General features: G+C 73.4%; 85 protein-coding genes and 1 riboswitch (1 of these 86 running past the window's edge). Of the genes, 33 read left to right on the top strand and 52 right to left on the bottom strand.

From position 1 onward, the window contains the following. From ABZS58_RS11840 to ABZS58_RS11825, 4 genes are all read right to left on the bottom strand, one after another. Nucleotides 1-161: the 5' portion of a M28 family metallopeptidase gene (locus ABZS58_RS11840; RefSeq protein WP_354780329.1), read on the bottom strand. It extends 1438 nt beyond the left edge of the window; the window shows 161 of its 1599 coding nt (coding positions 1-161); the start codon lies at nt 159-161; its stop codon lies off the left edge, out of view. A 111-nt stretch (nt 162-272) separates the two neighbouring features. Next, nucleotides 273-959 carry an FKBP-type peptidyl-prolyl cis-trans isomerase gene (locus ABZS58_RS11835; RefSeq protein WP_354780327.1) on the bottom strand — a complete coding sequence of 229 codons (687 nt, stop codon included), beginning with the start codon at nt 957-959 and terminating at the stop codon, nt 273-275. 63 nt (nt 960-1022) lie between these two features. After that, nucleotides 1023-1817 (bottom strand): LLM class flavin-dependent oxidoreductase, encoded by a 795-nt coding sequence (locus ABZS58_RS11830; protein WP_354780325.1) that lies wholly within the window; start codon nt 1815-1817, stop codon nt 1023-1025. Further along, a complete protein-coding gene (locus ABZS58_RS11825) occupies nt 1814-2494 on the bottom strand; it encodes an alpha/beta hydrolase (protein WP_354780323.1) in 681 nt (226 codons plus the stop codon). The genes ABZS58_RS11830 and ABZS58_RS11825 overlap by 4 nt, the downstream gene beginning before the upstream one ends. A gap of 83 nt (nt 2495-2577) precedes the next feature. On the opposite strand from ABZS58_RS11825, the gene ABZS58_RS11820 reads away from it, so the two are divergent. Further along, nucleotides 2578-3465 carry a LysR family transcriptional regulator gene (locus ABZS58_RS11820; RefSeq protein ID WP_354780321.1) on the top strand — a complete coding sequence of 296 codons (888 nt, stop codon included), beginning with the start codon at nt 2578-2580 and terminating at the stop codon, nt 3463-3465. A 56-nt stretch (nt 3466-3521) separates the two neighbouring features. Here the strand turns inward: ABZS58_RS11820 and ABZS58_RS11815 are convergent, their stop codons facing one another. Both ABZS58_RS11815 and ABZS58_RS11810 read right to left on the bottom strand, forming a co-directional pair. Continuing rightward, the gene (locus ABZS58_RS11815) at nt 3522-3704 is read right to left on the bottom strand and encodes a hypothetical protein (RefSeq protein WP_354780319.1); all 183 of its coding nucleotides are present in this window, start codon (nt 3702-3704) and stop codon (nt 3522-3524) included. 44 nt (nt 3705-3748) lie between these two features. Beyond that, nucleotides 3749-4210, bottom strand: a complete 462-nt coding sequence (locus ABZS58_RS11810) for a GtrA family protein (protein ID WP_354780317.1) — start codon at nt 4208-4210, stop codon at nt 3749-3751. Between the two features lie 70 nt (nt 4211-4280). On the opposite strand from ABZS58_RS11810, the gene ABZS58_RS11805 reads away from it, so the two are divergent. After that, nucleotides 4281-4634, top strand: a complete 354-nt coding sequence (locus ABZS58_RS11805; RefSeq protein ID WP_354780315.1) for a hypothetical protein — start codon at nt 4281-4283, stop codon at nt 4632-4634. On the opposite strand, the gene ABZS58_RS11800 is transcribed toward ABZS58_RS11805, so the two are convergent. Together ABZS58_RS11800 and ABZS58_RS11795 are read right to left on the bottom strand one after the other, a co-directional pair. After that, entirely contained in the window at nt 4624-5142 is a 519-nt protein-coding gene (locus ABZS58_RS11800) for a hypothetical protein (protein ID WP_354780313.1), read from the bottom strand. The genes ABZS58_RS11805 and ABZS58_RS11800 overlap by 11 nt on opposite strands. A gap of 358 nt (nt 5143-5500) precedes the next feature. After that, complete coding sequence (locus ABZS58_RS11795; RefSeq protein ID WP_354780311.1) at nt 5501-5671, bottom strand: hypothetical protein; 171 nt, start codon at nt 5669-5671, stop codon at nt 5501-5503. Nucleotides 5672-5744: 73 nt separating this feature from the next. On the opposite strand from ABZS58_RS11795, the gene ABZS58_RS11790 reads away from it, so the two are divergent. The 3 genes from ABZS58_RS11790 to deoC all read left to right on the top strand — a co-directional run bounded on the left by ABZS58_RS11790 (nt 5745) and on the right by deoC (nt 8780). Continuing rightward, nucleotides 5745-6965: a hypothetical protein gene (locus tag ABZS58_RS11790; protein ID WP_354780309.1), complete on the top strand. Its 1221-nt coding sequence runs from the start codon at nt 5745-5747 to the stop codon at nt 6963-6965. A gap of 385 nt (nt 6966-7350) precedes the next feature. After that, on the top strand, nt 7351-8076 hold the full coding sequence (locus ABZS58_RS11785) for a GntR family transcriptional regulator (protein ID WP_354780307.1): 726 nt from the start codon (nt 7351-7353) through the stop codon (nt 8074-8076). Beyond that, nucleotides 8073-8780 carry a deoxyribose-phosphate aldolase gene (gene deoC / locus ABZS58_RS11780; RefSeq protein ID WP_354780305.1) on the top strand — a complete coding sequence of 236 codons (708 nt, stop codon included), beginning with the start codon at nt 8073-8075 and terminating at the stop codon, nt 8778-8780. Before ABZS58_RS11785 ends, deoC begins: the two co-directional genes overlap by 4 nt. Before the next feature lie 6 nt (nt 8781-8786). Here deoC and ABZS58_RS11775 read toward each other — a convergent pair whose 3' ends face one another. Then, entirely contained in the window at nt 8787-9509 is a 723-nt protein-coding gene (locus tag ABZS58_RS11775) for a DUF899 family protein (RefSeq protein ID WP_354780304.1), read from the bottom strand. A gap of 50 nt (nt 9510-9559) precedes the next feature. Here ABZS58_RS11775 and ABZS58_RS11770 point away from each other — a divergent pair, with 50 nt between their 5' ends. Further along, the gene (locus tag ABZS58_RS11770) at nt 9560-10228 is read left to right on the top strand and encodes a helix-turn-helix domain-containing protein (RefSeq protein WP_354780302.1); all 669 of its coding nucleotides are present in this window, start codon (nt 9560-9562) and stop codon (nt 10226-10228) included. A 375-nt stretch (nt 10229-10603) separates the two neighbouring features. After that, nucleotides 10604-10749, top strand: a riboswitch (cyclic di-AMP (ydaO/yuaA leader). A 7-nt stretch (nt 10750-10756) separates the two neighbouring features. Continuing rightward, the gene (locus ABZS58_RS11765; protein ID WP_354780300.1) at nt 10757-11743 is read left to right on the top strand and encodes an NlpC/P60 family protein; all 987 of its coding nucleotides are present in this window, start codon (nt 10757-10759) and stop codon (nt 11741-11743) included. 86 nt (nt 11744-11829) lie between these two features. Here ABZS58_RS11765 and ABZS58_RS11760 read toward each other — a convergent pair whose 3' ends face one another. After that, a complete protein-coding gene (locus ABZS58_RS11760) occupies nt 11830-12378 on the bottom strand; it encodes a hypothetical protein (RefSeq protein WP_354780298.1) in 549 nt (182 codons plus the stop codon). 84 nt (nt 12379-12462) lie between these two features. Continuing rightward, a complete protein-coding gene (locus ABZS58_RS11755) occupies nt 12463-13614 on the bottom strand; it encodes a hypothetical protein (protein ID WP_354780296.1) in 1152 nt (383 codons plus the stop codon). Between the two features lie 208 nt (nt 13615-13822). Between ABZS58_RS11755 and ABZS58_RS11750 the strand changes: the two genes are divergently transcribed. Both ABZS58_RS11750 and ABZS58_RS11745 read left to right on the top strand, forming a co-directional pair. Next, entirely contained in the window at nt 13823-14851 is a 1029-nt protein-coding gene (locus ABZS58_RS11750; RefSeq protein WP_354780294.1) for a hypothetical protein, read from the top strand. After that, complete coding sequence (locus ABZS58_RS11745; protein ID WP_354780292.1) at nt 14851-16377, top strand: alkaline phosphatase D family protein; 1527 nt, start codon at nt 14851-14853, stop codon at nt 16375-16377. Before ABZS58_RS11750 ends, ABZS58_RS11745 begins: the two co-directional genes overlap by 1 nt. A gap of 38 nt (nt 16378-16415) precedes the next feature. Here the strand turns inward: ABZS58_RS11745 and ABZS58_RS11740 are convergent, their stop codons facing one another. Beyond that, nucleotides 16416-18647, bottom strand: a complete 2232-nt coding sequence (locus ABZS58_RS11740) for a glycoside hydrolase family 97 catalytic domain-containing protein (protein WP_354780290.1) — start codon at nt 18645-18647, stop codon at nt 16416-16418. A gap of 42 nt (nt 18648-18689) precedes the next feature. On the opposite strand from ABZS58_RS11740, the gene ABZS58_RS11735 reads away from it, so the two are divergent. Together ABZS58_RS11735 and ABZS58_RS11730 are read left to right on the top strand one after the other, a co-directional pair. Further along, on the top strand, nt 18690-18878 hold the full coding sequence (locus ABZS58_RS11735) for a hypothetical protein (protein WP_354780288.1): 189 nt from the start codon (nt 18690-18692) through the stop codon (nt 18876-18878). Nucleotides 18879-19042: 164 nt separating this feature from the next. Next, entirely contained in the window at nt 19043-19441 is a 399-nt protein-coding gene (locus tag ABZS58_RS11730) for a PPOX class F420-dependent oxidoreductase (protein ID WP_354780286.1), read from the top strand. Here the strand turns inward: ABZS58_RS11730 and ABZS58_RS11725 are convergent. After that, nucleotides 19431-20117, bottom strand: a complete 687-nt coding sequence (locus tag ABZS58_RS11725) for a TVP38/TMEM64 family protein (RefSeq protein WP_354780284.1) — start codon at nt 20115-20117, stop codon at nt 19431-19433. The two genes, ABZS58_RS11730 and ABZS58_RS11725, sit on opposite strands and share 11 nt — an antisense overlap. Nucleotides 20118-20227: 110 nt before the next feature. Between ABZS58_RS11725 and ABZS58_RS11720 the strand changes: the two genes are divergently transcribed. Both ABZS58_RS11720 and ABZS58_RS11715 read left to right on the top strand, forming a co-directional pair. Beyond that, the gene (locus ABZS58_RS11720) at nt 20228-20662 is read left to right on the top strand and encodes a VOC family protein (protein WP_354780282.1); all 435 of its coding nucleotides are present in this window, start codon (nt 20228-20230) and stop codon (nt 20660-20662) included. Between the two features lie 297 nt (nt 20663-20959). Then, the gene (locus ABZS58_RS11715) at nt 20960-22420 is read left to right on the top strand and encodes a glutamate synthase subunit beta (RefSeq protein WP_354780280.1); all 1461 of its coding nucleotides are present in this window, start codon (nt 20960-20962) and stop codon (nt 22418-22420) included. A gap of 288 nt (nt 22421-22708) precedes the next feature. On the opposite strand, the gene ABZS58_RS11710 is transcribed toward ABZS58_RS11715, so the two are convergent. Beyond that, a complete protein-coding gene (locus tag ABZS58_RS11710) occupies nt 22709-24241 on the bottom strand; it encodes a S8 family serine peptidase (protein ID WP_354780278.1) in 1533 nt (510 codons plus the stop codon). A gap of 281 nt (nt 24242-24522) precedes the next feature. On the opposite strand from ABZS58_RS11710, the gene ABZS58_RS11705 reads away from it, so the two are divergent. Together ABZS58_RS11705 and ABZS58_RS11700 are read left to right on the top strand one after the other, a co-directional pair. Further along, complete coding sequence (locus ABZS58_RS11705) at nt 24523-25404, top strand: TIGR04222 domain-containing membrane protein (protein ID WP_354780276.1); 882 nt, start codon at nt 24523-24525, stop codon at nt 25402-25404. Nucleotides 25405-25500: 96 nt separating this feature from the next. Continuing rightward, entirely contained in the window at nt 25501-27789 is a 2289-nt protein-coding gene (locus tag ABZS58_RS11700; protein WP_354780274.1) for an EAL domain-containing protein, read from the top strand. A 71-nt stretch (nt 27790-27860) separates the two neighbouring features. Here the strand turns inward: ABZS58_RS11700 and ABZS58_RS11695 are convergent, their stop codons facing one another. After that, nucleotides 27861-28775, bottom strand: a complete 915-nt coding sequence (locus tag ABZS58_RS11695; protein ID WP_354780272.1) for a bile acid:sodium symporter family protein — start codon at nt 28773-28775, stop codon at nt 27861-27863. A gap of 179 nt (nt 28776-28954) precedes the next feature. Here ABZS58_RS11695 and ABZS58_RS11690 point away from each other — a divergent pair, with 179 nt between their 5' ends. Further along, nucleotides 28955-29518, top strand: coding sequence for a DUF3515 family protein (locus ABZS58_RS11690; RefSeq protein ID WP_354780270.1), 564 nt, complete (start codon nt 28955-28957; stop codon nt 29516-29518). A gap of 166 nt (nt 29519-29684) precedes the next feature. Here ABZS58_RS11690 and ABZS58_RS11685 read toward each other — a convergent pair whose 3' ends face one another. Continuing rightward, nucleotides 29685-30020 (bottom strand): metalloregulator ArsR/SmtB family transcription factor, encoded by a 336-nt coding sequence (locus tag ABZS58_RS11685; protein ID WP_354780577.1) that lies wholly within the window; start codon nt 30018-30020, stop codon nt 29685-29687. Between the two features lie 379 nt (nt 30021-30399). Here ABZS58_RS11685 and ABZS58_RS11680 point away from each other — a divergent pair, with 379 nt between their 5' ends. Together ABZS58_RS11680 and ABZS58_RS11675 are read left to right on the top strand one after the other, a co-directional pair. Then, nucleotides 30400-34713, top strand: coding sequence for a PAS domain S-box protein (locus ABZS58_RS11680; protein ID WP_354780575.1), 4314 nt, complete (start codon nt 30400-30402; stop codon nt 34711-34713). Nucleotides 34714-34731: 18 nt separating this feature from the next. Then, nucleotides 34732-35118: a BlaI/MecI/CopY family transcriptional regulator gene (locus ABZS58_RS11675; protein ID WP_354780268.1), complete on the top strand. Its 387-nt coding sequence runs from the start codon at nt 34732-34734 to the stop codon at nt 35116-35118. Nucleotides 35119-35133: 15 nt separating this feature from the next. Here ABZS58_RS11675 and ABZS58_RS11670 read toward each other — a convergent pair whose 3' ends face one another. Genes ABZS58_RS11670 through ABZS58_RS11655 form a run of 4 tightly spaced genes read right to left on the bottom strand, consistent with a single transcriptional unit; the run spans nt 35134 to nt 38963 of the window. Next, nucleotides 35134-36072 (bottom strand): M56 family metallopeptidase, encoded by a 939-nt coding sequence (locus ABZS58_RS11670; protein ID WP_354780266.1) that lies wholly within the window; start codon nt 36070-36072, stop codon nt 35134-35136. Between the two features lie 25 nt (nt 36073-36097). Then, nucleotides 36098-36940 carry an ABC transporter ATP-binding protein gene (locus ABZS58_RS11665; protein WP_354780264.1) on the bottom strand — a complete coding sequence of 281 codons (843 nt, stop codon included), beginning with the start codon at nt 36938-36940 and terminating at the stop codon, nt 36098-36100. 14 nt (nt 36941-36954) lie between these two features. After that, complete coding sequence (locus ABZS58_RS11660; RefSeq protein ID WP_354780262.1) at nt 36955-38010, bottom strand: iron chelate uptake ABC transporter family permease subunit; 1056 nt, start codon at nt 38008-38010, stop codon at nt 36955-36957. Next, entirely contained in the window at nt 38007-38963 is a 957-nt protein-coding gene (locus ABZS58_RS11655) for an iron chelate uptake ABC transporter family permease subunit (protein ID WP_354780573.1), read from the bottom strand. The genes ABZS58_RS11660 and ABZS58_RS11655 overlap by 4 nt, the downstream gene beginning before the upstream one ends. A 201-nt stretch (nt 38964-39164) precedes the next feature. Here ABZS58_RS11655 and ABZS58_RS11650 point away from each other — a divergent pair, with 201 nt between their 5' ends. Beyond that, nucleotides 39165-40787 carry an ABC transporter ATP-binding protein gene (locus ABZS58_RS11650; protein WP_354780260.1) on the top strand — a complete coding sequence of 541 codons (1623 nt, stop codon included), beginning with the start codon at nt 39165-39167 and terminating at the stop codon, nt 40785-40787. Beyond that, nucleotides 40784-42583: an ABC transporter ATP-binding protein gene (locus ABZS58_RS11645; RefSeq protein WP_354780258.1), complete on the top strand. Its 1800-nt coding sequence runs from the start codon at nt 40784-40786 to the stop codon at nt 42581-42583. The genes ABZS58_RS11650 and ABZS58_RS11645 overlap by 4 nt, the downstream gene beginning before the upstream one ends. Nucleotides 42584-42590: 7 nt before the next feature. Here the strand turns inward: ABZS58_RS11645 and ABZS58_RS11640 are convergent, their stop codons facing one another. The 8 genes from ABZS58_RS11640 to ABZS58_RS11605 form a co-directional block, all read right to left on the bottom strand. Further along, nucleotides 42591-43529: a TauD/TfdA family dioxygenase gene (locus ABZS58_RS11640; protein ID WP_354780256.1), complete on the bottom strand. Its 939-nt coding sequence runs from the start codon at nt 43527-43529 to the stop codon at nt 42591-42593. 65 nt (nt 43530-43594) lie between these two features. After that, a complete protein-coding gene (locus ABZS58_RS11635) occupies nt 43595-44635 on the bottom strand; it encodes an ABC transporter substrate-binding protein (RefSeq protein WP_354780254.1) in 1041 nt (346 codons plus the stop codon). Beyond that, nucleotides 44636-48499 (bottom strand): amino acid adenylation domain-containing protein, encoded by a 3864-nt coding sequence (locus ABZS58_RS11630; protein WP_354780252.1) that lies wholly within the window; start codon nt 48497-48499, stop codon nt 44636-44638. Then, the gene (locus tag ABZS58_RS11625) at nt 48496-63951 is read right to left on the bottom strand and encodes an amino acid adenylation domain-containing protein (RefSeq protein ID WP_354780250.1); all 15456 of its coding nucleotides are present in this window, start codon (nt 63949-63951) and stop codon (nt 48496-48498) included. The genes ABZS58_RS11630 and ABZS58_RS11625 overlap by 4 nt, the downstream gene beginning before the upstream one ends. Further along, entirely contained in the window at nt 63948-68621 is a 4674-nt protein-coding gene (locus ABZS58_RS11620; protein ID WP_354780248.1) for an amino acid adenylation domain-containing protein, read from the bottom strand. Before ABZS58_RS11620 ends, ABZS58_RS11625 begins: the two co-directional genes overlap by 4 nt. Beyond that, nucleotides 68618-70267: an AMP-binding protein gene (locus tag ABZS58_RS11615; protein WP_354780246.1), complete on the bottom strand. Its 1650-nt coding sequence runs from the start codon at nt 70265-70267 to the stop codon at nt 68618-68620. The genes ABZS58_RS11620 and ABZS58_RS11615 overlap by 4 nt, the downstream gene beginning before the upstream one ends. Further along, nucleotides 70264-75024, bottom strand: a complete 4761-nt coding sequence (locus ABZS58_RS11610; RefSeq protein ID WP_354780244.1) for a salicylate synthase — start codon at nt 75022-75024, stop codon at nt 70264-70266. Before ABZS58_RS11610 ends, ABZS58_RS11615 begins: the two co-directional genes overlap by 4 nt. An 82-nt stretch (nt 75025-75106) precedes the next feature. Next, nucleotides 75107-75325: an MbtH family protein gene (locus ABZS58_RS11605; RefSeq protein WP_354780242.1), complete on the bottom strand. Its 219-nt coding sequence runs from the start codon at nt 75323-75325 to the stop codon at nt 75107-75109. 630 nt (nt 75326-75955) lie between these two features. Between ABZS58_RS11605 and ABZS58_RS11600 the strand changes: the two genes are divergently transcribed. From ABZS58_RS11600 to ABZS58_RS11590, 3 genes are read left to right on the top strand one after another with little or no spacing between them, the layout of a single operon-like run. Next, nucleotides 75956-76903 carry a methionyl-tRNA formyltransferase gene (locus ABZS58_RS11600; protein ID WP_354780240.1) on the top strand — a complete coding sequence of 316 codons (948 nt, stop codon included), beginning with the start codon at nt 75956-75958 and terminating at the stop codon, nt 76901-76903. 49 nt (nt 76904-76952) lie between these two features. After that, nucleotides 76953-78296, top strand: a complete 1344-nt coding sequence (locus ABZS58_RS11595) for a SidA/IucD/PvdA family monooxygenase (RefSeq protein ID WP_354780238.1) — start codon at nt 76953-76955, stop codon at nt 78294-78296. Between the two features lie 7 nt (nt 78297-78303). Beyond that, nucleotides 78304-78825: a hypothetical protein gene (locus ABZS58_RS11590; RefSeq protein WP_354780236.1), complete on the top strand. Its 522-nt coding sequence runs from the start codon at nt 78304-78306 to the stop codon at nt 78823-78825. A 53-nt stretch (nt 78826-78878) separates the two neighbouring features. Here the strand turns inward: ABZS58_RS11590 and ABZS58_RS11585 are convergent, their stop codons facing one another. Genes ABZS58_RS11585 through ABZS58_RS11570 form a run of 4 tightly spaced genes read right to left on the bottom strand, consistent with a single transcriptional unit; the run spans nt 78879 to nt 80876 of the window. After that, a complete protein-coding gene (locus ABZS58_RS11585) occupies nt 78879-79061 on the bottom strand; it encodes a hypothetical protein (RefSeq protein WP_354780234.1) in 183 nt (60 codons plus the stop codon). 3 nt (nt 79062-79064) lie between these two features. Then, a complete protein-coding gene (locus tag ABZS58_RS11580; protein ID WP_354780232.1) occupies nt 79065-79337 on the bottom strand; it encodes a hypothetical protein in 273 nt (90 codons plus the stop codon). Continuing rightward, nucleotides 79331-80074 carry a hypothetical protein gene (locus ABZS58_RS11575; RefSeq protein ID WP_354780230.1) on the bottom strand — a complete coding sequence of 248 codons (744 nt, stop codon included), beginning with the start codon at nt 80072-80074 and terminating at the stop codon, nt 79331-79333. Before ABZS58_RS11575 ends, ABZS58_RS11580 begins: the two co-directional genes overlap by 7 nt. A gap of 25 nt (nt 80075-80099) precedes the next feature. Then, nucleotides 80100-80876 carry a hypothetical protein gene (locus tag ABZS58_RS11570; RefSeq protein WP_354780228.1) on the bottom strand — a complete coding sequence of 259 codons (777 nt, stop codon included), beginning with the start codon at nt 80874-80876 and terminating at the stop codon, nt 80100-80102. 211 nt (nt 80877-81087) lie between these two features. Between ABZS58_RS11570 and ABZS58_RS11565 the strand changes: the two genes are divergently transcribed. Next, entirely contained in the window at nt 81088-82041 is a 954-nt protein-coding gene (locus ABZS58_RS11565; protein WP_354780226.1) for a DUF2690 domain-containing protein, read from the top strand. Here the strand turns inward: ABZS58_RS11565 and ABZS58_RS11560 are convergent. The 9 genes from ABZS58_RS11560 to ABZS58_RS11520 form a co-directional block, all read right to left on the bottom strand. Beyond that, nucleotides 82038-84851: a tetratricopeptide repeat protein gene (locus ABZS58_RS11560; protein ID WP_354780224.1), complete on the bottom strand. Its 2814-nt coding sequence runs from the start codon at nt 84849-84851 to the stop codon at nt 82038-82040. The two genes, ABZS58_RS11565 and ABZS58_RS11560, sit on opposite strands and share 4 nt — an antisense overlap. Next, entirely contained in the window at nt 84848-86803 is a 1956-nt protein-coding gene (locus ABZS58_RS11555) for a caspase family protein (protein ID WP_354780222.1), read from the bottom strand. Before ABZS58_RS11555 ends, ABZS58_RS11560 begins: the two co-directional genes overlap by 4 nt. Before the next feature lie 32 nt (nt 86804-86835). Beyond that, nucleotides 86836-88110: a CHAT domain-containing protein gene (locus ABZS58_RS11550; RefSeq protein ID WP_354780220.1), complete on the bottom strand. Its 1275-nt coding sequence runs from the start codon at nt 88108-88110 to the stop codon at nt 86836-86838. A 181-nt stretch (nt 88111-88291) separates the two neighbouring features. Beyond that, entirely contained in the window at nt 88292-88714 is a 423-nt protein-coding gene (locus ABZS58_RS11545) for a hypothetical protein (RefSeq protein WP_354780218.1), read from the bottom strand. An 11-nt stretch (nt 88715-88725) separates the two neighbouring features. Continuing rightward, entirely contained in the window at nt 88726-88983 is a 258-nt protein-coding gene (locus ABZS58_RS11540; RefSeq protein ID WP_354780216.1) for a hypothetical protein, read from the bottom strand. Then, a complete protein-coding gene (locus ABZS58_RS11535; protein WP_354780214.1) occupies nt 88983-89360 on the bottom strand; it encodes a DUF2089 domain-containing protein in 378 nt (125 codons plus the stop codon). The genes ABZS58_RS11540 and ABZS58_RS11535 overlap by 1 nt, the downstream gene beginning before the upstream one ends. A gap of 135 nt (nt 89361-89495) precedes the next feature. Next, nucleotides 89496-90398, bottom strand: coding sequence for an SRPBCC family protein (locus ABZS58_RS11530; protein WP_354780212.1), 903 nt, complete (start codon nt 90396-90398; stop codon nt 89496-89498). Beyond that, complete coding sequence (locus tag ABZS58_RS11525) at nt 90395-90973, bottom strand: helix-turn-helix domain-containing protein (protein WP_354780210.1); 579 nt, start codon at nt 90971-90973, stop codon at nt 90395-90397. The genes ABZS58_RS11530 and ABZS58_RS11525 overlap by 4 nt, the downstream gene beginning before the upstream one ends. A 75-nt stretch (nt 90974-91048) precedes the next feature. Then, the gene (locus ABZS58_RS11520) at nt 91049-91660 is read right to left on the bottom strand and encodes a helix-turn-helix domain-containing protein (protein WP_354780208.1); all 612 of its coding nucleotides are present in this window, start codon (nt 91658-91660) and stop codon (nt 91049-91051) included. Nucleotides 91661-91721: 61 nt separating this feature from the next. Between ABZS58_RS11520 and ABZS58_RS11515 the strand changes: the two genes are divergently transcribed. Next, entirely contained in the window at nt 91722-93149 is a 1428-nt protein-coding gene (locus ABZS58_RS11515) for an MFS transporter (protein ID WP_354780206.1), read from the top strand. 37 nt (nt 93150-93186) lie between these two features. Continuing rightward, a complete protein-coding gene (locus tag ABZS58_RS11510; RefSeq protein ID WP_354780204.1) occupies nt 93187-93402 on the top strand; it encodes a hypothetical protein in 216 nt (71 codons plus the stop codon). 33 nt (nt 93403-93435) lie between these two features. Here the strand turns inward: ABZS58_RS11510 and ABZS58_RS11505 are convergent, their stop codons facing one another. Beyond that, nucleotides 93436-93969, bottom strand: coding sequence for a helix-turn-helix domain-containing protein (locus ABZS58_RS11505; RefSeq protein ID WP_354780202.1), 534 nt, complete (start codon nt 93967-93969; stop codon nt 93436-93438). Between the two features lie 73 nt (nt 93970-94042). Between ABZS58_RS11505 and ABZS58_RS11500 the strand changes: the two genes are divergently transcribed. Beyond that, nucleotides 94043-94639 (top strand): dihydrofolate reductase family protein, encoded by a 597-nt coding sequence (locus tag ABZS58_RS11500; RefSeq protein ID WP_354780200.1) that lies wholly within the window; start codon nt 94043-94045, stop codon nt 94637-94639. Beyond that, nucleotides 94633-95457 (top strand): MBL fold metallo-hydrolase, encoded by an 825-nt coding sequence (locus tag ABZS58_RS11495; RefSeq protein ID WP_354780198.1) that lies wholly within the window; start codon nt 94633-94635, stop codon nt 95455-95457. The genes ABZS58_RS11500 and ABZS58_RS11495 overlap by 7 nt, the downstream gene beginning before the upstream one ends. Nucleotides 95458-95575: 118 nt before the next feature. Here ABZS58_RS11495 and ABZS58_RS11490 read toward each other — a convergent pair whose 3' ends face one another. Next, entirely contained in the window at nt 95576-96151 is a 576-nt protein-coding gene (locus ABZS58_RS11490; protein ID WP_354780196.1) for a TerD family protein, read from the bottom strand. Between the two features lie 425 nt (nt 96152-96576). Here ABZS58_RS11490 and ABZS58_RS11485 point away from each other — a divergent pair, with 425 nt between their 5' ends. Next, entirely contained in the window at nt 96577-97191 is a 615-nt protein-coding gene (locus ABZS58_RS11485; RefSeq protein WP_354780194.1) for an STAS domain-containing protein, read from the top strand. Between the two features lie 155 nt (nt 97192-97346). On the opposite strand, the gene ABZS58_RS11480 is transcribed toward ABZS58_RS11485, so the two are convergent. The 8 genes from ABZS58_RS11480 to ABZS58_RS11445 all read right to left on the bottom strand — a co-directional run bounded on the left by ABZS58_RS11480 (nt 97347) and on the right by ABZS58_RS11445 (nt 110201). After that, nucleotides 97347-102200: a DNA repair ATPase gene (locus ABZS58_RS11480; RefSeq protein WP_354780192.1), complete on the bottom strand. Its 4854-nt coding sequence runs from the start codon at nt 102198-102200 to the stop codon at nt 97347-97349. A gap of 2 nt (nt 102201-102202) precedes the next feature. Then, the gene (locus tag ABZS58_RS11475) at nt 102203-104266 is read right to left on the bottom strand and encodes a flotillin family protein (RefSeq protein WP_354780190.1); all 2064 of its coding nucleotides are present in this window, start codon (nt 104264-104266) and stop codon (nt 102203-102205) included. A 102-nt stretch (nt 104267-104368) separates the two neighbouring features. Further along, the gene (locus tag ABZS58_RS11470; protein WP_354780188.1) at nt 104369-104962 is read right to left on the bottom strand and encodes a hypothetical protein; all 594 of its coding nucleotides are present in this window, start codon (nt 104960-104962) and stop codon (nt 104369-104371) included. Nucleotides 104963-105325: 363 nt separating this feature from the next. Then, nucleotides 105326-106687 carry an aldehyde dehydrogenase (NADP(+)) gene (locus ABZS58_RS11465; RefSeq protein ID WP_354780186.1) on the bottom strand — a complete coding sequence of 454 codons (1362 nt, stop codon included), beginning with the start codon at nt 106685-106687 and terminating at the stop codon, nt 105326-105328. Further along, nucleotides 106684-107253: a DAK2 domain-containing protein gene (locus ABZS58_RS11460; protein WP_354780184.1), complete on the bottom strand. Its 570-nt coding sequence runs from the start codon at nt 107251-107253 to the stop codon at nt 106684-106686. The genes ABZS58_RS11465 and ABZS58_RS11460 overlap by 4 nt, the downstream gene beginning before the upstream one ends. Next, nucleotides 107250-108242 (bottom strand): dihydroxyacetone kinase subunit DhaK, encoded by a 993-nt coding sequence (locus ABZS58_RS11455; RefSeq protein WP_354780182.1) that lies wholly within the window; start codon nt 108240-108242, stop codon nt 107250-107252. The genes ABZS58_RS11460 and ABZS58_RS11455 overlap by 4 nt, the downstream gene beginning before the upstream one ends. Before the next feature lie 17 nt (nt 108243-108259). Next, nucleotides 108260-109264 carry a LacI family DNA-binding transcriptional regulator gene (locus ABZS58_RS11450; protein WP_354780180.1) on the bottom strand — a complete coding sequence of 335 codons (1005 nt, stop codon included), beginning with the start codon at nt 109262-109264 and terminating at the stop codon, nt 108260-108262. 34 nt (nt 109265-109298) lie between these two features. Next, a complete protein-coding gene (locus tag ABZS58_RS11445) occupies nt 109299-110201 on the bottom strand; it encodes a dihydrodipicolinate synthase family protein (RefSeq protein ID WP_354780178.1) in 903 nt (300 codons plus the stop codon). A 212-nt stretch (nt 110202-110413) separates the two neighbouring features. Here ABZS58_RS11445 and ABZS58_RS11440 point away from each other — a divergent pair, with 212 nt between their 5' ends. From ABZS58_RS11440 to ABZS58_RS11425, 4 genes are read left to right on the top strand one after another with little or no spacing between them, the layout of a single operon-like run. Further along, nucleotides 110414-111781, top strand: coding sequence for a sugar ABC transporter substrate-binding protein (locus ABZS58_RS11440; RefSeq protein ID WP_354780176.1), 1368 nt, complete (start codon nt 110414-110416; stop codon nt 111779-111781). Nucleotides 111782-111792: 11 nt separating this feature from the next. Beyond that, nucleotides 111793-112707 carry a sugar ABC transporter permease gene (locus ABZS58_RS11435; protein ID WP_354780174.1) on the top strand — a complete coding sequence of 305 codons (915 nt, stop codon included), beginning with the start codon at nt 111793-111795 and terminating at the stop codon, nt 112705-112707. Next, the gene (locus ABZS58_RS11430; RefSeq protein ID WP_354780172.1) at nt 112697-113542 is read left to right on the top strand and encodes a carbohydrate ABC transporter permease; all 846 of its coding nucleotides are present in this window, start codon (nt 112697-112699) and stop codon (nt 113540-113542) included. Before ABZS58_RS11435 ends, ABZS58_RS11430 begins: the two co-directional genes overlap by 11 nt. A gap of 5 nt (nt 113543-113547) precedes the next feature. Beyond that, nucleotides 113548-114867 carry an FAD-dependent oxidoreductase gene (locus ABZS58_RS11425; protein ID WP_354780170.1) on the top strand — a complete coding sequence of 440 codons (1320 nt, stop codon included), beginning with the start codon at nt 113548-113550 and terminating at the stop codon, nt 114865-114867. A gap of 366 nt (nt 114868-115233) precedes the next feature. Here ABZS58_RS11425 and ABZS58_RS11420 read toward each other — a convergent pair. After that, nucleotides 115234-115343: IS3 family transposase (locus tag ABZS58_RS11420; RefSeq protein WP_354780571.1), on the bottom strand; the 110-nt coding region annotated here is incomplete at its 5' end.

Below are 115343 nucleotides of genomic sequence, written 5' to 3'. Positions count from 1 at the left end.
AGCAGGTGCCGCAGGACGCCGGGCAGCGTCACGGCCTTGGTCAGCTGTTTCGGTGTACTGATACCGGGACCGCCGCCGGCGCTGGCGGGTGCCGGCGCGACGAGCCCGGCCGCCCCCACCAGAACCGCGACGGTCGCCGCGCCCACGAATCTGCGAAGCACGTTGTGCTCTCCCCTCCTCGTCGAGGTACAGGGGAGGACTGTATGCAGACTCGAAGATCGGCGGTAGTTGATGCATGTCCGATTTCGCGCCATGTGTAGGCGCGTCCGCGGCTACTTGGCGCCGAGCATGTCCACGACGAAGCGCAGGGTGCCGCCGGGGGCGCCGTTGCCCGGGTTGTCGCCGTACGCCAGCGAGGCCGGGATGTCGAGCTGGACCCGGCTGCCGATCTTGACGCCCTGCAGGCCCTGGTCCCAGCCCGGGATGACGCCGCCGGTGTCGAGCTGGAACTCCAGCGGCTGCGAGCGCTTCCAGGACGAGTCGAACTCCTTGCCGTCGGCGTAGGTGACACCGACGTAGTTCACGGTGACGGTCTGCCCCGACTTCGCGGCCGGGCCCTTGCCCTCGATCAGCGTGGTGACCACGAGCTTCGACACGGTGCCGGTCCCGGCCGTGGGGGTCGGCTTGGTGCCGAGCGCCGGGTCGGCGTCCACGGGCAGTGGCGGGAACGCGGCGACCTGCGACGGGGTGTCCGCCCCCGGCGCGGAGGCCTCGCTGTTCGTGCCGGCGGCGGGCGTCGACGGGTCGCCGGACCGCGCATACCAGGCGATCCCGACGATGATCAGCAGGACGGCGAGCGCGGAGCCGACGATGCCCAGCATCCGCTTGCGCTTCTCCGCCGCGGCCGCCTTCGCCCGGGCGGCCTTCGCCGCGGCACGCTTCTCGGCCTTGTCCAACTGGGTGCTGGCAGCGCGCTTGTTCGCTGCGCCGCGCTGCGAGGTCGCCACACGTTCGGTCACCGCAACACCATACGGCGGTGATCTGCGGCTGACCACTGTGTCCCGATCTGAACCTGCTGTGAGTCACGGCGGGCCGGCGCGGACCACCCCACGGACGCGGTCGGCGGTCAGGCCGACGGGATCGAGCTCCGACAGCAGCCAGGTGGCGCCCGCCCGCACGTACGGGCCGGGGTCGCCGCCGGGTGGGAGCTCGACCGCGACGTCGAACGGCCCTTCCGGCGCCGGCATCGTGGCGAGGGCTTCCGCCAGCTGGTCGGCGTGCCGCAGGTTGACCGGGAAGTACCCCTGATACCTGGCCGCCCGCCGCAGCGGCTGCACGCTGCCGGGCATGGCCGCCACCCATACCGGCACCCCTGGTCGCTGCACCGGCCGCGGCAGGAACGTCACGTCGTCGACGACGTAGTGCGCCCCATGGTGATGTACGGGGTCGCCGGACCACGCGGCGGTGAGGATCCCCAGGGCCTCGTCGAGCATCTGGCCGCGCGCCCGGTCGTCGGTCTGCTCGCCGAACTTCGAGAACTCGCCGCCGAACCGGTCACCGCCGATGCCGACGCCGAGGGTGAGCCTGCCGCCGCTGAGCCGGTCGAGGGTGGCGGTCTCCCGGGCGACCTTGGCCGGCCGGCGCCGCGGCAGCGGGGTGACCATCGGCCCGATCCGCAGCCGTTCGGTGCCGGCGGCGACCGCGGCGAGGGTGATCCACGGGTCGGCGAGCCGCTGGACGGGCGCGCCCCACCGGATGTGGTCCCAGACGAAGCATCCGTCCCAGCCGGCCTCCTCCGCCTGCGCCGCGAGGCTCGCGACGACCAGCGGGTCGGACAGCTCGTCGAACAGCGGCAGCCAGATCGCCTTCCTGGTCATGCCGTGTACCCGTCCAGGAGCTCCGCCAGCTCGACGGGGCGGCTGAGCGCCACGCAGTGCCCGGCGTCGATCTCGTCGGGGACGATGCCGAGCCGCTCCGGCGCCAGCTTCCGGAACAGGCCGGGCGGGAACCAGCGGTCCTGCGCACACAGCACGAATCGCGTCGGTACGTCCGGCCACCGGTCGAGGGGCCACGGCTTCGCCATCGCCGTCTCCGACGGGTGCGCGCGTTCCCGGCGCCGCATCTGCCCGGCCAGGTCGCGGGGTACGTCGTGGTAGAACATGACGTCCGGGTCGTCGCTGCCGGTCAGCCCGCCGTCGCGCGCGGCCTGCTCACGGACCGCGTCCTGGTAGCCGGCGCCGCTGCCCCAGTCGGCGGGCCGCTCGCCCGGCACGGGGATCATCCCGGCGACGAGCACGAGCGCGTCGGCGCCGAGCCGGTCCGCGACGAGCGGCGCGGTGAACGCGCCGAACGAGTGCCCGACGACGACCACGTGCGTCCGGTCCCCGACGGCCGCGACCACGGCGTCGGCGTAGGTGGTCAGGTCGGCGGTGTCGTCGTCGGCGGGCAGGTCCGGTGCGACGACGTCGTGGCCGCGGGCCCGCAGTCCGGCGGCGACGAGGTGCCAGGACCAGGCCGAGTCTCCCCCGCCGTGGATCAGTACGAACGTGCTCATGCGTCCACGCTATGCGCGGTGCTCCATGCCGGAAAGCGATCGTTTTCGATTGCGTCGATCGCTTTCGGCGATACTCTTGGACCATGTCCGATGTCGAGCTGCGCCATCTCGCCGCGATGGCCGCGGTCGTCGACCAGGGCTCGTTCAGCCGGGCCGCCGCCCGCCTCGGCTACACCCAGTCGACGGTCAGCCAGCAGATCGCAGGCCTGGAGAAGGCCGTCGGCGGCGCCGTGTTCGACCGTCCCGGCGGACCGAAGCCGGTGCGCCTCACCCCGCTCGGCCAGGTGGTCCTCGCCCACGCCCGTGACCTGCTCGCCCGGACGCGGGCGATGACCGACGCCCTCGACCGGTTCCGGGCCGGTGAGGGACGCGTCGACATCGGCACCTTCCAGAGCCTGTCGACCGCGGTCCTGCCGCTGCTCGTCCGCCGCCTGCGCGAGGAGTATCCGGCCTGCGACATCCGGCTGTTCGAGGAGGAGACCGACCCGCCGCGGCTCGACGCCGTCGACCTCATGTTCTTCGACGGCCGCGTCGACGGCGACGTCGAGCACCGCAAGCTCCTCGACGACCCGTATGTCCTGGTCGCCCGCCGCGGCGACTTCCCGCCGGGTCCCGTGCCGCTGACCGCGCTGCACCGGGCCCCGATGGTCGCCTGGCCGCCGGTCTGCGACCAGCCCCGCGTGGAGGACACCCTGGCCCGCGCCGGCGTCCAGCCCCGCATCGTGTTCCGCACGGCCGGCAACGATGCGGTCCTGTCGATGGTACGAGCGGGGATCGGCTCGGCGATCCTGCCGCGGCTGGTCCTCGACGGCCCTGTCCACGATGCGACGCTGTCGGTGCATGCGCTGCACCCGCCGTTCCCGCCACGGGAGATCTACCTGCTGTGGCAGGCGGGCCGCACGCATTCACCGCTCGCGGCCCGCGCCATCGAACTCGCCCTGGACATCACGTCCGCCTACCGCCCCGCCTGACATCGTGCCGCGCTCGCCCCACGTGACGTGTGGCCAGGGCTCGCCCCTTGCGCCGGTTACCAGGCGAGCCGGCGGCGCTTCCGGCGGCCGGTGAGCCGCTCGGCGGTGGACACGCCACGCCGCAGCAGCCGGCTGGCCCGCGTCGATCCGCGTCGCGCCTCGATCCGGTCGCTGACCTTCTTGGCCCCGGCGATCGCCAGCGGCACCGCGATCGCGGCAACCGCCCACCGAGCGATCATCTTCGGCAACATGGCCGGCCTCCCATATCCCAGTCGACGTCCGTTCAGTGTGGGGATACCCGCTCGTCGCCGGCGCCAACCACATCCGCCGGCGCCCCGGTCTCCCGCGCGGGGCGGCGGAACGTCCACCACCGGTACAGCACGTAGTTGAAGACGAGCGTGCACCCACCGGCGACGACCCGGGCGATCGCGAGATGCACACCGAGCTCCTGCAGTCCGAGCACCGCCCCGACGGTGAGCGCATAGTCCCCGAGCACCTGCACCACGAACCGCGCGACCTGCGGCCCCACCGCCCGATGACCCGCGTCGAAGGTGAAGTACCGGTTCAGCACGAAATTCACGGCATACGTCGCCCAGAACGCGATCGTCACACAGGCGAACGCCGGCAGTGGCGTCGAGTACTTCAACACCAGCAGCAGCCCGACGTCGAACCCGAACCCGAGCCCCGCGAACGCGAGGAACCGGACGACCGGATGCCGCCACACCACCAGCAATCTCCCCGCCACGGCGGTGACCATACAGCCACCGGCTGAACGGTTCGGTGAATTCGCTGCGTCCAGGCCTACGATCATCGGCGTGGCCGAGACCCTGATGCTGATGTTCAGCTACTTCGAGCATGACTGGGACGACGACATCGACGGCGCCGAGGCGACGGACGCCGAGCTGATGCGCCGGGTCACCGAGGGCGAGTGGCAGCCGCACACCGGCGCCGAGCCCGACCCGGGGGAGATCGCGACGGTCGAGGCACTCGAGGAACGCGCGCGTGAGTCGATCGAGGAGTGGGCCGTGCCCGACGACGCCGTGCGGATCCCGATCGAGAAGCTGCGCACGCTCATCGCCGCAGGCGGCTGGACCTTCGTGGCCGGGGACTTCATGGAGTTCGAGGGCCACCACAACGACACCGAATACATCGTCAAGCTCACCCGGTAACCGGCCAGCCGCGCGGGTCCGGCAGCGACAGGCGGGGCACCGCGCCCGCGTCGTTCAGCGCCGTCAGCAGGTCGTCAGGCGCCGAATGGGCCACCGCCTCGCACATGAGCGTGTACCCGCGCCTGCAGACAGCATTGACGTCGAGCCCCGCGGCGAGCAGGCGGGGCAGCAGGGTGGCGTGTTCGAGCCGGTGGATGTGGTGCAGCAGGGTCCGGCCCCGTCCGTCACGGATGTGTGGGTCCATGCCCGCGTCGAGCAGGGCCGTGACCACCCTGGCGCCGCCGTGCCCGATCCTGCGCCACAGGTCGCGCCGGTGCGCGCGCAGGCGGGAAGGCACGACGCCCTCGCCGCCGTGCCAGGCGGTCTCGGCCTTGAAGCAGCCGCCGATCGTCCCGCCGAACGCCCGCAGCGCGAGCTCCCGCCGCCGCTCGTCCTCGGTGTGGTGGGGCACCTCGAGGCGGTGCCCACCCCGCAACACGATCCAGTGCCAGCCCCCGCCGCACCGCACCCGGAACCGCTCCCCCGCGAACCCAGCCGGAAGCTCGCCTGCGACCCCGGCCGGGAACTCGGCTGCAACCCCGGCCGCGACACCGGATGCGAGCTCGGCCGTGAGCCTGACCGCCGGCCTGGTCGGAAGCGCGGGGCGCGAACCCGGCGAGGAGCCCCACGACCGGCCGGGCGTCGTCGAACGTCACCGTGACCCGGGCCGCCGAGCACGCCGCCCGCCAGTCGCCGCGCTCCCTCGCGTCGGTGCACTCCGCGATCATCCAGTCGGGCACCGCATACCGGCGGATCAGCCGCCAGCTGTCCAACGCCGCAAACGGTCCGCCCGTCACCGTGCACCCCCATCGCCCCGCCTGGCGGGATCATATGGAGACCCACCGACATTTTCCGGCGAGCTCGTGGAAGGCCGCCCGCACCGCCGACGGCTGCTCCACCCACGGGAAGTGCGCGGCGTCGGGGATCCGGCGGTGCAGCACGTGAGCGCCCTGGAAGCGGGGTTCGTCCCACAGCCGCTGCGCCTGTGTGCCACGCATTTCGGCGCCGCCCGCACGGAATCTTCACGACCGCGGTGGGTGGCGGTCCCGCGACACTTCTACGATTGCATGCATGCGGGAGCCGCAGGAGTTGCTGTACAGGGATTCGACGCCCGGCGCGAGCACCGTCGTGTCGCTGCTGACGCGGCATGGGCAGCTGGACGTGCTGCGCCGCATGGCGGACGCCGGTGACTGGGACTGCGCCGACGCGCTCGGGGCCGAGCTGCTGGCCCGCGGTGACGTGGACGGCGCGCTCGGCGTGTACCGGCCGTTCGTGGCGCCCGGCGCGTTCACGCCGGCGGTGGCGCGGATCGCGGCCGTGCAGGGCGAGGCGGGCGTCGACCTGGTCCGCCCGTTCGCCGTGGCGGGCGACCCGGACGCCGTGCGGTGCACGGGAGAGCTGCTGGCCCGGCTGGGGCGCGTCGACGACGTGATCGAGCTGCTGCGGCCGCGGCTGCACGACCCGTCGTCCGCCGCCGCCCTGGTGCGCCTCAGCGAGGGCCACGGGCGTGACGCCGAGGTGGCCGCCCTGCTCAGGGAGGCCGCTGACGCATCGGTGGCGCTGGCTGCGGTGCTGGAGCGGCAGGGTCACGTGAGCGAGGCGGCAGCGGTGCTGCGCGCGGCGGACCCGTCCGTGGACGCACTCGAGCACCTTGCCGATCTGCTGGCGCGGCACGACCAGGCGGGCCTCGTGCGGCTCGCCGCCGAGAGCGGCCACCCGGCCGCGGTCCATCGCCTCGCGGCGCTGCTGGACCGGCAGGGTCAGGTCGACGAGGCGGCGAAGGTGTTGTGGCCGCTGGTGACCGCCGGTGAGGCGTTCGCGGTGCACCAGCTGGCGGACCTGCTGACCCGCCACGACCGGGCCGGCGAGGCGGTCGAGCTGATGCGCCCGTTCGCGACGCAGGACCCGGAGCAGTATCTCGACGGTCTGGTGGCGCCGCTGGTCCGGGCGGGCCGCGCCGAGGAGGCCTTGTCGATCGTCGACAACCTTGTCACACGCCCTGACCTGGACCTGATGTCGCTGCGGACCTTTCTGCTGCACGCCCTCGGCCGCCTCGACGACGCCTATCTGCAGACCCTGCCCGAGCACCACCGCGGCTACGCCGCCGAGCTGCTCGCGGACGCCGGGCGCTGGGACGAGGCGATCGCGCTGCTGTGGCCGGGCCGCCGCGACCATGACGCCGGCACCACCGTCGCGGAGCTGCTGATCCGGCAGGGCCGCGTCGACGAGGCGATCGAGATCCTCGCCGGACGAGGGCAGGCCGGGTCGGGCGGTGGGGCGTCGCTCGTCTGACGACGCCCTCCGCCACGACGAGGTGGACGCTCCAGCCGACGGTCTGACCGGAAACGATCAGTGCGGGGAGGGGTCGCCGGCGACCGGCTCCGGCGAACGGGATGCGGACCGGCAGCGGCACGGGGACCAGCACGCGGGCGGTGACCGGCAGGGATGTCCCGGCGGGCGGCCGGCGGGCAGGGTGCCACTGACGGCCGGCGTGGCACCGCGAGCGTCCGGACGGGCTTCTGCCGCAGCCCGATGGCGACCAACGCCGGCCCGATTGTGACCAGCGCCGCGGCCGGGGCGATCGTGCCCTGCCCGGGCCGGCGAGCGCCGAAGGGCGGGCGCTTGCCGGCGGCCGCGGCAACATCTAGGTTGTCTAGGAGACCTGGAGGATACGCTGGTGAAGACGCCGCTGTACGTGCGGATCGAGCGGGAGCTGCGGGCGCGGCTGGACCGGGCGGCACCGGGCGACGCGCTGCCGGCGGAGTCGGTGCTCGCCGAGGAGTTCGGGGTCGCGCGGATGACCATGCGGGCCGCGCTCAACGCGCTCGAGGCGGACGGGCTGATCGAGCGCATCCAGGGCCGCGGCACGTACGTGCGGCAGCGGCCCGCGCAGCGCGCCGCCGGCACGCTGATGAGCTTCCAGGACCAGGTCCGCAGCTGGGGACGCACGCCGTCGTCGCGGGTCGTCGAGGCGGAGGTCCGGGCGGCGTCGGCGGACGAGGCCGCGGCGCTGCGGCTGACCGCGGCGGCGCCCCGCGTGGTCTCGATCGTGCGGGTGCGGATGGCCGACGGGACGCCCCTCGCGGTGGAGTACGCCGCCTTCCCGGCCCACCTGACCGCGTTGCTCGACGCCGACCTGGAGGGCGGGTCCCTGCACCGCGCGCTGAACGACCTCGGGCTGCGCCCCACGCTGGGCTCCTCGACCCTCACCGCCCAGCCGGCCGGACCCGACGGCGACCGTCTCAACGTGCCCGCGGCCGAGCCGTTGCTCGTCGAGACCCGGCTCATCGTCGACCAGCACTCGGCGCCGCTGGAGTACACCGTCAGCCGCTACGTCGGGTCCCGCTACGCGCTGCGGGTCACCTTCGACGTGCAACCTCCCCAGACCGGAGCACCGTCATGAACGTCGCCAAGATGATCGACCACTCCCTGCTGCGTCCCGAACTGACCACCGCGGACGTCGTGCGCGGCTGCGAGATCGCGGCCCGCCGCGACGTCGCCTCGGTCTGCGTCCGCCCGTCCGACGTGCCGCTCGCCGTGACCGCCCTCGCCGGCACGGGCGTCCTCGTCGGCACCGTGACCGGCTTCCCGCACGGCGACACGCTGAGCGCCGTCAAGGTGGCCGAGACCCGGGCGCTCGTCGAGGCCGGCGCCGACGAGATCGACATGGTCCTGCACATCGGCCGGCTCCGCGACGGCGACGACCGTTACGTCCACGACGACATCGCCTCCGTGGTCGCCGCCGCCCAGGGCCGCGTCGTGAAGGTGATCCTCGAGAACGCCTACCTCACCGACGCGGAGAAGATCACCGGCTGCCGGCTGGCCGAGGAGGCCGGCGCGCACTTCGTGAAGACCAGCACCGGCTTCGCCCCGGGCGGCGCCACCCTCGCCGACATCCAGCTGATGCGGGCCACCGTCTCCCCGGCCGTCCGGGTGAAGGCGGCAGGCGGGGTCCGGACCCTCGACACGCTGCTGACCCTGCACGAGGCGGGGGCCACCCGGTTCGGCGCCACCGCCACCGAGACGATCCTGGACGACCTCGCCGCCCGCGAACGCGGCGAACGCCCCGCTCCCGTCCCGGATCCAGCGCCCTCCGGCACCTACTGAACGTCGTCAGTGCGGCTGCTCCGCGCTCGCGACGGGTGTCACGCCCGGGCGGGTCCACTGGGGCACGGGGCGGCCGTCGCGGCGCCAGCGCGTGTACGTCGGTTCCCGCGGCCAGCCCTCGGGCGAGGACTCCCAGGTCTCCTGCCGGCCGTAGACCGTCATGTCCAGGAGCTTGTGCGACGCCATGATGGCCTCGACGCCGCGGTCGGTCGTCTCGTACGTGAGGAAGAACCGGTCGTCGCGGCGCAGGTAGCAGGCGATGATGCCGCCGCCGGCGTAGGCCGGGTCGCCGACGCCGTACGTGGAGTACCACGGGTGCGTGTAGCCCATGAACTCCCGGAACGGGGCCAGCTGGTAGTACGGCCCCTCAGCGAAGACGGCGAAGGAGATGCCGCGTTCGTTGAGGTACGCGGCGTTCTGGAAGTCCCAGATGGAGGCGGTGCAGCCCTCGCACTGCTCCTCGAACGGCTTGTCCAGGTGCCACATGTGCTTGTAGACGACGAGCTGGTCGCGGCCCTGGAAGATGTCCGCGAACGGCGTCGGGCCGCCCGCGCCGGCCAGGGAGATCGGGGTGACCTCCACCATCGGCAGGCGACGGCGGGCAGCGGCGATCGCGTCGCCCTCACGCGTGTGCGCCTTCTCGCGGGCCAGCAGCGCTTCCCGCGCACGCAGCCAGGTCTCGCGGTCGACGACGGCAGGGGCGGGCGGCACGGCACGCGAAGACGTCATGCTGCTATCTTTAACATAGTTGGTACTCGGTTGAACAGAGCGAGGCGACGGTGCCGATCCGGCAGAGCTACGGCGACCACGGCGACGCATGCCGGGCCGCGAACGCGCTCGACCTCGTCGGCGACCGGTGGTCGCTGATCGTCGTGCGGGAGCTGATCCTCGGCCCGAAACGCTTCGCCGACCTGCAGGAGTCCGTCCGCGGCATCACCCCGGCGGTGCTCACCGACCGGCTGCGGTCCCTGCGGCAGGCCGGGATCGTCGACCACGTCGTCCTGACGGACCTCGCCCGCACCCCCGCGTATGTCGCCACCGAGTGGGGCCGCGGGCTGGAGCAGGTCCTGGGGTCGCTCGGCCGCTGGTATTCCGCCGGCCCCGACCCGGGCACCAAGGGCGGCATGACCCCCGACGCGGTCGTCGTCGCCATGCGGACCATGGCGCCGCCGGTCCGGGCGACGGTCCCGCCGGTCGTGCTTCACCTGCACGACCGGCGCGACGCACGCCGGGCGGGCCCGCCGGTGCACAGCTTCCACACGGTCACCGACGGCGGCGCCGTACACGTGCGGACGGGCACGATCGCGAACCCCGCGGCGACCGTCACCGCGGACTCGACCACGTGGTGCGGGATCCTCTTCGAGGGCGTGGACCTGGACGCCGCGGACATCGACGGCGACCGCGCCGCCGTCGCCTCGATCGTGGCGCTCTACACCCCGCCGGTGTGACCACCGGCGGCGAGGATGGACCCGTGACCGTCGTCCTGTCCGTCCTGTACGTCACGCTGCTCATCACCGCCGTGACAGGGTGACGCCCGGCGACGCACCTGGTGGGTGCCGTCGGCGAACGTCACGTCGAGGAGCAGGATCGCCTGCCTCGGGCGGTTCCAGCGGAACCCGTACGGGCCAGAACCAGTACGGCATTTGCAAATGTGTCGAATTGCGAGGGGTCGTCCGCAGGGCCGCCTTGGGTCTGCGTTAAGTCCGCCTTAGATCGAGCCCCTTTGCTCTTCCGCGCCGTTACGTTTGTGCTGGCTGTCGGACGTCGTCGCCCCGCCGGGGCGGCCCGGGCAGCCGCCGCCGAGTCGTCGGCCGCGCCTGCTGTCCGGGCGTTCGCCGATGAGCCGGGGAACCATCCGGGGTTTGTCCCATGGGGTGAATCCGCGCCCGCCACACCGGGGCGCGGTAGGGCGCGCCTTCTTCTCGCCCGAATCCGTCAGCTAACCCGGTAGGCGGTCCGCGAAGAAGGACTGTCCCGTGTTCAACGGACGCACGACCATGCGCACCGCGGTCGTCGCGCTTGCGGTGGCGGCGCTCATCGCCCCCGCCAGTGCCGCACGCGCGGACCCGACCCCGGAAGAGCTCCAGGCCCAGATCGACAAGGGCAACAACGAGGTCGAGCTCGTCGTCGAGCAGTACAACAAGGTCAACGGCGACCTCGATGCCACCCAGGCGGCCATCGCCAAGCTGCAGGCCGACCTGGTGCCGCTGCAGGCCGACCTCGACGCCGCCCAGCACGACGCCGCCGCGTTCGCCGTCAACGCCTACAAGACCGGCGGCAACCTCGGCACCCTGTCGCTCATGCTCGGCGCGACCTCGACGGACGCCTTCACCGGCCGCGTCGGCACGCTGCAGGAGATCTCCCGCAGCCAGCAGCGCGACCTGGCCGCGTACAGCACGGCCAAGGGCACCTTCGACGCCGAGCAGCGCCGCCTCAACGACACCCTCGCCGCGCAAAGCCAGCAGAAGACCGAGCTGGCCACCCGCCGCAAGAAGATCGAGGGCGACATCAAGCGTCTCGACACCCTGCAGGCCAAGGCCGAGGCAGCCGCGGCAGCCGCCGCGAAACCCAAGACCACGGCCCCGGCGACGAACCCGGGCAAGCCCCCGGCCGTCTCCGGCAACGCGGGCAAGGCCGTCAACTACGCCTGGGCCCAGCTCGGCAAGAAGTACGTCTGGGGCGCCGCCGGCCCGAACACCTTCGACTGCTCCGGCCTGACCATGATGGCCTGGAAAGCCGCCGGGGTGTCCCTGCCGCACAACGCCGCCCAGCAATGGGGCAAGGTCCGCCACATCTCCCGCAGCCAGCTGGTCCCCGGCGACCTCGTCTTCTACAACGGCCTCGGCCACGTGGGCATCTACATCGGCAACAACCAGATCATCCACGCCCCCAACAGCCGCACCGTCGTGAAGGTTGCCCCGATCGACATCGACAGCCTCTACGGCTACGGCCGCCCGGGCTGACCCTCGATCGGCACAGACGGCGCCCCACCTCTCCCCCGTTGAGGTGGGGCGCCCGCCGTTCCGCCGCCCCGCAGCTCGACGCTGTCCTACGCCGCGTCGAGGCCAGGGCAGTACGTGGACGCTTCGGCCGTCGCCGCGTCCAGCTTCTTCTCGAAGTCCGGGTCGGCAACGCCCTCCGGGGTGAGCATCTTGCCGAGGGTCGCGACGAGCGCCTGCAACGCGGCCTTCGCCTTCGGGTCGGCGGCGGTCGCGGTCTCCTTGTCGACGACCGTCTTGAGCCTCCCGACGAGCGCCGCCGCGTCGGCCTTGGCCTTGTCCTTGGTGGCCTGGTCCTCCGCGGTCGCCATCTTGAGCAGCACCTCGAGCAGCTGCATCTTCTCGGCCTCGAAGGCCGCGATGACGTTCTTGCAGATCCGCTCCGTGTCCGCCTTCGCGCCGACCGGCGAGCTCGCCGCCGCACTGGTCGCACCGCCGGTCGCACCGCTGGCCGCACCGCTGGCCGCAGCACTGGGCGCGGCGGTGCCGCTCGCCGGTGCCGCACTCTTCGCCGTGTCGTCGGCGTCGGTGCCGCACGCCGCGCTCAGCCCGGCCGCGAACGCCAGGACCAGCGCCGACATCATCCTGCGCATGCGCATCGCGCTCTGCCTCCCCGTTCGGTCACACAAGTGCAGGGATCATAGACGCCACGCGCCGTCCGGTGGTCTGCGTGGCCGCTCCGGTCAGAGCCAGGCGACGACCCGGGCGGAGGCGTCGAGGTTGTCGGCGGGGACCAGGGCCGCGGTGGCGGCCTTGAGGTCGATGATGACGATCTGCTTGTCGATGACGGCGGCGAGCACCTCGCTGTCCGGCGCCGGCTGCCAGGTCTCCGGGTCGTCGTACAGGCGGACGTCGATGCCGCCGGAGGGCAGGGTGAGGATCGGGTCCTTGCCGATGGCGCGCGTGGCCGGGTCGACGGTCTGGAAGGTCCGGGTCTCGGTGGTGTACAGGATCGGGCGGCAGGTGCCGGGGGTGAAGAGGAGGCTGTTGCCGCCGACGGTCGTGCCGGCGAGCGTGGTGTCGGCGCCGTTGAACGTGCCGTCCTTGGTCAGCTCGGCGTCGCCGGTGCGCTCCCGGAAGTGCAGGGCCTCCTTCGACGAGCCGAGCGAGACCGCGACCCGCTTGCCGCACATGGCGGTGGGTTGCCACATCTTCGGCGAGTCCAGCAGCTTCGGGGTCTTGCCGCCGAGCACCGCGACGGTCGTGGTGTCGGCCTTCACGACGGTGGTGGAGTCGGTGATCTCGACCGAGACCTGCTGCGGCATCTGCTTGCGCCGGTCGAACTTCACGTGGGTGTCGTCCAGCCACTCGCCGCAGGTCAGCTCGGACGTGGCGCTCACCGGCGTGATCCCACCCAGGGTGTACTGCTCTTTCTTGACCTTGTCGAGCACGGTCGCCTTGCCGGCGAGGTCGGCGACGACGAGGTCCTCGGCGCGGCGGAACGAGACGTGCCTGCCGTCCGGCGAGACGCGCAGGCACAGGCTTCTCGCCAAGGCATCGGCGGCGATCTGGCGTTCCTTGCCGTCGGCGACGGTCCGCGCGGTCACGACCTTGCCGCTGCGGTAGACGAACGTCTTGTGGTCGGCGGAGAGCTCGTAGTCGAAGTCGTCGGAGCGCGGCACGTCGAAGGGCGCGATCGTCATGTGCCCGTCGGCTTCCTGGGTGAGCAGCTTCAGCCCGTTGACGGTGGTGACGAGCAGCTTCCCGGCGACCTTCGGCGGTGGCGGCTTCGACGGGGACGACGCCTTGGACGGCGAGCCCTTCGAGTCGCTGCCCGATCCGCACCCGGCCACCCCGATGACCAGCGCTGTGAGCACCACGAAATACCGACGCATAGCGATTCCTCCCCCCGTGTTCGGTGGGTTTGTAGCACATCGCCGTGCGGTTGTCAGACCGGTGGCCGCTTCGGGTGACGGTCGATGCGCGCCGGCCGCCGCGTGTTCAGGCGCGCGCAACGCCGGGGCCTTCTGTTCGATCTTGTTCGATGCTAGATTCACGCACGACGATTTAGGCCACCTTCTTTACAGTAGCGGTGGGGTGCGCGTGCAGACTCCGAACCTGATCGCCAACGGCGGTTTCGAGACCGGCCTCACCGGCTGGAGCACGATCGAGGGCGCGGCGGCGGTGATCGCGTACGGCACCGCCGGCTACCCGACCCAGACAGGTCCCGGCCCGGCCGATCGCGGTGCGAACTTCGCCGGTGGCGGCAATGTGGCGAGGACCCGGCTCCGGCAGCAGGCGACCCTGCCGTGGACGGCGCAGATCGACGCCGGGTCGGCGACGTTCGACTTCACCGGCTGGCTCGGCGGCTACGCCGACCAGGACGACGGCGCGCGGCTCTCGGTGGAGTTCCTGTCCGCCACCGGTCTGCCGCTCGGCGTGTGCGTGCTGGGGCCGGTCACCGCCGCCGACCGCGGCAGCACCACCGGCCTGCTGCGCCGCGCCCAGTCCGGCGTCGTCCCGCCCGGCAGCCGCACCGCCCGCACCGTGCTGCTGTTCACCCGCGACGGCGGCACCTCCAACGACGGCTACGCCGACAGCGTGTCCCTCGTCCTGACCACGCAGCCCACGAACCTGCTGACCAACCCGGGAGCGGAGGCCGGCCTCTCCGGCTGGACGGTCGCCGAGGGCGGCCCCGCCGTCATCGCCTACGGCACCGCCGGCTACCCGACGCAGACGGGCCCGGGACCGGCGAACCGCGGCGCGAACTTCTTCGGCGGCGGCACCAGCGCGCGCAGCCGCATGACCCAGGCGGTGCCGCTGCCGGGCGGAGCGGGCCAGTACGAGTTCGGCGCGTACCTCGGCGGCTACGCCGACCAGAACGACACGGCGTCGTGCACCGCCACGTTCCTCGACAGCGCCGGCGGCTCTCTGGGCGTGGTCGGTCTCGCGGCGGTGACCGCGGCCGACCGGGGCAACGTGACCGGGCTGCTGCGCCGCGCCACCGCCGGTGCGGTGCCCGCCGGGGCGCGGACCGTCCGCGTGGAAGTGGTGTTCACCCGTGCCGGCGGCACCTCGAACGACGGCTACGCCGACGCGATCTCCTTCGGCGTGGTCACGGGAGGATCCTGATGCGACTCGATCGACGGACACTGCTGCGGGCGGCGGCCGGCGCCGGCGCGATGAGCGCCGCCTGGCCGCTGATGCAGGGGCTCGGGCCGCAGGCGGCACACGCCGCGGCGGCCGCGCTCGGCGCGAGCTGGGACCCGGCGCCGTTCACCGTCGGCGTCGGCTCCGGCGATCCGCTGCCGACCAGCGTCCTGCTGTGGACGAGACTCGCACCGGACCCGCTCGCCGACACCCAGCCCCTCGCCGACATCGTGCAGGTCGACTGGGCCGTCGCCACGGACGCGGCGATGAGCACCGTCGTGGCGTCCGGGAGTGTCGCGGCGTCGGTACTGCTCGGGCACAGCGTCCACGTGGTCGCCGAAGGGCTGCAGCCGGGCCGGCGCTACTACTACCGGTTCACGGCGCTCGGCAAGGCCAGCCGGGTGGGCCGCACGAAGACCGCGCCCGTCGGGCCGACGAGCCTGGTCCGGTTCGCGTCGCTCAACTGCCAGGACTACCGCGCCGGCGAATATCCGGGGATGCGTGACCTGGCCGCGGACAGCGCCCTGGACTTCGTCGTGCACCTCGGTGACTACATCTACGAAGGCTCGGAGCTCGGCACGGCGTACACGCTGAACGACTATCGCAAGCTGCACGCGCTCTACAAGGGCGACCCCCTGCTCCGCGACGTGCACGCCGCGCATCCCTTCTATCTCACCTGGGACGATCACGACGTCTTCAACGACTACTCGGGATCGCGGGGCGCCGCCACGTTCGTCGCCAGGCGCGCCGCCGCCTATCAGGGCTGGTACGAGCACATGCCGCTGCGCCTGGAGGGCGACGACACGGCGCTGCCGGACCCGCGGATCTACCGCAGCCGGCAGTGGGGCGACCTGCTCGAGCTCGTGGTGCTCGACCTGCGACAGCACCGTTCGGAGCAGAACCTGGCCGACGGGACCATCCTGGGCGCCAAGCAGAAGGCGTGGCTGAAGGACCGGATCGCGCAGCGCGGCGGCGGCTGGCAGTGCTGGATCAACTCGATCTTCCTGAGCCAGCAGCGGGCGCCGGGCGGCGGCTTCATGTTCACCGACCAGTGGGACGGGTTCCGGGCCGAGCGCGCCGAGCTGCTCGGTCACGTCCAGAACGCCGGCGGGCCGGACTTCGTGACCGTCACCGGCGACTGGCACAGCGCGTTCGTCCAGGACATCAGGCCGGACTTCGACAACGCCGGCGCGCCGGTCATCGGCACCGAGTTCGTGGCGCACTCCGCCACGTCCAGCGCCTATTCGGCGAGCTGGAACGCCACGAACGGCCCGCTGCTCGGCGCGGCCAACCCGCACCTGCAGTACTTCGAGGGCAACCGCTACGGCCATGACGTGTACGAGGTGACGCCGCAGCGGTGGACGACCCGGCTGCGGGTGGTGGCCAACCGCACCGACCCTGCGTCCGCGGTCAGCACCCTCACCAGCTGGCACGTCGACCGGGGCCGGGCCGGCGCCTACGAGGACCCGGCCACGAAGGGCTCGGCCGCGCAGTACCGGCGCGGATGAGGATGCGGCCCCGCCCGCGAACGGGGCCGCATCGAGCATCAGCTACGTGTCCACTGCTGGTTGGTGCCGCCGCCGCAGGGCCAGATGATCAGCTTGGTCCCGTTGGCGGTGCCGTTGTCGTAGGCGTCCAGGCATTTGCCGGAGCCGGTGCCGACGACCGTGCCGTTGGCGTTGATCGTCCACTGCTGGTTGGTCTGGCCGTTGCAGTCCCAGATCTGCACGGCCGCGCCGTCCGCGGTGGACGCGCCGGCGACGTCCAGGCACTTGTTGCCGTACACCTGCAGCTGCTTCGAAGCGGTCGCGTTCCAGCGCTGGTTGGCCCCGCCGTTGCAGTCCCAGAGGGCGACGGCGGTGCCGCTGGTGGTGACGTTGCCGGGCACGTCGACGCAGCGCCCGGACTGCACGCCGCGCAGGGGCGCTCCGACGAGCGGGGTGCCGCAGGTGGTGAGGCCGCTGGTGTACGGGCAGACGACGGACGCGAACCCACCGCGCTCGGCGAGGGCGACGGAGAGCGTGTCGGCGTTGGTGACGGTCCGCGTCTCGCGCAGCAGGTTGCCGCCGTTGTCCCGGACGGTCTCCAGGAGCCACTGCCCGGAGCCGAGGAACGACAGCGGCGTGCTGTAGGTCTTCGCGCCGAGGGCGGAGATGCCGGCGACGTACCACCTGCCGCCGTTGCGGCGGGCGAAGTACGCCTCCTGGCCGGGGCGTCCGCCGAGGAGCCGGGTCTCGTCCCAGGCGGTCGGGATCTGGTTGAGGATGCGCATCGCCTCGGGCTGCGACTCGTAGCTCTCGGGGTTGTCCGCGAGGTGCTGCCAGCCGGACTCGAAGACGATCGAGGTGGCGAGCTCGTGGGCGCGGGTGGTGTCGCGGTTGTACGGGCTGAAGATGACCGGAGTGAAGTCCATGCTGCTGATGGCGTTGCGGGTGAAGGGCAGGATCGTGTTGAGCCCGGCCCGCAGGTACTGCTCGGCGCCGTGCACGGCTTCGGCGGTCATGACGTGCGGCCAGGTGCGCTGCATGCCACGCGGCGTGGCCGAGCCATGGAAGTTGATCATCAGTTGGAGCTCGGCGGTGCGGGCCAGGATGGCGTCGTACCACTGCAGGGTCGGCTGGGTGAACTCGTAGGAGAAGTCGACCTTCACCCCGGCGACGCCCCAGCTCTTGATCAGCGGCAGCCACTGCTCACGCTGCGCGGAGGTCCAGAGCTGGTTGGAGTTGAACCACAGGATGACCTGCACGCCGCGGTCCCTGGCGTACTGCACCACGCTCGGCGCCCAGCTGGACTGCCAGCCCTCGTCGATCAGGACGTAACCCCAGCCGTTGCGGGCGGCGAAGTCGATGTACTGCCGCTGCCGGTTCTGGTCCGACGGGCTGGCGTGCTCGGTCAGCCAGGACCAGGTGACGGTGTCGGGTTTGACCCACGAGGTGTCGCCGACCCGCGACGGCCCGGACAGGTCGTCGACGATGGTGGAGGTCGTGACGCTGCTCAGCGAGCCGACGGCGGCGGTGCGCCACGGCGTGGACAGCGGCCGGCTCGCGGTGACCGAGCCGCTGTCCAGGACGGCGGTGAACGTGCCGGAGCCGCTCTGGTGCTGCAGGCTCATGCCGGCGTACCGGCCGTCGAGGTCGGCCTCGGCGACGAGCGCGAAGGTGCCGGCGACGTCGAAGAGCGCCGGGTTGCGGAAGGTGCCGGTGGCGGCGGCGCCGGCGGTGGTCTGCTGCCAGTAGCCCTGGTCCTCGCGGTGCGACGGCACCAGCCAGCTGTTGGTGTTCGCCGGCACCGACCAGGACGACGTCTCCCGCTGGACGGTCACCGACCCGCTGCCGGGCAGCACGTAGCGGTAGGCGGCGCCGGCGTCCGAGGCGCGGACGACGACGTCGAGCCGGGCGCCGCCGGTGCCGGTGAAGGACAGCGTCGACTCGTTGTAGGTCGTCGACCGGTTGCGCTGCTTGCCGGTGGTCATCGAGTAGGCCTCGGTGACGGTCCGGTTGGTGCGGGTCGTGAACGCCAGGCTCCTGCTGAGGTCGGCGGCGCTGGTCACGATGCCGATCGCCGACGGCGACAGGATCGTGCGGCCCTGGTTGAGCACGGCGAAGCTCAGCGTCCCGTTGTCGTTGAGCGTGACCTGGGCGGAGGTCGGGGAGCCGGCCGACGGCCCGGTCACCGTCCAGGTGGTGGCGGCGGACGCCGGCGTGGCGGCGACCGTGAGGCCGGTGGCCAGCAACGCGAGCACGAACGTGCCGCGAAGCAGGGACTTGTGATATCGCATTGGGGGACGTCCTCCGGACTTGGTTGGCGGACCACGGACGGGGTGTCGTTTGTCGGCTGCACGCAGCGGCTGGACGCCACCTCAGATGTCAACGTTGTCAACGACGGCGGCGTTGGATTACGTTGGTACGTGCGCGACTATGCGGCCATTGAACATCTTGACTATTACTGTGTCAAGGATCGGCCGTTCTGTGCGAAGTCCCCCGAAACCGCGAGCGGCCTGCCGCTTTGACCACGACGAGATCCATCGATCCGCCGTGGTGCCTTTTGAGCATCCACGTTGAAACTTGTTGACTATGCCATTTCACCCGTCCGCACGGCCCGTCCTGGCCTGACGGTGACACCGGGCTGCGTCGATTCGCATCAGCCGTGGGTGTACGGGGTAGCGGCACGATCATGAACCACACCTCCACGACCGTCGCACTCGGCAGGCAGCGCTACGTCTCCCTCACCACGTTCAAGCGCGACGGGTCACCGGTCGCCACGCCGGTCTGGATCACGCCGGACGGCGACGCCCTCGTCGTGACCACCCCCGCCTGGAGCTACAAGGTCGGGCGCCTCCGCCACGACCCCCGCGTACTGCTCGTGCCGTGCAGCCGCACCGGCAGGACCGACCCGGACCACGAGCCGGTCCCGGGCACCGCCGAGATCGTCACCGACCCGGCCCCGGTCGCCAGGATGACGGACCTGGTGCGGCACAAGTACGGCCTGGAGTACCGCCTGTTCATGCTCGTCGAACGCCTCGCCACCCGTGGCCGGCGCAGGGATCGGGTGATGCTGCGGATCACCCTGTAGCCCTGCCCGCCTTGTCCATGCGCGAGCCACCGGCTGCGGCCTTGCGCCGACGGTGACGTTCCAGGCCCAGGCCGCCGACGGTGAGCACCACCAGCGCGCTCAGCGCCGCCCACAGCGGCCAGTGACCGGGCTGCGAGCCGTACGCGCCGACGGTCACGTACGCGGTCGTCGCCGGCAGCATCCCCACCACCGTGCCGGCGAGGAAGTCCCGCAACCGCACGGACGTGAGCCCGGCGACGTAGTTGACCGCGGTGAACGGCACCACCGGGATCAGCCTGGCCAGCACGATCGTGCGCAGCCCGTTGTCGGCCAGCATGGCGTCGAGCCGGTCCAACCGCCCCCCGGTCAGCCACCGCACGGTGTCCCGCCCCAGCAGCCGCCCCAGGTAGAACGCCATCACCGCCCCGAGCATCGCCCCGGCGACGACGATCACGACCCCGGCCGCGACCCCGAACAGCGCCCCGGCCGCGAGCGTGAACACCGTCTTCGGCAGCGGCGACAACGACACGAGGGCGTACAGCGCACTGAACGCCACCGGCGCCCACCACCCGAGCGCCTCGACACTGCCGCGCAGCCGCTGCTGGTCCGGCACGCCGATGAGCACCGCCGCCCCGACCACCACCGCCGCGAGCACGACAATCCCGGCGATGTGCAGGATCCCGGCGCGAACGGTCATGATCCCATCATGCCGCCCCGCGCCGGGCTGTGCCCTTCCAGGCCCTTCCAGGCCCTTCCCCCCATACGGAGCCGCGTTCAGCGGTGGCGGTGATCGGGTACAGCAGGCGCATGACTGTCGCGTGGGGCGTCACGGTGGACTGCGCCGAGCCGGTGCGGCTGGCCGCGTTCTGGCGGGAGGCCCTCGGCTATGTGGATGCGCCGGTGCCGGAGGGCTTCGCGAGCCGGGAGGAGTGGCTGATCCGGTGGGAGGTGCCGCCGCAGGAGTGGGACGCCGCGGCCTACCTGCACGACCCCGGCGGGGCCCGGCCGACGCTCACGTTCCTGAAGGTGCCGGAGCCGAAGACCGTCAAGAACCGGCTGCACCTCGACGTCAAGGCCGGCGGCCGCGACCGGCCGCAGGACGAGCGGTGGCCGAGCATCGCCGAGACGGTGCGACGGCTGATCGTGGCCGGCGCGACGGTCGTCGAGGAGGTCGCCGTCGCCGGCGTGCCGAGCCACGTCGTCATGGCCGATCCCGAGGGCAACGAGTTCTGCGTCGTCTGACCCCGCCGCCCGGCGTCGCGCCGTACGCGACCTGCGCCCCGCGCCGCGGCGACGTCCTCGACATCGCCGCCACCAGCTGAGACGACCTGATCGACCGTTCACCGGCGCCGCACTCAGGGCAAAGGGACCGCGCGGGCACGGTGTGGCGGATTTGGCAACGGCAGGGCTTGTGACAGGCCAGGGCCCAACCGCTATGGTGCGATATCCGCGGCTCGTGCACGGCCGCGTCGTCACAGGCCGGGCCAACGCTGTCCCACCGCATTCCGATGCACCGCCAGGTAACGGTGGAGGTCAGCTGTGCCCGATCCTATGGGCTTCATGAAGTACGGTCGTCAACTGCCGCTGCTGCGCCCGGTGCCCGAGCGGGTCGCCGACTGGCGGGACGTGTATCAGCGCGCCGACGGCCAGCTGATCCACGAGCAGGCCAGCCGGTGCATGAACTGCGGCGTCCCGTACTGCCACAACGGCTGCCCGCTGGGGAACCTGATCCCCGACTGGAACGACCTGGTGCGCACCGGCGACTGGGACCGCGCCGCCGACACGTTGCACGCGACGAACAACTTCCCCGAGTTCACGGGCCGGTTGTGCCCGGCGCCGTGCGAGGCGGCCTGCGTCCTCGGCATCGGTGACGACCCGGTCACGATCAAGCAGGTCGAGGTCGAGATCATCAACCGGGCCACCGACGACGGGCCGCTGAAGCCGTTCCCGGTGGTGACGCTGTCGGGCAAGAGCGTGGCCGTGGTCGGCTCCGGACCGGCAGGTCTGGCCGCGGCGCAGCAGCTGGCCCGCGCCGGCCACGCGACCACCGTGTACGAACGCAGCGACGCCCCCGGCGGCCTGCTGCGCTACGGCATCCCGGACTTCAAGTTCGAGAAGCACCACATCGACCAGCGGCTGACCCAGATGACCGCCGAGGGCGTGACGTTTGTCACCAACTGCCATGTCGGCGTGGACGTCTCCCTCGCCGAGCTCCGCCGCCGGCACGACGCCGTCGTCCTCGCCTGCGGCGCGCTCGACGCCCGTGACGTGCCGGAGACCCCGGGCCGTGAGCTGACCGGGATTCACCAGGCGATGGTGTACCTGGAAGGCGCCAACAAGGTCGTCGCCGGCAAGCTGGACGCGCCGCCGATCACCGCGGCCGGCCGGCACGTCATCGTCGTCGGTGGTGGCGACACCGCCGCGGACTGCCTCGGCACCGCCCACCGGCAGGGCGCGACGAGCGTGCAGCTCGTCGAGGTCGCCCCGCTGCCGCCGCCGCAGCGCGACGGCACCCGCAACCCGTGGCCGACGTGGCCGATCATGCTGCGCAGCGGCTCCGCGCACGAGGAGGGCGGCGAGCGCAACTACGGCTGCGCGATCCGCCGCTTCGTCGGCGACGACGACGGCGCGCTGAAGGCCGTCGAGCTCGTCGACGTCGTCCTCGGCCCGGGCTTCACGCTGACCGAGGTGGAGGGCACCATCCGGGAGATCCCGGCCGACCTGGCGCTGCTGGCGATCGGGTTCGCGGGCACGCAGGACGGCCCGCACCTGGAGCAGGTCGAGCTGACCCGCAACGGCCGGGGCACCATCGACACGGACGCCGAGTGGCAGACGTCGGTGCCCGGCATCTTCGTGGCCGGCGACGCCCGCCGCGGACCGTCGCTGATCGTGTGGGCGATCGCGGAGGGCCGCTCGGCGGCGGCGGCCGTCCACCAGTACCTCAAGGGCGGCGGCAACCTCCCCGCCCCGATCACCCCGGCGTCGCGGCCGCTCGCCTGATCGGCTCAGCCCATCGCCGCCCACGCGGCGGCGATGGGCCCGAACGCCCGCATGTCGGCAAGGCCGCCGCCCATCTTGTTCATGGCGTAGGCGTAGGTCGCGTGCGCGTCCAGGTCGACGATGGTCAGTCCGGCGGGATCAGCTCGGCGACCCGCGGCTCCTCCGACTCGGGCAGGCCGATGTGGATGTCGGCGCCGAGCGGTCCGGCGATCTCCTCGCGGCGCCCTTCTGACAAAAACGCGGCCGCGCCGGGCCATTTCGGTGGCCCGGCGCAGCGCTGCTCGTTCGTTATGACCAGGAGCCCGTGGCCCAGCCGTCGCTGGACCAGTAGTGGCCGGACCAGTAGTGCCCGGACCAGTAGTGACCCGACCAGTAGTGGCCTGCCCAGTCCGGGTCGGTCCACGTCGAGGCACCGGTCCACGGCTTGGTGGTCCACGTCGCGGCGGCCCAGGTCTTCGAGGCCCACGAGGTGCCCGTCCAGCCGTCGCCGGCGATGCGGGAGCCCATCCAGGTGCCGCCGGACCAGCTCGTCGCCGCGGCGCTGCGCGGAGCCCACGCGGCCGGGCTGAACGGGCCCCAGACGGAGTTGTCGCCGCTGAGCGGGACGTTGTCGCGGACCACGCGGCTGGAGCCGCGGGCGTCGTCGAGCTTGCCGTTGCCGGTGGACCTGTTCCAGCCGGTCGCGTAGGTGTTCTGCGACGCCAGGGCCGCGTTGACGTTCAGGGCGCGGATGTTGCGGGTCATCGCCAGGCCGGAGACGAAGCTGGCCGACGTGTTCAGCACGGTCTTGACCTGGTCCGGGGTCAGGGTCGGGCGGGCCTGCAGCACCAGCGCGACCGACGCCGAGGTGACCGCGGCGGCCTGGGAGCTGCCGCTGCCGCGCAGCAGGGTCGTGCCGACCTTCGCCGACGGGTAGGACAGGTCGACGTTGGAGCCCGGGTCGGCGAGCGACACGATCGACTCGCCGGGAGCGACGAAGTCGACGCTGCGGTTGCTGCCGCCGATCGTCGTGAACGAGGCGAAGTCGTCGTCGGTGACGGTCGCCGTGCCCTTGGTGGAGCTGGCGGCGACCGCGATGACGGCCGGGTCGCTGGCGGGGTCGCTGACGACGATGTCGTTGTTGCCCTCGTTGCCGGCGGCGGCCACGACGACGATGCCCTTCAGCCACGCCTGCTCGACCGCGAACTGCACCGGGTCGGTCCACGAGTTCGGGGTGCCGCCGGTGCCGTACGACAGGTTGATGACGCGGATCGGGTTCGCCGGGTCGTCGTTGCGGTGCGCGACGACCCAGTCGATCGCCGCGATGATCTGCGACACGTCGACGGCGCCGTTGGCCGTGCCGACCTTGATGGACGTCAGCTTCGCCTTCGGTGCGATGCCGACCGTGCCGGTGCTCGGGTCGTTGCCGACGATGATGCCGGCCATGTGGGTGCCGTGCCCGTAGGTGTCGAGGTAGCGCAGGTTTGGGTCCTGCGACTCGAACGACAGGTCGGGCCCGTTGACGATCTGCGACGCCGGCAGGCCCGCGACCGGGGCGACACCCGTGTCGATGAGCGCGATTCCGACGCCGGCGCCGGTCAGCGAGGCCGCCGCGCCGGTGGAGGCGTTGATGGACTGGCGCACCGAGGCGAGCGTCGTGCCGCCGCTGCCGGTGCTGCCGCCGAGCCAGGCCCCGGCGGCCCAGCCGCCGTCACCGACCTGGTGTCGTGTCGTGGGCCCTGCGGCCGCACCGAGCCCGGCGGTCACCGCAGCCGCGGCCGCGACGGCCGCCACGATCCGGCGTCCTGCCGCAGCCCGCCGCCGCGAAGCGAATCTAGGCATGGGATCTCCGTTCCCGCCGCTGATGTGGTCGCGGCGCAAGATCTACGATGACCCGCGGCGCCCGGGAAGTCACTGCCCGTGACCCACCTTGGGCCGCCGGTCCGCCCGTTCCACCCGATGACCCGACGCGATGTCAACCGGTGCCCGCTCCGCCGCACCCGGACCGCACCCGACCCGGCAACCGACCGGCTCCTCGAGCCCGGCAGGGACCCGGCCCTGCCGTTCGCCAGCGCCTGCGAGCGTCGGCCGCGCAGTGGCGACGCGGGCCTACGCTCAGCGGCATGGTGGGTCTGGATCCCCGCGATCTCGGCGGTGCGCGGGACCTGATCACGTACGTGGTCGTCGTGCTGCTCGCGTGGCTCGTCGCGGTGGCGCTACGGGCGATGCTCCGCGGCGGGGGCGGTCCCGCCCTGGATCGCGAGCCGGGCCCAGAGCACGTCGCCTACCTGACCGGAGGCCCGCTGCAGGCCCTGTACGCGTCGGTCGCGGCGCTGCGCAGTACCGGCAGCGTCCAGGCAGCCGGCGATGCGATCCACACCGGTGGCCCGGCGCCGCGCGGCGGGGGTGAGCTCGCCGCGGCCGTCCACCACGCGGCCCGGGGCGGAATGGCGGTCCGCGGGCTGCCGTCCGACCCCGCCGTCCGTGCCGTGCTCGACCGCACCGGCGAACAGCTCCGGGGGCAGGGTGCGCTGCTGTCGCCGGGACGGCGCCTGGCGATGCGGTTGACCTCGGTGCCGTTGTTCGTCCTGGCGGTGTTCGGCGTGGCACGCTTCGCGCTGAACCTGCCCACCGGCGACACTCCGGACCTGTCCGCCTTCGTGGTAGCCCTGCTGACCGTGTTCTGTGCGCTGGCCGCGCTGTTCGCGGGCATCGTCCTGGCCGCCATGACGCCGATCCGCACCCGCCGCGCCGACCGGGTGGTCCACGACCTGCGCCGCCGGCACGACGCCCTCGCGCCCCGGCACAACCCTTCCCTGACCGGCAACGGCCCGGCCGCCGCCACACTCGCCGTCGGCCTGTTCGGCATCGCCGTCCTGTGGACCGCCGACCCGGCCTTCGCCCGGGCCGCGAACGTGTTCCAGCAACGCACCACGGGCAGCGGCGGCTACCGGGGCGACCGTGGGGTCCCGTACAGCGACGAGTCCAGCTGCAGCAGCGGCTGACCCTCTTTCCCCACCGCCGGTCGCAGCGGGTTGCCGTTCGGTGGCGGCGCGGTTCGCTTCTTCATCCGCCCGCCCGGCCGGCCGATCGTGCCCTTCGTGACCGCTGATCGCCGTGCCCCGAAGCGCTACGTCGTGGCCACGCTCGGCATCACGGCCGCCGGCGCCCTGTGGTACGTGCTCTGGCTGGCCACCGGCATCGGCCCGGCGACCGTGGCGTACCTCCCGCTGCCGCTCGCGTCCGCGGCGGCCGCGGCGGCCGTCCTCGACCTGCTGCGGCGTGCCCCGCTCACCCGCCCGGCCCGCCAGTTCTGGCGGCTGCTGCTCGTCGCGTTCGGCAGCATCGGCCTCGGCTTCGCCGGACTCGCGGTCGCCGGGTTCCGCGACACGTCCGTCCTGCCGTCGCTGCCGATCGCGGCGGCCGTCCTGGCAGGGATCGGCTTCCTCGCCGCGATGTGGGCGATGGCGCGGGTCCCGCTCGGCATCACCAGTGCCAACGAACGCTGGCGGCAGTGGCTGGACCGTTCGATCGCGTTCCTCGGCAGCGGCACCGTCCTGTTCCACTTCGGCCTCGCCCCGATGATCACCGCGACGCAGCAGTGGACCACCCAGACGATCACCCTGCTCGGCATGTCGTTCGCGCTCGCGGCCGGCAGCATCACCAAGGTCGCCTATGTGCGGGGCGGTCCGATCGACCGGTCCGCGCTGCGCCTGGTCGCCTCGACCGGCCTGGCCGGCGCCGTCGTCGCGCTGCTGCTGGTGCACGGCGGCGACGCCGGCTCGGTGCCCGCCCACGCCGTGGTCATGCCGTTCGCCGCGGCGCTCGGCGCCCTGGCGGTCCGGCGGCAGTGGACGCCCGCCGCCGCCCGCCCCGGTCGCGCCGGCACCTGGCTGCCCTATCTCGCCGTCGCGGCCGCCGACGTGCCGCTCATCGCCGTCATCCCCGGCGAGCCGTCCTGGCCCGACAAGGTCGTCATCGCCGCGTCGGTACTGGTGACAGGGCTCGTCACCATCCGCCAGTTCGTCGCGTTCCGGGAGAACGCCCGGCTGCTCGCCGACAAACGCGCATCGCAGGAACGCCTCGAGCACGAGGCCACCCACGACGGCCTGACAGGTCTGGCCAACCGTGCCCTGTTCCGCCGGCGCCTCGGCGCGCAGCTCGCCCAGGGCGACGCGACGGTGCTCCTCGTCGATCTCGACGACTTCAAGACCATCAACGACTCGCTCGGTCACGACGTCGGCGACGACCTGCTCATCGCCCTCGCCGAGGTGCTCCGCCGGGAGAGCGTCACCGACGGCCTGCCTGTCCGCCTCGGCGGCGACGAGTTCGCCGTCCTCGTGACCGAGCCGACCGCCCTCGGCGAGACGATCGCGCAACGGATCCTGGACGCGTTCACCGCCCCGCTCAGCGCGCACCGCCTGCTGGTCCACGCGAGCATCGGCATCGCGACCGCACCCGCCGGCACACCACTGGACCGGCTCCTGCGCGCCGCGGACGTCGCCATGTACGCCGCCAAACAACGCGGCAAGGGCAACTGGGTCCGCTACCACGACGGCATGGCCCAGCCCGTCGCCAACCACGCCCAGCTCGGCGGCGAACTGCGCCGAGCCCTCGACGCCGGCGAGTTCACCGTCCACTACCAGCCCGTCATCGCCCTGCACACCGGCCGCATCGTCGGCGTCGAGGCCCTGGTCCGCTGGCAGCACCCGACCCGCGGCCTGATCTCCCCGGCCGAGTTCATCCCCGCCGCCGAGAGCACCGGCCTGATCGTCCCCCTCGGCCGCTGGGTCCTGCGCGAGACCTGCCGTCAGGCGGCCCGCTGGCTCGCCGAGTTCGGTCCCGACGCCCTGCAGAAGATGGGCCCGAACGTCTCCGCCCGCCAGCTGCACGACCCCGACTTCGTCGCCGACGTCCAGGCCGCCCTCGCCGACTCCGGCCTGCCCGCCGACCACCTCGTGCTGGAGCTGACGGAATCCGCGGTCCTGCGCGGCCCGCAGGTCTCCCGCGCCCTGCACCAGCTGCACGCCCTCGGCGTCCGCCTCGCCCTCGACGACTTCGGCACCGGCGAGTCGTCCCTCAGCCTGCTCCGCGCCTTCCCGGCCGACATCATCAAACTCGACAAGTCCTTCGTCGACGGCATCGAACTCGACCCGCCGGGCTCCCCCGCGGCCGACGCCCGCCAGGCGGTGGCCCGGGCGGTCATGCAGCTCGCCCTGGCCCTCGGCCTGGACACGATCGCCGAGGGCATCGAGAACGCCGACCAGGCCCACCGGCTGACCGAACTCGGCTACACCCTCGGCCAGGGCTACCACCTCGCCCGCCCGATGCCGGCCGCCGCGATGAGCGACCTCCTCGCCGCCCAGCACAACGCCGTCGCCCCGGCCTGATCCCCCACACCCACCGCCACGGCACCGCGACGTCCCTGCCCGCCCCGGCCACCGCGGTGGGCCGTACACCTTCATCGCCGGCTGACGTCGCCACCGGGGTCCCCGCTGACGGCGGGGGCCCCTTCGGTGGCCCGGCGGCGGGTGACGAGGACGCCGAACAGGGCCGCGGTGAAGAACATGGTGATGCCGTACACCGCCGCCGGGACCGCCATGCGGGTGTTGTTCAGCAGCGCCGGGCTGATCGCGACCGCGATCGCCAGGGTGCTGTTGTGGATGCCGATCTCCATGCCGGCCGCGATCGCCTCCCGCCGGCCGACGCCCGCCAGGCGCGGCAGGCCGTACCCGGCGGCGAGGCTCAGCACGTTGAAGACCAGGACGATCGCGCCGACCGCGACGAAGTAGTCGCCGATGTTGGCGCGCTCCTTGAGCACCGCACCGGCGACGACCGCGACGAGCACGACCACCGAGACCACCTTGACCGGGCCGGTGAGCCGCCCGGCGAGGCCCGGGAAGCGGGCCCGCAGCAGCATGCCGACCGCCACCGGCACCAGCACGATCGCGAAGACCTGCAGCACCTTGTCGAACTGCAGCCCGATCGACGCCCCGTCGCCCAGGAAGTGCGCCGCCGACAGGTTCACCACCACCGGCAGCGTCACCACCGCCAGCACCGAGTTGACCGCGGTCAGCGTCACGTTGAGGGCGACGTGCCCGCCGAAGAGGTGGCTGTACAGGTTCGCGGTGGTCCCGCCCGGCGACGCGGCCAGCAGCATCATGCCGACGGCCAGCTCGGGCTCCAGGTCGAAGGCGACGACCAGCCCGAAGCAGGCGGCCGGCAGGAGCAGCACCTGGCAGCCGAGCGCGACGAGGACCAGCTTCGGATACGTCAGCACCCGGCGGAAGTCCTCGGTGGCCAGCCCGAGCCCCAGCCCCAGCATCACGACGCCCAGCGCGACCGGCAGCCCCACGGTCGTCAACCACGAATCCATCCAGGGATTGTGGGGCCGGCGGGACCCGGGCGCCACCAGCCGACCCGGCGGACTCCGCGCCGCGGACGAGTTCGTACGATGGCTGGCGTTCGCCACGCTCACGTACGTCCTGCACGGGGACGTGCCGAGCTGCGCACGACGATGCCATGTCGGTGACGGCCGGTGCCCGGAAGGTTTGCATGGAGCGCACGAGCAGGCTGCCCTACGCGATCGCCACCGCCGTGGCCGTGCCGGCGGCGATCGCCACCGGTGTCACCATGTGGCTGGTGAGCCGCCCTCAGCCGGCGGGTGACAGCGGCCCGGTCCCCGCGGCCCCGCTGCCGGTGTCCTTCGCACCGCCGGCCCCCGGGCGGGCCGCATCGTGCCAGGCACTGGTCGGCCGGTTGCCGGCGAACCTGCTGGAGGCGGCGCGCCGCCCTGTCGCCGGGCCCGGCGACAGGTTCGCCGCGGCGTTCGGTGCGCCGCCGATCGTCGTGCGCTGCGACGCCGCCAGGCAGGCCGTGGCGCGGACCGACCTGGTGTACCTGGTTTCCGGGACGTGCTGGGCGACCCGGCCGGCGGGAGACTCGACGTCTTGGACCACCGTCGACCGGGACATCGCCGTCGGCGTCTCCGTGCCGAACCACTACTCGTCCCAGGGCCAATACATCGAGGCTCTTGCCGGCGCCGTACGGGACACCCTGGCACGCTCCGAAGCACTGCCCTCCGGTTGCCGAGCGGCGCCGGGCCCGAGCGGCGGATAGCACCGCAAAGGGTGGTCCGCCACGGCCGAGCTGCCGGGCGATCGGCAGGCTCAGCGGCGGGCCGCGCTCGGCCCGGGTCGTGAGCACGGTCGGCACGTCGGCGAGCAACGCCCGGCCGCGGTCCTCGATGTTGCCGGCATCCGTCGGATGACCGCGCCCGACGAGGTCAGCCCTGTGCTGCCGGCTCGAAGGAGGCGATACCGGGGGATGTGGGGTCGAGGAACTGGGACAGACCGGCCAGCTTCGCCGGGACGATCCAGTAGTAGACCCAGGTGCCGCGGCGCTGGCAGTCGACGAGGCCGGCGCCGCGCAGCTGCTTGAGATGGTAGGAGATCGTCGGGCCGGTCAGGTCGAACGCGTCGGTGATCTCGCAGACGCAGACCTCGCCGCCGTTGCGGGCGGCGATCAGGGACAGCACCCGCAGCCGGACCGGGTCGCCGAGCGCCTTGAACGTCCGAGCCAGGTCGGCCGCGCCGCGCGGGGTCAGCGCCTCGCCGACCAGCGGCGTGCAGCAGCCGGACGCTGCGGTGCCGGGCGACGGCGCGACCCTTGGTTGGTTCGACACCTGTCTAGGTTGACAGTTCTCGAATCAGTACGCAAGCTGCCTAGAGCATTGTCGAAGCAACCTTGTGGGGCTGCGTGATGTCCCGGGGCCCGGTCAGCACCTGGGGCGACCGTGACGCGATGAAAAGCACGGTAGGTGGCTCAGGTCCGCGACGGCGGCGCCGATGTGAGGACAGTGGGCGTCGGCATGTTGGGACGGCTCGATGAGCAGTCGCGGTTGCAGCTGCTCGCACAGGCGTTCGAGCACAGCGCGGTCGCGAAGGCGGTGGCCGGCCTCGGCGACGGCACGCTGGTCGAGGTGAACGCGGCGTTCTGCGCTGGTCGGTGGCGAGCACGACGACCTGGTCGGCCGGTCCGCGACGCTGCTGTTCGACCCCGCCGACCGGCCCGAGGTGCGCAGGACCCTCGGGATGCTCGCGCGCGGGGAACGGCGCGAGGTGACGATCGAGCGGCAGCTCGTGAGGACCGACGGGTCGCGGGTGTGGACCGCGACCAGGGCCGTGGCGACCCAGGACGCGCACGTCGTGATGGACGTCGTGGAGTCCGGTGAGCGGCAGGCGGTGGAGCTGCTCGACACGATCGTCTCCGCGACCCCCGATCTGCTGCTGGTGAGCACGCCGCAGGGGCAGGTGGTGCGGGCGAACGCCTCCTGGGAGCGGCTGCTCGGCTGGAGCGAGGCCGACCTGCGGGGCATGGACATCACCGCGCTGATCCACCCGGACGACGTGGCCGCGAGCACCGCGACGGCCGAGGCCGTGACCACCGGGAGCGGGCCGGTCGAGGGGTTGCGCAACCGGTACCGCACCCGCGACGGCGACTACCGGTGGCTGCAGTGGAACGGCGCCGAGCTGCCCGGGCAGGGCCTGGTCGTCGGGATCGCCAGGGACGTCACCGGCGCGGTCGCGGTCGACGACGCGTTGCGTCGCAGCGAGGAGCAGGCCCGGGCGGCGTTCGACGCGAGCCCGCTGGGCATGGCGATCGCCGACGAGCACGGGCGCTTCATCCGGGTCAACGCCGCGTACGGGACCATGTTGGGGCGGGCGCCGGCCGAGCTGCTGGGGCGCTCGTACCGGGACTTCACCCACCCCGACGACCTGGACACGGGTGACCGGCAGCGGTCCGACAAGCGGCAGCTGCGGCCCGACGGCACGGTGGTGTGGGCGCGGCTGGGACTGGTCGCCATCGACGGGCCGGACGGTGCGGCGCACACGCTCGTCCAGGCCGAGGACGTCACCGCCGCAGTGCGGGCGCAGGCGCGCGCCGCCCGGTACACCAGCCGCCTGCAGACGACGATCGCGGTGCAGCGTGAAGTGACCGCCGCCGCCGCTGACCACGAGGCCGTGCTGCGGCTGATGGCCGAGCGGGCGTTGCAGGTGATCACCGGCGGGAACGCCGCGATCGTGGGGCTGGTCGACCCGGGCGGGACTGCGCTGCAGATCGCGGCGGGGACCGGCGCCCTCGCGGGCGAGCGGGTCCGGATCCCGCTCGACGGGTCGCTGGGCGGGCTGGCGGTGCGGACGGCGACGACGCTGCGCTGCGACGACATCCGCACCGACCCGCGGGTGTCCACGGCGCAGCGGGTCGTCGCGGGGGTCCGGTCGGTCATCGTGGCGCCGCTGCTCGGCGGCGACGGGCCGCTCGGGGTGCTCACGGTCGTCAGCCCGGCGCCGGGGGCGTTCGACGACGCGGACGAGCAGCAGCTGACGTTGCTCGCCGACGCGTTGACGGGCGCGCTGCGGCACGCCGACGACGTCGCCCGCAACCGGGGGCTGCTGCAGGAGGCGACCGACGCCAACGAGCACCTGGCGGCGCAGCGGGGTGAGGCGCTCGCGGCGCTGGAGCGGCTCGCGTACAGCGAGCGGCGCTTCGCCGAGGTGTTCGACCACGGCCCCGTCGCGAAGGTCGTCGTCGGCCTGCGCGGCGCCGACCGGGGACGGATCACGCTGGCGAACCCGGCGTTCACCAGGCTGCTCGGGTACAACGCCGACGAGTCGGTGACGCTGACCGTCGGCGACCTGCTCGCGGGGTCGCCGGTGGCGATGGAACAGGCCCTCGACGCGCTCGCCGCGGGCCGGGAGGGACGCACGGTGCGACAGTCGGTGCTGCATCACCGTGACGGTCACCGGGTCGACGTCGCCGGGCACACCTCGGTCATCACCGACGCCGACGGGCCGGTGTCCGCGGTGCTGCAGATGCTCGACGTCACCGCCGAGCGGGCCGCCGCGCACGCCACCGAGCGGGAGTTCCAGCGGCTGCGGGACACGCTGCTGGTGCAGCGGGAGGTGACCGCGGCCGCCGCCGACCGCGACAGCGCCGTCAGTGTCGTCGCCGAACGAGCGGTGCAGGTCTTCCCCGCCGCGGACGGTGCGGTCGTCGAGCTGCTCGCGGACGACGTGCTGTACTACGCCGCCACCGCCGGGACGCTCGCGCCGGCGCTCGGCACCCGCGTGCCGGTCGTCGGGTCGCTCAGCGGCGCCGTGCTGGCCACCGGCGCCCCGGCGTCCTGCGCCGACACCGGCGACGACCCGAGGGTCAACCGGGAGACCTGCGCCCGGCTCGGGATCGGGTCGATGCTCATCGCTCCGCTGTCCGCCGGTGACACCGTCATCGGTGCGCTGAAGGTGTCCGCGGTCCGGCCGCGGGTGTTCGACGACACGGATGAGCAGCAGCTGGCGCTGCTCGCCGACAGCCTCAGCTCGGCGCTGCGGCACGCCGACGCCGCCGCGGACAGCGCGGCGATGCTCGCCGAGCGGACCAGGGCGCTGACGGCGCTGGAGCTGAGCGAGACCCGGTTCAAGCTGGCGTTCGACAACTCGCCGCTCGGTCTGGTCCTGGCCAGTCTCGAGCCGGGTCAGGTCGGCCGGTATCTGCACGCGAACCCGGCGATGAGCGCGATCACCGGGTACAGCACCGGCGAGCTGACGTCGATGACGTTCCGGGACCTGCAGCACCCTGACGACCTGGCGAGCACGGACGGTCTCGTGCGGCAGCTGTTCGCGGGTGAGGGCGACACGCTCACCGTAGAGCGCCGGTACCGGCACAAGGACGGGCACACCATCTGGGCCACCGTGCACGTCGCGCTGGTCCGCGAGAACGGCCGGCCGCGGTTTCTGGTCAACCAGGTCGAGGACATCACCCAGCGGCGGGCGGAGCTCGCGCAGCTGCACCGCCAGGCCGCGCTGCTGCAGCTGATCCCGGCGGCGGTCATCGTGCGTACCCTCGACGGCCGCATCCTCTGGTGGAACCAGGGCGCCGAGGACCTGTACGGGTGGCCGCTCGCCGACGCCACCGGGAAGGTCACCCACCAGCTGCTCAGCACCGGCTTCCCCGACGGTGGCACGTCGGCCGACCAGACCCGTGTCCTGCAGCGCGACGACCGGTGGGAGGGGCAGCTCAAGCACGCGACCTCGCACGGCCGGACGGTCACCGTGCTCAGCCGGCAGGTCCTGCAGGGCGCCGGGCCGGCCGGCACCGTCCTGGAGGTCAACACCGACGTCACCGAGGAGCGCGCCGCCAAGGACGCCCTGGCGGCCAGCGAGGCGCGTTTCCGCGGCCAGTTCCACAACTCGGCGGTCGGGCAGATCGTCCGGAACCTCGACGGCAGCCTGGCGGAGGTCAACGCCGCGTACGCCGCGATGCTCGGCTACGCGCCCAGCCAGCTCACCGGCACCAGCAGCATGCACAAGCTGCACCCCGAGGACCTGCCCGCCGCGGCCGCGGCCATCCGTGACCTGCTCACCGGGTACGCCACCGCGTTCACGCTGGAGGCCCGGCTCCGCCACGCCCGCGGGCACTGGGTCGACACCGAGGCGACCATCACCCTCGTCCGGGACCCCGGCGGCCGGCCGGACCATTTCATCGGTGTCGTCACCGACGCGAGCCGCCGCCGGGCCGCGGAGCGGGCCCGCGACGCGGCCGCCGCGGAGCTCGCCGACCGCAACACCGAGCTCGAGGACGCCAACCGGCTGAAGTTCGACCTCATCGGCATGCTCGGCCACGAGATCGGCAACCCCCTGGCCGCGATCCTCGGCTACACCGAGATCTTCCTCGACGACTGGACGACGCTCGACGACGCCCGCAAGACGAAGATCATCGAGGGGATCGCCCGGCAGGCGCACCGCCTCGACGACATCGTCCAGGAAGTGCTCACGATGGTCCGCATCGACGCCGGCGCCATCCACGCCCACCGCGAGCCCGTCCACCTGTACGACCAGATCACCGAGGCGCTCATCGCGACCGGCACCGACATCCCGGTCCACGGGCCGTCCTGCGGCGCGATGATCAACCCGGGCCATCTGCAGCACATCCTGACGAACCTGATCTCCAACGCCGGCAAGTACGCCGGGGGCGCCACCGCCGTCCGCGTCGCCGACCTCGGCGGCCGTGTCCAGGTGCGGGTCGAGGACCGGGGTCCGGGCGTGCCCGAGGACTTCCGCGACCGGCTGTTCCAGCGGCTCACCCGCGCCGACCGCGACGCCGCCCGCGTCAAGGGCACCGGCCTCGGCCTGTACATCGTGCACAGCCTCGCCCACGCGAACGGCGGCGACGTCCACCACGAGCCCGCTCCGACCGGCGGCTCGGTCTTCGTCGTCACCCTCGACGCGGCCGCCCCGCCCGGCACCCAGTCGTGATGGGGGTACGCTCTCAGCGTGCCGGCTGAAGATCAGCATTCGGGTCGACGGCGGCCCGGGGAGCTCGAAGCGGCGATTCTCCGCGTCCTGGTCGGGGCCGACCGTCCGCTGACGTCACGCGAGGTGCTGGACCGGTTTCCCGACGGGCCGGGCCTGGCCTACAGCACCATCGTGACGATCCTGACCCGGATGTACGAGAAGGAGATGGTCGCCCGGTATCGGGAGGGCCGCTCGTTTCGTTACGCGCCCCTCACCGACGGTGCCTCGTTGACGGCGGGGCGCATGACTGCGCTGCTGGACACCGAGCACGACCACGCCACGGTGCTGCGACGCTTCGTCAACGGGTTGCGGCCCGGCGACGAGGAGCTGCTGCGCCGGCTGCTGCGCGACTCCGGGCCGGACTGATGGCGGTGCGCCGCGTCATCGGCGTTCGAGCCGCGCGGCGTGCAGCAGCTCACCGAGGTCGTACACGCATTCGCCCGTCCAGAACATCGAACTGACCGCGACCGCCGCGGGCGCGACGACCAGCAGGGCGGACCGCCGGCTGCGCGGGGCGATCAGGGAGGCGACGCGTCGCGGGACCGCCCCCGCCTGTCGCATGTCGCGGTCGGTGGGGACCATCCGGAGGCCGACCGCGCGCCTCGGGTGGACGCCGACCAGGGCCGCCGCGGCGATGGCCCGGGCCACCGCCGCCCGGTTTCCGAGGGTGGTCGCGGCGTGCTCGTCGGCGGCCCGCTCGACCAGGTAGTCCATCCGCCGGGCGAGCCACCAGAACACCGGATGGACCGCGGCGGAGAGCCGGACGACCTGCACGAGCCGGTGGTGCCGCTGCGTCAGGTGGGCGCGTTCGTGGGCGAGGAGCGCGGCGAACTGGGTGTCGTCGAGGGCTTCGCGCATGCCGGCGGTGACGACGATGCGGCCCGCGCCGCCGGTGGGGACCGCGAAGGCCTCCGGCCGCGGGTCGTCGAGGATCGTCAGCTGACCGTCCTCTGTGGGCAGGTCCGCGAAGCGGCGCGCGAAGGCGAGGTCGCGGCGGTATGCCCGCCAGGTCCACGCCATCCCGGCGAAGGTGGTCAGCAGCATGGTCAGCGACAGCCAGGAAACCCAGGGCACGTATGCCGTGTCGGCGCGGACGAACTCGTCGGAGACCCCGAGGAGGGCCGCCACCATGGGCAGTTCGGCGAGGGCCTTCAGCGCGAACATGGTCAGGTTGATCATGCAGGCGAGTGCGGTGGCCGCCATGGAGGCGACGAAGAACAGCAGGGCGGCATCGGGGCGCAGCCGGTCGGCGAGGAACCGGATCGCCACGGCGACGGCGACCGGGCACACTGCCACTGACCAGACGAAGTGGTCGAACACGACCGGGTCCTCCCCAGGATCTTGGTCAATTTCCCGCGGTACGGCGACGCGGATCGCCCGGACGGGCGACCGGCACGACGATGGGGGTGCCGACCTCCGGATCCGGGATGATCCGGCAGTCCAGGCCGAACACCTCGGCGATGAGCGCCTCGGTGACGATGTCCGACGGGTCGCCGTGTGCGACGATCCGCCCGTCGCGCATCACGACGAGGTTGGTGGCGTAGCGGCAGGCCTGGTTGATGTCGTGCAGGACGACGGCGAGCGTCGAGCCCTGCTCGTGCAGGTCCGCGCACAGGTTGAGCACCTCGACCTGGTGGGCGATGTCCAGGAAGGTGGTCGGCTCGTCCAGCAGCAGGATCGAGGTCTCCTGGGCGAGGACCATGGCCAGCCACACGCGCTGCCGCTGCCCGCCGGAGAGTTCGTCGACGACGCGGTGCGCGAGCTCGCTGACGCCGGTGCGGGCCATCGCGGCGGCGACGACCTGCTGGTCGTGCGGGGACCATTGGCGCAGCATGCTCTGGTGCGGATAGCGGCCGCGGGCGACCAGGTCGCCGACGGTGATGCCGCCCGGCACGAGCGAGCTCTGCGGCAGCAGGCCGAGTTCGCGCGCCACGTGCTTGGTGGAGTACGCGGAGATGGCCTGACCGTCGAGCCAGACGCTGCCGGTCCGCGGCCGGATGAGCCGGGCGAGGGCCTTCAGGAGGGTGGACTTGCCGCAGGCGTTGGGGCCGATGACGACGGTGAACGAGCCGTCGGGCACGGTCAGGTCGAGGTCGGCGGCCACGACCCGTTCTTCGTAGCCGATCGTCACGCCGCGCGCCTGCAGCCGGCCGGCGTGCGCGCTCGGCACCGCGGGCTGTATCGCCATGGATTTCATCGCCGTCACCATCCTTTGCGCCACTCACGGCCGAGCAGCCAGATCAGGTAGATCCCGCCGACGGCGGCGGTGGTCACCCCGGCCGGCAGCCGCAGCGATCCGAACAGTTGCTGCCCGGCCAGGTCCGCGCCGGCGAGCAGGACCGCGCCGGTCAGGGCGGCGGGCAGCAGCGGTGGGGTACCGGAGCGCACGAGGCGGGCCGCGATCTGCGGCGCGGCCAGGGCGACGAAGGCGATCGGGCCGGCGGCCGCGGTCGCCACGGCGGTGAGGGCCACCCCGCCGAGCAGCAGGCCGAGGGTGACCTTCCCGGACCACAGGCCGAGCGCGGAGGCGGTGTCGGCGCCGAGCTCCAGCATCGCCAGGCTCCGGCTCATCGCCAGGACGGCGGGCAGCAGCACGACCAGCGACGCCCACAGCGGCACGACGTGTTCCCAGCTGCGGCCGTTGACGCTGCCGAGCAGCCAGAGCTGGGCGATCTGGGCTTCGCGCAGCGACGCGCGGCTGAGCAGGTACGTGTTGACGGAGGTGAGCATGGCGCTGACGCCGATACCGACCAGGATCAGCCGGAACCCGGCGACGCCGCGGCGGTAGGACAGCAGGTAGACCGCCGCGGCTGACAGCACGCCTCCGATCACGGCGGCGGCGGCGACCTCGACCGTGGTGGCGCGCAGCAGCAGGATCGCCAGGACGGCGCCGGTGGCCGAGCCGTTGGTGAAGCCGATGACGTCGGGGCTGCCGAGCGGGTTGCGGGTGATGCTCTGGAAGACCGCGCCGGCGGTGCCGAGCGCGGCGCCGACGCCGATGGCGACGAGCAGGCGCGGCAGGCGGAAGCGGCGCACGACGACGTCGAGGCCGGGCGGGCCGCCGCCGAAGAGCGCGTCGATGACCTCCGGCACGGTCGCCTCGTAGTCGCCGGTGGTCAGGGTGACGACGCCGACGATCGTCAGCACGGCGAGGAGTGCGAGGCCGACGAGCAGCGCGCGGGGGCGCAGCCGGACCGAGAGGCTGAAGGGTCGCAGGACGACGCCGGAGATCGGCCGGGGGCCGGTGTGGGTGCTCACAGCTGGGCGATCCGGGTGCGTCGGCACAGGGCGATGAACACGGGGGCGCCGACGAGGGCCATGACGATGCCGACCTCGAGCTCTCCCGGGGCGACGACGACGCGGCCGAGGACGTCGGCGCCGAGGACGAGGATCGGTGCCAGGACCGCGGAGTACGGCAGGACCCAGGCGTTGTCGGGGCCGGTGATCATCCGGGCGACGTGCGGGACGGTCAGCCCGACGAAGCCGATGGGGCCGGCGGCGGCGGTGGCGGCGCCGCAGAGCAGGGTGACGGCGAGCGCGCCGGCGAGCCGGACGTGCCCGGCGCGGGCGCCGAGGGCGCGGCCGGTGTCCTCGCCGAGGGCGAGGACGTTGAGACCGCGGCCGAGCAGCAGCGCGAGCACGGCGCCGGTGAGGATGAACGGTGCCAGCTGCCACAGCACGTCGAAGCCACGGTTGGCGAGCGAGCCCACGACCCAGAACCGGAACCGGTCGAACGCCTGGCCGTTGAGCAGGAGCACGGCGCTGATGAACGCGCCCAGCGCCGCACTGACGGCGGCACCGGCGACGACGATGCGTTCCGGGGTCGCGGCCCGGCCGCTGGCGCCCAGGGTGTAGACGATCACCGAGGCGGCCAGCGCGCCGGCGAAGGCGAACCAGACGTAGCCGGACGGTGCGGTGACGCCGAAGAAGGCGATGCCGGTGACGATGGCGGTGGATGCGCCGATCTCGACGCCCATCAGGCCGGGGTCGGCGAGCGGGTTGCGGGTCAGTGCCTGCATGAGGGCGCCCGCGAGGCCGAGGGCGGCGCCGACGAGGACGGCGAGGATGCCGCGGGGCAGGCGCAGGGCGCGCACGATGTAGGCGTCGTCGCTGCCGTCGTCGTGGCCGAGGGCCTGCCAGACGGTGGTGGCGTCGATGTGCCGGGCGCCGACGGCGAGGCTCACCGCGAACAGGGCGGCGAGGACCAGCACGGCGGCGGCGAGCCCCAGGAGACGGCGAGGGGCGGCCCGGGCGGTGGCCACCTTCGTGCCTGTCACCGCGACCTCCACCACCACTCGCACCACGACCCGGCGACTGAGGTTACCCTAACCTTGCCTTGGATCGACAGTGTGTGGACGAAAGCGCGGGTGAGGTCGATGAACGTCGACGGCGGTACGCTGCTCCGGCGTTCGATGCTGGCACATCGCGGCCGCATCGTCGCCTCCGCGGCGCTGTACACCGGCCATCAGGCCGGTGAGGCGCTCGTGCCGGTGCTGATCGGCGTCGTCATCGACCGCGCGGTGCGCACCGGCGATCCCGCCGCACTGGGACTGTGGCTCGCGGTGCTGGCCGCGACGTTCGTGATGCTGTCGCTGAGCTGGCGGTTCGGCACCCGGGTCGGCACGGTCGGCGGCGCCCGCGCGGACCGCTCGCTGCGGCTGGCGGTCACCGCCACGGCACTGGACCGCCGCGAGAGCACCCTGCTGCCCGGCGCGCTGGTCAGCATCGCCACCGGCGACGCCCGCCGCACCGCCATGGTCAACTTCCAGGCACCGCACGGCGTCGCCGCGGTCTTCGGCGTCGCCGTCGCCAGCACCGCCCTGCTGGTCATGTCGGTCCCGCTCGGGCTGCTCATCCTGCTGGGCACCCCACCGATGCTGTACGTGGTGAAGCTGCTGAGCGCCCCGCTGGAACGGCGCAGCGCCGACCAGCAGGAACAGGCCGCCCAGGCCGCGGGCGTGGCCGCCGACCTCGTCCAGGGCATCCGGGTGATCAAGGGCATCGGGGCGGAGCACGCGGCCGCCGCCCGGTACCGGTCGATCAGCCGCGCCTCGCTGATCGCGACCCTGCACACCGCCCGCGCCGAGGCCGGTTACAACGGCTCCGTGATCGTCGTCAACGGTCTCTTCCTCGCCGTCGTCGCGCTCGTCGGCGGCCGGCTCGCCGCCGCCGGGGACATCACCGTCGGTCAGCTCGTCTCCGCCGTCGGACTCGCGCAGTTCCTGCTCGGCCCGCTTGGGACATTCGGCGAGATCATCGCCGCGATCGCCGGTGGACGCGCCTCCGCCGCCCGGATCGCCGGGGTCACCGGCGACCGCGCCTCCTCCCCCACCGCCGACCCGCCGGCCGTCCTCGGGCGCCTGCGCCTGCGCGGCACAGGCGGGCCCGGCGTCCGCGGCGTCGACCTCGACGTGGCCGCGGGTGAGCTGATCGGCGTGGTCGCCGAGCCGGTCGCGGCGGGCACGCTGCTGCGGATCCTCGGCCGCGAGTCCGACCCCACGCACGGCACGGTGACCGTCGACGACATCGACGCCGAAGACCTCGCGCCGCCGGCCTGGCGGTCGGTCGTGCTCGCCTCCCCGCACGACGCGGACCTGTTCGACGGCAGCGTCGAGGCCAACATCCGCGCCGGCCGACCGGGCGACATCACCGCAGCGGTCGCCGCGGCGCAGGTGGAGCAGGTCGCGGCCGTCCTCCCCGACGGCCTCGCCACCGCCGTCACCGGCCGCGGCCGGTCGCTGTCCGGCGGGCAGCGTCAACGCGTCGCGCTCGCCCGCGCGCTGCACGCCGACCCGGCGGTCCTGGTCCTGCACGATCCGACGACCGCCGTCGACGCCGTCACCGAGGCCGCCATCGCCGCGGGCCTGCGCGCCGCCCGGACCGGCCGGACCACCGTCGTGCTGACCACCAGCCCGGCGCTGCTGGCCGCCGCCGACCGGGTCGTGTTCCTCGCCGGCGGGGTCGTCGCCGCCGAAGGCTCGCACGCGGACCTGCTGCGGACCCGACCCGCCTACCGGGAACTGGTGCTGTCATGACGCTCCCCCCGCCCGCGCCGGCCGACGCGGACGCCGGCCACAGGGTCCTGCTGCCGATCGCCGGCCCGGCCCGCACCCTGGCCGCCCTGCGGGCGATGGTGCTGCGCCACCCGCTCCTCACCGCCGGATCCGCGGTGACGTTGCTGCTCGCCGCGGCGCTCAGCCTGGTGACCGCGCCGCTGCTGGGCCGGGTCGTCGACCTCGCCGCCACCGGTGCCGCCGCCGGCCGGATCACCGGTCCGGTGCTGCTGCTGGCCGGATCGGCGATCGGCCAGGGCGCCCTGGCGTTCGCCGGGCTCCAGCTGATCTCCCGCCTCGGTGAGCTGGTCCTCGCCGCGATCCGCGACGAGTTCGTCGAGCACGCGCTGCACCTGCCGCTGGAGCGGATCGAACAGGGCGGCGCCGGCGACCTGACCTCACGCATCACCGAGGACGTCGCGATGATCAGCCAGGCCGTGCGCGGCGCGTTCCCGGAGTTCGTGCAGTCGGCGCTGATCATCACCTTGACCCTGGTCGGGCTGACCGCCCTGGACTGGCGCTTCGGCGCCGCCGCGCTGCTCGCGGTCCCCGTGCAGGCCGTCACCGCCCGCTGGTACGTCCGCCGGTCCGCGCCGCTGTACGCCGACCGGCGGGTCGCCGCCGGCGCCGAGCAGCAACAGCTGCTCGACACGATCGGTGGCGCGCAGACCGTCCGGGCGTTCGGGCTGCGCGACGAACACCTCGGGCACGTGGCGGACCGCGTCGACCGCAGCATCGACCTGTTGTACCGGGTCGTCCGGCTCCAGACACGGTTCTTCGGGCGGCTCAACCTCGCCGAGGTCGTCGGCCTGACCGCCGTCCTGGCCACCGGGTTCCTGCTGGTCGACGCGGGCACGGCGAGCATCGGCGCGGCCAGCGCCGCCGCCCTGTACTTCGCGAACCTGTTCGGGCCGATCAACACGGTGCTGTTCCTGCTCGACACGCTGCAGTCGGCGCACGCGAGCCTGGCCCGCCTCGTCGGCGTCACCGACCTGCCCGCCGAGCAGCGGCCACAGCACAGCACCGTCCCGGCCGACGGCGCGGTGAAGGCGTCCGGTCTGCGCTACGCGTACCTGCCGGGACATCCGGTGCTGCACGACATCGACCTGGACATCCCGGCCGGCAGCACCGTCGCGCTCGTCGGCGCCAGCGGTGGCGGCAAGACCACCCTCGCCAAGCTCCTGGCAGGCGTGCACGAGCCGGCCGGCGGCAGCATCCACGTGGGCGGGGTGCCGCTGGCGGAGCTCGACGCGGAGACGCTGCGCCGTGCGGTCGTCCTCGTTTCCCAGGAGGTCCACGTCTTCGCCGGCCCGCTCGCCGAGGACCTGCGGCTCGCCGCCGCCGGCGCCACCGACGAGGACCTCGACCGGGCGCTGCGCACCGTGGGGGCGCGGGACTGGGTGGCGGCGCTGCCCGACGGCCCGCAGACGGTCGTCGGCGCCGGCGGGCACGAGCTGACCGTGGTGCAGGCGCAGCAGCTGGCCCTGGCGCGGGTGCTGCTCGCCGACCCGCTCGTGGCGATCCTCGACGAGGCCACCGCCGACGCCGGCAGCAGCGGCGCCCGGGTGCTGGAAGCGGCCACCACCCGGGTCCTGCGGGGGCGCACCGGCATCGTCGTCGCGCACAGGCTCACCCAGGCCTCGGCCGCGGACCTCGTGTTCGTCATCGACGACGGCCGGATCGTGGAGAGCGGCCCGCACGCCGACCTGGTCGCGGCCGGCGGCGGCTACGCCCGGCTGTGGGCCGCGTGGTCCGCCGGACGGGCGGACCACGCGTGACGGCTACTCAGTCGCGCGGCGCGTCCGACGGCTCGGCCATCGCGACCGCGATCTTCCGCGGGCCGGTGAACGGCTCCCGGCCGTGCGCGACCGACATGTTGTCGACCAGGACGAGGTCGTCGCGCTGGTAGTCGAAGCGGGTCGACGCGGCCCGGTAGCACTGGCGCAGATGGGCGACCACGTCGTCGGGAATCGTGCCGCCGTCGCCGTAGAAGGAGTTGTTCGGCAGGCCGCCGGGGCCGTACACGTCCAGCAGCGCCTCGCGGACCTCGGCCGGCAGGCTGCTGTCGTGGAAGATCACGATATGGTTGAACCACACCGGTGACCCGTCCGCGGGGTGCTTGTGGACCGCGTCGCGGACGGCGGTGGTCCGCAGCCCGTCCCCGGACGCCGACCACCGCACGGCGATGTCACCGGCGGCGCACTGCCGCTCGACGTCGTCGCGGCTGCCGGTGTTGAACGCGGTGCGCCACCGCAGGCCGATGTCGTCGCCGTAGTTGCGCACGACCATCCACCGGCGCCGCTGGAACTCCTCACGGACCGCCGGGTCGACCAGGTCGTACACGTGCCGCACCGAGGCGAGCGGGGTCGCGCCGAGCGTCGCCGGTGGCTCGACGCAGTGGAAGAACAGCGTCAGCGGCCACACCTTCTGGTACGACATCTCCGTGTGCAGGGGGATTTCCTCCTGCGGCGGGTACTCCGTGGAGGTGTAGACGTTGCCCTGGATCACGCTGCGCGGCGATGACTGCTCGGTGTAGGACAGCGGCTCGCCGGCGACCGCCCGCACGCCCGCCGCGAGCCCGTCGGCGCCGCCGACGTCGAAGCCGCGCAGCAGCACCGCGCCGCGGGTGGCCAGATGGTCCCGGATCTGCGCCCGGTCCCGGGTGAGCACGTCCGTGACCGGACCCGCGCCCTCGATGGTGACCAGGAAGTCCTTGCCGGTCATGGGGTTCCCTTCTGGATGGGCTCCGCCGGGCGGCCGTCGCGACCGCCCGGCGGCGTACGAATCACTTACTTGCCGGCGGCGGCGACGAGTTTGGGGACGATGGCGTCGAGGGCGAACGGGATGCTGAGCGTCGACGGGAACGCCAGCGACAGCGCGGTGCCGACCTCGAGGGGCACGTAGGCGCCCCGCTTCACCGCGGCGAGGTTCTGGAACAGCCGGTCGCCTTCGACCTTGGCGCGCTCTTCCGCGGTACGGAAGGAGAACAGCACCACGTCAGCGTCGATGAGCTGCGTGTTCTCCTGGGCGACGACCGCCCGTCCGGCGAGGCCGGCCTGCGGCAGGGTGGTGACGGACTTCGACAGCGTGAGCCCGAGCTGGGAGATGAACTGCGCCGACGCGTCGGTCGGCAGGATGATCGTGGCGAGGGCGCCCTCACCGTTGAGGAGGTTGAACGTGAACGTCTTGCCGGCCAGCTTCGCCGTGTTGTCCTGCTTGACCTTGGCGATCTGCGCCTCGACGTCGGTGACGAGCTTGGCGGCCTCGGCGGAGCGGCCCAGTGCCAGGCCGATCCGCTTGACCCTGGTCTGCCAGGAGTCCTCGGCGACGTCGACCTCGTAGGACAGCGTCGGCGCGATCGCCTTGAGGTTGGCGTAGTCGTCGGCGAGGCTGTAGCTGTCGGTGGCCAGGATGAGGTCCGGGCGCAGCGCGGCGATCTGCTCGAAGGGCAGGTTGTCCTCGTAGGACAGCTGCTTGGGTGCGGCGGCGCCCTTCAGCTTCGCCTCGACCCACGGCGGCAGGCCCGAGTCGAAGTTCGACGCCGGGGTGATGCCGACCGGGACGACGCCGAGGGACACGGCCTCGTCGATGTCGCGCATGAACCCGACCGTGACGACCTTCTGCGGCTTCGCCGGGATGACGGCGTCGCCCTCGGCGCCCTTGATGGTCACCGGGAACGTGTCGGCGGAGCCGCCGGACGATGCGCCGCCGGCCGGGGCCGCGGGCTCCGCGTCCTTGTCCGTGCCGCAGCCGGCCAGCCCGGCGACCAGCGCACCTGAGGCCAGCCCGAACAGGGAGCGCCGGGTGAGCGGCTTGAGGATCTCCGTCATCTACGTGTGCCTTTCTGCATCTTTTTCGGGCCCGGCCGCGAACGCCGCGGCCGAGATGGGGCCGATCACCCGGACGGCCGGTGGGGACAGCAGGTCCTCGTGGCCGAAGGGGACCGGGTGCACGGTGAGGCTCCCGGCGACGTACGGGGCCCACGTCCGCGGATCCGGGCCGGTCGTGCCGTCGTCGGGCCGGGCCTGGACGAACACCACGTCGCCGCCGAACACGTCGGGGGTGCCGGAGCTGTCCACAGTGGAGGCGGCGAGCATGCTCGTGGCGAGCGCGTCGATCCGGTCGGCGGTGAGGCCCGCGAGCACCCCGCCGTGCCGTGCGGCGATGCGGTGGACGTCGCCGGCGGTGACCGTGTCCGGGTCGAGGCCGCCGGTGTCGTACCCGGCCCGCCGCAGCCAGACGTGCAGGAACCTCGACAGGGCCACGGCGCCGGGCACGGGGGACGCGTCGTCGGCAGGCCCGGGGTAGCCGTCGAGCAGCACGATCACCGGCACCTCGCGGCCCTGGCGGTGCAGGGCACAGCCGACGGCGTGGGCGAGCACCGCGCCCAGCGACCAGCCCAGCAGCAGCACCGGCCCGTTCGGGGCGGCGGCGGTGATCGCGGCGGTGTACCGCTCCACGAGCCCGGCGAACGTCACGCCGCTGCCGGTCGCGGTGGCCTGCAGCCCGTACACGGGACGCTGCGGATGCTGGTGGCCGACGAGTGCGGCGTAGGACCAGCTCAGACCCAGTGCCGGCGGGAGGCAGAACAGCGGGGCGGCGGCGCCGGTGTCCCGCAGCCGCAGCAGTTCGTCGAACGCGCCGTCGGGGACGGACTCCCCGGACAGCGCGGCGGCGATCCCGGCCGGCGTCGGGGTGCGGAACACGGCCCGGACGGGCAGCGCCGCACCGAGTTCGGCCCGGATCCGGGCGACGAGCCGGGCGGCGAGCAGCGAGTGGCCGCCGAGGGCGAAGAACGAGTCGTCGACGCCCGCGTCGGGCACGCCGAGCAGATCGGCGAAGATCGCGCAGACCGCCTTCTCCTCGGCGGTTGCCGGCTGCCGGGTCGACGTGCCCGCGAAGTCCGGCGCCGGCAGCCCACGGCGGTCGAGTTTGCCGTTCGGCAGGGTCGGCAGCGCCGGCAGGACCACGATCGCGGCGGGCACGAGGTGGTCCGGCAGCCGCGCCGCGAGCCGCTCGCGCAGCTCGGCGCCGGTGACGCCGGAGCCCGTGACGTAGCCGACGAGGCGGGTCGCGGCGCCGTCCCGGCGGGCGACGACGACGGCCTGGGCGACGCCGCGCAGCGCGCCGAGGACGGCTTCGATCTCGGCGGGTTCGACCCGGTGGCCGCGGATCTTCACCTGGTCGTCGGCGCGGCCGAGGAACTCGATCGTCCCGGCCGCGGTCCGGCGGGCCAGGTCGCCGGTGCGGTACAGCCGGTCGCCGCCGCCGGACGGGTCGGCCACGAACCGGGTCGCGGTCTCCGCGGCGCGGCCGAGGTAGCCGCGGGCGACGCCGGCCCCGGCGACGTACAGCTCGCCGGGGACGCCGGTCGCGACGGGCCGCAGGGCGGCGTCGAGGACGTAGGCGGCGAGGCCGGCGACCGGGCGGCCGATGTGCGCGCCGACGCCTGCCTCGATCGGGGTCCACAGCGCGTCGACGGTGCATTCGGTGGGGCCGTAGAAGTTGAGGGCGTGCACACCTTCCGCCGAGGCGAGGCGGTCCCACAGCGGGCCGCCGACCGCTTCGGCGCCGGTGGCGATCACGGACGGCGGGTGCGGCAGGGTGAGCAGGCCGTCGGCGACGAGCAGTTCGAGCAGCGACGGCGGCACGTCGATGAAGTCGATGCGGTGGGCGTCGATGTGGGCGACCATCGCCGCGGGGTCGCCCATGAGGTCGTCGGGCAGGACGTGCATGGTGTGCCCGCCGAGCATCCAGACGAGCGGGTCGACGGAGCCGTCGAACGCGAACGACAGCGAGTTGAGCACCCGCAGCCGTCGGCCGCCGAGCCGCGCCGACGCCGGCTCCATGACGGCCCGGCGGTGTGCCAGGGCGAGGTTGACCAGGCCGGTGTGGGTGGCGACGACACCTTTCGGGCGGCCGGAGGAGCCGGAGGTGAACACGATGTAGGCGGCCGTGTCCGGTGCCGCCGGTCCTCGGGGGGTGGCCGTGCCCGTCCACGAGGCGGGGTCGGCGGCCGCGACGGTGCCGTCCGGTGCGCCGGTCTCGGTGATGACGACCGCGGGCCGGGCCTGCTCCAGGACCGCGGCGATCCGCTCCGCCGGGTAGGTGGGGTCGACCGGGACGACCACACCGCCGGCCTTCCACACGGCGGCCATCGCGAGGGGTACCGACGCCGACCGTGGCAACAGCAGCGCCACGGGGACCTCGGGGCCGACGCCGAGGCCGGCCAGGTGCGCGGCGAGCCGGTCGGCGCGCGCGTCCAGCTCCGCGAAGGTCAGCGACCCGCGGGCGTCGACGACGGCGACCGCGTCGGGGGCCGTGGCGACCTGCTCGGCGAGGAGGTCGACGGCGGTCCGGCCCTGATGCGTCGCCGGGACCGGCGGGGCGGCCGGGTCCAGTTCGGTCGGGTCGAGCAGGTCGATCCGGCCGATGGGCAGGTCGTCGGGGGCGGCGACGAACGCGGCGAGGACGCGCCGCAGCCGCCGCCGGACCGTCTCGGCCGCCGCCGGCGTCACCCGGTCGGGGCGGACCTCGAGGAAGAGCCCGACCCGTGGGCCCGGCTCGACGACGAGGGCGAGGGGGTAGTGGGTGGTGTCGGTGGTGTCGACGCCGCTGACCCGCAGGTCCATCGCGGCGCGGACCCGGTCGATCGCGTCGTCGTCGACCGGGTAGGACTCGACGACGACGAGGGTGTCGAACAGGTCGCCGAGCCCGGCCGCGGCCTGGATCTCGCCGAGGCCGAGGTGGTGGTGCTCGACGGTGCCGGCCTGCGCGGCGTGCAGGGCCCGCAGCAGCCCGCCGACGCTGTCGCCGGGGCGGATCCGCACGCGGACGGGCACGGTGTTGATGAACAGCCCGACCATGCCGTCCACGCCGGGCAGGTCCGCGGGGCGGCCGGACACGGTCAGGCCGAACACGACGTCGTCGGCGCCGGTCAGCGCGCCGAGCGTGACGCCCCACGCGGCCTGCACGACGGTGCCGGTGGTGACGCCGTGCCGGCGGGCGAGGCCGGCGATCCCGGTCGCGACGGCGTCGTCGAGGTCGACCCGGCCGGTGGTGACGGGCCCGGCGGCGAGGGTGTCGCCGCGAGGGGCCGGCGCGACCAGGGTCGGCGCGGTCAGCCCGTCGAGGGCCTGCGCCCACGCTGCCCTGGACGCGGCCGGGTCGCGGCGGCGCAGCCAGGCCAGGAAGTCGCGGAACGGTGTGACCCTCGGCAGCGGGGTTCCGGCGTACAGGGCGAAGAGATCCCGCAGCAGCAGCGGCGCGGACCACCCGTCGAGCAGGATGTGGTGGCTGGTCATGACGAGCCGGTGCGTGTCCGGTCCGGTGCGGGCGAGCAGGAACCGCAGCAGCGGCGGCTCGTCCATCGCGAACGGGGTGGCCCGGTCGGCTTCCAGCGCCCGGTCGAGATCGCCGTCGAGATCGCCGTCGATCACCCGCCATGGCACGGTGACGGTGCGCAGCACGACCTGGACCGCGCCGGCGGCGTCGGCGACGAACGCGGCTCGCAGGTTGGCGTGCCGGGCGACGAGCGCGTCCGCCGCGGCGCGCAGCCGGGCCACGTCGAGGGGTCCGGTGAGGTCCAGCGACGTCTGCACCAGGTAGGCGTCGGCGCCGAGCATCGCGTGGAACAGCAGGCCTTCCTGCAGCGGCGCGAGCGGGAGGACCTCCTCCACGTTGGATCTGCTCATGCGGTGCGCCACCTCGCTTCGAAGCCGTCGAGGCGGTCCTGGTCGATGCTGACGAGGGCCATGTCCGACGGGGTGTGTCCGCCGGCGTCGCCGGCGGCGACGTGCCGGGTGAGCGCTTCTAGGGCGGCGCGCCAGGCGTCGGCGAGGGCGGTGACCGTCCCGGCGTCGAGCAGGCCGACGGGATACGACCAGGTGGCCCGCAGGACCGGCCCGTCGGCGGTGACCTCGGTGAGGGCGGTGATCTCCAGGTCCGCCGCGGCCGGCGCCCGCGGGTCGGTGACCCCGGCGAGGCCGGCGAACTCCGCGGCCTGCGTCCACGGGCCACGTTCGGTGGTCCCGTCGTACCGGCCGAGGTAGTTGAACAGGATCCGCGGGCCGCGCGGCCGGGCGAGCACGGGTGCGGTGCGCTCGTTGAGCCGGCTGAGCAGTCCGTAGCCGATGCCGCGGTCCGGTGCGGCCCGTAGCCGCTCCTTGACGGCTTTCACCGCGTCGCCGGCGGCCGGGCCACCGGCGAGGGCGTCGTCGACGTCGACGCCGGTCAGGTCGAGGCGCACCGGGTAGGTGGTGGTGCACCAGCCGACGGTCCGGTGCAGATCCGCGCCGGGCACGACCTGCTCCTCCCGGCCGTGGCTCTCCAGGTCGACGAGCACGTCCGCGCAGTCGTGCCCGCGGCCGCGCCGCCAGGCGGTCACGGCGAGGCCGAGCGCGGTGAGCAGCACGTCGTCGGGTCCGGCGTGGAACGCCTCCGGCACGCCGGTGAGGACCGCCCGCGACACGTCGGGGGTGAGCCGGACCGCGACGTCCCGCACGGTGGCCTGGACGTCGACGGCGGGGTCGATGGCGCGGCGGCCGAGGTCCGGCTCCCGCCCCGCGAGGGTGCCGGCCCAGGTCGCCAGCTCCGCCGTGCGGGCCGGGTCCTTCGCCGCGTCGTGCAGGCCCTGGGTCCAGCCGCGGAACGAGGTCCCGGCCGGGGCGAGCGGCTGGGACCGGTAGGCGGCGGCGAGGTCGGGCAGCAGGATCCGCCACGACACGCCGTCGACGACGAGGTGGTGGGCGACGATGAGGACCCGTCCGCCGCGGTGGCCGCCGTCGACCCAGACGACCTGGAGCATGACCCCGGCGAAGGGGTCGAGCCGGTCGGCGGCCGCGTCGACCTCGGCGCGCATCGCGGCCATGGCCGCCTCGCCGGCCCAGTCACCGTCGAAGGTGACCTTCCGCACGACGCCGGTGGCCGTCGCGTGCGCGGGTGGCACGGTCAACGTGAGGTCGGCGCTCAGCACGGCCCGCAGCATGGCGTGGTGCGCGACGACCGCGTCGACGGCCGCGGTCAGCGCCGGCAGGTCCAGGTCCGCGGGGGCTTCCACGACGGCGGTCTGCGCGAAGCGGCGCCGCAGCCCGTCCCGCTCCAGGACGGCGAGCATCACTGGTGTCAACGGCACCGGGCCGGCTGCGCTGTCCTCGACGGCCGGCCGGGCCGCTTCCCGCTTCCGCGCGGCGACGCGGGCGAGGTCCGCGACGGTCCGCTGCTCGAAGACGTCGCGGGGGGAGATCGGCAGGCCGGCGGCGCGGGCCTTCGCGACGAGCTGGATCGACACGATGCTGTCGCCGCCGAGGGCGAAGAACGAGTCGTCGACGCCGACGCTCGGCACGCCGAGGACGTCGGCGAACAGGTCACACATGAGCTGATCGTCGGCGGTGCCGGCGGCCTGCTGGGTGCCGCGCAGCACCGGCTCGGGCAGCGCCCGCCGGTCGACCTTCCCCGCCGCGGTCAGCGGGATCGTGTCCAGCACCTGCAGTGTCGCCGGGATCATGTGCTCCGGCAGCCGCTCGCCGAGCCACGTCGTCACCTCGACGGGGTCGGCGCGGTGTCCCGGCCTGCTCACGACGTAGCCGGCGAGCTGGGTGGCGCCGCTCGGCCCCTTGCGGGCCACGACGACGGCCTGCCGGACCGTCTGGTGCTCGCCGAGGGCGGCCTCGATCTCCTGCAGCTCCACCCGCATGCCGCGGACCTTCACCTGGTGGTCGGCGCGGCCGAGGAACTCCAGGGTGCCGTCGGCGGTCCACCGGGCGAGGTCGCCGGTGCGGTACAGCCTGGCGCCCGGCGTCCACGGGTCGGCGACGAACCGGGCGGCGGTCTGCCGCGGGTCGCCGACGTAGCCGCGGCCGAGCGGCAGCCCGCCGGTGTACAGCTCACCGCCGACGCCGGCGGGCACCGGGTTGAGGGCCTCGTCGAGGATGTGGATGCGGGTGTTCGGGTTGGGCCGGCCGATGCTGATCCCGTGCCGGTCCTCGCCGTCGCGGTAGAACTGGTGGCTGACACCGATGGTCGCCTCGGCGGGGCCGTAACCGTGGTACATGACGGCGTCGAGCCGGGCCCGGAACCGGGCGAACAGCTCCGGGGTGAGTGCCTCGCCGCCGCACCACACGTGCTTCAGGGTGCCGGTGACGCCGTCGATCCCGGGCAGTTGCAGCAGCATGTCGAGCATCGACGCGACGAGGTACGTGAAGCTGACCCGGTGCCGGGCCATGAGGCCGAGGAGGTATTCGACGTCGCGTTCGCCGCCGGGCTTGGCGATGACGAGGGTCGCGCCGGTGACGAGGGGCAGGAAGATCTCGTTGAGGGAGATGTCGAAGCTGAACGGGGCCTTGAACAGGGCCGCGTCGCCGGGTCCGAAGCCGAGCATCTCCCGCTGCCACAGCAGCCGCGCCGCGATCGCCCGGTGGCAGATCATGGCGCCCTTCGGTGTGCCGGTGGACCCGGAGGTGTAGATGACGTACGCGAGCCCGTCACCGTGCAGGGGCGCCTGCGGCACCTTGTCCGCGGCGGGCAGAGAGCCGGCGAGGAGCACCGGCACGTCCAGGGGCGGCAGGCCTTCGCCGTCGAGGCTGATGACGGCCCGCAGCCGGGCGGTCGCGTCGATGTCGGCGATGCGCCGGGTCGGCCAGGACGGTTCGAGGGGCACGAACGCGGCGCCGGTCCGCTGGATGCCGAGCACCGCCGCGACGAGCTCCAGGCCGCGGTCGAGGTGCACGCCGACGATGTCCTCGCCGCCGATGCCGTGGGCGTGCAGTGCCGCTGCGACGGCGTCGGCCCGCCGGTCGAGCTCGGCGTAGGTGAGGCTCCGTTCGCCGTCGACGACGGCGAGCGCGTCCGGGGTGCTCGCGGCCCGCGCTGCGAAGAGGCCGGGGACCGTGACGTCCGGCACCGGTGCGGCGGTGTCGTTCCAGCCGAAAATGAGCCGCTCGCGTTCGGCGGGGTCGAGAACGTCCACTGCGGAAAGTCGCGTGTCGGGGTGCTCGGCGAAGGTGCGCAGGACCCGGCCGAGCCGGTCGGCGAGGACGTGGACGGTGTCGTCGTCGAACAGGTCGGTGTCGTATTCGATGAATCCGTCGAACCCGCCGTCGGCGCCGGGTCCGACGTTGACGGCGAGGTCGAACTTCGCTCCGGCGGTGCCGGTCGCCGCGACAGGGGTGGCGGTGACGCCCTCGAAGCCTCCGGCGGCGCGTGGCCCGGCGTTGCGGAAGTCGACCATCGTCTGGAAGAGCGGGTGCCGGCCGGCGACCCGTTCGGGGTTGACGGCGTCGACGACCCGGTCGAAGGGGACGTCGGCGTGCGCGTAGGCCGCGAGGGCGGTCTCCCGGCAGCGGCCGAGCAGCTGCCGCAGGGTCGGGTCGCCGGTCAGGTCGGCGCGGAGCACGACGGTGTTGACGAAGAAGCCGACCATGTCCTGCACGGCCTCGGTGTCGCGGCCCGCGGCGAGCGCGCCGAGCGGGATGTCGGTGCCGGCGCCGAGCTTGTGCAGCAGCGCGGCGACCGCGCTGTGGACGGTCATGAAGTCGGTTGCCCGTTCCGCCCGGGCGGCGCGGCGCAGCGCGGCGACGACGTCGGCGGGCACGGTGAAGCGGAGCACGCCGCCGCGGCTGCCGGCCGCCGCGGACCGGGGGCGGTCCGTGGGCAGCGGCACCGCCCCGGGCAGGTCGGCGAGGGTGCCCGCCCAGTGCCGCAGCTGCGCGGCGGCGAGGCTCCCGGGGTCGGCCGGGTCGCCGAGGACCTCGTCCTGCCAGAGCGTGTAGTCGGCGTACTGGGCCGGCAGCGGCGCCCACGCGGGTGCGGTGCCGGTCCGGCGGGCGGCGTACGCCTCGGTGAGGTCGGCGAGCAGCGGCTCCAACGACCACTCGTCGGTGGCGATGTGGTGCGCGACGAGGACGAACAGCTGCGCTGCCGGGGCGACCCGTAGCAGCGTCGCCCGGATCGGCACCTCGGACCGCAGGTCGAACGGGACCGCGACCGCTTCGGCGGCGTCCGCCTCGGTGCCGTCGCGCTCGTCGAGGGTGACCGTGGCGTCGTGGAGGATCACCTGGTGCGGGGTGCCGCCGTCGTCGGGGAACACGGTCCGCAGGCTCTCGTGCCGGGCGACGACGTCGTTCAGCGCGGCCCGCAGCGCGGCGGTGTCGAGCGTCCCGGTGAGCCGCACGACGAACGGCACGTTGTAGGTGCCCGACGGGCCGTCGAGCCGGTCGAGGAACCACAGCCGCCGCTGCGCCGCCGACAGCGGGATCCTCGCGGGGCGTTCCCTGCGGGTCAGCGCCGGACGTCTGCTGTCGGCGGCGGTGGTACCGAGGTGCGCGGCGAGCCGGGCGACGCTCGGGTGGTCGAACACGGCACGCAGCGACACGCCGTCGCCGAACCGGGACCGGATCCGTGACACCAGCCGGGCAGCGAGCAGCGAGTGGCCGCCGAGGTCGAAGAACGAGTCGTCGGCGCCGACGGACCCGACCCCGAGCACGGCCGCGAACAGTTCGGCGAGCTGCGCCTCCGGGCCCGGTGCGGGTGCCCGGCCGGTGGGTGCGGCGGCGAAGTCGGGTGCGGGCAGCGCGCCGCGGTCGACCTTGCCGTTCGGGGTGACGGGCAGCGCGTCGAGGCACAGGATCGCGGCGGGCACCAGGTGGTCGGGCAGGGTCGTGGTGAGCGCGGTGCGCAGCGCCGCCGGGTCGAGCGGGGTGCGTGCGGTGACGTAGCCGACGAGCCGGGTCACGCCGCCGTCGGTGCGGGCGACGACGACCGCCTGCGCGACGTCCGGCAGCGCGGCGAGCGCGGCCTGTGCCTCGCCCGGCTCGACGCGGAAGCCGCGGATCTTCACCTGGTCGTCGGTGCGGCCGAGGAACTCGACCGTGCCGGTGCGGGTCCAGCGGGCCACGTCGCCGGTGCGGTACAGCCGGCCACCGGCGGTGAACGGGTCGGCGACGAACCGTGCGGCGGTCTCCGTGGGCCGGCCGCCGTAGCCGCGGGCGACGCCGGCGCCGGCGATGTACAGCTCCCCCGCGACGCCCGGCGGGACGAGGCCGAGGCGTTCGTCGAGGACGTAGGCGCGCGTCCCGGCGACGGGCCGGCCGATGTGGCTGGTCTCCCCGGCGGTGATCCGGGTCCACAGCGCGTCGACGGTGCCTTCGGTGGGGCCGTAGAAGTTGAGGGCGGTGACACCGTCGGCGGCGGCGAGGGTGTCCCACAGCGGCTGGCTGACGGCCTCGGCGCCGGTCGCCACGATCCGCGGCCGGTGCGCACCGGTGAGCAGGCCTTCGTCGATGGCGAGCTCGAGCAGCGACGGCGGCAGGTCGACGTGGTCGAGGCGGTGCCGGCGGACGTGCTCGACGATGCCGGCGGGGTCGCCCATCAGCGCGGCCGGCAGGATGTGCAGCTCGTGCCCGGCCAGCATCCAGGTCAGCGGGTCGAACGAGCCGTCGAACGCGAACGACATCGCGTGCAGGATGCGCAGCGGGCCCGCTCGCATGACGTCCGCGCGGTGGGCGAGGGCCAGGTTGGCGAGCCCGCCGTGGGTGGCGACGACCCCCTTGGGCCGGCCGGTGGACCCTGACGTGAACAGCAGGTACGCGGCCGAGTCGGGCCCGGCGGGCCCGGTGCGCCGCCGGTGCCCGGTCCACTGCCCGGTCCACGCCGCCGGGGCGTCGCCGGGCACGACCGGCCCGGTGAAGCCGGGTGCGGCGGCGGGTGCGGTGGCAGATGCGGTGGCGGCGACGACGATCGCCGGGGCGGCGTCGCTGAGGACGGCGGCGATCCGGCCGGCGGGGTGCGTGGGGTCGACCGGCACGAGCATCGCGCCCGTCTTCCACACCGCCAGCATCGCCGCGACGGTGTGCGCGGAGCGGGGCAGGAGCACCGCGACCGGCACCTCGGGTCCGGCGCCGAGCGCGGCGAGGTGCCCGGCGAGCCGGTCGCTGCGCTCGTCGAGCTCCGCGAACGTCCACCGGTCCTCGCCGCAGACCACGGCGGTGGCGGCGGGTGCGGCGGCGACCCGTTCGGCGAACAACGCCGTGGCGGTCCCGGTACGGCCCGGGGTGGCGTTCCAGCCCGCGGTGAGCCGGTCCCGCTCCCCCGGCGTCAGGATGTCCATTGTGGACACACGGATGTCCGGGTCGGTGCCGAGGGCGTGCAGGACGGCGGTCAGCCGGGCGAGGAGGGTCTCGACGGTGTCGCGGTCGAAGCGGCCGGTGTCGTACTCGGCGGACCCGCGCAGCACGCCCGTCGCCGGGTCGAGGGTGAACCCGAGCGCGAGGTCGAACTTCGCGGTCGCCGGGTCGCCCGCGTCGAGCGGCTCCGCCCGCAAGCCGTCGAGGCCGGCGGCGCCGCCGGCGGGGTTCCAGAAGTCGACAAGGGTCTGGAACAGCGGGTGCCGACCGGCCGACCGGGCCGGGTTGACGGCCGCGACGACCTCGTCGAACGGCACGTCGGCGTGCGCGTAGGCGTCCAGTGCGGTGCGCCGGACCCGGTCGAGCAGCTCCCGCAGCGTCGGGTCACCGGACACGTCGGCGCGCAGCACGACCGTGTTGACGAAGAACCCGACGACGTCGTCGAGGGCCCGCTCGGACCGGCCGGCGACGAGCGCGCCGAGCGGCACGTCGTCGCCCGCCCCGAGCCGGTGCAGCAGCGCCGCGACGGCGGCGTGGACCAGCATCAGGTCGCTGGCACCGGCGGCGGCCGCGACCGCTCGCACGGCGGCGGTCGGGCCGGCCGGGATCTCGATGCGGACCCGCCCGGCGGCGCCGGGCCGTCCGGCCGGCCGGTCGGCGGGCATCTCGACCGCCTCGGGCAGCCCGGCGAGCGTGCCCCGCCAGTGCGACAACTGACGGTCCCGGAGACTGCCGGGTCCGTCGCCGAGCACCGCCTTGTGCCACAGGGTGTAGTCGGCGTACTGGACGGGCAGCGGCACCCAGCCGGGTGCGGTCCCCCGCCGACGGGCGGCGTAGGCGGCGGCGAGGTCGCGCAGCAGCGGCCCGGTCGACCAGTCGTCGCCGGCGATGTGGTGCACGACGAGCATCAGGACGTGTTCGGCGGGGGCGACGCGCAGCACGGTCACCCGGACCGGGATCTCGGTCTCCAGGTCGATCGTCGCCGCCGCGAGTTCGGCGAGCCCGGCCGTCACCGCGGCCGGCGGGGCGTCGCGGACCGCGAACGGCACCTCCGCGTGCCGGAGGATCCGCTGGTACGGCACGTCGTCCTTGGACGGGTAGACGGTCCTGAGGCTCTCGTGCCGGGCGGCGACGTCGTCGAACGCCGCACGGAGCGCGTCGATGTCCAGCGGGCCGTGCAGCCGCGCGGCGAACGGCAGGTTGTAGGCGGCGGACGGACCTTCCAGGCGGTGCAGGAACCACAGCCGGCGCTGGGCCGCGGACAGTTCCAGGCGCTCCGGTCGCGGCAGTGCGCCGAGTGCGGGGCGGCGCCGGGTCGAGGTGCCCAGGCTGTCGAGACGGTCGAGGTGCGCGGCGAGGTCCGCCACGGTCGGCCGGTCGAAGATGACCCTGATCGACAGGTCGGCGCCGAACTCGGCCCGGAGCCGGGCGATGAGGCGGGTCGCCAGCAGCGAGTGCCCGCCGAGCGCGAAGAACGAGTCGTCGGCACCGACCGGGCCGCCGCCGAGGGTGGCCTCGAACAGCTCGCACAGCAGCCGTTCGGTGGCGGTGGCGGGTGCGCGGGCGGTGACGGCGGCCGCGAAGTCCGGTGCGGGCAGCGCCCGGCGGTCGAGTTTGCCGTTCGGCGTGGCCGGCAGCCGGTCCAGCACGACGATCGCGTCCGGCACCAGGTGCGCGGGCAGCAGCCGGCCGAGTTCACCGCGCAACCGCCGCGGTTCGGCGCTCACGCCGGTGACGTAGCCGACGAGGCGTGGCACGCCGCCGTCCTGGCGGGCGACGACGGCGGCCCGGTCGACGCCGGGCAGACCGGCGAGGACCGCTTCGACCTCGCCGGGCTCGACCCGGAACCCGCGGATCTTCACCTGGTCGTCGGCGCGGCCGAGGAACTCGATGGTTCCGGTGGCGGTCCAGCGCACGAGGTCGCCGGTGCGGTACAGGCGGCCGCCGCCGCCGGCCGGGTCGGCGACGAACCGGGCGGCGGTCTCGCCGGGACGGCCCGCATACCCGCGGGCGAGACCCGCGCCCGCCAGGTACAGCTCACCCGGAACGCCCACGGCGACGGGTGCGAGCCCGTGGTCGAGGACGTGCACCCGGATGCCGGCGACGGGCCGGCCGATGTGCGGCGCGACGCCGCCGGTGATCGGTGTCCACACCGCGTCGACGGCGCATTCGGTCGGGCCGTAGAAGTTCAGGGCGGTGACGTCGCCGGCGGCGGCGAGCGCGTCCCAGACCTTGCCGGTGACGGCTTCCGCGCCGGTGGCGATGACGGACGGCACGTGCCCGCCGGTCAGCAGGCCGTCGGTGAGCATGACCTCCAGCAGCGACGGCGGCACGTCGGTCATGTCGATGCGTTCGGCGCGGATGTGCTCGACGATCCGGGCGGCGTCGCCCATCAGGTCGTCGGGCAGGACGTGCATCGCGTGGCCGGCGAGCATCCACACGAACGGGTCGAGGGTGCCGTCGAACGCGAACGACAGCACGTTGAGCACCCGCAGCCGGCGACCGGCGCGGGCCGCGGCCGGTTCGATGACGGCGGCACGGTGCGCGAGGGCGAGGTTCGCGAGACCGCCGTGGGTGCCGATGACGCCCTTCGGCCGGCCGGTCGACCCGGACGTGAACACGATGTAGGCGGCGGACAGCGGTCCGGCCGGGCCGCGGCGGGGCGCGTCGCCGGTCCAGGTGTCCGGGCGGTCGGCGGCGACCGTCGGGCCGTGGTGCGCGGCGCGGCGGTCCCGGACCGCGTCGCAGGTCACGACGACGGCCGGCGCGGCCTCAGCCAGGACCGTGGCGACCCGCTCCGCGGGATGGCCGGGGTCGACGAGGACGGCGGCGGCGCCGGCCTTCCACGCGGCCAGCATCGCGACGACGACGTCGGTCGACCGGGGCAGGACGATCCCGACGCGGGTCTCCGGTCCGGCGCCCAGCGACGCGAGGTGACCGGCGAGCCGGTCGGCGCGGGCGTCGAGGGCGGCGAACGTCAGCGACACGGTGCCGCACACGACGGCGACGGCGGCGGGGCCGGCGGCGACCTGCTCGGCGAACAGGTCCAGCGCGGTCCGCGGCGGCGGGGCCGCGGCGGTGCCGCCCCACCGGGCGAGGTCGGCGCGTTCGTCGGCGGTCAGCAGGTCGAGGCCCGCGATCGGGGCGTCGGGCCGCTCGGCGAACAGGGCCAGCAGCGCCAGCACGCGGCGCAGCGTCGCGGCGACGACGGGCCGGTCGAAGACGTCGGCGCGGTACTCCAGCTTGACCCGCACGACGTCGGCGTCGGGCATCAGCATGAACGTCATCGGGTAGTGCGTGTAGCCGCGGGACCAGCCGACCTCGGCGTGCAGCCCACCGGACGCGGCGGGGTCGAGCAGGCCGGCGGTGTCGAGGGGGAACGTCTCGAACACCATGAGGGTGTCGAACAGCGGCCCGGTGACGCCGGTGACCCGCCGGACGGCGTTGAGGCCGAGGTGCTGGTGCTCCAGGACGGTCGTCTGGGCGTGGTGCAGCCGGGCGAGGAGCTGCCGTGGCGTGTCCGACGGCGCCCAGCGGACCCGCACCGGCACGGTGTTGATGAACAGTCCGACCATGTCCTCGACCCCGGCGAGCTCCGGCGGGCGGCCGGACACGGTGGTGCCGAAGACGACGTCGTCGCGGCCGGTGAGCCGGCCCAGGGTGATGCCCCACGCGGCGGTGATGAGGGTGTTGAGGGTGACGCCGCAGCCGCGTGCGGTGCGCTCCAGGCCTCGGGCGAGGCCGGCGGGCACGACGTCGAAGACCTCGTCGGGGACGACGGAACCTTCCAGGGTGCGGTGGCCGGCGAGCAGGGTCGGCTCGTCGACGCCGTCGAGGACCTCGGCCCACGCGGCGGTGGACGCGTCCGTGTCGCGGGCGGCGAGCCAGGACAGGAAGTCGGCGTAGGGGCGCGGCCGGGCGGGCAGCGCCGCACCCTGGTACAGGGCGAACAGGTCCCGCACGAGCAGCGGCGTCGACCAGCCGTCCAGCACGAGGTGGTGGTTGGTGACGACGAGCCGGTGCTCGTGCTCGCCGAGGGTCACGAGGGTGAGGCGCAGCAGCGGCGGGGCGGCGAGGTCGAAGCGGGCGGCGCGGTCCGCGGTGAGGAACGCCTCCAGTTCCGCGGCGCCGGTCATCGTCAGGACGGTCAGCGCGGGTTCGGCGTGGTCGAGGACGATCTGCACCGGGTCGCTGCTGTCGTCACCGAACGCGGTGCGCAGCATCGGGTGCCGGGCGATGAGGGCCGCGGCGGCGGCGCGGAGGCGGGGCACGTCGACCGGTCCGGTGAGGGCGACGACGAGCTGCACCGAGTAGAGGTCGACGGCGTCGGCGTCGAACAGGGCGTGGAAGAGCAGGCCCTCTTGCAGCGGTGACAGCGGCAGCACGTCGGCGAGGGCCGGGTGGCGGGCCTCCCAGCGGTCGATGTCGGCCTGGGTGGCGCGCAGCAGCGGCAGGTCCGAGGGGGTCCGGCCGCCTGCTCCGGCCCCGGCGACGTGCGCGGCGAACCCGGCGAGCGCAGCACCCCACAGGGCGGCGAGCCGGGCCACGTCCGCCTCGGTGAACACGCCGCGGGCATGGCGCAGCAGCAGGTCGAGGCGCGGGCCGTCGCGCTCGTCGCGGGCCACGATGTTGGCGACGAGGGCGGCACCGGCGGGCAGGCCGGGGTCGGCGGCCGGCAGCACGCCGCCGAACGCGTGCCGGGCGAAGCCGATCGGGTCGGGGGCGTCGTCCGGGGCGGCGACGCGGCCGACGTAGTTGAAGAGGATCTGCGGCTCGGGGTAGGCGCTCAGCTCCGCGGCGGTGTCCGGGTGCAGGAAGCGCAGCAGACCGTAGCCGGCGCCCCGGTCCGGCAGCGAGCGCAGGTGTTCCTTGACCCGTTTGAGCAGGACGCCCGCGGCGGCGCCACCGGCGAACGCGTCGGTGAGGTCGAGGCCGGTGGTGTCGAGCCGCACCGGGTACTGGGTGGTGAACCAGCCGACGGTGCGGGCCAGGTCGGCGCCGGGGACGAGGTGCTGTTCGCGGCCGTGTGCCTCGACCCCGACGACCGTGGACGTCGTGTCGGCACCGCGTTCGGTGCCCCACCGGGCGATCGCGAGGCCGAGCGCGGCGAGCAGCACGTCGTCGGCGCCGGCGTGGAACGCGGCCGGGAGGGTGGTGAGGACGGCGTGGGAGACGTCGGCGGGCAGCGTCGCGGTCGTCTCCGCGACGGTGGCGCGGGTGTCGGCGGCCGGGTCGAGGCGGCGCGCGCCGAGGGTCGGGTCGGCTCCGGCGAGGACGCGTCGCCAGACGTCGAGCTCGCCGGTGCGGTGCGCCGCGTGCTCCCGCAGCCGCCGCGCCCACGACCGGAACGAGGTGTGCACCGGCGCCGGTTCGCCGCCGGCGAGGGCGGTGCCGAGGTCCTCGGCGAGGATCCGGCACGAGTACCCGTCGGTGGCCAGGTGGTGGCAGGTCAGCAGCAGGCTGCCGGCGGCCCCGGAGGCGGCGGGGACGGCGGCGTCCGCGGCCTCGAACCAGGTCGCCTGGACGAGGACGCCGGCGGACCGGTCGAGCCGGGCGACGGCGGCGGCGTGCTCACGGCGCAGGAGGTCCCCGTCGGCCGGGTCGGACGTGACGCAGCGCAGCACGTCCGCGGCGCGGACCGTGCCGGCGGGGAGCACCTCGAGCCGCCGTCCCTCGGCGCTGTCGGCGCTGTCGGCGCTGTCGGCGCTGTCGGCACTGTCGGTGAGGCGGGCGCGCAGCATGTCGTGGCGGTCGAGGACGGCCTGCACGGCGCGGGTGACGTCGTCGAGGCCGAGACCGGCGGCGACCGGGACGGCGACCGCCTGCGAGAACTGTTCGAACGGGCCGCCCCGGCCGAGGAACGCGCGCATGATCGGGGTCAGTTCGACGTCGCCGACGCCGTCCGCGGGTCCTTCGGCAGCGGCGGCGGCCGGGGTGCTGACCGCGGCGAGCTGGGCGACGGTCCGCAGCTCGAACACCTGCCGCGGGGTGAACGTCAGGCCGGCCCTGCGGGCCCGGCCGACGAGCTGGATGGAGGTGATGCTGTCGCCGCCGAGCTCGAAGAACGAGTCGTCGACGCCGACCGGCCCGCCGCCGAGGACCTCGGCGAACACGTCGGCGAGGAGTTCCTCGGCCGGGTTCTGCGGGGCGCGGCCGGCGGCCCGCCCGGCGGTGAGGTCGGGTGCGGGCAGCGCCCGGCGGTCGAGCTTGCCGTTGGTGGTCAGCGGCAGGGCGGGCAGCGTGACGACGGCGGCGGGCACCATGTGCTCCGGCAGCCGCGCCGCGAGGTGTGCCCGGATGTCGGCGGTGGTGGCCGGGCCGCTGACGTAGGCGGCGAGGTAGGTGCCGCCGGGTCCGTCCGTGCGGGCGATGACCGCCGCGCCGGCGACGCCGGGGACCGTTGCCAGGGCGGACTCGACCTCGCCGAGCTCGATCCGGAACCCGCGGACCTTCACCTGGTCGTCGGCGCGGCCGAGGTATTCCAGCTCGCCGGTGGCGGTGCGGCGGGCGAGGTCGCCGGAGCGGTACAGGCGTCCGCCGGGCGTGCCGGAGGGGTCGGCGACGAACCGGGCGGCGGTCAGGCCGGGCTGCCCGAGGTAGCCGCGGGCGAGCTGGGGGCCGCCGACGTACAGCTCACCGGCGACACCGTCGGGGACGGGTCCGAGGCCGCTGTCGAGCAGGTGCACGGTGAAGCCCGGCAGGCCGCGGCCGATGACGCTCGCCGGGGCGGTGAGGGCGGCCGCGTCCAGGGGGCGGTGGGTGACGTGGACGGTCGTCTCGGTGATCCCGTACATGTTCACCAGCGCGGGCAGGCCGGGCCGGCGGGCGTGCCAGCCGGCGAGCCGGGCCGGGTCGAGGGCCTCCCCGCCGAAGACGACGCAGCGCAGCGCGAGGTCGGTGCCGGGGCGGTCGGCGTCGGCGGCGGCCAGCTGGTAGAACGCCGACGGGGTCTGGTTGAGCACGGTGACCCGCCGCGCGGCGAGCAGGTCGAGGAAGTCCGCGGGTGAGCGGGACACGTCGTGCGGGACGACGACGAGGCGGCCGCCGTGCAGCAGCGGACCCCACAGCTCCCAGACGGAGAAGTCGAACGAGAACGAGTGGAACATCGTCCACACGTCGGTGTCGCCGAACTCGAACAGCGGCTGCGCGGCGGCGAAGAGCGTGACCACGTCGCGGTGGGTGACGGCGACGCCCTTCGGGGTGCCGGTGGACCCGGAGGTGTAGATGACGTACGCGGTGTTGTCGAGGTGTGCCGGCCCGCAGGGCCGCGCGCCGGTCCCGGCGGCCGTGCCGGGGTCGACCCTGGGCAGCGGCGAGCCGGGCAGGTCGGCCGCGGCGACGACGGCGACCGGTGCGGCGTCGGCGAGCAGGAACGCGATCCGCTCCGCCGGGTAGGCCGGGTCGATCGGCAGGTAGCCGGCGCCGGCCTTCAGCACGCCGAGGGCCGCGACCACCAGGTCGGCGCCGCGCTCCAGCAGCACCGCGACGAGGTCCTCGGGTCCGGCGCCGAGCGCGGCGAGCCGAGCGGCGACGGCGTCGGCGCGGCGGTCGAGCTCCGCGTACGTGAGGTGGTGCGCGCCGGACTCGACGGCGACGGCGTCCGGGGTCTTCGCGGCCTGCGCCTCGAACAGCCCGGCCAGGCCGGCGCCGGCGACCGGTGGCACGGTGGTGGTCGCGAGTGCCGCGGCCGCCGCCGCCTCCCGCGTGGTGAGGACGCTGACGGCGGCGACCGGCGCGGCAGGGTCGGCGGCGAAAGCCTCCAGGACCATGCGCAGGCGGCCGAGGAGCGTGCGGGCCTGCGGCTCGTCGGCGACGTCGGGGCGGTACTTGAGGGTGACCTCGAGGCGGCCGCCGGTCGGCATCACCATGACGGTGAACGGGTAGTGGGTGGAGATCGGCCGCCACACCCGGCCGGTGCGCAGCCCGGAGGCGGCGACCGCGGCGTCGATCGCGGTGGTGTCGAACGGGAACGACTCGAACACGAGCAGGCTGTCGAAGAGCTCACCGGTGCCGAGCGCCTTCTGGATCTCGGCGAGCCCGACGTGCTGATGGTCGAGGAGCGCGGCCTGCTCGGCCTGCAGCCTGCGGGCGAGGTCGGCGACGGGTTCGGCGGGGCGCAGCCGGACACGGACGGGGACGGTGTTGATGAACAGGCCGACCATGTGCTCGACGTCGGGCAGGTCGGCGGGGCGGCCGGAGACGGTCGCGCCGAAGACGATGTCGTCGCGGCCGGTGAGCCGGACCACGACGATGCCCCACGCGGCCTGGGTCAGGGTGTTGAGGGTGACGCCCAGCGACCGGGACAGCTTGCGCAGCGCCGACAGCAGCCGCGGCGGGAGGTCCTCGACGATCTCGGCGGGCAGCACGGGCCGGCTGTCGCGGGCGGCGGGGGCGAGCGCGGTGCCGTCGGTGACGCCGTCGAGGGCGTGCCGCCACACGTCGGCGGACGCGGCCCGGTCCCGGCCGGCGAGCCACGCCAGGTGGTCCCGGAAGGGTCTGGCCGGCGGGAGGTCGGTGCCGCCGCTGTACAGCGTGAAGAGGTCCCGCATGAGCAGCGGCGTCGACCAGCCGTCCAGGACGATGTGGTGGTTGGTCAGCACGAGCCGGTGCCGGTCGGGGCCGAGGGTGAGGACCATGGCCCGCAGCAGCGGTGGTTCGCCGAGATCGAAGCGGGTGGTGCGGTCCGCGGCGAGGATCGCGTCGGCGCGTTCGGGGCCGCCGGGGCCGGTGCAGTCGTGCTCGGTCCACGGCGTCTCCACCGCACGGAGCACGACCTGGACGGGTTCGCCGACGTCGCGGACGAACGCGCTGCGCAGTGCCGAGTGCCGGGCGACGAGCGCGGCGACGGCCCGGCGCATCCGGGCCGCGTCGAACGGCCCGTCGAGGTCGACGACCAGTTGCGCGATGTAGACGTCCACCGCGTCGTCGCCCGCACCGGCACCCTCGTCGAGGGTGGCGTGGAAGAGCAGGCCCTGCTGCAGCGGGGTGAGCGGGACGATGTCCTCGATCGGCGAGGCGGTGTTCATGCGCGCTTCCACTTCGCCTCGAGGGAGTCGATCTGGTCCTGGTCCAGGGACACGAGCGTCAGGTCCGACGGGCTGCGGCCACCGGCGCCGGGGCCCTCGGCGTTGCGGACGAGGGCGCGCAGGGCGTCGCACCACAGGTCGGCGAGGTCGGCGACGGACTGTTCGTCGAAGACGCCGGTGGCGTACATCCAGTGCGCGGTCAGCCGCGGACCGTCCGGGGAGTCCTCGGTGATCGCGTTGACGACGAGCCCCGCCGGGAGCGGCATGTCCGGGTCGTAGGCGGCGTCGAGACCGCCGGTCGGCACGGTCCAGCCGTCGGCGCCGGCGCCGGTGAAGCGGCCGAGGTAGTTGAAGCCGAGCTGCGGCTGCGGCAGCGCTTCGAGGTGCCGGCCGGCCTCTGGGTGCAGGTGCCGCAGGACGCCGAAGCCGATGCCGTGCTCGGGCAGCCCGCGCAGGTGTTCCTTGACCCTGCGGACCGCGGCGCCGGCCGCCGGGCCGCCGGCGATGGCGTCGTCGACGTCGATGCCGTCCAGGTCGACGCGGACCGGGTGCTGGCTGGTGAACCAGCCGACGGTGCGGGACAGGTCGGTGCCGGGAGCGGCGGACTCCTGCCGGCCGTGGCCTTCCAGGAGCACGAGGTTGGACCGGGCGGGGGTGCCGCGGTCGTCGGACCAGGCGGCGACGGCGAGGCCGAGGGCGGCGAGCAGGACGTCGTCGACACCGGCGAAGTGGGCGGCAGGGACGGCGCCGAGGACCGCGCCGGTGACGGCCGGGTCGACGGTCACGGTCACGGTGCGGACGGTCGCCCACGTGTCGGTGGCCGGGTCGGGGCGGCGGGCGCCGAGGACCGGGTCGGGGCCGGCCAGGACGCGCTGCCACACGGGCAGCTCCGCCTGCCGGTCCGCGGCCCGCGCGGTGAGGGCGTTCGCCCAGGTGCGGAACGCGGTCGGCACGGGTGGCAGGGTGACCTGCGCGCCGCTGGTGACGGCCCGCCAGGCGGTGGCGAGGTCCTCGACGATGACCCGCCACGAAACGCCGTCGACGACCAGGTGGTGCGCGACGATCAGCAGCCGGGCGGGGCGCCGCGGTCCTTCGTCGAACCAGACGACCCGCAGGACCGCGCCGTCGGCCGGGGCCAGTTCGGCGGTGGCGGCGGCGAGTTCGGTGCCGTCGCCGGCCCCCTCGACCCGGCGCAGCACCGACGCGGCGGTGACGGTGCCGGCCGGGCGGAACTCGAGCTCCGGTCCGCCCGCGGCGCGGGTCAGCCGGGCCCGCAGCGCGTCGTGCCGGTCGATGACGGCCTGCAGCGTGCGGGTCAGGCCGGCCTCGTCGACGCCGGCCGGGCCGTCGACGTGCACGGACATGCGGTGCCCGTCGCCGAGCGGGCCGCGGGCGGCGAACGAGCGCATGATCGGGGTGAGCGGCACCGCGCCGGTCCCGTCGGTGTCGCCGGCCGCGGTGGTCGCGGTCGTCCGCTCGACGGTGACGACGCGGGCGAGGGCCTCGATGGTGCGGTGGGTGAACACGTCGTTGGGGGTGAGCCGCAGCCCGGCGCGGCGGGCCCGGGCGACGAGCCGGATCGAGACGATGCTGTCGCCGCCGAGGGCGAAGAACGACTCGTCGACCGCGACGCTCTCCCGGCCGAGCAGCTCGGCGAACAGGGTCGCGAGGGTCTGTTCGACGTCGGTCGCGGGCGCCCGCCCGGCCTGTTGCCGCACGGTCACGGCCGGCCCGGTCGAGGGTGCGGGCAGCCGGCGCTTGTCGGCCTTGCCGGACGGCGACAGCGGGACCGCGTCGATGTGTGTGAACGTGGCGGGCACCATGTGATCTGGCAGGGCCGCGGCGACGTGCGCGCGCAGTTGCTCGATGTCCGGGGAGGCGTCCGCGGCGGGCACGACGTAGGCGGCGAGGTAGGTGCCGCCGGGTCCGTCGGTGCGGGCGGCGACGACGGCCTGGGCGACGCCCGGGTGGCGCAGCAGCACGGACTCGATCTCGCCGGGCTCGACCCGGAAGCCGCGGATCTTCACCTGATCGTCGGCGCGGCCGAGGAACTCCAGGGCGCCGCCGGGCAGCCACCGGACGCGGTCGCCGGTGCGGTACAGCCGGTCGCCGGGCGCGCCGAGCGGGTCGGCGACGAACCGGGCGGCGCTCAGTCCGGGGCGGCGCAGGTACCCGCGGGCGAGCTGGACGCCGCCGACGTACAGCTCCCCCGCGACGCCGACCGGGACCTGCCGCAGTCGCTCGTCCAGGACCCGGCAGACGGTGTTGCTGACGGGCATGCCGACCGGGACGGCGCCGGCCGGGGCGACCCCGCCGTCGATCGGGAACAGCAGGCAGCCGACGGTGGTCTCGGTCGGTCCGTACTCGTTGATGACGTCGAACGGCCCGGCGGGTGGGCGCCAGTCGCCGATCGCCTCGCCGCGCAGCGCCTCGCCGGCGATGACCAGGGTGCGCGGTCCGGCGTCGGCGAACCGTACCGCCGACAACAGCGGCAGGTGGCTCGGCGTGATCTTCAGGAAGGTCGCGGCACCGACCGCGTCCGCGATGGCGTCCGGCGAATCCGCGCACAGCTCGAGGGTGCCGCCGGCGACCAGGGTCGACAGCAGCGGCGTGACGGAGAAGTCGAATGAGATCGACGAGTGCATGAGCGTGTGCCCGGACAGGCCGAGGAACCGTTCGCCGGCCCAGGCGAGCTTGTTGCTCAGCGAGCCGTAGGACACGACGACGCCCTTCGGCACGCCGGTGGAGCCGGACGTGTAGATGACGTACGCCGGGTGCTGGGCGAGCAGCGGCGCGACCCGGTCGGCGTCGGTGACGGGGTGTCCCGCGTGCGCGGAGAGGTCGGCGGTGTCGAGGCGGACGACGCGGACGCCGGGGGTGCCGGGCAGCCGGTCGGCGGCGTCCGCGGTGGTGAGCAGCAGGCCCGGCCGGGCGTCGGCGAGCATGAACCGGACCCGGTCGGCCGGGTAGTCGGGGTCGACGGGGACGTAGGCGGCGCCGGCCTTGAGCACGCCGAGGACGGCGACGACCATCTCCACGGAGCGGGGCACGGCGATCGCGACGGTGTGTTCGGGTCCGACGCCGTCGGCGGCGAGGAGCCTGGCGAGGCGGTTGGCCCGCGCGTCGAGGTCGGCGTAGCTGACGTGCCGGCCCTCGGCGAGGACGGCGGTGCCGCGTGGGGTGGCGGCGGCCTGCGCGGCGAACCAGTCCGGCAGCAGCCGGGTCTCGGTCGGTGCGGCGGTGTCGTTCCAGGCGGTGAGGTCGGCGAGCTGCGCGGCGGTGAGCAGGTCGAGGTCTGCGAGGGGCCGGTCGGGGTCGGCGGCGACGGCGTGCAGCAGCACGTCGAGGTGTTCCAGGAGCTGGTCGACGACCGCGGCGGCGTGGCGGGTCTGCGGGTGGTTGGCCTCGACGGTGAGGTCGTCGCCGTCGGTCTCCACGGCGAGGGTGAGCTCGAAGCGGGCCGCGTCGCCGGCGACGTGCCGGCGCACGGCGGTGAGGCCGGCGGCGCGGAACGGTGCGAGGACGGGGCTGCGCTGGGACAGCACGACGTTGAACAGGCCGGCGTCGCCGCGGCTGCGGTCCGGGTCGACGGCGCGGGTGACGTCGTCGAGGGCGACGTCCTGGTGGGCGTACCCGTTGAGGCAGACGCGGCGGGCGCGGGCCAGGAGGGTGCTGAACGTGTCGTCGGGGCGCACGTCCATGCGCAGTGCGATGGTGTTGCCGAGGTAGCCGATCACCTCGTCGCCGCCGGGCAGGTCGCGGTTGACGACGGGCGCGCCGATGACGAGGTCGTCGGCGCCGGTGTACCGGTGCAGGAGTGCGGTGACGGCGGCGAGCAGCACCATGAAGGTGGTGGCGCCGTCGCGGCGGGCGAGTTCGCGCACGAGCCCGGCGGCGCCGGGGCGCAGCGGCCGGGACCGGTCGGCGCCAGCGGTCAGCGCAGCGCCGGTGAGCATCGGCAGGTCGAGCGGTTCGGGCAGGGCCGCCAGATGTTCCCGCCAGTAGGCCAGGCCGGTGCTCTGCGTGGCGGCGGCCCGGTCGGCGGCGAGGGCGACGTCGGTGTACTGCCGGGCCTGCCCCGGGACGACGGTGCCGGTGTAGGCGGCCATCAGCTCGGAGAAGAAGATCGCCGAGGTCGCGTCGTCCCACGCGATGTGGTGGGCGACGAGGACGAACGTCGAGGTCTGCGGGCCGGTGACGATCAGCCTTGCCCGCAACGGCGAGTCGGCGGCCAGGTCGAACGGGGTGGCGGCGAGGGCCCGGCACAGCTCGTCGGCCCGGTCGCCGTCGGCGTCGTGCCGGTCGAACGCGGCCGGCAGGTCACCGTGCACGACCTGGCTGACCTGACCGTCGTCGCCCAGGTGGTACGTGGTGCGCAGGATGTCGTGCCGGGCGACGACCGCGGCCAGGGCCTGCCGCAGCGTGTCCGCGTCGACCGGTCCGGTGAGATCCAGGGCGATGCGGATGTTGTAGCCGACGCTGTCCCGGTCCAGCTGCTGCACCGACCACATCCGCCGCTGCCCTGACGCCAGCGGCCGTTGGCCTGTCCGATCGTCGGCGGGCGGGTCGATCGCGGCGATCGCGGCGGTGAGGTCGCGGGACGCCAGGGTCCGGCGCAGCAGCTCCCGCCGCAGCGCGGCGACGTCCTGGGTGCGGTGCTCGGTGCTCACGTCGTGGCCTTTCCTGAATGTGCGGTGAGACCCGCGACCAGGTCGCGTTTGCTGATCTTGCCGACGGCGGTCAGCGGCATCTCGTCGACGACGACGAGCCGGTCGGGCATCTTGAAGCGGGCCAGCCCGCGTTCGGCAAGGAACGCTTTGACGGCCTTGAGTTTCGGCGGCCCGGTTTCGGTGTTCGGCACGATCACCGCGCACACGGTCTCGCCGAGGACCTCGTCGGGCAGGCCGACGACGGCGACCTGCACGACCGACGGGTGGGCGAGGACCATCTCCTCCAGCTCGCCGGACGGCACCTTCTCCCCGCCGCGGTTGACGACGTCCTTGATGCGGCCCTCGACGACGAGGTGCCCGGTCGGCAGGACCCGCACGAGGTCGCCGGTGCGGAAGTACCCGTCGGTGGTGAACGCGGTCGCGTTGTACGCCTCGGCGCGGTAGTAGCCGCGCAGCGTGTACGGGCCGCGGGTGAGCAGCTCGCCGACCTCCCCGGCCGGCACGTCGGCGCCGTCCTCGTCGACGACGCGGATCTCGTCGGCCGGGCTGAGCGGGCGGCCCTGGGAGATCTCGACGAGGTCCGTGGGGTCGTCGGCGCGGGTGTAGTTGAGCAGCCCTTCGGCCATGCCGAACACCTGCTGCACGGCGCAGCCCAGCGCGGCCGGGATGCGGCGGGCCAGGTCGGCGTCGAGCTTGGATCCGCCGACCTGCAGCAGCCGCAGGCTGGTCACGTCGTGCGGCTGCGCCTCTGCGGCCTCGACCCAGAGGCGGGCCAGCGGCGGCACCAGCGCCGTCACGGTGACCCGCTCCTGCCGGACGAGGTCGAACACCACGTCGGGGCTGGGTGCCGGGGCCATGACGACGGTCGCGCCGACGCCGAGGGCGCCGATGAGGCCGGGGCAGGCGAGCGGGAAGTTGTGCCCGGCGGGCAGTGTCACCAGGTACCGGTCCGCGGCGGTCAGCTCGCACACCTCGGCGCTGGCGCGGGCGTTGTACGCGTAGTCGTCGTGGGTGCGCGGGATGAGCTTCGGCCGGCCGGTGGTGCCGCCGGAGATGAGCAGCACCGCCACCGACGACGCGTCGACGGGCGGGAGCCCGGCCAGCACCGCCGGGTCACCGGCCACAGTGGACAGTGCGGTGTAGGTGCCGGGGTCTCCGGCGACGAGGACGTGCCGCACGCCCGGCACCGCCCGCAGGACCTCGGCGGCGAGGGTCCGGTGGTCGAAGCCCTGCACGACGTCGGCGATGACGTACCCGACGGCCTGGGACAGCTCGGCGAGGTGGGTGATCTCGGCGCGGCGGTGTGCCGGCATCGCCATCACCGGCACCGCCCCGATCCGGGCGAGGGCGAACAGGACGACGACGAAGTCGGCGGTGTTGGGCAGCTGGACGACGAGCCGGTCCCCGGCGCGGATGCCGAGGTCGTGCAGGCCGGCGGCGACCTCGTCGACCCGCTGGTCCAGTTGCGTGTACGTGAGCCGCTGCGGCGCGCCGACCGGCCCGGACACCAGCGCGGTCGACGATCTGTGGGCGCGGGCCCAGTCGCGCAGCAGTTCGCCGAACGTCGCGCCGGTCCAGTACCCGCCGGCGCGGTAGGCGGCGGCGAGGTCGGCCGGCCAGCCGACGGCACCTTCGAGCAGGGTCATGCGGTCACCTCCGGAAGTTCGCCGAGGCCGGCGATGACGTCGTCGTCGCTCATCGCGGCGATCTGCAGGACCACTTCCGCGATCGACTCCAGCCGCCCGGGTCGTTCCTGCCCGCGGGTCAGCTCCGCCGCCAGCCCGGCGACGGTCGGCGCGGCGAACAGCGAACGGACCGACACGGTGCTGGTGTCCAGCAGGTCCCGCAGCCGGGCCACGACGTTGACGGCCAGGACCGAGTCGCCGCCGACGGCGAAGAAGTCGGCGGTGGCACTGATCCGCTCCGCGCCGAGCACCTCCCGCCAGGCCAGGTCGACGACCCGTTCGAGGTCGGTGGCCGGGTCGACGGTGGTGTCGCCGGTCCGGGTCTCGGACACGGCCGCCTCGACGAGCGCGCGTACGGCGCCCCGGTCGATCTTGCCGTTGGCGGTCAGTGGCAGCGCCCCGACGGCCACGATCCGCTCCGGGACCATGTGTGCCGGGAGCGCGTCGCCGAGCCGGCGGCGGACCCTCGCCGCCTCGGCGGACCCGCCGTCGAGGACCGCGGCGGCGGCGAGGATGCCGGGCCGTCCGCCGGCGACGACGGTGCTGGCGGCGCGGACCGCGGGGTCGGCGGCGAGCGCGGCGTCGACCTCGCCGAGCTCGATCCGGTAGCCGCGGATCTTCACCTGGTGGTCGCGGCGGCCGAGGAACTCGATGGTGCCGTCGGCGAGGTAGCGGGCCAGGTCGCCGGTGCGGTACCAGCGCAGCCCGGCGTGCCGCACGAAGCGGTCGGCGGTGCGGTCCGGGTCGCCGCGGTAGCCGCGGGCCACGCCGTCGCCGCCGATCCACAGCTCTCCGGGCACGAAGTCGGGGCAGTCCCGGCCGAGGGCGTCGACGACCCGGCACCGTATGTTGCGCAGCGGCGTGCCGTAGGGCACGGAACGCCAGTCGTCCGGGACGGGCCCGGTCACCTCGCAGATCGTCGAGTGGATCGCGGTCTCGGTGGTGCCGCCGAGCGCGACGAACCGGCAGCCGGGCGCGGCGGCGGAGAGCCGGGCGGGCAGGTCCACGCCGACCCAGTCGCCGCCGAGCAGCACCAGCCGCAGCGTTTCACCGACGTCGGCGCCGCTCGTGAGGAGCATGTCGAGCAGCGCCGGGACGCAGTTGAGCACGGTGACGCCGTGCTCGGCGACGAGCCCGCCCCAGGCGTCCACGTCGCGGCGGTCCTCGGCGACGGTGACGACGGCCCCGCCGACGGTCAGCGGCGCGAACAGGTCGAACACCGACAGGTCGAAGTCGAGGGCGGACACGGCCAGGGTGCGGTCGGCGGGGCCGATCCCGAACCGGTCGATGAGGTCCTCGACGGTGTTCATCGCGGCGCGGTGCGGCACCTCGACGCCCTTGGGTTCGCCGGTCGACCCGGACGTGAACAGGATGTAGGCCAGGTCCTCCTCGTCGACCCGGACCGGCCCGGCGAGGGGTTCCGCGGTCTCGGCCTCGGCGAGCGGCAGCACGTGAGCGCCGGGCCGCCGCCCGGTGGTGTCGGCGAGGACGAGCCGGTAGCCGGCGAGCGCCGCGATCCGCTCGGCGCGGGCGGCCGGCTGTTCGATGCCCACCGGCACGTAGACGCCGCCGGCGGCGAGGACGCCGAGGACCGCGACGACCTGGTCGGCGCCTTTCGGCAGGGACACGCCGACCGGGTCGCCGGGCCGCACGCCGCGTGCGGTCAGGGCGGCGGCGACCCGCAGGGCCCGCTCGCGCAGTTCGCCGTAGGTGACGTGCTCCCGGCCGAGGATCGCGGGTGCGTCGGGGGTGCGGTTGGCGAAGAACCCGTCGTGCAGCAGCCCGTGCCCGCGCGGCCCGGCGGTGGCGTTGGCGTCCGTGCGGCGTTGCGCGGCGGCCGGCGGCAGCAGCTGCGGCACGGGCTGCTGCCAGGCGCCCGGGTCGGTGGCGAGGCGGTGGATGAGCGCCGCGAACGCGGCGAACATCGCGTCGACGACGCCGTCGGCGAAGTGCTCGTCGCGGGTGTCCCAGTTGACCAGCAGCCCGCCGCCGACCTCGGTGACCTGCGCGTCGAGCAGCACCTGCGGTCCCTGGGAGATGATCCAGACCGGATCGCCGAAGTGGGCGGTGACGGTGTCGTCGAACAGTTCGCCGAGGTTGATGGCGCTGGTGAACACGACCGGGGCGAGGACCTGCTCACCCCGGGCGCGGGTGAGGTCGCGCAGCACCTCGACGCCGGTGTGGTCGGCGTGGGCGGCGTCGGCGTGCATGCGGCCCTGGATCTGCCGGGCGCGGCTCAGGAAGTCCGCGGGCCGGCCGAGGTCGACCTCGAGCAGGACGGAGCTGGTGAAGTCGCCGACGATGTCGCCGACCTCGGGGTGCAGTGGTTCCCGGCCGAACAGCGGCACGTTGAGCAGGAAGCGGGGTTCGGCGCTCCAGCCGCCGATCGTCTCGGCGAAGGCGGTGGCCACGGCCATCGCGACGGTGATGCCGTGGGCGCGGGCCGCGCCGGCCAGCGCCTGCCGTTCGGTGCCGGGCAGCATGATCGCGCGGCGGGCGATCCGGGTCGAGGTGGCCGCGCCGGGGCGGGTGACCAGTGGCAGCACGGGTGCGCCGGGCAGGGTCGGCAGCCGGTCGCGCCACCAGTCGGCGGCCGCGCGGGCGGCGGCGGACCGGGCGGGCGGCGCGGCCTCGCGGTACCGGCGGTAACTGTAGCCGGGTGCGGGGCGGTCCTCGTCGGGCCGGGCGTAGGCGCGGGCCAGGTCGGCGAGCACGATCCGGTAGCTGACGGCGTCGGCGGCGACCATGTCGACGTCGAGGTGCAGCCGGGTCCGGCCACCGGGCAGCAGGCTCAGGGCGGTCGAGAACACCTCGCCGCCCTCGATGTCGAGCATCTGGTGGGAGTTGGCGTCGCGGATGGCCTCGAGGCGGGCGGCGCGTTCGTCGTCGGTGAGGTCGCGCAGGTCATGGACGGTCAGGCCGCGCCAGCCGGAGGTGCCGGCGATGCGCTGCCGGCCGTTGTCGGTGATGACGACCCGCAGCATGTCGTGCCGGTCGATGAGCCGTTCGACGGCGCGGCGCAGGTCGTCGGGGCGTACGTCGGCGCCGTCGAACTCGGTGTACAGGTGGGCCGCGACGCCGCCGAGCCGTTGCCCGCCGCCGCGGCCGACCCAGTACGCGTGCTGCAGGACCGCGAGGGGGAACGTGTCGTCGCCGGAGGCGGCGGGCTCGACGGTGTCGGCGGGCGCGACCGGGCGGCGGTCGTCGAGGAGCTTGGCCCAGCCGTCGAGGGTCGGGTTCTCGGCCAGCTCGGCGAAGTTGACCTCGATGCCGTCCTGCCGCCAGTCCCGCACGAGCCGCATGAGGGCGATCGACTCCAGCCCGAGCTCGAACAGGTTGGTGTCGGCGGCGATGTCCTCGGGCTCCTCCTCGGTCAGCTCCGCGGCGACCAGCCGCAGGCGCTCGAGCGTCCCGGTGTCCTTCATGGGCGCGGGTTCCGGTGCGGCGGGCACCAGGAAGCGCGACATGCTCTGGAACTTCTCCCGGGTCTCCTCCAGTTCCCGTTCCGGCGTGGACATCGCGATGATGCCGGCGCCGGCGCGCAGCCACGTCCGGCCGTTCTGGACGAACAGCGTCCTCAGTACCAGGGCGGCGTCCAGCGCACCGGTGGAGTCGACGACGAGGACGGCGCCGCTGTAGAGGCCGCGGTGACCGTCGTGCCGGGCGATCGCGTCGAGCGCCTCGGCCTTCGGGATGCCGGAGGCGGTGACGGCGGGGAACAGCGCGGCGAGGGCGTGCCAGCTGTTGCGGTCGTCGGTGAGCCGGCCGTGGACGCGGGAGCCGAGGTGTTGGACGCTGCCGCGTTCCTTGATGTCCATGAGGCCCTCGACGACGACGGACCCGGGCCGGCTCACACCGCGCAGCTCCTCCTGGGCCAGCTGCACGGAGATCGCGTGCTCGAAGATCTCCTTCGGGTCGTGCCGCAGCTCGGCGCGGCGGGCCCGGTCCTGCGCCGGGTCGCCGGTGAGCCGTCGGGTGCCGGCGAGGGGCTGGGTGCAGATGCTGCCGTCGGCGGCGACCTCGACGACGGTCTCGGGGCTGAACCCGACGGCGCTCAGCCCGCCCAGGTCGAACAGGTAGGACCTGGCGGGACTGTTGCCGCGCCGGCCGGCGACGTACGTGGCGGGCAGGTCGACCGCGCCCGGCACCGGCACGACCCGGGACAGGATCACCTTGCGCAGGTCGCCGGCGTGGATCTCGGCGACGGCGTCGGCGACGGTCGCCCGGAAGCGGTCGGCGTCGATGTGGGTGACGTCGAGCTCGGCCTGCGGCGGGGCCCAGACCGGCGTGCCGGCGGCGGCGAGCGCGTCCCTGGCAGGCCCGGGTTCACCGGTCAGCAGCACGCCGCCGGCCGCGTCGATCTCCACCTCGTACCGTGGGATGAACAGATGCAGCAGGGTCTGCTCCCCGGCGTCGGCGGGGCGGCCGTGCAGCAGGAACGACAGCTCGAACGCGGCCCAGCCGTACGCGCGCCAGGTCTCCTGCGGCAGCCCGGCGAGGATCTCCGCGACCTGTTGCAGGGGCTCGTCGCCCAGCGGTGTGACGCGTTCGCCGTCCGCGGTGGTGAGCCGGATCTCGTGGCGGTTCATCCGCAGCTCGGCGGCGGGCGCGGTGGCGAACCGCCACCGGCCGGCCTGCTCGTGGACCAGGTAGGGCGCCGTCGCCGCGCGGGCCAGCGCACCGACTGCGGCCAGCGCGTCGGGCACGGTGGTGGTCATCTGAGGGACGCTCCTCGCTGGTTCAGGGCATGGGCACGCGACATCGGGCAACCTCTCGGCGCGGCGGCGGGCATCGGGACGGTCAGTTGCCGCGTTCCATCAGGGCGATCAGGCTCTTGGGCCGCATGTCGGTCCAGTTCGCCTCGATGTGCGCCAGGCACGCCTCGCGCTTGTCCGGGCCGTGCGTCGTCGTCCAGCCGTCGGGCACGGCTGCGAACAGCGGCCACAGGGAGTGCTGTCCCTCGTCGTTGACCAGGACGAGGAAGGTGCCGGACTCGTCGTCGAACGGGTTCGTGGCCATGGTGGTGCGCCTCCAGTGCAGGCAGAGGGATTCGGGGGGATGCGGCGGCGCGCCCGTCGTCGGCGACGGTGCGTGGGTGTGCGGGCTTCTGTTCCCGGGGCGGGACGCGGCGGCGGTCCAGGTCCGCGGGTCGCCGCCGGACCTGGTGCGTCGATGCCGCGCGCCTGACCACGCCGGCGAACTCGACTGCCCGCGCGCCGTCCAGCCACAGGACGCCACAGGGCACTTAGGTCACCCTAAGCTTGCTGCGGAGGTTAGTGAGGTTTCGCGGCGGATGTCAATGCGTCCGAACCAACACCTGTCGCACGCAGGCCGCGTCGGCGGACCCGCCACGCGGCCCACCAGCGACGACGCCGTGGCCGGCCCGTGGCGGGTGCGCCGACGCGAGCGGCACGGGACGTGAATGAGCGCGCCCCGGGCTTGCATCGCTCGCGGAACTTAGGGTAGGCATAGCTCGCTTTTACAACGTGTCGCTGAACGCCGCGCCCTGACCGGATGCCCGCCCGACGGCATCAGCGGCCGACCGCTGCACCCGACCGGAGAGGATCGGCACCGCCCGCACCGTCACCGCCCGCGTCACCGCGTGCGCGGGCCAGTCCCTCCGTGCCTCACCACTACCTGGGAGTCTCCATGCGTGTCGTCATGTTCGGATACCAGACCTGGGGGCACCGCACCCTCCAGGCGCTGCTCGGCTCCGAGCACGAGGTAGCGCTCGTCGTCACCCACCCGGCCAGCGACCATCCGTACGAGCGGATCTGGAGCGACTCGGTCGCCGACCTCGCCGCCGAACACGGCGTCGAGGTCCTGATCCGGGACCGGCCCGACGACCCCGAGCTGCTGGAGCGGCTGCACCGGGCGGAGCCGGACGTCATCGTCGCCACGAACTGGCGGACCTGGATCCCGCCGAAGATCTTCGAACTGCCCCGGCTCGGCACCCTGAACGTGCACGACTCGCTGCTGCCGTCGTACGGCGGGTTCGCCCCGCTGCTCTGGGCGCTCATCAACGGCGAGCCGGAGGTCGGCGTCACCGCGCACATGATGGACGCCGAGCTCGACGCCGGCGACATCGTGCTGCAGCGGGCGGTCCCGGTCGGCCCCCGCGACACCACCACCGACCTGTTCCACAAGACGCTCGAACTGTTCGGCCCGATCACCGTCGACGGTCTCGCCCTGATCGCGTCGGGACGCACCGACTGGACGCCGCAGGACCGCTCCAAGGCCAGCTTCTTCCACAAGCGCGCCGAGGAGGACAGCCGCATCGACTGGACCTGGCCGGCGGAGGACCTCGACCGGCTCGTGCGCGCCCAGTCCGACCCGTACCCGAACGCGTTCACCTACCACCGCGGCGAACGGATCCGCATCGTGGCGGCCTCGGTCTCCGAGGGGCTGTACGGCGGCACCCCGGGCCGGATCTTCATCCGCGAGGGCGACGCCGTCGTCATCGTGGCCGGCGCCGACGCCCGCCGCGGCGGCAACCACGGTCTCGCCGTCGAGCGGGTCCGCCTGGACGACGGCACCGAGCTCGCCGCCACCGACTACTTCCGCACCATGGGCGGCTATCTCACGCACGCCCGGTAGACCCCGGACCCGGGTCCGCCGAACACCTCGACACGATGAGAGGACAGCGATGCCGCAGACGCTCCGGGACGGCACGGCACCGGTCCACGACCTGGTCGGCGTCGGGTTCGGCCCGTCGAACCTGGCGCTCGCGATCGCCGTCCACGAGCACAACGCCGCCGGTGGGCCACCCGTCCACGCGGTGTTCCTGGAGCGGCAGCCCGTCTTCGGCTGGCACCGCGGCATGCTCATCGAGGACGCGACGATGCAGGTGTCGTTCCTCAAGGACCTCGTCACGATGCGCAACCCGGCCAGCTCGTTCAGCTTCCTGTGCTACCTGCAGGAACGGGGCAGGCTGATCGACTTCGTCAACCACAAGAGCCTGTTCCCGCTGCGGATCGAGTTCCACGACTATCTGGAGTGGGCGGCCGGCCGGGTCGGTGACCTCGTCCGCTACGGCGCCGAGGTCACCGCCGTGCGCCCGGTCGTCGTCGACGGCATCGTGACCGCGTTCGACGTGCGATCCCACGGCGAGACGCTCCGCGCCCGCAACGTCGTGCTCGCCGGCGGGCTGCGGCCCGTGCTGCCGCCCGGCATCGCGGCGTCCCGCCGGGTCTGGCACAGCCGGGACCTGCTGTCCAATGTAGACGGTCTGGCCGGCACGGATCCGGCCCGGCTGGTCGTGGTCGGCGCCGGGCAGAGCGCCGCCGAGGTGACCGCGTTCCTGCACGAACGCTTCCCGCGGGCCGAGGTCTGCGCCGTGCTGTCCCGCTACGGCTACAGCCCCGCCGACGACAGCCCCTTCGCCAACCGCATCTTCGACCCGCTCGCCGTCGACGACTACTTCAAGGCCTCCCCCCAGGTGAAGTCGATGCTGCTGGGCTATCACAGCAACACGAACTACTCCGTCGTGGACACCGACCTCATCGAGACGCTGTACCGCCGCGCCTACCGGGAGCAGGTGCTCGGCACGCGGCGGCTGCGGATGCTGAACGTCTCCCGCCTCGTCGCCGTGGACGAGCCGACCGGCGACCGGGTGCGCGCGACCGTGCAGTCGATGCTGACCGGCGAGCACACCGTCCTCGACGCCGACGTCCTCGTCTGCGCCACCGGCTACGCGCCCGCCGACCCGTTCCCCCTGCTCGGGTCGGTCGCCGCCGACTGCCATCGGGACGAGCTCGGCCGCGCCGTCGTCGAACGCGACTACCGCATCCGCACCGAGCCCGCCGTGCACGCCGGCATCTACCTGCAGGGCGGCACCGAACATTCGCACGGCATCAGCTCGTCGCTGCTGTCGAACACGGCGACGCGCGCTGCGGAGATCCTCGCGTCGGTCCACCACCGGCGGCGCACCGGATCCGTCCCGGCGCCGCCCGCGCCGCCGGTGCCGGCCACCGCTGCCGTGTCATGGTGAACCGCACATGACCACGACGCTGGAGAACACGATCCTCGTCCTGCTCGGGGCGCGGTCCGGCACCGCGTACGAACTCCATCAACGGCACACGGAGATCTTCGGCGACGACCACCGGGTCGATCTGCAGCGTGTGCTCGGTGCCGTGACCCGCCTGGAACGCTCAGGGCACATCACCCTGCGGGCTCCGAGACCGGACGTGCAGCGCAACCGGCCGCTGTGCACGCTGACCATGGCCGGCCGGCGGCGGCAACGTCAATGGCTGATGGGCATCGACGCGGCCACCTCCGGCAACGACATCTATCTGCGTGGACTGCTCGCCGTCGAGGCCGCGGATCCGGAGACCTTCGAGGCGTACGTCCACAACAGCCTTGTCACGGTCCGGCAGCAGCAGCGTTCGGCGACGACGCTGGCCGGCCTGTTCGGTGCCGAACGGGCCCGGACGGCCTTCGAGCTGGAGCGCGCCAGGGCGCTGACCCTGTGGTTGCACGGGCTCGCCGCGCACCGCGATCCCGTCGCCGCCTGCGGGTGAGTCCGGCAAGGCGGCGGACGGGGCATGGCCCCGCCCGCCGCGCTGCCGGTCGGTCACGGGTTGCAGACGGTCTCCCGGACCGGGGTGGACGCTGACGTGCTGTCGATCCAGCCCGAGAACGTCGGGCCCGAGCCCGGCGCCTGGTAGTTGTAGCCGTAGAACGCGACCAGGCCGAGGCCCTTCGCGTAGTAGTAGTCCTCCCAGCGGTTGTAGACCCCGTTGAACTGGTGCTGCATGTTTTACCAGCTCACCAGGTTCGCGTTGAGGCCGGTGCCGCTGCCGAGGCCGTTGGGGTGGAAGAACGCGTTCGGCGCGCCGCCGGGCGGGTTCGCGCAGCACGTCTCGGTGCCGGCCGCGCCGCCGCCCGTCGGCATGTTCCACCACGACAGGCCGGAGGCGAAGTTGCCGTTGGTCACGTACTCGGCGGCCGCGGCCGGTTGCGCGGCCATCGCCGGACTCAGCAGCGCCGCTGCCACGGCGACGGCGAGCACCCGCCGGGTCCGGGTCAGCACTGCGGCACCATCGTCTTGACGTCGTACGTCGTGCTGATCCAGGTGTCGGCGGAGTAGCCGGTCGCCCCGGTGGCCGGGTTCGTGATCCGGTCCCAGGTCGACGAGGGCCAGGGGCCGCCGCCGACGTACTCGCCGAACGTGTAGCAGGTGATGTTCACGACCGCGCCGTAGGCGGCGGAGCCGACCGGGCCGTAGCCGGTGCCCGGACCGGACCGGATCGTCAGCGACGGGCTCGCCACGATCGTGCCGGTGACCGTCCCCGGCGGATTGTTGAGCCGGTTGACCGCGGCCTGCGCGGCCGACAGCCAGCCGGCGTAGGCGCCGTTGTTGTACGTCGACCACGGCTGCCAGTACGTGCCGCTGTAGGAGATCGTGTAGGCGGCGTTGGCGTTGCACTGGGCGTTGTACGCGCAGGTGTCGTTGACCTCGGGGTGCCAGCAGTTGTTGATCTGCCACAGGCCCCGGTCGAGGGAGCCGTTCGGGCAGCCGGAACCGGCCGGGTTGCTGCCGGCCGCCGACGGGTTGCAGGACGACTCGGCCATCGCGATCGCGACGGCGGTGACGAGGGAGTTGCCGCGGAACCCGGCGGTGTAGCCGGTCTGCGCGCACAGGTCGATGCCGGTGGCGGCGAGCTGCACGCTGGCGGCGGGTTTTGCTGAGGGCGCGGCGTGCGCGGCGGCCGGCACCGCGAGGGTCAGCGCCATGACGAGCAGCGCGAGGAGGGGAAGGCGACGCATCACAGTCCTTTCAGGAGGGAGGCGCTCAGCGACCGGCCCATTCGGGGTCGGCGTAGGACCAGCCGATGTAGGGCGCGCCCGGCCAGTTGATGTTCACGCGGCGCACGGTGGGGGCCGAGGTGATGTAGTTGCCGTTGCCCTCGGACAGCATCACGTGGCCGAAGTAGCCGTTGATCGGCGCGCTGTTGAAGAACACCAGCGCGCCCGCCGGCGGCGTGCCCGTCGTGTGGATCAGGCCGCGGTTGTACAGCGCGTTGTAGTGCACGATCGCGGACGCGTATCCGCTGGCGGCGCGGCCGTAGGCGTGGCCGACGAAGTTGTCGCACCAGCCGTCCCACGCGTGGTTGGAGTCGCCGAGGTCGCCGTTGGTGTACGCCTGCCCGAGCACCGAGCGGGCCCAGGCGAGCGCCCGGTCCTCACGGGTGCCGGTCGGTGGCGGGCCGCCGCACTCGGGTTCGCCGGGCAGGTACTGGTTGAAGCCGGGCGTGTTGGTGTAGTAGTCGCTGATCCAGCCGGCCGCCGGTGAGCTGATCTGGTGCCAGACGGTGTTGCCGCTGATGTTCCGGCCGCGGACGGCGCACTCTGCGGTGAACGGGGTGCCGTCGCCGAGCACGGCGACCGCTCCCGCGCCCGCGTCGTAGGGGCTGGTGCGCACCTGGAGCCCGGCGCCGCCGGTGCCGGTGACGCTGTACCCGGTGATCCCCGCCGCCGCCGGGGTGGCCGTGCCGGTCAGCAGGGCTGCGGTCGTGGCCACGGCGAGCAGGAGCCCGCCGAGCCGCGACACTCTGTTGCGATGGAGCACGCGTGTCCTCCTAGTTGCATGCTGAAGAATGCGCGCAGGATTGCTCCCGTCAATTCGGACACCTGCGCAATGATGCGCCGCGCATGAGATCCTATTGACCGGCGCCAATCGGGCGGGCATTCACTGCCGGCCCGATCCTGCACGTGCACGCGGCTGGAAAGCACGTGCTTGACGCAGGTTGACACCACGGTTTCCACGGCAGGGAGTTCTCATGACGGGTCAAAACGGAAGTTACGGCGCGGCGCCGTCCGACAGCGACCGGCTCACCGAATTCGTCGCCGATCTCGCCGCGCTGCGCCGCGAAGCGGGCCAGCCGTCATTACGGAAGATGTCCGGCATCAGCCACTACTCGCACACCGCGCTGTCCAGCGTGCTGTCCGGGGCGCGGCTGCCGTCGCAGGAGCTGACCCTGGCGTTCGTGCGCGCCTGCGGCGGCGACGACGACGCCTGGCGGGAACGCTGGCTGCGCGAGCACGACCTCCTGCACAGCCGGCCTGCGCCGCCGGTGCCGCCGGCCGGCCGGGTCACGCCGACCGGGACCGGGACGGAGGCGGAGGCGGAGACGGACGCCGGAGACGCCGGAGACGCCGCACCGCCGGCCCGCCACGGGCTCGCCCTGGGGATCGGGATCGCCGCGCTGGTCGTGGCGATCGTCGTGGCGATCGCCGTCGTCACCGGTGTGTTCACCGCCGCGCCGAAATCCGGCTCCCAGGCGGGCTCCCAGTCCGTCTCCCAGGCAGGCTCTGACGCCACCACCGGCGCATCCGCGCCACCGGCCGGGGCACAGGCCGTCGCGGACGGCAGCGACCCGCAGGAGCAGCGCTGCCAGCTCGACGCCGTCAGCCCCCACACGGTGCCGATCCCCGACGCGTACGGCACCCTCACCTTGCGGTACTCGCCGCACTGCCGCGCCGCCTGGCCGTTGTTCGTCTCCACCGAACGGGTCCCGACCGGCGCCACCGTCCGCCTGCGCGCCCGCCGCCCCTCCGACGGCGCGGTGAGCTCGTTCGACTACCCGTACATGGTGCACCCGCAGGTCTTCAGCGTCTTCGGCAACGTCCTGGGGACCGCCCAGGGCTGCGTGTCGGTGTCCGTGGAGGTCACCGCCCCGCAGAACGGCGCCCCGCTCGCCACCGCCGAAACCCCGTGCGTGCAGCCGTCCTAACGTCGGTGGCCGGTGAGGGCGTCCTGATGGTCGATGGCCCGGCGACACCCGGCGAGGCGGTCGGCGAGGCCGGCGTCGGCGGCCGCCAGGCCGGTCAGGTCGCCGCGCAGCTCCAGCAACCTGCTCCACAGGACCCCGCGGCCCTGCTCGAGGTGCGCCAGGGCATCCGCCGGGCGGGCGGCGGCGAACGTGCAGGCGGCGCCGTCGCGGGCCAGCGCACCGGCGTACGTGCGCAGCTGGTGCAGCTGGTCCTCGCGGCCGACGCCGCGCCACGCCAGCAGGGGCAGCAGGTCCTTGATCGTCCAGGTGTAGACGTCGGCGGCGGCAGCGGGACCTGAGGTCCCGGCGATCGTGGCGGCGCACATCGACGCGGCCTCGACGCGGACCGGGACCGGCGCCGACGGGATCTGTGCGCCCTGCCGCCAGGCAGCGATCGCGTCGGTCAGGTCGGCCGCGTGCCCGAGCCGGTCGTAGCGGGCGTACAGGCGGCTGCCGAGGTTCGCCCAGAAGGTGCCGGCACCTCCGTGGCCGGCCGGGACGGCGGCGATCGCCTGCCGCTGCAGGGCGATGGACTCGTCCAGGTCGCCCCGGGTGCCGGAGGCGCCGAACCGGGTGGCGAGCGCCATCGACAGGTTCGACAGCAGCAGCGAATGGTCGGCGTCGCCGGTGGCGCCCGACTCGAGGGCCTCGCGCTGCACGGCGACGTATCCGGCGAGTCGCTCCGGCGTCCGGCCCGTGGTCTCGTACAGACGCAGCAGCGCCAGCCCGAGGTTCGACAGGTAGATCGGGCGCCGCGGATGCCCGGCCGGAGTCGCGTCGACGGCCGCGCGGGCCAGGCCGGCGGCGTCGACGAGGTCGTCCGCTACGGCGGTGCGGTCGAAGCGTTCCAGGTGCGCGATGCCGAGGTTCGACAGGAACCGGTGCCGGATCGGCGACCCGGGCGGCAGCTGCCGCAGGGCGTCCGCGCCGCGGTCGACCGCCTCGTCGAGGTCGTCGAGCGCGTCGGTGTACTCGTACCGTGTGTGCAGCGCGAGCCCGAGGTTGGACAGCGCCCCGGCGAGGTCCTCGTCGGTGCGGGTCACCGCGAGCCGGCCGAGGCGCACGGCTTCGTCCAGGTCCGCCCGGTCGCCGGTGCGGTCGAACCGCCGCCGCAACGCGAAGCTCAGGTTGTTGGCCGGCTCGGCCGGGTCGGTGGCCACGGCCATCGCCTCCCGGCCCACCGCGACGGCCTCGTCCAGGTCGTCCTCCCGGCTGGTCGCGTCGTAGCGGGAGCGCAGCGCCCCGCACAGGCCCAGGAGCAGGTAGGCGTCGTCCGGGGCGAGGGCGATCGCGGCGCGGCGCACCGCCACGCTCTCGTCGATGTCGGCGGGGTCGCCGGTGTGCTCGAACCGGATGCGCAGCGCGGCGCCGAGGTTGCCCAGGCACCGCCACCTGGACGGGAACGCGGCGCCGGCCCGCAGTGCCCGGCGGTGCAGCGCGACGGAACGGTCGACGTCGTCGAGGTCGTTGTGCCAGGCGAACCGGGTGAGCAGCGCGACGCCGAGGTTCGTCAGCAGCACCGGGTCGTCGGGGGCGCCGTCGAGCGCGGCGCGGAGCGTGCCGAGCGTCAGCTCCAGGTCCTCCGCGCTGGGCGTCGTCGTCATGCGGCGGCGGACGTCGATGACCAGGTCCGCGGCGAGCGCCGAGTGCCGTGGGTGCCCGGGCGGCACGAGGGTCAGCGCCTGCCGGCGGGCGGCGATCGCGTCGTCCAGGTCGCCGGCGGATCCGGTGGCGGCGTGCCGCCGGCGCAGGGCGGTCGCGGTGTTGCTCAGGTGCTTCCACCGTTCGGGGTGCTCGCCGATGGTCTCCGCCAGCGCCTGGCGGGCGGCGGTCAGCGCCTCGTCGAGGTCCGCGATCGCGGGCGTGGACCCGGACAGCAGCGCCGAGCTGAGGTTGGACAGGTACAGGTGGCGCTGGTGGTCGCCGGCTGGGGCGGTGCGGACCGCGGCGCGCAGCACGTCGACGGCCTCGGCCCGGTCGCCGGGTGACCCGCCGGTGCCGTGCCTGGCGAGCAGCGCGATGCCGAGGTTGGACAGGTAGGCGGGCGCCGGCGTGAGCGCGGCGGCTTCGCGGGCCGCCGCCACCGCCAGGTCGAGGTCGGCGGCCGAGCCCTTCGACCGCAGGACCAGGCTGCGGTTGGTGAGGAAGCGGGCACGCAGCGGGTCGTCCGGGGCGGCGAGGCCGGTGGCGCGCTGCGACGCGACCGCGGCCCGTTCGAGGTCGGTGGCGGCGCCGGTCCGCTCGTACCGCAGGTGCAGCGCACCGGCCAGATCGTCGCACCAGACGGCGGACGCGGCGCCTTCGACCGCGGCGCCGTCGACCGCGACGCCTTCGACCGCGGCGGAGAGCAGGTCGACGGCCCGGTCGAGCAGGTCGGCGTCGGTCGTCCGGGCGCTCGCCGACAGCATCGCGGCGCCGAGCGTGGCCGCCGCCTGCCGGTCGTCGCCGGCCAGCGCCGCCCTGACGATGACGGCCCGCGCGCCCGGCGGCACCAGCTCCGGCGACGTGTCGATGACGAGCCGGAAGTGGTGCAGCGACGCCGATCCGCTGGCCTGTTCCGCCTCGCCCGGTGCGAGTTCGTGGAAGCGGCACCAGTGCAGCCAGCCGAGCACGCACGCCGCCTCGACGGGGTCGACCGGATGCCGCGGGTCCGCGGCGGCGGCCATGAGCGCCGCGGCGTCGGCGAGGGCCCCGGGTGCGAGGACGGCGTCCGGGTCGCCGGCCAGGCACGCGGAGACGCGGGCGTGGACGGCGACGAGCTCGGCGCTCACGCCTCGTCCGGCGGCGCCGCGGCGGGCATCCGGGTGGTGATCTCGACGACCGTCACCGCCCAGTCCAGCGCGGCCTGCGGCGCCAGGTCGAGGTCGCGGCGCACCGCGCGGTGGCCGAGCCGGTCCAGGACCCCGGTGATCCCGCGCCGGGACTGCCGCATCGAGGTCCGCTGCCCCTCCCTGAGCCTGGGCAGCAGAAACGAGTCGGAGTTGAACGGCTCCTCCGACACCAGCAGCATGAGCCAGTCCGTGGTGGCCGCGCCGGGCGTCCCGACCAGGTCCGGCGGCAGGCTCAGGGTGATCGGGCCGCGGTTGCCGGCCTCCGCGGTGTGCAGTCCCTCCACGTACTCGCCCGGGAAGAGGTTCGGGTGCAGGCGGTGCCGGTCGGTGAGGTCCAGCAGGACGCAGAACAGCTTCCGGGGGGTGGTGTTGCGGAGCCGGACGTAGATCGACGGCGGCTGCCAGGCGGTGCCGTCCCAGGTGTAGGCGAAGTCGAGGCTCGTCGAAGCCGCACGGGCGGGCCGCTGCCCCCCGCGCAGGGCGGGCACCACCTCGATCCGCACCGCCTCGTCGAGGGCCGGCGACGCGCTCTGCAGGTTGCGCACCTGGAGCCAGCGGGCGATGTGCTCGAGGTCCTGGACGGTCTGCAGGATGCCCCCGTCGTCGATGTCGGACGGCGGTGCGAGAGGCTTGTCGTCGGCGCTGGTCACCTGGATCGCCCGGCCGTCCTCGGCCTGCCGCACCCGGAGCACGAGCCGTGACGTGGGCTCCTGCCGGGGGTGGATGACACGGATGTGCGGTGACGGGCGGCCGGTGGGGCCGGCCGTGGCCACGAAGTCCCGCAGGCGCTGCTCGAGCACCGGGTCCGCCCGGATCGACACGGCTACCGGGGGCAGCGGCACGTCGGTCAGCACCATCTCGTACTGCTGTTCCTTGTCGGGTGACCAGCCGACCGGCTCGACGACGCTGCGGTGCGTGTCGACCCCGACGACGCGGACCTCGCGCAGCGGGTCGGCGCGGTGCACCCCGAGCTGCGCGTCGACGACGATGCCGTGCACCGCGCCGGCGTCGACCTCCCACTGCCCGCGAAGGTGCCGCATCGTGAGCCGGGTCGTGCGTGGCCGCAGCGTCCCGCCGAGGAACGCCTCGTCGGCGAGGTCCCCGAGCGCTTCGAGGGCCGGGGTCTGCCTCAGGAGCCGGCCCTCGACCTGGCAGCGGGCGTAGCCGAGCACGTTGCGGTAGGTGGCGTCCGGGCCGAGCCGGGCCACGGCATGGCCGAGCGCCTCGGTGAACACGCCGTGGACGCCGCCCGGGAACGGCCACTCGCTGGCCAGTTCCCATTCGGAGCAGGCGGCGAGCGCGACGTGCCCCGGCACTTGCGCGCCGGGGACCGGCCGGGTCGTGTCGGCGGCGTCGGCGATCAGCTCCGGCAGCAGGTCCCGCAGCGCCGGCGGTGCGGTGAGGGCGGGCGCGAGCCGGGGCGTCAGGCCGGCCGTCGGGTCGCGCAAAGCGCTGCGGGAGCGGCACGAGTCCATGATGGACACCATCCGTGCCCCGTTCGTGACGACCTCACGGACGAGGACCGCGAGTTCCTTGTCGTACAGGTCGGGGGCGCCGGCCCGGCTGTCGTGGCACACCGTGGTCTGGCACATGCCGGCGCTCTCGGCGTACCAGATCGCCCCGGGCAGCGGTCCGGTCGAGCCGTGGCCGCTGAACCAGAACAGTGCGATGTCCCCGGGGCCCGCGGCGCCGAGGTGGCGGCGGAACGCCCCGATGACCGCCGCCCGGGTCGCATCCGCGTCGTAGAGCACCTCGACCGCCAGATCCTGCGCCGCGACCCGGTCGCGCAGCAGCCGTTCGGCGAGCCTGACGTCGTTGACGCAGCCGTTCAGGTGCAGCTGTGGCAGCCGGTACACGTCGATCCCGACCAGCAGTGCGTGGACCTTGGGCATCGAGGTCTCCTCCGGTTCGGACGGTGCGCCGGTCAGGGGCCGGTGTGCGCGAACGGCGTCCAGACGCTGGGCATGTCACGGCGTTCGGCGCGCAGGCGGCGCACGGCGTGGTGCAGCGCGGCGGCGGCCCGGTCGGCGTGCAGGACACCGCCGGGCGCGACGGCGGCGTAGACGTCGCCGGCGACCTGCGCGGCCTCCGCGTCCCACACCGACCACAGGGTCGCGATGACGTGCCGGTAGCCGGTGTAGTGCAGCGCCGCGGCGAGGGTGATCGCCTCGTCGGGCAGGTGGACGCCGCCGACGGCGGTCTTGCAGCCGGACAGGTAGGCGAAGTCGCCACGGTACTGCTGCGAGCTCAGATCGGTGACGGTCAGCGTGCCGTCCTCGACGAGCAGGCCACCACGCGACGGGTCGGCGAGGTTCTGCTCGCCGTGGCAGGCGAAGTGCACGGCGCCGTGGTTGCGCAGCTCGGCCATGACGGTGCCGCGGGTGGCCTCCGCGCCGACCAGCGGTGTGCAGCGCTCGCCGAACAGGTCCCTGACGAGCCGCTCCTCGACCTCGACGTTGGGCAGGTCCGCCTGCTGCGGCGTCTGCGGCATGCCGACGAACAGCATCCGCTGCCCGTCCGCGGCCGTCTCCGCCTCGTCGGCCTCTTCGTCGGCCTCTTCGTCGGCCTCTTCGTCGGCTCTGGCCTCGACGAGCGCGCGGAGGGTCGGCGTGTACGACGAGATGACCCGGTCCAGCACCGCCTCACCGGGCGTCGCGTGGTCACCGGCGGCGTGGATCGGCAGCAGCGCCAGCGGCCCGGTCGGGCACCACCAGACGCGCGGCCACTCCCCCGCCGGCGTCGTCGTGTACCCCAGGTGCCCGAGGATCTTCCCGGCGAAGGCGTGCCACATCCACCGCAGGCAGCGGTCCAGGGCGGCCTCGACGGTGTCCGCGGCCACGGTCACGTCGGCGTCGCGGTGGAAGCCGTCGCGCAGCGTCTCGCCCTGCCGGGCGCCGACGGCGTCGAGGTACGCCTGGACCTCCCTGGCGACGTCCTCCTGCCGCAGCTCGGGCAGCTCGACGACCTCGACGCCGGTCCGCTTGACGACCAGCGCGTCGCACCGCCACCGGCTGATGTTGATGATCACGACCGGTCCACGGTCCGCGGCCGGCAGCAGCGTCTCCAGCCGCGGCGGCCGCAGGAAGTCCTCGAACCCGTCGATGGCCCGCACCTGCTCGACGAGCTCGTCCCATTCGCGGGCCAGCGCCATGCGGCGGTCGACGTCCTGGGTGGTCCGGTCGGGGCTGCCGGGCATCATCGATCCATCAAACCGGACCGCCGCCCCGGGTTGAACGCCGGGCGGCGGATCCCGCCCGAACGTCCGAGCGTTGTCCGCCCGGCTGGTGGTCCCCGTCCGGCACCGGCCGCGCCGTCATGGCCACTCGGCCGGGGCGCACCTCGTCGAGCCGGTCGGCCGGGTCTCCGAGGCACGCTGCGGGCTACTCGCAGAAGACACGGACCGTGGTGTCGGGCTGGTCGACGTCGACGGTCATCTCGTCGAGGTGCTCGACCAGCTGCTCCAGCTGCTCGGGCTTGAGCTGCGTCAGGTCGAACGGCACGCCCGACCTGGACAGCTCGGCGTTGGCCCGCTCCAGGGCCTGCGGCGGGATGAGGGCGACGAGTTTGACGCCGGCGCGCAGCAGCTGCAGCGGCACCCGCACGTTGACCCGGCCGGGCTCGCCGGCGTCGCGTGAGTCGACGAGGACCCGCAGGTATTTGGCCTTGCCCTTCGGCTTGGCGTCGAAGGCCGGTGCAGCCGGCGGCCGGTCGCGCTCGAGGGCGGAGATGAGCTGCTCCGCCTCCTCGGCGGTGATCTTGCCCTCGGCGAGCATGTCGAGGATGTCCTTGCGCTGTTCGTTCATCGGAGGGTCTCCTATCGGATTGCGACGCGCACGCCGGTGCCGCCCTGGTCGATGTCGATCAGGGTGCCGGGCAGTGCGAAGGCGATGCGCCAGGCGGTGCCGAACGCGTGCGGCACGTCGACGCGGAACACGAGGCAGGCCACGAACGCGGCCAGTACCAACACAATGACGAGCGGGAAGAGGACGAGCAGGACGGGCAGGACGGGGATCCACAGCCGGAAGGGGCGACCGTCGGGACGCTCGACCCGCACGGTCACCAGCTGTGGCATCACGTGCCACCGTCCAGTTCGGACAGTGCCTGCTGCGCGGTGATCTCGCCGCGGCGCAACCGGTCGATGACGTCGGCGCGGGACGGCGCCGGGTCGGTCTCGACGAAGTCGAGCGCGGCGGTGATCCGGTTGAGCCGGGCCTTGATCGTCGGGTAGCTGACCCCGAAGATGCGCTCCATCTCCTTGATGGAGCCGTGGCACCGCACGAACGCGGTGACGAAGACCTGGTCCTCGACGTTGAGCTGGGCCAGCTGCGGCAGCTCGAACGCGCCCTCGACCGCGACGCCGTTGTCGGCGAGGCGCACCCGTTCGACGACGAACGGCCGGCCCCGGGTGAGGTTCGTGAGCTCCTGCCAGTCCATCGCTCGTTCCGTCATAACTCAATTTGTACCGGCGACAACCTCAACTTTCAATATGTCGATCTTAATTTTCTCAACTTCATGTGCGGACCCGCCGACACAGCAGGGCGCCCCGGCTCGTGCGAGCCGGGGCGCCCCGGGTGCGGATGGGAATCAGGCGTCGTAGACGAACATCTCCGCGGGGACACCGGGGGCGTCGATCAGCCGCCAGATCGAGCGCCACTGCGGCAGCTCGTGGTAGCGGCGCAGCGCGGCGACGCCGCTGAGCCAGCCGGCCCAGCCCGCGTAGGGCGGGTTCTCCGGGTCGAAGCCGCTCTGCACGAACGTGAGCCGGGTCTTGCCGTCCGAGCCTTCCAGCTCCCAGCTGGAGGTGAAGCCGTCGGCGAACCGCAGCGTCGCCTTGCGGCCCGGCTCGAACTCGACGTACTTCATCCCGCCGGGGTCGACGTCGAAGCCGCCCATCGCGTAGCGGCCGCCGACGTAGGGCTCGATGTCGACGTGGACGCCGGACCACCTACGGACGTGCTCGGCCTGGGTGAGGGAGTCGAACACCGCCTGCGGCGCGGCGTCGATGACCACCGAGCCGCTCAGGTCGGTCGCCGTGTAGTCGGGCCTCGGCGTCAGATCCCGGTCGGCGAGATAGTCGGCCAGGTTCGCGATCGCCAGGGTCCAGAACGTCTGCAGCTCGCCGCGCGGCCCGGCCTTGTCGGACAGGATCTCCTCGAAGGTCGGCAGGTCGCTCTGCGTCAGGGTGAGCAGGGCGCTGCCCGCGTCCCCGGCGTCGTCCTCGGCCACCGTGAACTCGACGGTGGTCTCGACGCCGCCGACGGTCCAGGCGAGGCGCAGGTCACGCTCGCCGGCGTGCAGGACGCGCTGGTGCGGCTCGGCGCCGTCGGGTGTGTCGCGGCCCCAGAACTCGTACCGGTCCGGCAGCGCCACCTCGGCGTGCTCGGCCAGCCACGCGCGCAGCGCGGCGGCGTCGGTCAGCGCGGCGTGGACGGTCGCGGGCGGGGCCGGCATGACCGCGATCAGGCGCAGGTCGTTGGACTCGGTCACGGTGCATCTCCTTGGTTGGCGGTGGCGGTGGTGTGGGCGGGGTAGCAGGCGACGGCCAGGCGGAACGCGTCGCCCTCGGCGCCGCCGTAGCGGGTGAACAGGTCCTGCAGCACGTGCTGCAGCTCCTCGAGGAACGCCGCGCGCTGCTCGGGCCGGACCCGGATGTCGCCGGACACGCCGATCGAGGGCAGGTCCGGGCGGGAGAGGTCGAGCGCGGCGACGTCGGCCTGCACGTCCTCCACCAGGTCCAGCAGGTGGCCGAGGCTGAGCCGGTCACGGGTCTGGCGCAGCCCGATGCGGCCCACGAGGCGCGGCGACAGCCAGTAGGACCGGGCGGCCGCCTGGTAGATCCCCTCGTGGATGCCGCGCACCCGCCGCTCGCTGACCTGGCGCACCAGGTCCGCTTCGACCAGGCGCTTGACGTGGTAATAGACCCGCTGCGGGGTCTGGTCGAGCTCGGCCGCCACCTCGGTGCACGACCGGGGCACGGCGAGCTGCCGCAGAACTTCGATCCGCTGCGGCTTGAGCAGCGCCTCGGCCTGCTCGATCTGGTCCAGGTACACGACATCTCTCATGGCAAACACAGTTTTTACGTACAACAATTTTTTGTCAATAGCCCGCCGCCGGACCGCGGCGACGGTCGGGGGGCGTCAGCTGAGCCAGCGGTCCAGTTCGGTGAGGACGTGTTCGATCTGCGGGTGCAGGGCGTCGACGATCTCGGCCGGCGTCTGACCGTCGCGGGTGCGGCTGCCCGACTCGGCGATGACGATCCGGAAGACGCCCGCGAGGGCGATGCCCTGCAGACGCGCGATCTCCGGTGCGACCGGGCTCGTCTCGGCGATGGCGGTCGCGACGGCCGTGGCCAGGCGGTCCATCAGGTCCAGCGCGAGCCGGTGCACGGCGGGGCTGATCGCGGCCAGATATCCGAGGGTGCCGCGGGCGAGGTCCGGCGGCATGTCGCGGATCGCCGACACCGTCTCCAGGACGAAGCCGCGGATGGCGGCGGCCGGGGTCGTCCCCGCCGGGCGGGAGCGGATCAGGTCGCCGAGCTGGTCCTGCACCTGCTGCTCGCGATCGGTGACCAGGTGTTCCTTGGTCGGGAAGTAGTTGTAGAGCGTCTGCTCCGCCACCTCCGCCGCGCGGGCGACCTCGCTGACCGTGACCCGCTCATAGCCGCGCTCGGCGAACAGCCGGGCCGCGGTCTCGGCGATCAGGCGGCGGGTGCGCGCCTTCTTCAGGTCACGGAGTCCGGTGCCAGCCACCCCGCCAGTGTACCAAGCCACATTTTTAGAGTGAACTCTAAATATCGCGTACGCTCCAGACATGCCGACGACCCTGCGAAGCTCCTGGATCGCCCTGACCGGGCTGTCCGCGGTGTTCCTCTTCGAGATGCTCGACAACTCGATCCTCAACGTCGCGCTGCCCACCATCGGCCGCGACCTGTCCGCCTCCACCACCGCGCTGCAGTGGGTGACCAGCGCGTACGCCGTCGTGTTCGGCGGGCTGATGCTGGCCTTCGGCGCGCTCGCCGACCGGTTCGGCCGCCGCCGGGTGATGCTCACCGGCCTGACGCTGCTCGGCCTGGCCAGCCTCGCCACCCTGTTCGTCACCACCGCGGGGCAGCTCATCGCCGTCCGCGCGGTCATGGGCGTCGCGGCGGCGATGACCACGCCCGGGTCCGTCGCCCTCGCGTTCCGGCTGTTCGACGACGACGGCCTGCGCGTCCGCGCGATGACCCTGATCTCGACCGTCGGCCTGGTCGGGCTCGCCGCCGGGCCGACCCTGGGCGGCCTGGTGCTCGCCGTCGCGCCGTGGCAGGCGCTGCTGCTGGCGAACGCGCCGATCGCCGTGCTCGCCATCGCCGGTGTCCGGGTGGGCATCGCCGCCGACGATCCCGGCGAGCTGCACCGCGACCCCGTGGACGTCGCCGGCGCGGCGCTCGGCACGGCGACGATCGTCCTCGCGCTCGTCGCGCCGACCCTGTTCGTGGGTGAGGGCGCGCGGGCCGGCTGGGCGGCGACCGTCGCGGCCGTCGCGGCGGCGGCGCTCTTCGTCCTGCGCGAGCGCACCGCGCGGCACCCGCTGCTCGACCTGGAGCTCGTCGCCCGCCCGCTGGTGTCCAGCGGCCTGGCGTACAAGGCCGCCGCCGGGCTGGCGACCGCCGGACTCGGGTACATGGTGACCCTCCAGCTCCAGCTCGACTGGGGCTGGTCGCCCGCCCTCGCGGCCGTCGGCATGCTGCCGCAGGTCGTCGTCCTCATCGGCGGCGCCGTGTTCGTCGACCCGTTCGTGCGGTGGGCCGGTCTCGAGCGCGCCGCGTGGATCAGCGCCGCGACGGTCGTCCTCGGCCTCGGCGTGTACGGGCTGCTGAACAGCTTCGGCTACGTGTGGGTCGCCGTCGCGCTGGTGCTCGTCGCGGCCGGGATGCGCGTGGTCGGTGTGGTCGCCGGGGTCAACGTGATGCGCGGCCTGCCGGCGCACCGGACCACGACCGGCGCGGCGCTCGTCGACACCGCCACGCAGGTCACCTCCGGAGCCGGTGTCGCCGTCACGGGCACCGTCCTCGCCGCGCTCTTCACCGGCACCATCGCCACGTCCCACTGGAGCCCGCGGCAGACCGCGCAGTTCGAGACGGCGGTCACCGCCGCCGGTCTCACGCTCACGGCCGTGGCCGCCGCACTCGTCGGCTGGGCCGTCCTGCGCATGCGGTTCACCGGTTCCGGCCCTGGTCAGGGCCAGGAAGCCATATGATCAACATTCCCCGCCGCCCTTTCGAAGGAGCAGGCGCATGGCAACGATGTTGTACCGTCTCGGAACCTTCGCGGCCCGCCGCCGCTGGATCGTGCTCGGCATCTGGACGGCGATCCTGGTCGCCATCGGCATCAGCGCGGCCACCCTGGCCAAGCCGACCACGTCGGCGATCACGATCCCCGGCACGGAGTCGCAGCGGGCGATCGAACTGCTCGCCACGAAGTTCCCCGGCACCGGCGGCGCCGGCCACTGAGCCTCACCGGCACACCAAGGGGGCGCCGACCGTTCAGTCGTGCTCATCCGTCGGCTGCAGGCCCGCCACGCCGTCGCGTCCGAGGCGGTCCCGCTCAGCGGCGGACACGGCGTCGAGGCGCTCGAAGGGGCCCGGGCCGCGATCCGGCTTCGGCTGGGCACCCAGGTGGCGCACCCGGAGCTCGTCCATGAGCTCCTCGACGAACGCCGGACCCGCATCGCGCATGAACCGCTGCCGGCTCCGGAGCTCGTCACTGCCCGGACGCCAGTCGAGACCCCAGTTGCCGAGTGCGCAGAGGATCGGAAGCGTCTGGACGCCGGCTTCGGTCAGGCTGTAACGAGCCCGCTGCCCCCGCGCGCCGGCACCGCGGGTGAGCAGCCCCGCCTCCACGAGCCGCACGAGGCGGTCGGCCAGGATGTTCGACGCGATGCCCTCGACCGACCCGGTGAGCAGCACCCGGAAATAGCGACGGTCGCCGAAGACGACGTCGCGGAGCACGAGCAACGTCCACCGGTCTCCGAGCACCTCGACGGCGGCCGTGATCGGTGACCCGGACCGTGGTTCCACCGCTCCTCCTTGACAGGCAATCCGCCCCCAATATAGTAGTTGCAGATCGCAACCACTAGGGGGTGGCAACAGGATGGGCCGCTTCATTTACTCGATGAACGTGTCCCTCGACCTGCGGATCGAACAGGTTCCCGGGGACAACGGCGCCGGCGAGTGGCTGCGCATCGACGAGGAGCTGCACCGCGAGGCCAACGCGCAGACCCGGGCGCTCGCGCTCATGGTCCACGGCCGGGTCTTCTACGAGACGATGGAAGAGCACTGGCCACGGACGCACGAGGACGCGTCGCTGCCGGACTACATGCACGAGTACGGCGAGATCTGGACCGCCAAGCCCAAGGTGCTCGTCTCCCGCACCCGCCACAGCGCCGGGCACAACACCCGGATCATCGGCGGCGACGACGCGATCGAGCAGCTCGCCGCCGTGCGGGCCGGGACCGACGGCAGCATCAGCGTGGGCGGTGCCACGCTCGCGACGCAGCTGCTCCGAGCGGGGCTGCTCGACGAGCTGCTGCTCTGGACCCACCCTGCCGTCCTCGGCTTCGGCCGGCCGCTGTTCGACGACTATGACATGCCGATCGACCTCGACCTGATCGAGCAGCGATCATTCAAACAGGGGGTCACGATGCATCGCTACGCCATCCGCGACGCAGGCGAGGCGATCCCGTGCTGACGCAGGTCGCCGACGGTGTGCTCGTCCACGAGAGCGAGTTCGTCCAGAGCAACGCCATCGTCGTGCAAGGCCGCGCCGGCGTGCTGCTCATCGACCCCGGGGTGCAGGACCACGAAATGGCCTGCCTCGCCGGCGACCTGGCCCGCGCGGGCCAGACCGTCGTGGCCGGCTTCTCGACGCATCCGCACTGGGATCACCTGCTCTGGCACGCCCAGCTCGGCACGGCCCCCCGGTTCGGCACGGCCCGCTGCGCGGCCGCCGTCCGGGACGAGCTGTCCGACCCGGACGCGAAGGCCCGCATCACCGAACACCTGGAGCCGACGGGCATCGCCGACCAGGTCCCGCTGGACCTGTACGGTCTCATCACCGCCCTGCCCGCCGGGACGGCGCGGATTCCGTGGGACGGCCCCCAGGTCCGGATCATCGAGCATCAGGCGCACGCACCGGGCCACGCGGCGCTGCTCATCGAAGAGCGCGGGGTGCTCGTCGCCGGCGACATGCTCTCCGACGTCCTTATTCCGATGCTCGGCATGACCGAGACCGCGGACCCGATCGAGGACTACCTCGCGGCGCTGCGACTGCTGGAGGGCGTGGCGGGCGACGTCGATGTCGTCGTCCCCGGCCACGGGTCGGTCGGCGGAGCCGGTCAGGCGCCCGCACGCATCGAGCTGGATCGGGCCTACGTGCTCGCCCTGCGCGATGGCCGCGTCCCCGAGGACCCGCGGATCGGGCCAGCGGCCAAGCCCGGCTGGGACTGGGTCAGCGACGTGCACAACGGGCAGGCCCAGCGCCTCGCCGAAAGCACCGGACGCGGCTGACGCCCGGCGCGCGGCCGGCACCCGCCGGAGCGACCGGGCAGGTGATCACGCCGTTGAGGACGGCGGCCGGCGGGCCCGCTGGAACGTGCGCGGGCCCGCCGCCGCCGTCCGTCGTTCATCAGACGTTGACGCCGTAGTCCTTCGCGATGCCGGCGAGGCCGGAGGCGTAGCCCTGGCCGACGGCGCGGAACTTCCACTCCGCGCCGTTGCGGTACAGCTCGCCGAAGACCAGCGCGGTCTCCGTCGAGTAGTCCTCGGTCAGGTCGTAGCGGGTGAGCTCGTTGTTGTCGGCGGAGTTGACCACCCGGATGAAGGCGTTGGTCACCTGCCCGAACGACTGGCTACGGGCGTCGGCGTCGTGGATCGACACCGGGAAGACGATCTTGTCGACCTCGGGGGCGATGCCCGCGAGGTTGACCTTGATCATCTCGTCGTCACCCTCGCCCTCACCGGTGAGGTTGTCACCGGTGTGCTCGACCGTGCCGTCGGGCGACTTGAGGTTGTTGAAGAACACGAAGTGCTGGTCGCTGAGGACCTTGCCGTCGGCGCCGACCAGCAGGGCGCTGGCGTCGAGGTCGAAGTCCGCGCCGGTGGTGGTGCGGACGTCCCAGCCGAGGCCGACGTTGACCGCGGCCAGGCCCGGCGCGGCCTTGGTCAGGCTGACATTGCCGCCCTTGGTGAGGCTGACTCCCACTGCATACCCTCCACAGGTAGTTGACTGGGCACCGGTGTGCTCCAGCTACGAGTTTGCTTGATCGGCGCTACAGGATGACGCCGAAACGCTCTCGGCGATGGTCAACACTGCCCCCATCGTGCCCCGTCACCCTGGACGTTCGCTGTGAGGCGCGCCGCCCGGTCCACTCGCACTCTATCGAAGCGTGCGTCGCGCCGGTCGGAGCCTCCGGGGTTCGCCACGGCACGAGCATGACCGTGGCCGTGCCGCCGGGGTGATGACGACGCGGAGCCGGGTGTGAGCGGCATCGACGGTGGCCGGTCGTGACCACCCCAAGCCATCGACGGCCGGGCATCGTCATGGAACTGTCATATGTTCGCGGGACGGTTGCCATGCCGTGCCCGCAGGGTGGAGGCCTGTCCGCACCGTCCGATCGGGGACCCACGATGACCGCGCTGCTCAGCCTCGACAGCAGGAACTTCACGCTCGCCTGCGACGGGTGCGGCCAGCTGGTCACCAACCTCGCCCCGACGATGGGCGACTGGGCCGTCGCGTGGAGCCTGTTCAGTCAGGACGGCTGGACCGGTGACGACCTCGCGACCGGCCCGCACGCCTGCGGCCGCTGCACGCGGACGTCGCCGCCGCCGCGGATGGTCGAGCAGGCATTGACGCGTGAGCGCACGACCCCCACCGCGCGGGAGTCGCGCCGCCTGAGCGTCACCCACATCGCGGACGTCGCCGTCGTGACGCTGTCCGGCAACCCGGACCTGCTGGTCAACTCCCGCCTCCGCGATCTCGTCCTCGACCTGCGCGGCCGGGCGCGACGCCTCGCCGTCGACGTCACCGGCGTGTCCCGGCTGGACTCCGGCGCCTTCGACGTGCTGGTCGAGGCCCACCGCCAGCCGATCGCCGTGTGCCTCGTCGGCCCGGCCCCGCAGATCCAGGACGCGCTGCGCCTGCTGAGCCTCGACGGGCTGTTCCCGGCGTTCCGGACCCTGCCGGAGGCGTTGGCCGGCGATCCGGCCGGCGCTGCCGCACTGCCCACGGCGGACGTCCCGTAGACCGCTCCGCCGACCGCGCGACGTGCGAGACCGTCCACCGGCCGACGTGCGGTAGACCACCCACCGCGTGACGTGCGGTGAATCGCACCACCCGCCGCGCACCACCCGCCGCGCACCACCCGCCGCGCGGTGGGCGGCGGATCGCGCCGTTCGCTTCACCGGGCGGTCGTGGCGCGGTCGATCGCGGACTCGACGCCGCCGACGCGGTCGGCGAGGAGGCCGACCGCTGCCACCGCGCGGGTCAGCGGGTCGTCCTGCGGCCCGCCCAGCGCCATTCGCCGCAGGTAGCCCGCCTTCACCTCGGCCCATCGGCGCGCCTGGTCCTCGCGCAGCCGGCCGCGCAGCTCGGCGAGCTTGAGCAGGTTCGCCTCGGCGCCGTCGGTAAGGGTCTGCGCCTCGCCGGCGTAGTGGTCGTCGATCAGCTGTTCCAGCTCGGCGTCGTTCATGACGGGCACGATCCGCTCCGCGAGCTTGTTCATGTTGCGGTAGGAGCCCTGCAGCCGGAACGGCGGTTCGGTGCGCGACGCGTCCGCCTGCGCCGCCGACGCCATGTAGGCGCGGTTGCTCGCCAGTACCACCTCCTGGACCCGCAGCAGATGGCGCAGCACCGCCAGGATCTGCTCGAGCTCGACCTGGGCATAGGGGTGCTCGAGCTGATCGGCGCGCACCCGGTCGTCGCCGCGGGCGAGCCGCACCAACAGCTCGACGTCGCCCTGGGCGCGCGTGGACAGCGGCGCCAGCACGGGGTTGGCGGTGAGCGCGTTCTCGATGAAGCTGAGCGCGAACAGCTCCTCCCTGCCGGACAGGACGTCGCCGAGGTTCCACACGTCGGCGCGGTTGGCCAGCATGTCCGGCACCTGGAAGTGGTGCCCCGACTCGGTGAACGGGTTGCCGGCCATGCACACCGCGAAGCGTTTGCCCCGAAGGTCGTACGTGCGGGTGCGGCCGTTCCACGTGCCTTCCATCCGGCGCTGCGCGTCGCACAGCGAGATGAACTGCTGCAGCAGCTCCGGCGAGACGTGCTGGATGTCGTCGAGGTACAGCAGGACGTTGCTGCCCATCTCCAGGGCGAAGGAGATCTTCTCGACCTCCTGCCGGGCCGTGGCGTTGGGCGCCTCGGCGGGATCGACGGAGGTGACACCGCGGCCGAGCGCCGGGCCGCTGACCTTGACGAGGACCAGGCCGAGCCGGTTCGCGACGTACTCCATGAGGGTGGTCTTGCCGTAGCCGGGCGGTGAGATGAGCAGCAGCAGACCCATCTGGGCGCCGGACCCGCCGAGCTGCCGGGCCAGGCTGTCGCCGATCAGCGGCAGGTACACCTGGTCGACCAGCTGGTTGCGGACGAATCCGCTCATCACCTTCGGCGTGTACTCGGTCAGCCGCAGCCGGTCCCGTTCGGCGGTGACGAGTTCGGCGCGGCGTCGCTGGTACGCCCGGAACGCCGGCATCCGCTCGGTGCGCATGGTCCGGGTCCGGGTGAGCAGTTCGTCGAGGCGGACGGGCAGCGTCCGGCCGGCGATGCGCGGGTGCGTGCCGAGCAGCCCCGGCACGTCGGCGGTCAGCGGCGCGGTGCAGTCGTAGCGCGGCAGCCGCGGGCCGCACACCTCGATGGCGACGGCTTCGGCCAGGTCCTCGGCGGCGAAGGAGCGCCCCGCGGCGAAGGACGTCAGCCACGCCTCGACCAGTTGACGGCGGGCGGCGAGGTTGTCGCCGAGGGCGCGCAGGTCGTCCTCGAAGGTCTGCCGGTCGTCGGTCAGCGCGGCCCGGAACGCGGCGACGACGGCCCGCGCGGCGGCGCTGGTGACGAACCCGGCCGGCGCGGTGGCGAGCTCCTCGAACAGGTACTCACCCGCGAGGACCGCGTCACCGGCGGACAGGGCCAGGCCGTTGGACGTGTGGAAGCCCGCGATCGACGTGGCGAGTTCGGCGGACAGGTCCCCGATCGCGGCAGACGGGCCGAACAGTGCGCGGGCCCGGGCGAGGGAGCCCACCCGCCGGACGAGGGACGCGTCCGGCGACCACGACAGCTGCGCCGCCGCTCGCGCCGCCGGTGGGAAGCGCAGCAGTCCGGCGGCGGCGTGCAGGCGCAGCAGCGTGTCGAGGATCAGGGCGGCGTCGTGGTCGTGCACGCCCCGCTCGTAGCCTTCGTCGAAGCGCTGCTCCGCCGCCCTGCGCACCACCTCGAGCAGGTCACCCCCGAGCAACGTCTTCGGGTCGAGCTCGGCGAGCAGTACCGACGCCAGATGCTCGGCGCGGTACACCTCCGGCGACTCCGACGGCAGCGGCTGCTCCCAGAACGGCCGGGCGGCGTCGAGGACGTCGTCGTGGACGGCCGAGCGGTAGTCGGTGCCGGTGACGGCGAAGGTCAGCCGGCCGTCGTGCGGGACGAGCGTGAGGTCGACGGGCTGGGTGTTGACCGCGAACCGGTGCCGGCCGAGGCGGATCGTGCCGCCGCCGTCGGTGAACAGGTCGAGCCGGTCGCGTAGTGCCCGGCCGGCCTCCAGGCGGGCCGCGGCGATCCGGCCCCGCAGCTCGTCGGCGCGCACCTGGTCGTCCAGGGCTCGCAGGTCGTCGGCGATGCCGTGCAGCTTCGCCGCCATCGGGTCGGAGGCGAAGTACGTGTTGACCGCGTCCAGCGAGTCGAGGGTCGCGGCCCGCCGGGCGACGCTGCCCAGGATGCGTTCGGCGGAGCCGGCGAGCCGGTCAGCACGTCGCGACCGCTCGTCCAGCAGCGCCTGCTTTCGGGCTGTGAACGCCTCGTACACCTCGGACCGTTTCGTGCCGAGCTGGTCGAGGAAGTCGTCGAACTCGCCGAACCTCGACTCCAGCTGCTCCAGCCGCAGCAGCAGCCGGCCGAGCTGTTCGTCGCAGCGTTGCGGGCTGTCGGCGGCGGCGAGCGCGCCGGTGATCGCCTGGCCGAGCAGGCTCGCCTCGGCCGCGAACTCGCCGCGCCCTTCGCGCTCCAGCAGGTCGCGGCGGCGGCCGTCGAGGACGGCCCGGGCCCGGTTGACGGCGCCGAGCACCGCGGCGACCCCCTCCAGGATGCCGATGCGCACGGTGGTGTCGGCGATGTCCAGCGAGCCGACCACCTCGGTGACCACCTGCAGACCGTCGGTCTGCTCGGCGAGGCGCTGCCGCACCGGTGCGGCCTCGGCGGCGGTGGCGATGGCTGCGGCGTCTGCGGTGAGCCGCTCGACCTCGGCGTGGTGGTCGTCGAAGGCGTCGTCGCGGCGCAGGAAGCCGACGGCCCGGTGCGCGGCGGCGGCGAGCTCGGCGGTGAGTACCCCGTCGAGCTCGTCGACGCGCCCGGTGTCGACGTAACGCACCTCGCGCAGCGTCACGAGCCTGCCCTGCGCGTGGCGCAGCTCGGTGAGCCGGCGCACCCAGCCGTCGGCGCCCGACGGGGTCTCACCCCGCGAACGGCGCACCAGCGACCCGATGCCGTCGGCGGCGTCGCGCAGGTCGGCGGCGGCGCGGCCGGTGAGGGCACGGACCTTCTCGTGCTCCTCGAGCGCCGCGGCGGCGGTCGCCCGGACCTCTGCGAGGGGCCCGAGCAGGTCGCCGACCTCGTCCTCGCCGAGCCAGTGGTGGTGGTCGGCGAGCCGCACGCACGCGGCGACGATCGCCTCGAACACCGGGCCGGCCGGGGCCATCTCCTCGACCATGCGCGCCACCGACAGGCAGTCGGAGACCCCGCGCACGAGGTCGGCGTTGCCGATGCGTTCCAGCGCCCCGCCGCCGGCCGGACGGGCCGCGGCGTGCGCGTCGGAGCAGAACGGCGTCTGCCAGACCTGCATCGTGTGGACCCGGGCCGGCGCGTCGGACAGCGCCCGGAACAGCACCAGGGTGCCGTCGTCGAACAGCGAGTAGCCGTGACAGGTCATGGGGTTGGCGACCGTCTTGCGGATCACGTTGTACGGCAGCAGCAGCGACCGTCCCTCGTCCCTGGCGTGGAAGACGTACAGGACGTCCTCGCCGTTGGTCGAGCGGATCACCCGTTCGAACTCCAGGTCCGTCACGTCGGTGTCGAACGTCTTGGTGACGCCGGTGTCCAGGTGGTACCCGCCGGGGAAGACGATGCCGTGGTCCTCGGGCAGGCGCAGGCACGCCTGGCCGATGCCGTCGAGCCGCACGACGTCCCTGGTCCGCGTGTTGAACACCAGGTAGCGGGTGACCGTCTCCTTGTACGGCAGGATCCGCAGCAGAATCAGCGCGCCCACGCGGGCGTAGGCGATGTCGGCGTCGGCGAGGCTCTGCAGCGGCTCGTCGACCGGCTCCGCGTAGATGCCCTCGCCGGTCTCGGTGTCGTTCTCCAGTTTGACGGTGAGGTCACCGCCGACCGTCTCGACGAAGACCTCGTCCTCGATGGAGACGTGCGGGTGCCGGCCGAGCACGTGGTGTTCCCGGGTGGTCTGCACCCACGCGAAGTCGTGGGTGGCCGGGAACGTGTCGTCGCGCTCGCCCCGGTTGTCCAGATAGGTGACGGTGCCGTCGGCGGCGACCCGCCAGCGCAGCACGCGGGTGTCGTCGACCCGCGGGCCGGTCTGGAACACCGCGAGGAGCCGGCCGTCGAGGCGGCGCAACCGCATCAGCCGGGTCTGCTGGTAGTAGCGGTACAGCTCGCTGAAGTCGCGCTGGAACTGCGGGTCGCGCAGCAGCCCGTCGAGGGGCTGCTCGTCGAACCGGACCGTGTCGCCGTCGCGGACGAAGCCGTGCAGGGAGAAGACGCCCTCGACCGTGGTCTCCGATTTGAGACCGATGAACACGTTGTACCCGAAGAGCATCAGCCCACCGACGGACACGATGTCGCGGGGCACGCAGTGGTTGCCGGTGCGGATCCCTTCGCTGCCCAGCAGTCGCATCTCGGCGCTGCCGAACACCTCGATCCGGCGGTTGTTGAGCAGGTCGGCCCTGCGGGTGAGCTCGGCGGCCTGGCCGGCCAGCCGGGCGCGGAGCACCTCGTAGGTGCCCGCGTCCAGGCCGGCCGATGACGTGTCGGTCTGCGTCACGGTCAGTGCTTCCCCGCCGCCAGGGACGCCGCCGGCGTGTCGGCGACACCGAGGTGCTGCGCAGCGGTGAGCAGTTCCTTGAGCTTCGCCGCGTCGGACCCACCGGCCTTGATCTGCTGGAGCAGCAGCGCGGACAGCGTGAGGTTGCCCATGTCCGCGGTGCTGATCGCGCCGAGCAGCCGTGCCAGGTCGTTGCCCAGGTCGGCGTTGCCGTTGAGGTACGGCGCGGCGACCGCGCCCATGACGTCGGAGTGCTGCACGAAACCGTCGATGCTCTTGCCCATCGTGATCGAGCTCATGAGCCGGTCGATGAACATGCTCTCGCCGCCGACGATGTCGATGTCGGCCTTCTCCAGACCGGCGGCGAGCACGTGCGCCTGCGACTCGGCGACCTGCCGAGACGCGTCGATGCCGGCGAGGCGGATCTCCTTCTCCGCCTCCAGGCGCAGCCGGTACTCCTCGTGCATGCGGGTCGCGTCGTCCAGTGCCGCCATCGCCGCGGCCTTGTCGGTGAGGCCCTCCGCCTCGCCCTTGAGCTTCTCGCGGATGGCTTCGGCGGCGACCAGCGCCCGCTCCCGCTCCACGCCGGCGTTGGCCCGGCCGACCTCGGCGGTGGCGAGCGCCTTGTCCCGCTCGACGGCCACCTCGGCGCGGCCGACCTTCTCGATCGCCTCCGCGCTGCGCTCACGCACCTGCACATCGGCGAGCCCGACGGCGGCGGCCTCGGCCTGGACACCCTCGGCGAGCCGGATCTTCGCGCGGGCGTCGAGCTCGGCGGTCTGCTGGCGGGCCTCGGCGAGGACGATTTCCTCGCGGGCCTTGAACTTCGCCGACGCCTCCGCCGCCTCGGCGGCCTTGATGTCCTTGACGAGGCTCTCCTGCGCCTCCGCCTCGGCCTGGATGACGACCGCCTGGCGGGTCCGCTCGGCCTCCTCGACCACCCGGAGCCGCTTGATCTGCTCCTCCTGCTCGGCGACGGTCTTGTCCACCGCGACGCGCTCGCGGACGACCTCGGCGATGCCGCGCCGCTCGATCTCCAGCTCCTTGTCCTTGGCGATCGTGGACAGCTCGGTCTCCCGCTGCCGGGCGATGACCTCCAGCATGCGGTCCTTCTCGATGCGTTCGGTCTCGATGGCGATGACCCGCTCGCGGTTCTTCTGCGCGACGGCGATCTCGCGGGCCTGGTTCTCCCGCTGGATGCCGAGCTGCTCGTCGGTGCGCAGGTCCGCGCCGTGCGCCTTGAGCCGCTCCTCCGCCTTCACCCGCACCACCTCGGCGTCCTCGCGGGCCTGCAGCGTCGCCACCTCGCGGGCCTGCCGGATCTCCGCCTCGGCCTGCCGCCGCTCCAGCTCGAGGATCGCCTCCCGCGCGTCGACGTCCTGGCGCTTGATCTCCTTCTGCTCGCTGCGCTGGAACTCGTTGGTCCGCACGTGCTCGATCGCCGTGAGCTCGGTGATCTTCCGGATGCCCTGCGCGTCCAGGATGTTCGCCGGGTCCAGCCGGCTCATCGGTGTCTGCTCGAGGAAGTCGATGGCGGCGTCCTCGAGGCTGTAGCCGTTGAGGTCGGTGCCGATGACCCGGATGATCTGGTCGCGGAACTCGTCGCGCTTGGTGTACAGGTCGACGAAGTCCAGCTGCTTGCCGACCGTCTTGAGCGCCTCGGAGAACTTCGCGTTGAACAGCTCCTGCAGCGTCGACTGGTCGCTCGCGCGGGCGGTGCCGATCGCCTGGGCGACCTTGATGACGTCCTCGACGGTCTTGTTGACCCGCACGAAGAACGTGATGCGGATGTCGGCCCGGATGTTGTCGCGGCAGATCAGGCCCTCGTGCCCGGAGCGCTCGATCTCGATCGTCTTGACCGAGATGTCCATGACCTCGGCCTTATGCAGTACCGGCAGCACAACGGCACCGGTGAAGGTGACGTCGACCCGCCGCACCTTGGAGATGATCAACGCCCTGCCCTGATCGATCTTGCGGAACAGCCGGGCGACCATGAGCAGCACGCCGACCAGGATGAGCACGACGACGGCGACGAGCACGGCGAGACCGGTGGTGATGACATCCATCGAGAAGTCCCCTTCTGAGTAGGGCGGGACAGGCAAGAGGTTGCAGAACAGCGCCGAGCGACGCCGCAGGCATGCGGCGCCGCCGGACGGTGGAGTTCGGTGTCAGGCGAGGGTGGCGGGGTCTGCCACGACCCAGAAGAACTCGCCGGTATCGTCGTATCCGTAGATGTACGCGGCGCAGCCGACGCTCAGTTGGTCCTCACCGGTCTGGCGCACCTGCACGATCGCCGACGACCCGTCCTCGACCGTGACCTCGGCCTGGCCGAAGGTCAGCGTCACGGTCCCGGTGCGGATGACACAGGGCCGGCCGAGGAAGTCGGCGCGGGACGGTGCGGGCGCCTCGGTGAACAGCCGCCGCAGCGGCAGGACGGCCAGCCGGGTGGCGAGCCAGGCGACGCCGAGCGCCACGATCAGCACGACGGCAGGGGCGAACGCGCCGTGCACCAGCGCACCGGCGGTGAGGCTGGCGAACCAGCCGACGGCGATCAGGAGCGAGGCGGCGACGGTGACCGGGACGCCGCCGAGCCCGACGACGCTCAACAACCCACCGTCCACATCGGATCCGCCGCCGTCGTCGAGCGTGTCGGCGTCCAGCGCACCGGCCACGACGACCACCCAGTAGGCGACGACGGCGAGCAGCAGCACGCTGAAGATGGCGGTGGGAAACGCGAACGCCGCGCCGATGAACGTGCTCATGTGCCCGCGACCGGACGTGGCCGCCCCGGCGACCGACGCCGCAGCGGCGTCGCTCCGATGTGGACGGTCAGATCCGACACGGGCACACGGTTGAACCGCTCGGCGGAGGATGCGGTGCGGATGACGAGAACGTCCACGACTGGGCCCTTTCTGGACACGGCAAAACCATTGCCGACCAGACTTCCCGGCGCACCTAGGCGTCACCTTACATTGACACCACCACTCCCGGTAGCCCTTTCCCGGCCCGGCCGGAGGCACTGCGCGAGCTGGTCGTGGCGGTGTGCGCGGCGCTGCGCGGACCGCCACGACCAGGGCTGGATCCCCGCCGGCTTGACCTGACGCCGGCGCCGCACCCTGGGCGGCTCAGGGCTGCAGGGCGGCCGGGAGGTCCTGATAGGCGACCGGGCGCAGGAAGCGTTCGATCGCCATCGTGCCGACCGACGTGCTGCGCCCGTCCGACGTGGCCGGGAACGGGCCGCCGTGCACCTGGGCCGCGTTGACCTCGACGCCCGTCGGCCAGCCGTTCCAGATGATCCGGCCGGCCTTGCGCTCCAGGGCCGGCAGCAGCCGGCGGGCCAGCGGCAGGTCGGCTGCTTCGCCCTGCAGGGTCGCGGTCAGCTGGCCTTCCAGCGACTCCACGACGGCGGCCAGCTCGTCGGCGTCGGCGCAGGTGACCAGCAGGGACGCGGCGCCGAAGACCTCCTCGCGCAGGTCCGGGGCCGCGGCGAACTCGGCGGCCGTGGCGGCGAAGACCGCGGGGCGGCAGCCCTCGGCCGCGCCGGCGACGATACGGTCGGCGCGGCCGGCGACGCCCTGCCGGTACGCCTCGGCGATCGCGGGGGTCAGCATCGTCGCGGACGGGGACTCCCCGAGGGCGGCGGCGAGCGCGGCCCGGAACGCGGGCAGGCCCGGTCCGTCGATCGCCAGCAGCAGCCCCGGGTTGGTGCAGAACTGCCCGGCGCCGGCGGTGAGGGAGCCGGCGAAGGCGGCGGCGAGGCCGTCAGGGTCGGCGGCCAGGCGGGCCGGGAGCAGCAGGACCGGATTGATGCTGGACATCTCGGCGTACACCGGAATCGGCACCTTCCGCGCCTGCGCGACGGCCATGAGGGCCAGGCCGCCGGAGCGGGAGCCGGTGAAGCCGACGGCGGCGATGTGCGGGTCTGCGACCAGCCGCGCGCCGAACTCGTTGCCGGGGCCGGACACCAGGGCGAAGACGCCGTCGGGCAGCCCGGTCGCGGCGGCCGCCTCGGTGACGCAGCGGCCGGCCAGCGCGCCGGTGCGCGGGTGGGCGGGGTGGCCCTTGACCACGACCGGGCACCCGGCGGCCAACGCGGCCGCGGTGTCACCGCCGGCGACGGAGAACGCGAGCGGGAAGTTCGACGCGCCGAAGACCGCGACCGGGCCGAGCGGGATCCGGCGGGAGCGCAGGTCCGGGCGCACGCCCGGGGCGCCGGGCACGTGTCGCGGGTCGTCCCATTCCGGCGTCTCCAGCAGGTCGGCGAACATCCGCAGCTGGTTCGCGGTCCGGCCCAGCTCGGTGCGGCCGCGCGCCTCGGGCAGCGCGGTCTCGGCCCGGACGAGCTCGACGAGTTCGTCGCCGTTGGCGGCCAGCCGGTCCGCGATCCCGCGCAGGAACTCGGCGCGTCGCTTGGCCGGCAGCGCGCGGTACCCGTCGAAGGCCGCCCCGGCCCGGGCGCAGGCGGTGTCCAGTTCGGTCGTGCTCATGCGACCTGCCTTTCCTGCTCGGCGAGGGCGGCGAAGAACAGCGCCATGCCCATCGCGCCCGCGTCGGGGGTGCCGATCGCGCGGTCGCCGACGTAGCTGGCGCGGCCGGCCCGGGCCCGAAGCTCCGATGTGGACGATGCGGCCCTGGCGGCGGCCTCGGCGGTGCCGGTGAGGTCGCCGGGGTGCGCGGCGAGGAAGTCGCGGGCCGGGATGAGGCAGTCGAGCATCGTGCGGTCGCCGAGCCTCGCCTCGCCGACGCGCTGGATGGCCGCGATGCCGTTGGTCAGGCCCTCGACGAGCGTCGGCGCGGCCGCCATCTCCTGCAGGAGCAGGCCGATGAGCGGGCCGCTGGTGCCGCCGACCTCGTCGAGGAAGCACGTGGCGGCGACGGCCAGCTCGGCCTGGGCCGTCGCGTCCGCGGGCATCCGCTGGACGACGAGGCGCAGGGCGCCGCGCAGGTTGTCGCCGAAGTCGCCGTCGCCGGCCGCCTGGTCCATCGCGGTCAGCTCGGCGTGGTCCCGCTCCGCCAGGCGGAGGAAGGTCTCCATCAACATCGAAGTGCTCACTTCCGAAGCGTCGCGGTCCAGACCGGCGCGTCCCAGAGGGCCTGCCAGTCGTCCTGCAGCATGGTCACGGTCAGGGAGAAGCCCTTCATGTCCAGCGCCGGCGTCCAGGTGCCGACGAGGCTGCCGCCGAGCGAGATCCCGCGCTCGGCGATGGCGTCGGCGGCGATGGCGTAGACGTTGTGCAGCTCGATCCCGGTCGTGGCGCCGAGCCCGTTGACCAGCAGCAGCGCCCGGTCGCCGGCCGGGGTCCCGGCGAGCACGTCGTCCAGCATCCGGCCGACCAGTTCCTCCAGCGGCGGTCGCGGCACGCTGCGGGCGGCGCGCTCGCCGTGGATGCCGACGCCGTACTCCACCTCCCCGTCCGACAGGTCGAAGGCGAGTCTTCCGGTGGCGGGTGAGGTGTGGGCCTGGGCGGCGACGGCGATGCTGCGGGAGCGGGCGGCGATGCGCGCGCCCAGCTCGGCCAGTTCGCTCAGGCCCAGCCCGGTGTCGGCGGCCGCGCCGAGCAGCTTCTCGACCAGGATCGTGGCGCCGGTGCCGCGGCGGCCGGTCGTGGTGTCGGCGGAGTCGGTGGCGATGTCGTCGTCGATGAGGACCCGCTCGACGCGGATGCCGTCGTGGCGCAGCCGCTCGGCGGCGATGCCGAAGTTGATCCGGTCGCCGGTGTAGTTCTTGACGATGTGCAGCACGCCCTCGGGTCCGGCGACGGCGTTGCTGGCCTGGTACACCTGCCGGTTGTGCGGCGAGGCGAAGACCTTGCCGGGCACCGCGGCGTCGAGCATGCCGCGCCCGACGAGCCCGGCGTGCATCGGCTCGTGGCCGGAGCCGCCGCCGGAGACGATGCCGACGACGCGGGCGGGGTCCGGCGCGACGGCCTGGACGAAGACGGGGTCGGTGTGCAGGGCGACGACGTCGGCGTTGGCGCGCGCGAAGCCGCCCAGCGCCCGGTCGACGTAGTCGCCCTCGGACGCGAGGAACGGTGCTGCCATATGAAGGAACTCAGCTCTCAGACTGACAGTGGTGGGCCCAGCGACTCGCGGGTGATCAGGGTCGCGGGCAGGACGATGTCGGCGAGGTCGGTCTCGCCGGCGATGCGGCGCAGCAGCAGCTCGGCGGCGGCGCGCCCCATCTCGTACGCCGGCTGGGCGATCGCGGTGATCGGCGGCTCGACGAGCGGGAAGAGGCTCATGTCGTCGAAGGCGAGCAGGCTCACGTCGGTCGGGATCTTCAGCCCGGCCGCGCGGATGGCCATGAGCGCGCCGACGGTGACGAGGTTGTTGAAGCAGAACACGGCGGTCGGGGGCTCGGGCATGGCCAGCAGCTGGGTCATGGCCCGGTGGCCGCCGTCCTCGCCCAGGTGGCCGTGGCTGATGTACTCCTCACGGACGGGCAGGCCCGCGTCGCGGTACGCCAGCCGGAAGCCGGACAGCCGCTGGCAGGCGGTGTCGAAGTCGCGCGGGCCGGAGATCATCGCGACCTTGGTGTGACCGAGCCGGAAGAACTCGCCGACCGCGTCGCGGGTGACCTTGCGGTTGTCGGTGCGCACCAGCGGCGCGTGCAGTCCGCGCGGGCGCCGGTCGACGAGCACCAGCGGCCCGCGCTGACCGGTGAGGGCCGAGCGGAAGCTCTCGTCGGTGCCCAGCGTGGTGGCGGCGAGCCCGGCGAAGGTGCCGTCGTGCAGCGAGGTCACCATCTGCCGCTCCCGCTCCGGGTTCAGGTGGGAGCCCGCGATGACGAGCTGATAGCGCTCCTCCGCGGCCCGGTCGGCCATGCCCTGCGCGACCGAGGCGTAGAACGGGTTGACGATGTCCGGCACGAACAGGCCGAGCACGCTGCTGCGGCCCTGGGACAGGGCGCGTGCGGCGGCGCTGGGCACGTAGTCGAGCCGGGCCGCGGCGGCCAAGACCTTCGCCTTGGTCTCCGCGGTCACCGACGCCTCATCGCGCAGGGCGCGCGTCACGGTTGCGGTCGACACCCCGGCCAGTCTGGCCACGTCCCGAATGCCTGCCACAATCTGCTCCTCAGCTGGTAAAAGCGGACCCTCATCAAACCGGAAGGACGCCGGCTTCCACCAGGGCCGACCGGATGGTAACCCGCTCCGCCTCGCTCACGGGGGTCAACGGGTGAGCGCCGAGCCCGCCGTTGCGGCCCTGCAGCTCGAGCGCGGCCTTGATCCGGACCGTCATGTTCGGCCCGTCGATGGCGCGCCACACCGGCAGCAGCTTGTTGTGGATGTCCAGTGCGGTCTTGTGGTCGCCGGCCTGCACCGCGTTCCACTGCGCGACGCACAGGTCGGGCACGACGGTGAGGGTCGCGCTGACCGCGCCCTGGGCGCCGAGGAGGTAGGCCGGGTACAGCAGGTCGTCGACGGCGGTCAGCACCGCGCCCTCGGTCGGGGCGGCCTTGAGCAGGTCGGCGAGCTGGTGGATGTTGCCGCCGGACTGCTTGACGCCGACGACCAGCTCGATCTCCTGGATGCACCGGTAGACGGTGGTGGCCGGGATCAGCGCGTACGGGATGACGTTGTAGATGATGACCGGCGCCCCGGTGGCCTCGGTGATGCGCCGGTAGTACTCGATCGTCGTCGCCTCGTCGGGCTGGAACAGGTAGTGCACCGGGGTCACCTGCAGCGCGTCGACGCCGGTCTCGGCGATCGCCTTGCCGTAGCGGATGACCTCGGCGGTCGAGTCGCGGATGATGCCGGCGATGACCGGGATCGCCCCGGCGACCTCCTCGACGGCGACCTTCGCGATGGTCACGGACTGCTCCAGCGAGAGCATCTGCCCGTCACCGGTCGAACCGGTGACGCAGATGCCCTGCACGCCGGCCGCGAGGTGCAGCCGGATCTCGGCCCGCAGCGCCTCGACGTCGATGTTCTCGTCGGCGTCGAACGGGGTCACGAGCGGCGGGATGACGCCCTTGAAGGCGGTCTTCGTAGCCAGGGACATGTGTTTGCAGCCTTTCCAAGCCTCAGCGGTTCATGTAACCGGTTACAGCTGACCGCCAGAATCGCCGATCTCCGGCCTCCTGTCAACGGCTTGTTTCAGGGCACTGAACTGGAATGTTTCGTCTTCCCCACTTGACACCGACCGGGCCTGCCGTCACGGTGTAACCGTTAACACGGGGCAGCAATCAGTCGGCAACAGCGAGGACACATCACATGCTTCGACGCCCTCCGAGAGCTCGGCACACCCTGACGGCAGCTGCCGTCGCCGGCGCTCTCGCCCTGACCTCGGCCTGTGCTCCACCGTCAGCCAAGAGCCCGGGCGGCAGCGCCGCGGACAACGGCGGCCCGATCAAACTGACCTTCTGGACCAACCTCACCGTCAAGGCGCAGGCCGACGTCATCAAGCAGCAGGCGGACCAGTGCGTCGCCAAGCAGACCGACGTCAGCGTGGCCTTCGAGGCCGTGCCCTTCGACAGCATGTATCCGAAGATGGTCACGGCGTTCCGGGCCGGCAACGGCCCCGACATCATGAACACCATCGAGGGCGGCGTGGCCGCGGCGCAGGCCGGCGACTACATCGTCCCAGTGGACGACGTGGTCGACAAACACGGGCGGGACGACTTCGTCGGATCGTTCCTGCACGCGGTGGGCAAGGACGGCAAGACCTGGGCGGTGCCGGACTGGGCGCTGCACCAGGAGGTGTACTACCGCAAGGACCTCTTCGCGGCCAAGGGCATCAAGGTGCCGACCAGCTGGAGCGAGCTGCTCACCGCGGCCAAGGCGCTGGACAACCCGGCCGGCGGCGTGCGCGGCTTCTCGGTGCCGATGGCCTCCGCGCTCGTCGCGCCGCAGACGTACTACCAGTTCCTCTACGCCAACGGCGTGCACACCTTCGACCCGAAGACCGGCGCCTACGCGCTGGACAAGGACAAGGCCAAGGCCGTCGAGGCGACCCAGTTCATGCTCGACCTCTACAAGGCCGCCTCCCAGCCGGAGTCGCGCACGTGGGCCTGGACCGACTTCCGCACCGCGTTCGTGCAGGGCAAGAGCGCGATGACGCTGGACTTCGGCGCCGTCGTGGGCATGGCCAACGAGCAGAACCCCTCGATGCTCGACAACATCGGCGTGTTCCAGCTGCCCGGCCCGACGACGGAAGCCAAGCCGCAGGGCTCGCTCGGCGGCGGCTACTTCTACATGATCGGCAAGAGCAACGACCGCCGGCAGCAGGCCGCCAAGGACCTCGTCGGCTGCATGATGCAGGCGGACCTGCAGGCGGCCCGGGTCAACACGCGCCCCGTGTTCGCCCTGCCGGCCACCAACAGCGCTGCCAGGTCCGCCGTCTACACCGGTAACCCCACGGTGCAGAAGTTCGCCGAGCAGGTGCAGACCATCCGCGACAAGTCGCTGCCCGAGTGGTACCGCTACGGCATGGAGGCCGGGCTCAACCCCTTGGCCGGCCAGATCGAGGCGACCACCTTCGTGGGCGACAACCTTCAGGCCGCGGCGGCCGGCAACCAGACCGCCGAACAGGCCTTCGACAAGATCAATACCGAGATGAAGCGTCTCGCCAAAGTGAGCTGACAGGCGGACTCATGGCCTCCACACCCGCGGTCTTCTCGCGTGGGCTGACCGGACGGCAGCAGCGGGCAGGCATCGCCTTCGCCCTGCCCGCTGCGCTGCTGTTCGCGACGATCCTCGCGTACCCCATCTTCGAAAGCTTCCGTACCTCGCTGTTCTCGATCGACCTGCTCACCGGCAACGCCGAGTTCGCGGGCCTGTCGAACTTCAGCGAGATCTTCTCCGACGAGACGCTGTGGTCGACGATCGGCCACACACTGATCTGGACCGTGCTGTCGCTGGCCGGCCAGCTCGGCCTGGGCCTGGCCGCGGCGCTGCTCATCGACGCCGACTGGCCCGGGATGCGCTGGATCCGCCAGCTGCTGCTGATCCCGTACGTCGTGCCGGTCATCGCCAGCGCGCTGGTCTGGCAGTGGATGCTCGACGGGCACTACGGCGTCATCAGCACCAGCCTGCAGTCCTGGGGCGCGCTCGACCCGGGAGCCAACCCGCTCGGGCAGGAGTCGACCTCGCTGGCGACGGTCGTGCTCGTCAACATCTGGCGCGGCTTCCCGTTCGCGATGCTCGTGTTCTGGGCGCGCATGCAGAGCATCGACCCGGCGCAGTACGAGGCGGCCCGGGTCGACGGCGCCGGTCCGTGGCGCGAGTTCGTCCACGTGACGCTGCCCAACCTGCGCTCCGCGGCGCTGTCCCTGCTGGCGCTGCGGGGCATCTGGACCCTCATGTACTTCGAGCTGGTGTGGCTGCTGACCCGCGGCGGCCCGGCCGGGTCCAGCGAAGTGTTGTCGACGTACATCTACAAGGTGGTCATGGGTGAGTTCCGTGTCGGTTACGCAGCAGCGATCGCATCCTTCGCCGGGCTCTTCCTCGGCCTCGTCGGGCTCGTCGGCTGGATCCTCTACCGGTTCCGCGTCCGGCGTGCGGCCTGAGCAGCGGCGCTCGAAGGCGTCCAAGGCCGGGATCGCCGGCCGGGTCGTCGCGCTCGCCCTCATCGTCTTCTTCGCCGTCGGGCCGATCCTGTGGATGGTGATGAGTTCGGTACGCCCGGCGGACCAGCTCTTCCAGAGCGACCCGTCGGTCGTGCCGACGGCGGTCACCGGCGCCTGGTACGAGGAGGTGTTCGGCTCCGGCGCGCTGCGCTGGTTCGCCAACAGCTTCGTGGTCGCGATCGTGACGACGCTCGTCTCGCTCACGCTGGGCACGGCGGCCGGCTACGCGGTCACCCGGTTCACCTTCCCGGGCCGCCGGGTGCTGCTGGCCTGCCTGGGCGTCTCGTACCTCTTCCCGGCGATCCTGCTGCTGGTGCCGCTGTATCTCGTGCTCGCCTCGCTGGGCCTGGCCGGCTCCCTGGCCGGCATCATCATCGCGCACCTGACGATCACGCTGCCGCTGACGACGTGGCTGATGAAGAGCTTCGTGGAGGCGGTGCCACGGGAGCTCGAGGAGGCCGCGTGGGTCGACGGCCAGGGCTACCTGGGCGCCTTCCTGCGCGTGACGCTGCCGCTGCTGCGCACGGGCCTGGCCACCACGGCCATGTTCGCCTTCATCCTCTCCTGGGACGAGTTCCTGCTCGCCAGCGTCATCGCCCAGGGCGACAACGTCACCGCACCGGTCGGCATGGCCGGCCTCGTGACCTCCTTCGACATCCGCTGGGGCGCCATCATGGCGCTGAGCACCCTCGTGACGATCCCGGTCGTGGTCCTCTTCTTCGTGCTGCAGCGGTACTACGAAAAGGGCCTGACCGCCGGCAGCGTGAAAGGCTGAATCCGTTGGACACCAACGTCCTGACCCCGCAGGTGCTCGTGGTCGGTGCCGGCTCGGCCGGCGTGTCGGCGGCGGTCGCCGCCGCCGAGTCGGGCGCCGACACGCTGCTCGTCGAGGCGACCGGCCACGTCGGCGGCACGCTCGCCTGGCAGCTGCTGGAGCACAGCGCCGGCTTCCACGACGCCGCCGGCAACCAGGTCACCGGCGGCGTCGGGCAGCGGATCATCGCGCTGTTGCAGAGCTACGGCGGCAGCCCCGGCCACATCCCGGACGACGTCGCCTACACCGCCACCCGCACCCCGGTCAACCACGCCGAGCTCGCCATGGCCGAGGCCGTGCTGCTGCACCGGGCCGGCGTCACGCTCATGCTCAACACCGCCGTCGTCGGCGTGTCCACAGTGGACTCGAAAGTCGCCGAGGTGCGCGTGGAGACGGCCGGCTCCGGCGGTACCGTCATCAGACCCACCATCGTCGTGGACTGCTCCGGCGACGCGGTCGTGTTCGCCCTGGCCGGCGCGGCCGTGCAGACCGACCGGCCGGGCCGCACCCAGCCCGTCTCGCTCCTGCTGCGCCTCGGCGGCGTCGACTTCGGCCCGCTGCTGGACCACGCCCGCGCGCACCCCGAGGACTTCCGGGCCGGCAGCCGCATCGGCCGGCCGGACGAGGACCACGTGAACCTGTGGGGCTTCGGCGCGCTGCTGGACGCCGGCCACGCCGACGGACGCCTCTCGTGGCGCCGCACCGAGCTGCACCTGGCCGGCTGGCCGACCCGCGGCGAGGCGGTGCTGAACGTGACCCGCACGGTCTCGGGCTACCTGATCCTCGCCAACCAGGTGCTGGAGACGGTCGCCTGGTTCCGCCGCTACGTTCCCGGCGGCGCCAACGCGTACCTGTCGGCCGTCGGCGACCGCGTCGGCGTCCGCGAGTCCCGCCGGATCCTCGGCCTGCGCACGCTCACCCAGGACGACGTGCTGAGCGCCCGCCGCGACGAGACCGCGATCGGCATGGGAGCCTTCCCGATCGACGTCCACGACGCCGACGCACCAGGCCTGTCGCACACCGACGGGCTGCCCGCCGCCTACGACATCCCCTTCGGCACCCTGGCCGCCCGCGACCTGACCAACCTGCTCGCCGGCGGCCGCTGCATCTCCACCACCCACGAGGCGAACGGTTCGGCCCGCATCACCGCGACCTGCTTCACCACCGGCGAGGCGGCGGGCACGGCGGCGGCCCTGGCCGCACTCGGCGGCACCGACACCCACGCCGTGGACGTCGGCAAGCTCCAGGCGACCCTGCGCTCCCGCGGCGTCATCGGCGCCCGGTAACCCAGAAGGATGCCGCCCGGCCCGGCCTTCGCGGGCGCGCCGGGCGGCCTCTTCCGCCTACAGCTTGCCCACTTCCCAGCGCTCGGCTTCCCCGCACTCGGCGGAACGGCGGTGAGCCCAGCGGGTCAGCGCGACTGGTAGACGAACCTGTCCGTGGCGGGCGTTCTAGTAACGATCGAGGATGCCCGGCCGGATGGTCGGGGCATCCTCGCGTTGACCCGACGTACGGCGCCGAACGCATGGACCGCAGCCAGATGCGGGCGTCAGGGCGCGTACGGGTGGCACCTTGGGGCGGTGCGGAGCGACGTGGGTTCTGTCGGTGACTGGGGTTGCCCCGTTTTGACGGACAGGGTTGTTGAGGTGGTGTCAGGCTACCTGACAGAGCTGGGATTCGTTGCGTAGCTTGGTTTCGTAAGCTGCTGGGCTGAGATAGTCCAATGTGGAGTGTCGACGGCGGGTGTTGTACCAGCCTTCGA

The organism is Dactylosporangium sp. NPDC005555 (genome assembly GCF_040605635.1).
Taxonomy (GTDB): domain Bacteria; phylum Actinomycetota; class Actinomycetes; order Mycobacteriales; family Micromonosporaceae; genus Dactylosporangium.
Note: the sequence above shows the minus strand (reverse complement) of the source record. Positions and strands in the feature narration are given on the sequence as shown.

Coding starts and splice junctions, on each gene's coding strand:
- ABZS58_RS11600 (WP_354780240.1), top strand. CDS start 75,956: ATGCGTGTCGTCATGTTCGGATACCAGACCTGGGGGCACCGCACCCTC.
- ABZS58_RS11470 (WP_354780188.1), bottom strand. CDS start 104,962: ATGAGCACGTTCATCGGCGCGGCGTTCGCGTTTCCCACCGCCATCTTC.
- ABZS58_RS11730 (WP_354780286.1), top strand. CDS start 19,043: ATGAACCACACCTCCACGACCGTCGCACTCGGCAGGCAGCGCTACGTC.
- ABZS58_RS11500 (WP_354780200.1), top strand. CDS start 94,043: ATGGGCCGCTTCATTTACTCGATGAACGTGTCCCTCGACCTGCGGATC.
- ABZS58_RS11830 (WP_354780325.1), bottom strand. CDS start 1,817: ATGACCAGGAAGGCGATCTGGCTGCCGCTGTTCGACGAGCTGTCCGAC.
- ABZS58_RS11645 (WP_354780258.1), top strand. CDS start 40,784: ATGACGCTCCCCCCGCCCGCGCCGGCCGACGCGGACGCCGGCCACAGG.
- ABZS58_RS11540 (WP_354780216.1), bottom strand. CDS start 88,983: ATGCCACAGCTGGTGACCGTGCGGGTCGAGCGTCCCGACGGTCGCCCC.
- ABZS58_RS11630 (WP_354780252.1), bottom strand. CDS start 48,499: ATGAGCAGATCCAACGTGGAGGAGGTCCTCCCGCTCGCGCCGCTGCAG.
- ABZS58_RS11775 (WP_354780304.1), bottom strand. CDS start 9,509: ATGACGTCTTCGCGTGCCGTGCCGCCCGCCCCTGCCGTCGTCGACCGC.
- ABZS58_RS11585 (WP_354780234.1), bottom strand. CDS start 79,061: ATGCAGCACCAGTTCAACGGGGTCTACAACCGCTGGGAGGACTACTAC.
- ABZS58_RS11740 (WP_354780290.1), bottom strand. CDS start 18,647: ATGCGATATCACAAGTCCCTGCTTCGCGGCACGTTCGTGCTCGCGTTG.
- ABZS58_RS11545 (WP_354780218.1), bottom strand. CDS start 88,714: ATGAACGAACAGCGCAAGGACATCCTCGACATGCTCGCCGAGGGCAAG.
- ABZS58_RS11440 (WP_354780176.1), top strand. CDS start 110,414: ATGCTTCGACGCCCTCCGAGAGCTCGGCACACCCTGACGGCAGCTGCC.
- ABZS58_RS11795 (WP_354780311.1), bottom strand. CDS start 5,671: ATGCGTGGCACACAGGCGCAGCGGCTGTGGGACGAACCCCGCTTCCAG.
- ABZS58_RS11745 (WP_354780292.1), top strand. CDS start 14,851: ATGCGACTCGATCGACGGACACTGCTGCGGGCGGCGGCCGGCGCCGGC.
- ABZS58_RS11590 (WP_354780236.1), top strand. CDS start 78,304: ATGACCACGACGCTGGAGAACACGATCCTCGTCCTGCTCGGGGCGCGG.
- ABZS58_RS11650 (WP_354780260.1), top strand. CDS start 39,165: ATGCTGGCACATCGCGGCCGCATCGTCGCCTCCGCGGCGCTGTACACC.
- ABZS58_RS11455 (WP_354780182.1), bottom strand. CDS start 108,242: ATGGCAGCACCGTTCCTCGCGTCCGAGGGCGACTACGTCGACCGGGCG.
- ABZS58_RS11445 (WP_354780178.1), bottom strand. CDS start 110,201: ATGTCCCTGGCTACGAAGACCGCCTTCAAGGGCGTCATCCCGCCGCTC.
- ABZS58_RS11525 (WP_354780210.1), bottom strand. CDS start 90,973: ATGAGAGATGTCGTGTACCTGGACCAGATCGAGCAGGCCGAGGCGCTG.
- ABZS58_RS11815 (WP_354780319.1), bottom strand. CDS start 3,704: ATGATCGCTCGGTGGGCGGTTGCCGCGATCGCGGTGCCGCTGGCGATC.
- ABZS58_RS11615 (WP_354780246.1), bottom strand. CDS start 70,267: ATGACCCTGCTCGAAGGTGCCGTCGGCTGGCCGGCCGACCTCGCCGCC.
- ABZS58_RS11705 (WP_354780276.1), top strand. CDS start 24,523: ATGGTGGGTCTGGATCCCCGCGATCTCGGCGGTGCGCGGGACCTGATC.
- ABZS58_RS11820 (WP_354780321.1), top strand. CDS start 2,578: ATGTCCGATGTCGAGCTGCGCCATCTCGCCGCGATGGCCGCGGTCGTC.
- deoC (WP_354780305.1), top strand. CDS start 8,073: ATGAACGTCGCCAAGATGATCGACCACTCCCTGCTGCGTCCCGAACTG.
- ABZS58_RS11825 (WP_354780323.1), bottom strand. CDS start 2,494: ATGAGCACGTTCGTACTGATCCACGGCGGGGGAGACTCGGCCTGGTCC.
- ABZS58_RS11435 (WP_354780174.1), top strand. CDS start 111,793: ATGGCCTCCACACCCGCGGTCTTCTCGCGTGGGCTGACCGGACGGCAG.
- ABZS58_RS11790 (WP_354780309.1), top strand. CDS start 5,745: ATGCGGGAGCCGCAGGAGTTGCTGTACAGGGATTCGACGCCCGGCGCG.
- ABZS58_RS11465 (WP_354780186.1), bottom strand. CDS start 106,687: ATGAGCACGACCGAACTGGACACCGCCTGCGCCCGGGCCGGGGCGGCC.
- ABZS58_RS11605 (WP_354780242.1), bottom strand. CDS start 75,325: ATGGCCACGAACCCGTTCGACGACGAGTCCGGCACCTTCCTCGTCCTG.
- ABZS58_RS11515 (WP_354780206.1), top strand. CDS start 91,722: ATGCCGACGACCCTGCGAAGCTCCTGGATCGCCCTGACCGGGCTGTCC.
- ABZS58_RS11640 (WP_354780256.1), bottom strand. CDS start 43,529: ATGACCGGCAAGGACTTCCTGGTCACCATCGAGGGCGCGGGTCCGGTC.
- ABZS58_RS11565 (WP_354780226.1), top strand. CDS start 81,088: ATGACGGGTCAAAACGGAAGTTACGGCGCGGCGCCGTCCGACAGCGAC.
- ABZS58_RS11535 (WP_354780214.1), bottom strand. CDS start 89,360: ATGACGGAACGAGCGATGGACTGGCAGGAGCTCACGAACCTCACCCGG.
- ABZS58_RS11550 (WP_354780220.1), bottom strand. CDS start 88,110: ATGATGCCCGGCAGCCCCGACCGGACCACCCAGGACGTCGACCGCCGC.
- ABZS58_RS11475 (WP_354780190.1), bottom strand. CDS start 104,266: ATGGATGTCATCACCACCGGTCTCGCCGTGCTCGTCGCCGTCGTCGTG.
- ABZS58_RS11625 (WP_354780250.1), bottom strand. CDS start 63,951: ATGAACACCGCCTCGCCGATCGAGGACATCGTCCCGCTCACCCCGCTG.
- ABZS58_RS11695 (WP_354780272.1), bottom strand. CDS start 28,775: ATGGATTCGTGGTTGACGACCGTGGGGCTGCCGGTCGCGCTGGGCGTC.
- ABZS58_RS11710 (WP_354780278.1), bottom strand. CDS start 24,241: ATGCCTAGATTCGCTTCGCGGCGGCGGGCTGCGGCAGGACGCCGGATC.
- ABZS58_RS11610 (WP_354780244.1), bottom strand. CDS start 75,024: ATGACCACCACCGTGCCCGACGCGCTGGCCGCAGTCGGTGCGCTGGCC.
- ABZS58_RS11725 (WP_354780284.1), bottom strand. CDS start 20,117: ATGACCGTTCGCGCCGGGATCCTGCACATCGCCGGGATTGTCGTGCTC.
- ABZS58_RS11760 (WP_354780298.1), bottom strand. CDS start 12,378: ATGCGCATGCGCAGGATGATGTCGGCGCTGGTCCTGGCGTTCGCGGCC.
- ABZS58_RS11575 (WP_354780230.1), bottom strand. CDS start 80,074: ATGCGTCGCCTTCCCCTCCTCGCGCTGCTCGTCATGGCGCTGACCCTC.
- ABZS58_RS11635 (WP_354780254.1), bottom strand. CDS start 44,635: ATGACGGAGATCCTCAAGCCGCTCACCCGGCGCTCCCTGTTCGGGCTG.
- ABZS58_RS11720 (WP_354780282.1), top strand. CDS start 20,228: ATGACTGTCGCGTGGGGCGTCACGGTGGACTGCGCCGAGCCGGTGCGG.
- ABZS58_RS11485 (WP_354780194.1), top strand. CDS start 96,577: ATGACCGCGCTGCTCAGCCTCGACAGCAGGAACTTCACGCTCGCCTGC.
- ABZS58_RS11665 (WP_354780264.1), bottom strand. CDS start 36,940: ATGGCGATACAGCCCGCGGTGCCGAGCGCGCACGCCGGCCGGCTGCAG.
- ABZS58_RS11595 (WP_354780238.1), top strand. CDS start 76,953: ATGCCGCAGACGCTCCGGGACGGCACGGCACCGGTCCACGACCTGGTC.
- ABZS58_RS11755 (WP_354780296.1), bottom strand. CDS start 13,614: ATGCGTCGGTATTTCGTGGTGCTCACAGCGCTGGTCATCGGGGTGGCC.
- ABZS58_RS11555 (WP_354780222.1), bottom strand. CDS start 86,803: ATGCCCAAGGTCCACGCACTGCTGGTCGGGATCGACGTGTACCGGCTG.
- ABZS58_RS11690 (WP_354780270.1), top strand. CDS start 28,955: ATGGAGCGCACGAGCAGGCTGCCCTACGCGATCGCCACCGCCGTGGCC.
- ABZS58_RS11510 (WP_354780204.1), top strand. CDS start 93,187: ATGGCAACGATGTTGTACCGTCTCGGAACCTTCGCGGCCCGCCGCCGC.